This window comes from Methyloversatilis sp. (assembly GCF_030698125.1).
Classification (GTDB): domain Bacteria; phylum Pseudomonadota; class Gammaproteobacteria; order Burkholderiales; family Rhodocyclaceae; genus Methyloversatilis.
Genome location: NZ_JAUYNV010000006.1, coordinates 1 through 111,475, shown reverse-complemented (window position 1 = coordinate 111,475; position 111,475 = coordinate 1). Strand labels below are relative to the sequence as shown.

Annotated in this window: 108 protein-coding genes (1 of these 108 cut by a window edge); 39 read left to right on the top strand and 69 right to left on the bottom strand. The window is 67.5% G+C overall.

What is annotated here, in order from left to right:
• From Q8Q80_RS02980 to Q8Q80_RS02960, 5 genes are all read left to right on the top strand, one after another.
• Nucleotides 1-1,023, top strand: the 3' portion of a protein-coding gene (locus Q8Q80_RS02980; protein ID WP_305631502.1) for a signal protein. The gene continues 213 nt to the left of window position 1, outside the view; 1,023 of the gene's 1,236 nt are visible here — the last part of the coding sequence; its start codon lies off the left edge, out of view; it ends in the stop codon at nucleotides 1,021-1,023.
• Nucleotides 1,023-1,454, top strand: coding sequence for a hypothetical protein (locus tag Q8Q80_RS02975; protein ID WP_305631501.1), 432 nt, complete (start codon nucleotides 1,023-1,025; stop codon nucleotides 1,452-1,454). The genes Q8Q80_RS02980 and Q8Q80_RS02975 overlap by 1 nt, the downstream gene beginning before the upstream one ends.
• Nucleotides 1,444-3,072 carry a sensor domain-containing diguanylate cyclase gene (locus Q8Q80_RS02970; protein ID WP_305631500.1) on the top strand — a complete coding sequence of 543 codons (1,629 nt, stop codon included), beginning with the start codon at nucleotides 1,444-1,446 and terminating at the stop codon, nucleotides 3,070-3,072. The genes Q8Q80_RS02975 and Q8Q80_RS02970 overlap by 11 nt, the downstream gene beginning before the upstream one ends.
• A 183-nt stretch (nucleotides 3,073-3,255) precedes the next feature.
• Nucleotides 3,256-4,782, top strand: coding sequence for a helicase HerA-like C-terminal domain-containing protein (locus tag Q8Q80_RS02965; RefSeq protein WP_305631499.1), 1,527 nt, complete (start codon nucleotides 3,256-3,258; stop codon nucleotides 4,780-4,782).
• Nucleotides 4,779-5,678 (top strand): DMT family transporter, encoded by a 900-nt coding sequence (locus Q8Q80_RS02960; RefSeq protein ID WP_305631634.1) that lies wholly within the window; start codon nucleotides 4,779-4,781, stop codon nucleotides 5,676-5,678. Before Q8Q80_RS02965 ends, Q8Q80_RS02960 begins: the two co-directional genes overlap by 4 nt.
• 16 nt (nucleotides 5,679-5,694) lie before the next feature.
• On the opposite strand, the gene Q8Q80_RS02955 is transcribed toward Q8Q80_RS02960, so the two are convergent.
• From Q8Q80_RS02955 to Q8Q80_RS02935, 5 genes are all read right to left on the bottom strand, one after another.
• Nucleotides 5,695-6,558, bottom strand: coding sequence for an alpha/beta fold hydrolase (locus Q8Q80_RS02955; RefSeq protein ID WP_305631498.1), 864 nt, complete (start codon nucleotides 6,556-6,558; stop codon nucleotides 5,695-5,697).
• A 4-nt stretch (nucleotides 6,559-6,562) separates the two neighbouring features.
• Nucleotides 6,563-8,239, bottom strand: a complete 1,677-nt coding sequence (locus Q8Q80_RS02950) for an autotransporter outer membrane beta-barrel domain-containing protein (RefSeq protein ID WP_305631497.1) — start codon at nucleotides 8,237-8,239, stop codon at nucleotides 6,563-6,565.
• 316 nt (nucleotides 8,240-8,555) lie between these two features.
• Nucleotides 8,556-10,139, bottom strand: a complete 1,584-nt coding sequence (locus Q8Q80_RS02945; protein ID WP_305631496.1) for an ATP-binding protein — start codon at nucleotides 10,137-10,139, stop codon at nucleotides 8,556-8,558.
• Nucleotides 10,139-10,510, bottom strand: coding sequence for a response regulator (locus tag Q8Q80_RS02940; protein WP_305631495.1), 372 nt, complete (start codon nucleotides 10,508-10,510; stop codon nucleotides 10,139-10,141). Before Q8Q80_RS02940 ends, Q8Q80_RS02945 begins: the two co-directional genes overlap by 1 nt.
• The gene (locus Q8Q80_RS02935) at nucleotides 10,507-13,452 is read right to left on the bottom strand and encodes an ATP-binding protein (protein WP_305631494.1); all 2,946 of its coding nucleotides are present in this window, start codon (nucleotides 13,450-13,452) and stop codon (nucleotides 10,507-10,509) included. Before Q8Q80_RS02935 ends, Q8Q80_RS02940 begins: the two co-directional genes overlap by 4 nt.
• A gap of 272 nt (nucleotides 13,453-13,724) precedes the next feature.
• Between Q8Q80_RS02935 and Q8Q80_RS02930 the strand changes: the two genes are divergently transcribed.
• Together Q8Q80_RS02930 and Q8Q80_RS02925 are read left to right on the top strand one after the other, a co-directional pair.
• Nucleotides 13,725-14,540: a ChaN family lipoprotein gene (locus tag Q8Q80_RS02930; RefSeq protein ID WP_305631493.1), complete on the top strand. Its 816-nt coding sequence runs from the start codon at nucleotides 13,725-13,727 to the stop codon at nucleotides 14,538-14,540.
• Nucleotides 14,540-16,549: a M1 family metallopeptidase gene (locus tag Q8Q80_RS02925; RefSeq protein WP_305631633.1), complete on the top strand. Its 2,010-nt coding sequence runs from the start codon at nucleotides 14,540-14,542 to the stop codon at nucleotides 16,547-16,549. Before Q8Q80_RS02930 ends, Q8Q80_RS02925 begins: the two co-directional genes overlap by 1 nt.
• A 6-nt stretch (nucleotides 16,550-16,555) precedes the next feature.
• Here the strand turns inward: Q8Q80_RS02925 and Q8Q80_RS02920 are convergent, their stop codons facing one another.
• Genes Q8Q80_RS02920 through Q8Q80_RS02910 form a run of 3 tightly spaced genes read right to left on the bottom strand, consistent with a single transcriptional unit; the run spans nucleotide 16,556 to nucleotide 17,499 of the window.
• Complete coding sequence (locus tag Q8Q80_RS02920; protein ID WP_305631492.1) at nucleotides 16,556-16,756, bottom strand: oxidoreductase-like domain-containing protein; 201 nt, start codon at nucleotides 16,754-16,756, stop codon at nucleotides 16,556-16,558.
• Nucleotides 16,753-17,121, bottom strand: a complete 369-nt coding sequence (locus Q8Q80_RS02915; protein WP_305631491.1) for an Hpt domain-containing protein — start codon at nucleotides 17,119-17,121, stop codon at nucleotides 16,753-16,755. The genes Q8Q80_RS02920 and Q8Q80_RS02915 overlap by 4 nt, the downstream gene beginning before the upstream one ends.
• Before the next feature lie 60 nt (nucleotides 17,122-17,181).
• Nucleotides 17,182-17,499: a DUF1840 domain-containing protein gene (locus tag Q8Q80_RS02910; RefSeq protein WP_305631490.1), complete on the bottom strand. Its 318-nt coding sequence runs from the start codon at nucleotides 17,497-17,499 to the stop codon at nucleotides 17,182-17,184.
• Between the two features lie 56 nt (nucleotides 17,500-17,555).
• Between Q8Q80_RS02910 and Q8Q80_RS02905 the strand changes: the two genes are divergently transcribed.
• The 6 genes from Q8Q80_RS02905 to Q8Q80_RS02880 all read left to right on the top strand — a co-directional run bounded on the left by Q8Q80_RS02905 (nucleotide 17,556) and on the right by Q8Q80_RS02880 (nucleotide 21,586).
• Nucleotides 17,556-18,449, top strand: coding sequence for an ROK family protein (locus tag Q8Q80_RS02905; protein WP_305631489.1), 894 nt, complete (start codon nucleotides 17,556-17,558; stop codon nucleotides 18,447-18,449).
• A 108-nt stretch (nucleotides 18,450-18,557) separates the two neighbouring features.
• Complete coding sequence (locus Q8Q80_RS02900) at nucleotides 18,558-18,824, top strand: DUF2282 domain-containing protein (protein WP_305631488.1); 267 nt, start codon at nucleotides 18,558-18,560, stop codon at nucleotides 18,822-18,824.
• A 48-nt stretch (nucleotides 18,825-18,872) separates the two neighbouring features.
• Nucleotides 18,873-19,727, top strand: a complete 855-nt coding sequence (locus tag Q8Q80_RS02895) for a DUF692 domain-containing protein (RefSeq protein ID WP_305631487.1) — start codon at nucleotides 18,873-18,875, stop codon at nucleotides 19,725-19,727.
• On the top strand, nucleotides 19,711-20,511 hold the full coding sequence (locus Q8Q80_RS02890) for a DNA-binding domain-containing protein (RefSeq protein ID WP_305631486.1): 801 nt from the start codon (nucleotides 19,711-19,713) through the stop codon (nucleotides 20,509-20,511). Before Q8Q80_RS02895 ends, Q8Q80_RS02890 begins: the two co-directional genes overlap by 17 nt.
• Complete coding sequence (locus tag Q8Q80_RS02885) at nucleotides 20,508-20,966, top strand: DoxX family protein (protein WP_305631485.1); 459 nt, start codon at nucleotides 20,508-20,510, stop codon at nucleotides 20,964-20,966. Before Q8Q80_RS02890 ends, Q8Q80_RS02885 begins: the two co-directional genes overlap by 4 nt.
• Nucleotides 20,967-21,094: 128 nt before the next feature.
• Nucleotides 21,095-21,586, top strand: a complete 492-nt coding sequence (locus Q8Q80_RS02880) for a hypothetical protein (RefSeq protein WP_305631484.1) — start codon at nucleotides 21,095-21,097, stop codon at nucleotides 21,584-21,586.
• Nucleotides 21,587-21,634: 48 nt separating this feature from the next.
• Here the strand turns inward: Q8Q80_RS02880 and Q8Q80_RS02875 are convergent, their stop codons facing one another.
• Nucleotides 21,635-22,726: a 6-carboxytetrahydropterin synthase gene (locus Q8Q80_RS02875; protein ID WP_305631483.1), complete on the bottom strand. Its 1,092-nt coding sequence runs from the start codon at nucleotides 22,724-22,726 to the stop codon at nucleotides 21,635-21,637.
• Between the two features lie 95 nt (nucleotides 22,727-22,821).
• Between Q8Q80_RS02875 and Q8Q80_RS02870 the strand changes: the two genes are divergently transcribed.
• On the top strand, nucleotides 22,822-23,208 hold the full coding sequence (locus Q8Q80_RS02870; protein ID WP_305631482.1) for a hypothetical protein: 387 nt from the start codon (nucleotides 22,822-22,824) through the stop codon (nucleotides 23,206-23,208).
• A gap of 47 nt (nucleotides 23,209-23,255) precedes the next feature.
• A complete protein-coding gene (locus tag Q8Q80_RS02865) occupies nucleotides 23,256-23,828 on the top strand; it encodes a GNAT family N-acetyltransferase (protein ID WP_305631481.1) in 573 nt (190 codons plus the stop codon).
• Nucleotides 23,829-23,871: 43 nt separating this feature from the next.
• Here the strand turns inward: Q8Q80_RS02865 and Q8Q80_RS02860 are convergent, their stop codons facing one another.
• The 4 genes from Q8Q80_RS02860 to Q8Q80_RS02845 form a co-directional block, all read right to left on the bottom strand.
• Nucleotides 23,872-25,875: a methyl-accepting chemotaxis protein gene (locus Q8Q80_RS02860; protein ID WP_305631480.1), complete on the bottom strand. Its 2,004-nt coding sequence runs from the start codon at nucleotides 25,873-25,875 to the stop codon at nucleotides 23,872-23,874.
• Between the two features lie 243 nt (nucleotides 25,876-26,118).
• Nucleotides 26,119-26,571 carry a PA2169 family four-helix-bundle protein gene (locus tag Q8Q80_RS02855; RefSeq protein WP_305631479.1) on the bottom strand — a complete coding sequence of 151 codons (453 nt, stop codon included), beginning with the start codon at nucleotides 26,569-26,571 and terminating at the stop codon, nucleotides 26,119-26,121.
• A 136-nt stretch (nucleotides 26,572-26,707) separates the two neighbouring features.
• Complete coding sequence (locus Q8Q80_RS02850) at nucleotides 26,708-27,400, bottom strand: PEPxxWA-CTERM sorting domain-containing protein (protein WP_305631478.1); 693 nt, start codon at nucleotides 27,398-27,400, stop codon at nucleotides 26,708-26,710.
• 157 nt (nucleotides 27,401-27,557) lie between these two features.
• On the bottom strand, nucleotides 27,558-29,309 hold the full coding sequence (locus Q8Q80_RS02845; RefSeq protein ID WP_371132678.1) for a pyrroloquinoline quinone-dependent dehydrogenase: 1,752 nt from the start codon (nucleotides 29,307-29,309) through the stop codon (nucleotides 27,558-27,560).
• 90 nt (nucleotides 29,310-29,399) lie between these two features.
• Between Q8Q80_RS02845 and dnaE the strand changes: the two genes are divergently transcribed.
• The 3 genes from dnaE (at nucleotide 29,400) to Q8Q80_RS02830 (ending at nucleotide 34,293) form a co-directional block, all read left to right on the top strand.
• Complete coding sequence (dnaE, locus tag Q8Q80_RS02840) at nucleotides 29,400-32,924, top strand: DNA polymerase III subunit alpha (protein WP_305631477.1); 3,525 nt, start codon at nucleotides 29,400-29,402, stop codon at nucleotides 32,922-32,924.
• The gene (locus Q8Q80_RS02835; RefSeq protein WP_305631476.1) at nucleotides 32,917-33,417 is read left to right on the top strand and encodes a WbuC family cupin fold metalloprotein; all 501 of its coding nucleotides are present in this window, start codon (nucleotides 32,917-32,919) and stop codon (nucleotides 33,415-33,417) included. Before dnaE ends, Q8Q80_RS02835 begins: the two co-directional genes overlap by 8 nt.
• Nucleotides 33,418-33,564: 147 nt before the next feature.
• A complete protein-coding gene (locus Q8Q80_RS02830) occupies nucleotides 33,565-34,293 on the top strand; it encodes a response regulator transcription factor (RefSeq protein ID WP_305631475.1) in 729 nt (242 codons plus the stop codon).
• Between the two features lie 69 nt (nucleotides 34,294-34,362).
• On the opposite strand, the gene mscL is transcribed toward Q8Q80_RS02830, so the two are convergent.
• Nucleotides 34,363-34,794, bottom strand: coding sequence for a large conductance mechanosensitive channel protein MscL (mscL, locus tag Q8Q80_RS02825; protein WP_305631474.1), 432 nt, complete (start codon nucleotides 34,792-34,794; stop codon nucleotides 34,363-34,365).
• A gap of 229 nt (nucleotides 34,795-35,023) precedes the next feature.
• Here mscL and Q8Q80_RS02820 point away from each other — a divergent pair, with 229 nt between their 5' ends.
• A complete protein-coding gene (locus tag Q8Q80_RS02820; RefSeq protein ID WP_305631473.1) occupies nucleotides 35,024-37,249 on the top strand; it encodes an AsmA family protein in 2,226 nt (741 codons plus the stop codon).
• A gap of 203 nt (nucleotides 37,250-37,452) precedes the next feature.
• Here Q8Q80_RS02820 and Q8Q80_RS02815 read toward each other — a convergent pair whose 3' ends face one another.
• Complete coding sequence (locus tag Q8Q80_RS02815; RefSeq protein ID WP_305631472.1) at nucleotides 37,453-37,872, bottom strand: heme-binding protein; 420 nt, start codon at nucleotides 37,870-37,872, stop codon at nucleotides 37,453-37,455.
• A 319-nt stretch (nucleotides 37,873-38,191) separates the two neighbouring features.
• On the opposite strand from Q8Q80_RS02815, the gene Q8Q80_RS02810 reads away from it, so the two are divergent.
• Nucleotides 38,192-39,013 carry a formate/nitrite transporter family protein gene (locus tag Q8Q80_RS02810; protein WP_069038819.1) on the top strand — a complete coding sequence of 274 codons (822 nt, stop codon included), beginning with the start codon at nucleotides 38,192-38,194 and terminating at the stop codon, nucleotides 39,011-39,013.
• 73 nt (nucleotides 39,014-39,086) lie between these two features.
• Here Q8Q80_RS02810 and Q8Q80_RS02805 read toward each other — a convergent pair whose 3' ends face one another.
• From Q8Q80_RS02805 to def, 8 genes are all read right to left on the bottom strand, one after another.
• On the bottom strand, nucleotides 39,087-40,334 hold the full coding sequence (locus tag Q8Q80_RS02805) for a sigma-54 dependent transcriptional regulator (RefSeq protein WP_305631471.1): 1,248 nt from the start codon (nucleotides 40,332-40,334) through the stop codon (nucleotides 39,087-39,089).
• Between the two features lie 13 nt (nucleotides 40,335-40,347).
• Nucleotides 40,348-42,450: an ATP-binding protein gene (locus Q8Q80_RS02800; protein ID WP_305631470.1), complete on the bottom strand. Its 2,103-nt coding sequence runs from the start codon at nucleotides 42,448-42,450 to the stop codon at nucleotides 40,348-40,350.
• Nucleotides 42,447-43,040 (bottom strand): DUF4390 domain-containing protein, encoded by a 594-nt coding sequence (locus Q8Q80_RS02795; RefSeq protein ID WP_305631469.1) that lies wholly within the window; start codon nucleotides 43,038-43,040, stop codon nucleotides 42,447-42,449. The genes Q8Q80_RS02800 and Q8Q80_RS02795 overlap by 4 nt, the downstream gene beginning before the upstream one ends.
• Nucleotides 43,033-44,295 (bottom strand): 16S rRNA (cytosine(967)-C(5))-methyltransferase RsmB, encoded by a 1,263-nt coding sequence (gene rsmB / locus Q8Q80_RS02790; protein WP_371132685.1) that lies wholly within the window; start codon nucleotides 44,293-44,295, stop codon nucleotides 43,033-43,035. The genes Q8Q80_RS02795 and rsmB overlap by 8 nt, the downstream gene beginning before the upstream one ends.
• 118 nt (nucleotides 44,296-44,413) lie before the next feature.
• Nucleotides 44,414-44,803: a DUF2237 family protein gene (locus Q8Q80_RS02785; protein ID WP_305631468.1), complete on the bottom strand. Its 390-nt coding sequence runs from the start codon at nucleotides 44,801-44,803 to the stop codon at nucleotides 44,414-44,416.
• 1 nt (nucleotide 44,804) lies between these two features.
• On the bottom strand, nucleotides 44,805-45,653 hold the full coding sequence (gene htpX / locus Q8Q80_RS02780; protein ID WP_305631467.1) for a zinc metalloprotease HtpX: 849 nt from the start codon (nucleotides 45,651-45,653) through the stop codon (nucleotides 44,805-44,807).
• A gap of 89 nt (nucleotides 45,654-45,742) precedes the next feature.
• Nucleotides 45,743-46,702: a methionyl-tRNA formyltransferase gene (gene fmt, locus Q8Q80_RS02775; RefSeq protein ID WP_305631466.1), complete on the bottom strand. Its 960-nt coding sequence runs from the start codon at nucleotides 46,700-46,702 to the stop codon at nucleotides 45,743-45,745.
• Nucleotides 46,702-47,205: a peptide deformylase gene (gene def / locus Q8Q80_RS02770; protein ID WP_305631465.1), complete on the bottom strand. Its 504-nt coding sequence runs from the start codon at nucleotides 47,203-47,205 to the stop codon at nucleotides 46,702-46,704. The genes fmt and def overlap by 1 nt, the downstream gene beginning before the upstream one ends.
• 329 nt (nucleotides 47,206-47,534) lie before the next feature.
• Between def and Q8Q80_RS02765 the strand changes: the two genes are divergently transcribed.
• From Q8Q80_RS02765 to Q8Q80_RS02750, 4 genes are all read left to right on the top strand, one after another.
• Nucleotides 47,535-48,554: a LysM peptidoglycan-binding domain-containing protein gene (locus tag Q8Q80_RS02765; RefSeq protein ID WP_305631464.1), complete on the top strand. Its 1,020-nt coding sequence runs from the start codon at nucleotides 47,535-47,537 to the stop codon at nucleotides 48,552-48,554.
• Nucleotides 48,555-48,568: 14 nt separating this feature from the next.
• Nucleotides 48,569-49,669, top strand: coding sequence for a DNA-processing protein DprA (dprA, locus tag Q8Q80_RS02760; protein ID WP_305631463.1), 1,101 nt, complete (start codon nucleotides 48,569-48,571; stop codon nucleotides 49,667-49,669).
• A gap of 78 nt (nucleotides 49,670-49,747) precedes the next feature.
• Nucleotides 49,748-50,209 (top strand): DUF494 family protein, encoded by a 462-nt coding sequence (locus tag Q8Q80_RS02755; RefSeq protein ID WP_069038828.1) that lies wholly within the window; start codon nucleotides 49,748-49,750, stop codon nucleotides 50,207-50,209.
• Nucleotides 50,210-50,357: 148 nt separating this feature from the next.
• Nucleotides 50,358-53,021, top strand: a complete 2,664-nt coding sequence (locus tag Q8Q80_RS02750; protein WP_305631462.1) for a DNA topoisomerase III — start codon at nucleotides 50,358-50,360, stop codon at nucleotides 53,019-53,021.
• 183 nt (nucleotides 53,022-53,204) lie between these two features.
• Here Q8Q80_RS02750 and Q8Q80_RS02745 read toward each other — a convergent pair whose 3' ends face one another.
• A complete protein-coding gene (locus Q8Q80_RS02745; RefSeq protein WP_069038830.1) occupies nucleotides 53,205-53,348 on the bottom strand; it encodes an entericidin A/B family lipoprotein in 144 nt (47 codons plus the stop codon).
• A 53-nt stretch (nucleotides 53,349-53,401) separates the two neighbouring features.
• Nucleotides 53,402-53,800: a hypothetical protein gene (locus tag Q8Q80_RS02740; protein ID WP_305631461.1), complete on the bottom strand. Its 399-nt coding sequence runs from the start codon at nucleotides 53,798-53,800 to the stop codon at nucleotides 53,402-53,404.
• Between the two features lie 180 nt (nucleotides 53,801-53,980).
• Between Q8Q80_RS02740 and Q8Q80_RS02735 the strand changes: the two genes are divergently transcribed.
• From Q8Q80_RS02735 to Q8Q80_RS02710, 6 genes are all read left to right on the top strand, one after another.
• Nucleotides 53,981-54,556, top strand: coding sequence for an NnrU family protein (locus tag Q8Q80_RS02735; RefSeq protein WP_305631460.1), 576 nt, complete (start codon nucleotides 53,981-53,983; stop codon nucleotides 54,554-54,556).
• Nucleotides 54,557-54,566: 10 nt separating this feature from the next.
• Nucleotides 54,567-54,995 carry a PPC domain-containing DNA-binding protein gene (locus Q8Q80_RS02730; protein ID WP_305631459.1) on the top strand — a complete coding sequence of 143 codons (429 nt, stop codon included), beginning with the start codon at nucleotides 54,567-54,569 and terminating at the stop codon, nucleotides 54,993-54,995.
• 326 nt (nucleotides 54,996-55,321) lie between these two features.
• The gene (locus tag Q8Q80_RS02725; RefSeq protein ID WP_305631458.1) at nucleotides 55,322-57,013 is read left to right on the top strand and encodes an ATP-dependent helicase; all 1,692 of its coding nucleotides are present in this window, start codon (nucleotides 55,322-55,324) and stop codon (nucleotides 57,011-57,013) included.
• Nucleotides 57,014-57,019: 6 nt separating this feature from the next.
• Nucleotides 57,020-58,042, top strand: a complete 1,023-nt coding sequence (locus tag Q8Q80_RS02720; protein WP_305631457.1) for an iron ABC transporter permease — start codon at nucleotides 57,020-57,022, stop codon at nucleotides 58,040-58,042.
• A complete protein-coding gene (locus tag Q8Q80_RS02715; protein ID WP_305631456.1) occupies nucleotides 58,039-58,818 on the top strand; it encodes an ABC transporter ATP-binding protein in 780 nt (259 codons plus the stop codon). Before Q8Q80_RS02720 ends, Q8Q80_RS02715 begins: the two co-directional genes overlap by 4 nt.
• A complete protein-coding gene (locus Q8Q80_RS02710; RefSeq protein WP_305631455.1) occupies nucleotides 58,815-59,696 on the top strand; it encodes a cobalamin-binding protein in 882 nt (293 codons plus the stop codon). Before Q8Q80_RS02715 ends, Q8Q80_RS02710 begins: the two co-directional genes overlap by 4 nt.
• A 59-nt stretch (nucleotides 59,697-59,755) precedes the next feature.
• Here Q8Q80_RS02710 and Q8Q80_RS02705 read toward each other — a convergent pair whose 3' ends face one another.
• The 7 genes from Q8Q80_RS02705 to Q8Q80_RS02675 all read right to left on the bottom strand — a co-directional run bounded on the left by Q8Q80_RS02705 (nucleotide 59,756) and on the right by Q8Q80_RS02675 (nucleotide 65,186).
• Complete coding sequence (locus tag Q8Q80_RS02705) at nucleotides 59,756-61,054, bottom strand: MFS transporter (RefSeq protein ID WP_305631630.1); 1,299 nt, start codon at nucleotides 61,052-61,054, stop codon at nucleotides 59,756-59,758.
• Between the two features lie 176 nt (nucleotides 61,055-61,230).
• Nucleotides 61,231-62,088, bottom strand: a complete 858-nt coding sequence (locus Q8Q80_RS02700) for an HDOD domain-containing protein (RefSeq protein ID WP_305631454.1) — start codon at nucleotides 62,086-62,088, stop codon at nucleotides 61,231-61,233.
• A 113-nt stretch (nucleotides 62,089-62,201) separates the two neighbouring features.
• On the bottom strand, nucleotides 62,202-62,504 hold the full coding sequence (locus tag Q8Q80_RS02695) for a YqjK family protein (RefSeq protein ID WP_305631453.1): 303 nt from the start codon (nucleotides 62,502-62,504) through the stop codon (nucleotides 62,202-62,204).
• Nucleotides 62,501-62,881: a phage holin family protein gene (locus Q8Q80_RS02690; protein ID WP_305631452.1), complete on the bottom strand. Its 381-nt coding sequence runs from the start codon at nucleotides 62,879-62,881 to the stop codon at nucleotides 62,501-62,503. Before Q8Q80_RS02690 ends, Q8Q80_RS02695 begins: the two co-directional genes overlap by 4 nt.
• A gap of 5 nt (nucleotides 62,882-62,886) precedes the next feature.
• Nucleotides 62,887-63,207: a YqjD family protein gene (locus Q8Q80_RS02685; RefSeq protein WP_305631451.1), complete on the bottom strand. Its 321-nt coding sequence runs from the start codon at nucleotides 63,205-63,207 to the stop codon at nucleotides 62,887-62,889.
• 51 nt (nucleotides 63,208-63,258) lie between these two features.
• Nucleotides 63,259-64,353 (bottom strand): SGNH/GDSL hydrolase family protein, encoded by a 1,095-nt coding sequence (locus tag Q8Q80_RS02680; protein WP_305631450.1) that lies wholly within the window; start codon nucleotides 64,351-64,353, stop codon nucleotides 63,259-63,261.
• 38 nt (nucleotides 64,354-64,391) lie between these two features.
• A complete protein-coding gene (locus tag Q8Q80_RS02675) occupies nucleotides 64,392-65,186 on the bottom strand; it encodes an exodeoxyribonuclease III (RefSeq protein WP_305631449.1) in 795 nt (264 codons plus the stop codon).
• Between the two features lie 52 nt (nucleotides 65,187-65,238).
• Between Q8Q80_RS02675 and pyrE the strand changes: the two genes are divergently transcribed.
• Nucleotides 65,239-65,859: an orotate phosphoribosyltransferase gene (gene pyrE / locus Q8Q80_RS02670; protein WP_305631629.1), complete on the top strand. Its 621-nt coding sequence runs from the start codon at nucleotides 65,239-65,241 to the stop codon at nucleotides 65,857-65,859.
• Nucleotides 65,860-65,861: 2 nt separating this feature from the next.
• Nucleotides 65,862-66,482: a hypothetical protein gene (locus Q8Q80_RS02665; RefSeq protein WP_305631448.1), complete on the top strand. Its 621-nt coding sequence runs from the start codon at nucleotides 65,862-65,864 to the stop codon at nucleotides 66,480-66,482.
• A 70-nt stretch (nucleotides 66,483-66,552) separates the two neighbouring features.
• On the opposite strand, the gene Q8Q80_RS02660 is transcribed toward Q8Q80_RS02665, so the two are convergent.
• Together Q8Q80_RS02660 and Q8Q80_RS02655 are read right to left on the bottom strand one after the other, a co-directional pair.
• Nucleotides 66,553-68,052 (bottom strand): YifB family Mg chelatase-like AAA ATPase, encoded by a 1,500-nt coding sequence (locus Q8Q80_RS02660; protein WP_305631447.1) that lies wholly within the window; start codon nucleotides 68,050-68,052, stop codon nucleotides 66,553-66,555.
• A gap of 95 nt (nucleotides 68,053-68,147) precedes the next feature.
• Nucleotides 68,148-68,516, bottom strand: a complete 369-nt coding sequence (locus Q8Q80_RS02655; protein WP_305631446.1) for a YidH family protein — start codon at nucleotides 68,514-68,516, stop codon at nucleotides 68,148-68,150.
• Nucleotides 68,517-68,806: 290 nt separating this feature from the next.
• On the opposite strand from Q8Q80_RS02655, the gene Q8Q80_RS02650 reads away from it, so the two are divergent.
• Nucleotides 68,807-69,934, top strand: coding sequence for an aminotransferase class V-fold PLP-dependent enzyme (locus Q8Q80_RS02650; RefSeq protein WP_305631445.1), 1,128 nt, complete (start codon nucleotides 68,807-68,809; stop codon nucleotides 69,932-69,934).
• Here Q8Q80_RS02650 and Q8Q80_RS02645 read toward each other — a convergent pair.
• The 7 genes from Q8Q80_RS02645 to Q8Q80_RS02615 all read right to left on the bottom strand — a co-directional run bounded on the left by Q8Q80_RS02645 (nucleotide 69,906) and on the right by Q8Q80_RS02615 (nucleotide 79,176).
• On the bottom strand, nucleotides 69,906-71,339 hold the full coding sequence (locus Q8Q80_RS02645; protein ID WP_305631444.1) for a sensor histidine kinase: 1,434 nt from the start codon (nucleotides 71,337-71,339) through the stop codon (nucleotides 69,906-69,908). The two genes, Q8Q80_RS02650 and Q8Q80_RS02645, sit on opposite strands and share 29 nt — an antisense overlap.
• Before the next feature lie 82 nt (nucleotides 71,340-71,421).
• Entirely contained in the window at nucleotides 71,422-73,485 is a 2,064-nt protein-coding gene (locus Q8Q80_RS02640; RefSeq protein ID WP_305631628.1) for a TonB-dependent receptor, read from the bottom strand.
• Nucleotides 73,486-73,689: 204 nt separating this feature from the next.
• Nucleotides 73,690-74,190, bottom strand: coding sequence for a nickel-responsive transcriptional regulator NikR (nikR, locus tag Q8Q80_RS02635; RefSeq protein WP_305631443.1), 501 nt, complete (start codon nucleotides 74,188-74,190; stop codon nucleotides 73,690-73,692).
• A 1-nt stretch (nucleotide 74,191) separates the two neighbouring features.
• Nucleotides 74,192-75,604: a Fic family protein gene (locus Q8Q80_RS02630; protein WP_305631442.1), complete on the bottom strand. Its 1,413-nt coding sequence runs from the start codon at nucleotides 75,602-75,604 to the stop codon at nucleotides 74,192-74,194.
• A 183-nt stretch (nucleotides 75,605-75,787) separates the two neighbouring features.
• Entirely contained in the window at nucleotides 75,788-76,381 is a 594-nt protein-coding gene (locus tag Q8Q80_RS02625; protein WP_305631441.1) for a DUF4276 family protein, read from the bottom strand.
• Nucleotides 76,378-77,652 (bottom strand): AAA family ATPase, encoded by a 1,275-nt coding sequence (locus Q8Q80_RS02620; protein ID WP_305631440.1) that lies wholly within the window; start codon nucleotides 77,650-77,652, stop codon nucleotides 76,378-76,380. Before Q8Q80_RS02620 ends, Q8Q80_RS02625 begins: the two co-directional genes overlap by 4 nt.
• Nucleotides 77,653-77,721: 69 nt before the next feature.
• A complete protein-coding gene (locus Q8Q80_RS02615) occupies nucleotides 77,722-79,176 on the bottom strand; it encodes a nickel-dependent hydrogenase large subunit (protein ID WP_305631439.1) in 1,455 nt (484 codons plus the stop codon).
• A gap of 263 nt (nucleotides 79,177-79,439) precedes the next feature.
• Here Q8Q80_RS02615 and Q8Q80_RS02610 point away from each other — a divergent pair, with 263 nt between their 5' ends.
• A complete protein-coding gene (locus tag Q8Q80_RS02610; RefSeq protein ID WP_305631438.1) occupies nucleotides 79,440-80,093 on the top strand; it encodes a hypothetical protein in 654 nt (217 codons plus the stop codon).
• Between the two features lie 20 nt (nucleotides 80,094-80,113).
• On the opposite strand, the gene Q8Q80_RS02605 is transcribed toward Q8Q80_RS02610, so the two are convergent.
• The 27 genes from Q8Q80_RS02605 to Q8Q80_RS02475 all read right to left on the bottom strand — a co-directional run bounded on the left by Q8Q80_RS02605 (nucleotide 80,114) and on the right by Q8Q80_RS02475 (nucleotide 104,385).
• Complete coding sequence (locus tag Q8Q80_RS02605; protein ID WP_305631437.1) at nucleotides 80,114-81,109, bottom strand: HupU protein; 996 nt, start codon at nucleotides 81,107-81,109, stop codon at nucleotides 80,114-80,116.
• The gene (locus tag Q8Q80_RS02600; protein WP_305631436.1) at nucleotides 81,106-81,600 is read right to left on the bottom strand and encodes a hydrogenase maturation protease; all 495 of its coding nucleotides are present in this window, start codon (nucleotides 81,598-81,600) and stop codon (nucleotides 81,106-81,108) included. Before Q8Q80_RS02600 ends, Q8Q80_RS02605 begins: the two co-directional genes overlap by 4 nt.
• Nucleotides 81,597-83,117: a Ni/Fe hydrogenase subunit alpha gene (locus Q8Q80_RS02595; protein WP_305631435.1), complete on the bottom strand. Its 1,521-nt coding sequence runs from the start codon at nucleotides 83,115-83,117 to the stop codon at nucleotides 81,597-81,599. The genes Q8Q80_RS02600 and Q8Q80_RS02595 overlap by 4 nt, the downstream gene beginning before the upstream one ends.
• A gap of 4 nt (nucleotides 83,118-83,121) precedes the next feature.
• On the bottom strand, nucleotides 83,122-83,655 hold the full coding sequence (locus Q8Q80_RS02590; RefSeq protein WP_305631434.1) for an NADP oxidoreductase: 534 nt from the start codon (nucleotides 83,653-83,655) through the stop codon (nucleotides 83,122-83,124).
• Nucleotides 83,652-84,344 (bottom strand): 2Fe-2S iron-sulfur cluster-binding protein, encoded by a 693-nt coding sequence (locus tag Q8Q80_RS02585; protein ID WP_305631433.1) that lies wholly within the window; start codon nucleotides 84,342-84,344, stop codon nucleotides 83,652-83,654. The genes Q8Q80_RS02590 and Q8Q80_RS02585 overlap by 4 nt, the downstream gene beginning before the upstream one ends.
• Nucleotides 84,341-86,173: an NAD(P)H-dependent oxidoreductase subunit E gene (locus tag Q8Q80_RS02580; RefSeq protein ID WP_305631432.1), complete on the bottom strand. Its 1,833-nt coding sequence runs from the start codon at nucleotides 86,171-86,173 to the stop codon at nucleotides 84,341-84,343. The genes Q8Q80_RS02585 and Q8Q80_RS02580 overlap by 4 nt, the downstream gene beginning before the upstream one ends.
• Nucleotides 86,173-87,621, bottom strand: a complete 1,449-nt coding sequence (locus Q8Q80_RS02575) for a sigma-54 dependent transcriptional regulator (protein ID WP_305631431.1) — start codon at nucleotides 87,619-87,621, stop codon at nucleotides 86,173-86,175. Before Q8Q80_RS02575 ends, Q8Q80_RS02580 begins: the two co-directional genes overlap by 1 nt.
• Nucleotides 87,618-89,402 (bottom strand): enoyl-CoA hydratase-related protein, encoded by a 1,785-nt coding sequence (locus Q8Q80_RS02570; RefSeq protein ID WP_305631430.1) that lies wholly within the window; start codon nucleotides 89,400-89,402, stop codon nucleotides 87,618-87,620. Before Q8Q80_RS02570 ends, Q8Q80_RS02575 begins: the two co-directional genes overlap by 4 nt.
• A gap of 3 nt (nucleotides 89,403-89,405) precedes the next feature.
• The gene (locus Q8Q80_RS02565) at nucleotides 89,406-89,891 is read right to left on the bottom strand and encodes a hypothetical protein (RefSeq protein WP_305631429.1); all 486 of its coding nucleotides are present in this window, start codon (nucleotides 89,889-89,891) and stop codon (nucleotides 89,406-89,408) included.
• Nucleotides 89,892-89,903: 12 nt separating this feature from the next.
• A complete protein-coding gene (gene hypE, locus Q8Q80_RS02560; RefSeq protein WP_305631428.1) occupies nucleotides 89,904-90,980 on the bottom strand; it encodes a hydrogenase expression/formation protein HypE in 1,077 nt (358 codons plus the stop codon).
• Nucleotides 90,977-92,119 (bottom strand): hydrogenase formation protein HypD, encoded by a 1,143-nt coding sequence (hypD, locus tag Q8Q80_RS02555; RefSeq protein ID WP_305631427.1) that lies wholly within the window; start codon nucleotides 92,117-92,119, stop codon nucleotides 90,977-90,979. The genes hypE and hypD overlap by 4 nt, the downstream gene beginning before the upstream one ends.
• Complete coding sequence (locus tag Q8Q80_RS02550) at nucleotides 92,116-92,358, bottom strand: HypC/HybG/HupF family hydrogenase formation chaperone (protein WP_305631426.1); 243 nt, start codon at nucleotides 92,356-92,358, stop codon at nucleotides 92,116-92,118. Before Q8Q80_RS02550 ends, hypD begins: the two co-directional genes overlap by 4 nt.
• A complete protein-coding gene (locus Q8Q80_RS02545) occupies nucleotides 92,349-93,488 on the bottom strand; it encodes a carbamoyltransferase HypF (protein WP_305631425.1) in 1,140 nt (379 codons plus the stop codon). The genes Q8Q80_RS02550 and Q8Q80_RS02545 overlap by 10 nt, the downstream gene beginning before the upstream one ends.
• Complete coding sequence (hypB, locus tag Q8Q80_RS02540) at nucleotides 93,485-94,441, bottom strand: hydrogenase nickel incorporation protein HypB (RefSeq protein ID WP_305631424.1); 957 nt, start codon at nucleotides 94,439-94,441, stop codon at nucleotides 93,485-93,487. The genes Q8Q80_RS02545 and hypB overlap by 4 nt, the downstream gene beginning before the upstream one ends.
• A gap of 451 nt (nucleotides 94,442-94,892) precedes the next feature.
• Nucleotides 94,893-95,237 (bottom strand): hydrogenase maturation nickel metallochaperone HypA, encoded by a 345-nt coding sequence (locus Q8Q80_RS02535; protein ID WP_305631423.1) that lies wholly within the window; start codon nucleotides 95,235-95,237, stop codon nucleotides 94,893-94,895.
• Complete coding sequence (locus Q8Q80_RS02530; protein WP_305631422.1) at nucleotides 95,230-96,321, bottom strand: hydrogenase formation protein; 1,092 nt, start codon at nucleotides 96,319-96,321, stop codon at nucleotides 95,230-95,232. Before Q8Q80_RS02530 ends, Q8Q80_RS02535 begins: the two co-directional genes overlap by 8 nt.
• Nucleotides 96,318-96,821, bottom strand: a complete 504-nt coding sequence (gene hybE / locus Q8Q80_RS02525; protein WP_305631421.1) for a [NiFe]-hydrogenase assembly chaperone HybE — start codon at nucleotides 96,819-96,821, stop codon at nucleotides 96,318-96,320. Before hybE ends, Q8Q80_RS02530 begins: the two co-directional genes overlap by 4 nt.
• A gap of 18 nt (nucleotides 96,822-96,839) precedes the next feature.
• The gene (locus tag Q8Q80_RS02520; protein ID WP_336623630.1) at nucleotides 96,840-97,061 is read right to left on the bottom strand and encodes a rubredoxin; all 222 of its coding nucleotides are present in this window, start codon (nucleotides 97,059-97,061) and stop codon (nucleotides 96,840-96,842) included.
• Nucleotides 97,062-97,063: 2 nt separating this feature from the next.
• A complete protein-coding gene (locus Q8Q80_RS02515) occupies nucleotides 97,064-97,939 on the bottom strand; it encodes a hydrogenase expression/formation protein (protein WP_305631420.1) in 876 nt (291 codons plus the stop codon).
• Between the two features lie 14 nt (nucleotides 97,940-97,953).
• Nucleotides 97,954-98,448 (bottom strand): hydrogenase, encoded by a 495-nt coding sequence (locus Q8Q80_RS02510; protein ID WP_305631419.1) that lies wholly within the window; start codon nucleotides 98,446-98,448, stop codon nucleotides 97,954-97,956.
• Complete coding sequence (locus Q8Q80_RS02505) at nucleotides 98,445-98,810, bottom strand: HypC/HybG/HupF family hydrogenase formation chaperone (protein WP_305631418.1); 366 nt, start codon at nucleotides 98,808-98,810, stop codon at nucleotides 98,445-98,447. The genes Q8Q80_RS02510 and Q8Q80_RS02505 overlap by 4 nt, the downstream gene beginning before the upstream one ends.
• Nucleotides 98,811-98,812: 2 nt before the next feature.
• Complete coding sequence (locus Q8Q80_RS02500; RefSeq protein WP_305631417.1) at nucleotides 98,813-99,511, bottom strand: HyaD/HybD family hydrogenase maturation endopeptidase; 699 nt, start codon at nucleotides 99,509-99,511, stop codon at nucleotides 98,813-98,815.
• 23 nt (nucleotides 99,512-99,534) lie between these two features.
• A complete protein-coding gene (locus Q8Q80_RS02495; RefSeq protein WP_305631416.1) occupies nucleotides 99,535-99,849 on the bottom strand; it encodes a HigA family addiction module antitoxin in 315 nt (104 codons plus the stop codon).
• A 136-nt stretch (nucleotides 99,850-99,985) separates the two neighbouring features.
• On the bottom strand, nucleotides 99,986-100,714 hold the full coding sequence (gene cybH / locus Q8Q80_RS02490) for a Ni/Fe-hydrogenase, b-type cytochrome subunit (RefSeq protein ID WP_305631415.1): 729 nt from the start codon (nucleotides 100,712-100,714) through the stop codon (nucleotides 99,986-99,988).
• Between the two features lie 25 nt (nucleotides 100,715-100,739).
• On the bottom strand, nucleotides 100,740-101,342 hold the full coding sequence (locus tag Q8Q80_RS02485; RefSeq protein ID WP_305631414.1) for a HupE/UreJ family protein: 603 nt from the start codon (nucleotides 101,340-101,342) through the stop codon (nucleotides 100,740-100,742).
• A gap of 35 nt (nucleotides 101,343-101,377) precedes the next feature.
• The gene (locus Q8Q80_RS02480; protein WP_305631413.1) at nucleotides 101,378-103,234 is read right to left on the bottom strand and encodes a nickel-dependent hydrogenase large subunit; all 1,857 of its coding nucleotides are present in this window, start codon (nucleotides 103,232-103,234) and stop codon (nucleotides 101,378-101,380) included.
• 68 nt (nucleotides 103,235-103,302) lie between these two features.
• A complete protein-coding gene (locus tag Q8Q80_RS02475) occupies nucleotides 103,303-104,385 on the bottom strand; it encodes a hydrogenase small subunit (protein ID WP_305631412.1) in 1,083 nt (360 codons plus the stop codon).
• 141 nt (nucleotides 104,386-104,526) lie between these two features.
• On the opposite strand from Q8Q80_RS02475, the gene Q8Q80_RS02470 reads away from it, so the two are divergent.
• The 5 genes from Q8Q80_RS02470 (at nucleotide 104,527) to Q8Q80_RS02450 (ending at nucleotide 111,132) form a co-directional block, all read left to right on the top strand.
• Nucleotides 104,527-104,718 carry a hypothetical protein gene (locus Q8Q80_RS02470; RefSeq protein ID WP_305631411.1) on the top strand — a complete coding sequence of 64 codons (192 nt, stop codon included), beginning with the start codon at nucleotides 104,527-104,529 and terminating at the stop codon, nucleotides 104,716-104,718.
• A gap of 61 nt (nucleotides 104,719-104,779) precedes the next feature.
• Nucleotides 104,780-107,434 carry a DNA mismatch repair protein MutS gene (mutS, locus tag Q8Q80_RS02465; RefSeq protein ID WP_305631410.1) on the top strand — a complete coding sequence of 885 codons (2,655 nt, stop codon included), beginning with the start codon at nucleotides 104,780-104,782 and terminating at the stop codon, nucleotides 107,432-107,434.
• Nucleotides 107,431-108,258, top strand: a complete 828-nt coding sequence (locus Q8Q80_RS02460) for a proteasome-type protease (RefSeq protein ID WP_305631409.1) — start codon at nucleotides 107,431-107,433, stop codon at nucleotides 108,256-108,258. Before mutS ends, Q8Q80_RS02460 begins: the two co-directional genes overlap by 4 nt.
• 2 nt (nucleotides 108,259-108,260) lie before the next feature.
• The gene (locus tag Q8Q80_RS02455) at nucleotides 108,261-109,109 is read left to right on the top strand and encodes an alpha/beta fold hydrolase (protein ID WP_305631408.1); all 849 of its coding nucleotides are present in this window, start codon (nucleotides 108,261-108,263) and stop codon (nucleotides 109,107-109,109) included.
• A 100-nt stretch (nucleotides 109,110-109,209) separates the two neighbouring features.
• Nucleotides 109,210-111,132 carry a PAS domain S-box protein gene (locus tag Q8Q80_RS02450; protein WP_305631407.1) on the top strand — a complete coding sequence of 641 codons (1,923 nt, stop codon included), beginning with the start codon at nucleotides 109,210-109,212 and terminating at the stop codon, nucleotides 111,130-111,132.
• 6 nt (nucleotides 111,133-111,138) lie between these two features.
• On the opposite strand, the gene Q8Q80_RS02445 is transcribed toward Q8Q80_RS02450, so the two are convergent.
• On the bottom strand, nucleotides 111,139-111,475 hold a 337-nt coding region (locus Q8Q80_RS02445; RefSeq protein ID WP_305631406.1), incomplete at its 5' end, for an ABC transporter permease.

Genomic DNA, 111,475 nt, shown 5'->3' with positions numbered 1-111,475 from the left:
TTTCGCGGCGACAGCCGTATCGGCGTGCAGGCCAGCGCGACCTTTGACAGCCGCTGGTCGGCGCAGATCCAGAGCGTGAGCCGGCTCGACAGTGAAGGCAAATGGACGCCGCAACTGTCCTGGACCTTCCTCCGCTATTCACCCTCGGACACGCTGGATGTGCGCGTCGGCAGGCTGGGCGTCGACCTCTATCTCGACGGCGACTCGCGCCATGTCGGCTACGCCTTCACCACCGTGCGACCGGCACCCGAAGTACTGGGCGTGGTGACGCAAGACCTGTTCGACGGTGTTGATGTGACGGCACGGCATCCAGCCGGCGCAGGATTGCTCAGCCTGCGCCTGTATGGCGGGCGTTCGCGCGGTAACCTTTCGCTGTACGGCAGCCAGTACCGTCCGCCCGATGCCCAGCGGCTCGGCGCCACACTGGACTGGCTGAGCGAGGGGCTCACATTGCGCGCTGCCTGGGGCGATACCCACACATCGAACGACACGGTGCTGCAGCCGCTTGCCACCGCGTTGCTGTCCGCCCCGTTTCCGCTTGCGCGCACCCGCGGGGCGCAGTTCGATACGTCTCATCACCTGACTTTTGCCGGCCTGGGTTTCCTTTACGAGCAGGGCCCCTTCTCGGCGCAAGGCATGTTCAGCTGGTCGCGTTTTTCACAGTTTCCGACCTATCGCGGCCAGGGAATGAATGTCATCCTCGCCTACCGTGTCGGCGCCTTCAAGCCCTACCTCACCTACTCAAGCATCTCTTTCGACCCCAAGGAGCCGCGCGACCTGTCGCTGCCCGCGCCCTACGCCGGGCTGCAGTCGGCCTATGACCGGGTGGTCGATCGCCTGACGATGGACCAGCGCTCGTTCGGTGCCGGCGTACGTTACGACTTCGCGCGTGACTACGCGCTCAAGTTCCAGGTTGATCGCATCAACGCCGCCGAGTCGATACTGATCATCGATTCGCGCGGCATGCCGGCGCGCAATGTCGGCATGACGCTCTATTCGATCACGCTGGATTTCGTGTTTTGATGCCAGCTACACTCAGGCCGGCCCGTCTGCTGCTGGCGCTCTGGCTCGCGCTTTACAGCGCTGCGGCCGCTGCCCATGGCATCGCGGTGATCGTCAATCCCGACAGCGGTATCGAAAGCATCAGCCGTGAAGAGGTGAGCCATCTGTTTCTTGGTCGCATCAAGCACCTGCAGCCGGGTATGCCGGCCCTGGTCATCGACACCGTGCCGCTGCGCCAGGCTTTCTATCAGGCGCTGGTGCGGCGCGGCATTCCGGAGATCGACGCTTATTGGGCGCGTCTGCGCTTCTCCGGTCGCACCCAGCCGCCGATGCAGATCGAGGACGCGGACGCGGTGATCGAACGCGTCGCACGCGACCGCAACGCCATCGGCTACATCGATGCCGCCCTGGTCGATTCGCGCGTCAGGACGGTGCTGCGCCTTGAAGACTGATCCGCTGACGCGAGCACCGGATGCCGGTGCCGGCACGGCGCCGTCGCGCCGGCTCGGCGCCAGCGTCGTCTGGCGCACCACGCTGCTTATCCTGTTCTTTGCCGGACTGGTCGGCATCCTGGTCGCGCTCGCCAGCACGGTGATGGTGGCGCGCGAAGAGCGCCAGCGCATGAAGCAGAGCCTGGTCGAGCTGATGGAAACGGTGGAGCGCACCGCAAGCGTCGCGGCCTTCGCCCGCGACGAGCAGCTCGCCAACGAGGTCGCGCGTGGCCTGCTGCGCAATGGCGCCGTGTCGCGGGTGGTCATCCGCGAAGGCGAAAACGAACTGGCGGTCGTCGGCGAAGCCTCGGTCGATACCCGGACGGTCGCGTTGCCAGTGCTCACGCTGCCGCTTGCTTCCCCGTTCGATCCGGCGGAGCGGGTCGGCGAGCTGCAGCTGTGGCCGGCCGCCGAACGCATCAAGCACGACGCTGGCGCCTATTCCCGCTACATCGCCATCATTCTGCTGGTGCAGCTGGTCGTCGTCGTGCTGGCCGTCGCCTGGGTGGTGCTCAACGTGGTGACGCGTCCGGTCAAGAAGCTGTCCGACGACCTGCACCTGCTCGAGGTGGGCAGCGGCGAGCAGATCGTGCTGCCGCCCGGTCACCGGAACGACGAGATCGGCCGGCTGACCGAGGACATCAACAGCCTGATCGGCCGCACCGGCGATCTGCTGGCGGCAGAGCGCGACATGCGCGCGCAGCGCGAGGAATCGGAACGCAAGTTCAGGTTGCTGTTCGAAAGCGCGCAGACCGGCATCTTCACACTCGACGGCGAAGGCGTGCTGCACGACTGGAATCCGTGGTTTTCCCGCATGCTGGGCCTGCCAGCGCACGGTGACGCCGAGCGCCGCTATGCACTCGGTACGCTGCTGGGCGACGACACGTCGCGACTCGATGCATTGATGGTGCGCACGCTGAGCGACCAGCGTCCGGCCGCAGCGGATTTCGAAATGCCGCACGACACGGCGGGTTCGCTCTGGCTGCATCTGGTGCTCAACCCGATGCCCGGCAACCTGATGCAGGGCATCGTCAATGACGTGACCGAACAGAAGCGGGCCGAAGCCAGCGCCATCGCCATGGCCGAGCGCGATCCGCTGACCGGACTGCTGAACCGCCGCGGCATCGAACACCGGCTCGGCGATGCGCTGGCCTCGCTGCAGCCTGACTCGGGCCTGGCGCTGATGGTGGTCGATCTCGACGGCTTCAAGCAGGTCAATGACACGATGGGGCATGACGCCGGTGACCGCGTGCTGGTCGCCGCCGCCCGCCATCTGGAGGCGGTGGTACGACGTACCGATCTGGTCGCCCGCATCGGTGGCGACGAATTCGTCGTCGTGCTGTGCGCGCTCGAAAGCGCCGACACCGCCCGCTTCATCGCATCGAAGATCGTCAGCACGCTGGCGCGCCCGGTCGACTGCGGCGACGGCCAGTCGGCCACCATCGGTGCCAGCGTCGGTGTGGCCTATACGGCGACGCCGGCGGATGCAGCCGACAAGCTGATGCGCCGCGCCGACGACGCGATGTACGAAGCCAAGCGCGCCGGCAAATCGCAGTTCCGCTTCGCGACCGGGAGTTGACGGCCCCCTGGGCCGGGCTGCCCCCGCCCCGCCCCCCGAGGGGGGAAAGTCGCCTTGGGGCGGCCCGGCGGCGACTTGACGAACCCTTGGGCCGGGCGATGCCCGCCACGCCAAGTCGGTCCTGCCAGTCGGGCCGCGTCCGCTGGTAGCATCGCGGACATCCCTTCCGAAGGACTGAAAGCCATGGCCGATCCGCTTTACGTTGCCCGCGCGGGCGACCTCTCGCTCGCCCTGCTGCCCAATATGGCGAATCGCCATGGCCTGATCACCGGCGCCACCGGCACCGGCAAGACGGTGACGCTGCAATCGCTGGCCGAGCGCTTCTCCTATATAGGTACACCGGTATTCATGGCCGACGTGAAGGGCGACCTGTCCGGCATGGGGGCGGCCGGGACCGTGAGCCCGAAACTTCAGCAGCGCCTTGACCTGCTCGGCATCACCGATTTCACGCCCTACCCGAGCCCGGTCTGCTTCTGGGACGTGTTCGGCCAGTCCGGCCATCCGATCCGCGCCACCATCAGCGACATGGGCCCGCTGCTGCTGGCCCGCCTGCTCGGCCTGAACGACACCCAGACCGGCGTGCTGACCATCGTGTTCAAGGTGGCCGACGATCACGGCCTGCTGCTGCTCGACATGAAGGACCTGCGGGCGCTGGTGCAGCACGTCGGCGACAACGCGGCGCAGTTCAAGACGCAGTACGGCAATGTGTCGACAGCGTCGATCGGCGCCATCCAGCGCGGCCTTCTGACACTGGAGGAACAAGGCGCCGACCGCTTCTTCGGCGAGCCGATGCTCGACATCGCCGACCTGATGACGCACGACGAGCACGGCCGCGGCACCATCAATGTGCTGGCCGCCGACCAGCTGTACAACTCGCCCAAGCTGTATTCCACCTTCCTGCTCTGGCTGCTGGCCGAACTGTTCGAACAGCTGCCGGAAGTCGGCGACATGGACAAGCCCAAGCTGGTGTTCTTCTTCGACGAGGCGCACCTGCTGTTCAACGACGCACCGCCCGCGCTGCTGGAAAAGGTCGAGCAAGTGGTGCGACTGATCCGCTCCAAGGGCGTCGGCGTGTATTTCGTGACGCAGAACCCGCTCGACGTGCCGGACACCGTGCTCGGCCAGCTTGGCAATCGCGTGCAGCATGCGTTGCGCGCGTTCACGCCGCGCGATCAGAAGGCGGTCAGGACGGCCGCGCAGACCATGCGCGCCAATCCGGAATTCGACGCCGAACAGGCCATCATGGAACTGGGTACCGGCGAGGCGCTGGTGTCCTTCCTGGACGAAAAGGGCCGGCCTTCAGTGGTCGAGCGCGCCTTCGTGCTGCCGCCAGCGTCGCGCCTCGGCCCGCTGACCGAGGCCGAGCGCGCCGCCATCATCCAGCATTCACCGATGCGCGGCCGCTACGAACAGACGCTGGACCGCGAATCCGCCTACGAAAAGCTGACCGCATCGGTGGCCGCCGGCACCTCGGCGACGCCGTCGTCCACCGCGTCGGCACCCACCGCCGGCACGCCCGCCGCAGGCGAAGGCGGCCTGCTCGGTGGTCTGAACGATCTGGTGTTCGGCTCGACCGGACCGCGCGGCGGCCAGCGCGATGGCATTGCGCAGATGGCGGCCAAGACGGTCGCGCGCACCATCGCCAGTTCGGTCGGCCGCGAAATCATGCGCGGCGTACTCGGCTCCATCCTCGGCGGGCGACGAAAATAGCCTCACCGCCTGCCGCCGCGGACGCCCGGCTGGGCATCTGGCTCGCCGTCATCGCGTCGGCCGGTTTTTCGCTGAAGGCCATCCTGGCCAAGCTGGCGTATCCCCATGGCGTGGACCCGGTGACGCTGGTTGCGCTGCGCATGCTGCTGTCGGCGCCGGTGTTCATCGTCGTCGCGTGGCGCGAAGCGGCGCGCGGTGAGCCGCTGACGCCCCGGGACTGGCTGACCGTCGGGGTACTCGGCCTGTTCGGCTACTACGGTGCGAGCATGCTGGATTTCTACGGCCTGCTCTATATATCCGCCGGGCTGGAACGCCTGGTGCTGTTCACCTACCCGACACTGACCCTGCTGATCGGCTGGCTGGCGCAGGGGCGGCGCATCACGCCGCGCGAAATCGTCGCCAGTCTGCTGTGCTATGGCGGCATCGCACTGGCCGTGGTGCACGACATTGAGGTCAGCGGCGAAGCAGCGACCATCGCGCTGGGCTGTGTGCTGGTGTTCGGCTCGGCGCTGAGTTTTGCGATCTATCTGACCGGGGCGGCCGCACCGATCCGCAAGCTCGGCGCGACGCGCTTTTCAGCACTCGCGACGCTGGTGTCCACGGTGGCGGTCGGCCTGCACTTCGCCGCCGTGCGCCCGCTCGACGCGCTGGCCCAGCCGGCACCGGTGTGGTGGCTGGCGTTGGCGATGGCGCTGTTCGCCACCGTGCTGCCGGTATTCCTGCAGTCCGCCGCGATCCGCCGCATGGGTGCCCAGACCGCGGCGCTGGTCGGCAGCACCGGTCCGGTCATCACGGTGTTCCTTGCCTGGTGGCTGCTTGCCGAACCGGTGTCGGGCCTGCAGGTGGCAGGAACCGTGCTGGTGATCGCCGGCGTGTTGTGGGTGGGCAGGCGCTGACCGGAGGCGGCCGCCTTCAGCGGAGCGGCTCCAGCGGGGTGCCCCGCATCTGTTGCCACAGATCGGGCCAGTGCTCGACCCAACAGCAGCGGTGATCGAATTCCGGCATCACCTGCATCCTGCGGGCGGTGCCACCACCCGGACGCTCGAGGAAGGCACGAACCACCCGCTCCGGCAGCACGTCATCGCGATCGCCCACCCAATGCCACTGATGCACAGGCGCCAGGGTCGCCGCAACATCGGCCGCGTTCAGCGATGCAGACAGCGGTGTGACCCGGTGCAGCCGGGTCCAGACCACATGGTCCAGATTTCCGGCGACCGTGACCAGGCGCTCGACGTCATCGCGGCCGGCCGCCACCAGAGCGGCGATCGCGCCACCACCGGAATAGCCGACCAGCACGATGCGCTGCGCGCCGGCTCGCGCCTTGAGCTGATCGACCGCACGCGAGCTGGCGGCCACCACCTTGGCCGAGAAGCGGCCGTCGGTCCAGTCGCGCACCGAACAAGCGGGGGAATGCACGTACTGGCAGGGCCGAGCCAGATAGGCTGCAGCACCGGACGGCTGGGCCAGCGCCAGGCGCAGCGCAAGCGGGTCGCCCGGCGTCGGATCATCCGACGGCAGGCTGGCGGTCACCCAGGCCAGCCCGTCACCTTCGATGTAGATCGTGAGCGTGCCGACAGCACGCTCCGACGGCGCATAGGCGCGCAGCAGGAAAGGGCCGGCGGGCAGATCGAGCGGTTGCCAGCCTCGGCCGGCAGCGAGCAAATCAGCATTCAGCCGCCGCGCGGCCGGGTCGGGCAGTGCCACACAGGCCGCCAGCAGTACGCACAGAAGCAGCGCGAGGGCGGCGCCGCCAGTCAGCTGCAGCGCATGCCGCACAGGCTCAGAACAACCAGTTCAACTTGACCGAGGCTGACTGGATCACGAAGCTGTCGCGCAGCTCGACATCATAGCGACCGGTAACTTCCAGCCCACTGCGGGTCAGGTGGGCCACGCCCAGCCCGCCGCGCAGCAGCCAGGCGCTGGCGTCGATGCCGCGCGTCACGAACAGCGCGCCCGGCGCGCCAGCAAAGGAACTGGTCAGCGCAGCACGTTCGTTGAACACGTCATAGCCCACGCCCAGATTGGCCAACAGGGTGGACTGGTCATTCACCGAATGCGACAGCTTGCTATCCACCGCGAATACCAGAAGTTCCGTGGTGCGGCTGTTTACGTTCAGGTCGAGCAGGCCGGCGCCGCTCTCGGAATAGCTCTGGTCACGTATCCATGTGTAGTCCATGCGCACCGAGGGCGTGATCGCGGTCTTCTCGCTCAGGGAAAGCACACGGCCGATGCCGCCGCCGATATGGGCGGTGTGCGTGTCGTAATCGGCCCGGGCCGTCGTGTTGGTGAGGGCGATCGTGCGACGGCCGTCGTTGCGGTTCAGGCCGACGTCCGCCTGAAGATTGACCTCGGTGCGATCATCGAGACTGTAGCTGCCGTAGGCGATCAGCGTATAGGTGTCGATGTTCGCCCCTTGCGGCGCGATCCGGGTGCCGCCGTCGATGTCGGTACGGGCGTAGGCAAAGGCCGCGCCGATACGGAGCGCCTGCGACAGCGTGCCGTCGACGCCCGCCAGCACACCATAGGTGTCGGCCTTGTAGCCGGCTACGCCGTTGCGACTGTTCTGGTCGGCCCAGGCCCCGAACGGCTTCATCCAGATATTGCGGTCACCGGCGAAGGATTCACCGGAGGAGAGACCGCGGTTGGCCGACATGCGCGCCTGGATCAGCCGGTTCACACCGTTGAGCGTGCCCTGGATGGCGGTCGTGGTACCACCGACCATCAGCGGCAAGGTCTGAGTCGCCGCCTCGGATACCTGGGCATCGCCGCTGACCCCGGAAAACAGCGCTTGCAGGGCCGGCGTGTCGTCGATCACCTGGGCCGCGCCATAGGCGGGTGAATTGGTCATCGCACGAGTCGCGGCCAGCACACCGGCCGCAGCAGGCGGCGGCGCAGCAAAGAAGTTGCCTGCGCCGTCCGAATAGAACTCCAGCGGCAGGTTCAGAACACTGCCGTTGGCAAAAGTGGACACCAGCAGGGTGTAGCGGTTGCCGGCAGTCACCGCGGTGCTCACCTGCGGGCACAGGCCGGAGCTGCCACCACAGGACACCACCTGCGCCGGATCGCCGACCGCCGTGCGGTGATTCGCTTGCGACGTGTCGTCATTGCCCGCCGCGGCGCCGGCTCCTGGCGTGGAGGCGTCGAACACGCCGTCGTAGAGGATCATGACGGTATCGACCGGTGCCGAGGTCTGGCCGAAGGTGTAGGTGCGCGTGAGCGTTGGCACAAAATAAACAGTCGCGTAGTTGAACGCGTTCGCACCGGTGGTCAGTGCCGACGGGTTGTTCAACTGGGCATTGCCCAGAAATCCCGACGACAGTGACATCGAGCCGGTCGTGGCATTGCTGTTGTCGATGGTGAAGAACACCGCCTGGCCGGCGGCCGGCAGCGCTGCGAAGGCCAGTGCGAGCGCACTGGCCAGATAAGTCAACGAACGACGAGCAGAGTGCGTGCGCATGAAACAGGTACTCCGGATGATTTGCGTGCGAGGGTAACGGCACCTTGTAAAAAAAGTTTAATCGCAATCAAAAACGATCTCATCTTGATGCGCCGCTGCATGACTACCCGAGGGAAGCGACGGCGACCGCGGCGGGTCAGGTGGCGATCGATGGCGTGCTGATTCCCACGTCACCCGACGCGGCGCAGAAGGCGGCGGCGCGGTTCCGCTGTTTCATTTAAGTACATCCGCTGCAGGCTGCCGTGCAAAGTTGAGCGTGCGGTCTGCCAGACCCATCGCATGAACGAGCGCCTGAAGCTGAACTGAACGCGTCCGCTCAGGCCGCAAGCGACGGCAGGCTGGCTTCGGTGTCGCCCAGCGTGAAGCAGAAAGTGGCACCGGCGCCGGGTTCGGAACGCGCCCATACGCGGCCGTTGTGGCGACGGATGATGCGCTGGACCAGCGCCAGACCGATGCCGGTACCGTCGAACTCGCCGTCGCGGTGCAGCCGGTTGAACGGCTGGAACAGCTTGTCGGCATGGGCCATGTCGAAGCCGACGCCGTTGTCCCGCACGTAGATCACGGCCTGCTGGCCCTTGCCTTCGCTGCCGACTTCGATCCGCGCATGCGCGGTCGGGGCGGAGAACTTCCAGGCATTGCGCAGCAGATTGTCGAGCACGATGCGCAGCAGACCGACATCACCGGCGACCAGCAGACCGGGCTGTATGCGGATGTCGCACTGGCGCGACGGCTCGGCGTTGCGCAGCGCGTCGGCGATGTCCTGCGCCAGCGCGCTCAGGTCGACCGGCTGGCGCTGCAGCGGCAAGCGCGTGACACGCGCCAGTTCAAGCAGGTCGTCGACCAGGTGTTCCATGCGCAGCGCGGCGCGCAGGATGCGCTGCAGCGAGTCGCGCGCGCTGTCCGACAAGCCGGTCACGGCGGGGCTGTTCAGTTCGGTGTCGAGCACACTGGCGAAGCCGTGGATCGCACGCAGCGGCCCGCGCAGGTCGTGCGACACCGAGTAGCTGAAGCTTTCCAGTTCCTCGAACGCGGCCTTCAGGCTGGCGGTACGGCTGCGCACCCGCTCGTCCAGCTCCTGATTGAGCGCGCGCAGCTCCTCTTCGGCGCGCACCTGGCGGCTGACGTCGCGTGCGCTGCCGCGGTAGCCGGCGATGTGGCCACCGGCATCGCGCCAGGGGCGGGCGGACAGCGCCATGATGCGCACGCTGCCATCCTGTTGCCGCCAGTCGATCACGACGTCGCGGAAGCTGCGCACCTCGCGCGCCAGCTGCGCCGGATCGTCCGGCCGCTGCAGACCGGGCCGGCGCATCGCGAACAGGCCGTCCAGCGTCAGTCCGCGCAGTGGCCAGGCGCCGTCCGAGGTATGCACGATGACGCCATCGATATCGGTTTCCCAGAACCAGTCGGCCGCCGCTTCGGCAAAGTCGCGCAGCCGCGTGCGCTCCGCTTCCAGTTCGCAGATTTTCTTGTCCAGCTTGTCGCGCAGACGTTCGGCATACATCGCGTCCGAGTCTGCCGGGACCGGCCGGATCGCGTTGCGGCTCGCGGCCGATTCCAGTTCGAGGATGAGCTTGTCGATTTCGCACGGCTTCACCAGGAACAGGTCGGCACCCAGCTGGTAGGCCAGTTCCTCGTCGCGCCGGTCGGTGAAGGTGGCGGTGTAGAACACGAATGGAACGCCCGACAGCTGCGGATGGGCGCGCACTGCGCGGCACAGGCCGTAGCCGTCAAGCTCCGGCATCAGGATGTCCGACACGATGAGGTCGGGGGTGCCGGCCAGCGCCAGTTCGAGAGCCTGCCGGCCGTCAGGCGCGGCCTGCACCTCGTGGCCACGCGCTTCCAGTGCCGTGCTCAGCATCAGGCGGGAGTTCTCGTCGTCTTCGGCAATCAGGATGTGCATCAGCGGGCCTGCAACAAAACGTCTTCGATCTGCGCCATCACGCGCAGCGGGTCGACCGGCTTTTCGATGTAACCGTTGCAGCCGGCCGCCAGCACACGCTCTCGGTCGCCCGCCATGGCGAAGGAGGTGATGGCGATCATCGGAATCGGTGCCCCGGTCTCGCCGGCCCGGATGCGGCGCGCCACTTCGAGGCCGTCGATGTCAGGCAGCAGGATGTCGAGCAGGATGAAGTCAGGGCGTTCGCGCAGCGCCTCGGCCACGCCGTCGAGCCCGGTGATCGCGCAGCGCGTGGCATAGCCGCCGGCATGCAGGATGAAAGTGATCAGTTCGAGATTGTCTTCATTGTCCTCGACCACCAGCGCCGTCGTCATGGCTTGACCCCGTTGCTGGCACGTCCCGAGCCCTCGCGCGGCACGTGCAGTGTGAAGCGGCTGCCGAGCCCCGGCGTGCTGCTGACCTCGACCGAACCGGCCAACAGTTCGGTCGCGATCTTGCGCGTCAGGTAGAGGCCGAGACCGGTGCCGGGGGTTTTCACGCGCAGCTTGGAATCGATCCGTTCGAAAGGCTGGAACAAGCGGCTCAGTCCGGCTTCGTCCACGCCAATGCCTGTGTCTTCAACGCTGATGTCGAGCCAGTTTCCGCGCACACAAGCCTCCACGGTGATGTGTCCTGCCACGGTGTACTTTACCGCGTTGCTCATGAAATTCAGAAGGCATTGCAGCAGCCTGCGACGGTCTGCCTGCACCAGGATGCCGGGCGGCACCGACACCCGGATTTCCAGCTTCTTCTCGCGCGCAGCCGGCTGCACGGTGTGCACGGCTTCATCGACCAGCGCCGTCACCTCGATGCGTTCCTCGAATACGTCGATGAAGCCGGCTTCGATCTTCGATATGTCGATCACGTCGGTGATCAGCGCGAGCAGGTGCTTTGCGGAGCCATAAACACGCTGCAGCTGATCCTGCTGACGCGCCGTCAGTTCGCCCGCCATGCCGGCCAGCACGACACCGGTGAAGCCGATGATGGAATTGAGCGGTGTGCGAAGCTCATGCGACATCGAGGCGATGAACATCGACTTGAGCCGGTCGAGGTCCTTCAGCTGTTCGTTCGCCTGCGCCAGTTCGGCGGTACGTTCGGTGACGCGCTGTTCCAGTGTTTCGTTGGCCACGCGCAGCGCAACCTCGTTGCGCTTGATGTCGCTGATATCGCGCAGCACGCTGGAAATGTATTGCACCTTGCCATTGCCATCGAGATGCGCCAGCCGTACCACCGACATCGGCACCAGCGTGCCGTTGCCTGCACGCAACGTTGTTTCGCCGATCCAGATGCCGTCGCGCAGCACGGTCGGCAGTTGCACGTCAACGTAATGGCGGTAGCTGTCGGCCGGGTAGAAGTCGCGTGACTGCAGCCGTTCCGGCAACCCGTCCAGAGGCAGTCCGTGCAGGCGGCGCGCCGCCAGATTGAGGTAGGACACGTTGAGGTCGGTGTCGACGGTGGACACGTAGTCGGGCGTCGCATCGAGGATGGCCGACAGGCGCGCCTGTTCCTCCTGGGCGAGTCGCCTTTCGCGCGCCACCAGGAAGCGCCCCAGCTGGGAGGCCAGTTCAGCAGCAAAGCGGGCTTCGTCATGCGCCCACTCGCGTATCCGGCCACGCTGTTCGAGACAGACCACGCCGGCCAGCCGGCCATCGAGAAAGGCCGGCGCATCGAGCATGGCGGCGAGGCCTTCCCGGTCGAGATAGGTGTCGGCGAGCTGTGCGGTGGCAGGGTGTGCACGGGCGTCGCCGGCCGTGATGGTGCGGCCGCTGCGCAGCGCGGAGAAGTATTCGGGGAACGCCGCGGCATCGAGCACCTTGCCCTGCGTGTGGCCGCGCGCGACGGCCAGCTGGTCGAGGTCGAACAGATCGAGGCAGACCAGTTGCCGCGTGTCGTCGTCGAGTCGCCACACGCTGGCGCGGCTGACCGACAGCGCGGCGGCAGCGACTTCAGTCAGCGTGACCAGTGCATCATCGTCACCGGCCGACAGCGCGGCGTCGGTGCTCAGGCGCATGATTGCCGCCAGCTGCCTGTCCTGCCGCTCGAGCCGGCCGCGTTGTTCGCGCCGCGCGCGCAGATCGTCGGTCACGTCGATGAAGGTGGCCTGGATGGCTGGCTCGCCCCGCCACATGACCTGCCGGATGTAGGCGTCCAGCGTGCGTCGCTCACCGTCGGCGCGCGTCACGCCGGCCTGCATCGGCAGGATGCGGCCGGACGACAGCTGGCGCCGGTTGCTGTCGCTGTCGACCACCGGCAGATCGTCGGCGGCAATCATGTCGGCCAGCGTACTTTGCGCCATCAGATCGGCTACCGACTGGAATCCCAGCAGCTCAGCCGCGCGCCGGTTCGCGAACAGCGGCTGGAAGCGCCGGTGGATCAGGATGCCCTGGATGGAGCCGTCGAACAGGTCGAGCAGTTGCGCCTCGCGCGTGCGTGCCCGGCGCGAGGCGTTCGCGCGCTCGCTCAGCGTGATCGACAGGGCATAGGACGCGATCGACAGCGTGATGATGAAGGTCTGCAACAGCAGCAGCGAGCGCAACGGCGTGTCGTTGCCGAACGGCCCGATGCCCTGGTTCGTGCCCCAGAAGGCGAGACCTTGCATGAACACCAGCAGCAGGCTCATCCAGCGCACCCTGAGGCGGAGGGCCGACAGCACCAGCACGGCCGGCAGCAGGAACATGAACGGCTCCGGGCCATCCAGCACGCGCAGGAAGATTGCCGCCGTGGTCAGCAGGGTCAGCGCGAACCAGGGCAGCACCTTCGGCAGATCGGCCGCTGCACGCCGCCAGTCCTGCCTGTCCAGCCAGCCGGCCACCAGCTGCACCGTCAGCACCGTACCGGCGAAGCTGGCGGCCGCGTGCAGCGTCCAGTCCGACACGTATAGCGGCGCACCCGGATGCCAGGCGAGCCGGGCGCCGTGGATGACCGACAGCAGCAGCGCGACCGCGAGGAACCACATGTAGTGGTCGGCGCGCATGCGCGGGAAGGGCTGCACCGGACAACGTCGCAGCACCTGGGTCCCGGCGCCGGTCAGCAGGCCGATAAGGCCGGCCGAGCCAAGCGCCGACAGCGGTGTCTGGCCTGCGTACAGCGCCAGCGCGAGGTCGGTCAGCATGATCGCGGGCAGGTGACGCAGGCCGAACAGCAGCACGATGGCGAACGCGGCGCCGAGCTCCAGCTGGATGACCGGCGGCTGGCCGTCCGACAGGCCGAGCAGCGGATTGACCAGCACGGCTGCGGCGTAGGCAGGCACGACGGCGACCAGCGGAAGTATCTTCACGGAATGGAGCACGTTCACGTGTCGGCGATAAACTGATCTGCATGTTAACGTCCTTCCGCCCCGGGATAGTGTGCGGAACGAACGCCCGGGCGATGCGTCCACCTGCGCGATGAGGGCTGACACCTGCACCGGGATGTGTGCGGATGCTCACCCCGACGTTTTTCCACGCCCTGCTCACCCCACCTGATGACCTTGCGATGCGATCAATGATGCGGACGGCCGCCCTGTGCGGAGGACTCCTTCTGGCGCCTGCGGTACCGGCGGCCGCCTGCGTGGCCCCCGGCAGCTGGATGGAACCGGGGCAGGGCGAGACGGAAAGTGCCGCGCTGATGCGGCGCATGAGCCGGCAATCCATCGTGCTGCTGGGCGAAACGCACGACAGCGCCGCTCACCACGACTGGCAGCTCGACACGCTGCGCGCGCTGCATGCGCTGCGTCCGCGCATGGTGATCGGGCTAGAAATGCTGCCGCGCGGCGCCCAGCCGGTGCTTGATGCCTGGGTGCGCGGCGAACTGAGCGAGGCGGCGCTGTTCGAGCGCACCGACTGGAAGCGTGTCTGGGGCATGCCGCCCGAGCTGTATGCCGGCATCTTCCGTTTCGCGCGCGACAAGGCGGTGCCGCTGCGCGCCCTCAATATCGACCGCAAGGTGGTGCGCGAGGTGTCGCGCCTGGGTCTGGCCGGCGTACCGACGGCGAGCCGCGAAGGCGTCGGCACGCCGGCCGGCGCCCAGCCGCCCTATCGCGACTGGCTCAGACAGATCTGGAGCGACCACATGCCGGCCGGCAAGGCGATGCCGGACGACGCCTTCACCCGCTTTCTCGATGGCCAGCTGCTGTGGGACCGCGCCATGGCCGAGGCACTGGCCGACGCGGTACGCGAACAGCCGGACGCGCTCGTCGTCGGCCTGGTGGGCAGCGGCCACGTCATTCACGGCTACGGCGTGGAACACCAGTTGCACGACCTCGGCGTGCCCGATGTCGGCAGTCTGCTGCCGTGGGACGCCGACGGAGACTGCGCCGATCTGGTCGCCGGGGTGGCTGATGCGGTATTCGGCATCGTGGCGCCGGCGCGGAGCGCGCAGCCTTGATGCGGCTGCCCGGCTGGCGTGCGCTTGCCGGGCGGCTGGCCGTGGTGTTGTGCGCGGCACAGCCCGGTCTGCCGGCGCTCGCTGCGCCGCAGCTCGACCTCACCGTGAAGCTGGAACCGGCGCAGGGCAGCCTGAGCGCACAGGCGCTGATTGCGCTGCCGGCGCACGAAGCGATCGACCTGCGTATCGATGCCCGCCACCGCATCACGTCGATGCAGCTCGATGGCGGTGCGCTGCGCGCCTCGACCGAAGGCGGCCTGCAGCGCATCCGCATCGCAGCGGCAAAGCAGCCTCGCCGGCTGGAACTGCGCTGGGCCATCCGGGCCGATGCGCCGGATGCCGCCGCCTCGCACCGCGACACGCTGACCGCCTTTGCGCCGCAGATCGGCGAAGCCGGCAGCTTCCTGCCGGCTGGCGGTGCCTGGTATCCGCTGCCCTTCGACGGCGCCGGCCCGCTGCTGCACCGTTACCGCCTGACCGTCGACCTGCCGGCCGCACAGCGCGCACTGGCGCCCGGCGACCGCCAGCTCGACACGGTGCGCGACGGCCGGCGCACGGTGCGTTTCGACATGGCACAGGACAGCGAAGGGGCCGACCTGATGGCCGGACCGTGGGTCGAAGCCGAGCGCAGCGTGCGCTCGATCGATGGCCGCACGCTGACGCTGGCCACATTGTTTCACCCGGACATCGCCGATCAGGCCGAGGGCTACCTGGACGCCGCCGCAAGCCACCTGGCGCGCATCGAACAGACCCTGGGCGCCTACCCGTACAGCCGCTTCAGCATTGCGTCGTCACCCACGCCGACCGGATTCGGCATGGCCGGCCTGACCTATCTGGGGGTCGACGTGCTGCGTCTGCCCTTCATCCGCCACACCTCGCTGCCACACGAAATCCTGCACAACTGGTGGGGTAACGGCGTCTATCTGGCACTGACGGGCGGCAACTGGTCGGAAGGGCTGACCACGTTCATGGCCGACTACGCGCTGCGCGAGGCCAGTCAGGGCGAGGACGGCGCGCGCGCCATGCGGCTCGACTGGCTGCGCGGCCTGTCGGCGCTGTCGCCGGCGGCGCAGGGTAGGCTGGCCGACTTCGGCGGACGCACGCATGACGCGTCGCAAGCCATCGGATATCACAAGGCAGCACTGGTGTTCCTGATGCTGCGCGACACGCTGGGCGCAACGGCTTTCGACAGCGCATTGCGCGACTTCTGGCAGACACATCGCCATCGCCGCGCCGGCTGGCCGGACCTGCGCGCGGCGTTCGAACACGCCTCGGGCCGCGACCTCGGACGCCACTTCGCACTGTGGGTGAACGGCAGCGGACTGGCTGCCCCGACGATCGCCGGGGCCGTGGCCGGGCCTGACGGTCTGACCGTCACGCTGCAGCAGCCGGCACCGCACTACCCACTGGCGGTGCCGCTGCATGTGCGGATTTCAGGGGAAACGCGGGTCGAACAGGTGGCGCTGCAGGGTGCGCAGGCACGGGTCAGCCTGCCGCTCACGGCGGGCTGCGCCGAGCTGGCGCTCGACCCGGATTTCCGTCTGGCGCGCCGTCTGGCACCGGGCGAAGCACCGCCGGTGCTGCGCGAAGCCACGCTGGACGACACGCTCGGCCTGACCGTGCTGGGCGACGAGCGCCTCGCGACGGCGGCCCGCACGCTGACTGCACAGTGGCTGGATCGCGCGCCGGGCGCCATCGACGCCGCGCAACCACCCGGCCGCGCGTCGCGCATGGTCATCGGCAGTTTCGCGGCCATCGACGGCTGGCTGGCACGGCACCGTCTGCCGGCGCGCGACCGTGACGGCGAGGTCGTCGCCTGGGCGATGCGCGCACCGGCCGGCGGCACGCTGGCGCTGGTCGCCGCACGCGATGCCGACGCGCTGACCAGGGCGACGCGCGCCCTGCCGCACTATGGGCAGCAGGGCTGGGTCACGCTGGCCGGCGGCCGCGCCGCCGCGCGCGGACAGTGGCCAGCGGCGACGGCCTGGACGAAGGTCTGCGTGCGCTGAGCGTGTCTATATATGCGGGGCGTGTTCCGGGTGGCGGATCAGCCACGCGGCGTAACGGCGCTCGTACTCCAGCTTGTCTTCCTGATAGACGGTCCACACGCAGCGTTCGCAGGCGGATTCGCAGCATTCGGAATCCATCGGCATGCTGGGTGGCACCGGAGCCGGGTCGGTCGGGATGGAAGGGCGGGCGATGGTCAGGTCGGTCATGATCGGATCAGTGTTCGGATATGGTTGGCGGCGCGGTCGTAGCAGGTATCAAGTCGAGTCAGTTCGGCATCGAGGTCGAGCGCCGGATCGGCACGCTTCAAGCGTCGTTCCAGCGTGCCTGCTCCGTCGGACAGCTCCAGTGCGCCAACGTTTCCCGCGCAGCCCTTCACGCCGTGAATCGCCTTGAGCAGCGCATCCGGGTCGTCATTCTGTCCTGCCCGGCGTGCAGCAGCGAGACCGGCCGGCGCGTCGTCGAGCCAGGTGCGCAGGATGTCGTCCAGCGCATCGCCGAGCAGCGCACGCAGGTCGTCAAGCCGTGCCGCGTCGATGACCTGGCTCGCAGCAATGTCAGCTTCGGGAGGCATGCATTTTTCCGACGTTTGGGTGCTTCGTTATCGGCCGCGGGCGCGCCGGCTGAATGCCGCTCAGCTTTCCCAGATCACCGGCTGGCCGGCACGCAGCGACCGTTCCAGCTGTTCGATCAGCGGTACGGCGCGCTGTGCCAGCGACACCGGCACCGGTGCACGGGCCGGATCGATGTCGTCCGGCTCTGGCTGGCCACGCTGTGCCGCGCGGCTGCTTTCGGCCGCCTCGCGCAGCCGCGCGATGGCGTCGGGCAGCTGTTCGAGTGTGATAATTCCGCGCGGCTCGAAAGCCTTGCCCATCAACGACAGCAGGTCCTTCGCGACATCGCCGAACATGATGGTGTCCGCAGTGGCCCGGGATTTGAAGGTGATGATCATGATGGCTCCGCCGTCGGATGAGGAAAATCCAATTGTCGCATCGTGCGGGAGACAGCATGCGCATCGGCATTGATCTGGGTGGAACAAAGACCGAATTGATTGCGCTCGACGACGACGGCAGGGAGTGCCTGCGCCGGCGCGAATCGACACCAGCCGGCCAGTATGCGGCCACGGTCGCCCTGATCGCCCGGCTGGTGCATGACGCCGAACACCGGACCGGCGTGCCCGCCACGGTGGGCATCGGCACCCCGGGTTCTCGGTCGCCGCTGACCGGGCGCATGCGCAACGCCAATTCCACCTGCCTGAACGGCCAGCCCCTGCAGCAGGACGTCGAAGCTGCACTCGGACGCGAGGTGCGCATGGCCAATGACGCCAATTGCTTCGCGCTGTCCGAAGCGGTGGACGGCGCGGGGCGGGCGGCACCGGTGGTGTTCGGCGTCATCCTGGGCACCGGTGTCGGCGGCGGCATCGTCGTCGATGGCCGGGTGCTGGAAGGCGCCAATGGCGTGGCCGGAGAGTGGGGGCACAATCCGATGCCCGCGGGGCCGGATACCGCGGGCAGCGCGCCGCCGCCGTGCTACTGCGGTCGCGCCGGCTGCATCGAAACCTGGCTGTCCGGCCCGGCGCTGGCGGCCGATCACCGCCGGGTGACCGGCGAGCCGCTGGCGCCGGAGCAGATCGTCGCGCGCGCCGCAGCCGGTGATGCCGCCTGCGCCGCCACGCTGGCGCGCTACGAAATCCGGCTGGCGCGCGCGCTGGCGGGCGTCATCAACCTGCTCGACCCGCAGGTCATCGTGCTCGGCGGAGGACTGTCCGCCTTGCCCGGGCTGTACGAACGGGTGCCGCAACACTGGCCCCCCCACGTCTTTTCCGACCTGATCACGACCCGGCTTTGCCCGCCGGTGCATGGTGGTTCATCCGGCGTGCGCGGTGCCGCCTGGCTCTGGTAGTCGATGTGGATTTTTGTCTGCGGTGCGGTAAGGTTCTGCGTACTGCAGGGTCTACTGCGGTGCAAACCACATGACCGGTTTGATTTTTTCACCCTCAGGAGATCACACATGAACAAGTCCGCCGCCCTTTCTGCCGCACTCGCTTCCGTATTCGCCCTCGGTGTCGTGTCGACGCCCGTGTTCGCTGCCGAAGAAGGCAAGGAGAAATGCTTCGGCGTTGCCAAGAAGGGCGCGAATGACTGCGCTTCGGCAAATGGCTCGCACAGCTGCGCCGGTCAGGCCAAGGCCGACAATGATCCGAACGAATGGAAGTATGTCGCGTCGGGCACCTGCGAAAAGATGGGCGGCAAGACCGCAGCGCCAAAGAAGGGCTGATGCCCCGGGGATGCGGCCGGACGGCTGCATCCCTGTCCCGAGATTCCCATGATCCTGCATCCTGTATCGCCGACCGGCATCGGTCTGCGCCAGCCGCACTACGCCCGCGTACTGGAAGAACGACCGCGCATCGGCTTTGTCGAGGTGCACAGCGAAAACTTCTTTCATGACGGTGGCGCCGCATTGCGCACGCTGGAACGCGCCCGCGAATGCTATCCGGTCAGCCTGCACGGCGTCGGGCTGGCGCTGGCGTCGGTCGATGCGCGCAGCCAGGCGCATGTCGAACGGCTGGCAAAGCTGGTCGAGCGCATCGAACCTGCGTTCGTGTCCGAGCACCTGTGCTGGGGCGCGGTTGATGGCATCCACTTCAACGATCTGCTGCCCTTTCCCTACACCGGCGAGGCACTGGCGCTGGTCGCGGCGCGCGTGAATGCGTTGCAGGACCGCCTGCGCCGCCCGGTCCTGATCGAAAACCTGTCGGCCTACGTGCAGTTTCGCGACGCGCAGATGACCGAAGCACAGTTTCTGGCCGATCTGGTCTGCCTGACCGGTTGCGGACTGTTGCTGGACCTGAACAACCTGTACGTGAATGCGCGCAACTTCGGCAGCGACCCGATGGACGCGCTCGAACAGCTGCCGATGCACGCGGTGCGGGAAATCCATCTGGCCGGTCACGCGGTGACCGAGTACGGCCTGATCGATACCCACGGCAGCGCGGTGTGCGACGACGTGTGGGCGCTGCTCACCGCCGTGCGCCGGCGTGGTGTCGGCGCACCGGCGCTGATCGAGTGGGATACCGATCTGCCGGAACTCGACATCCTGCTGGCCGAGGCGGCCCGTGCCGATCGCATCGGAGCCGACGCCGGCACGTCGGATGGAGACCGCCATGTCTGCGCTGCTTGACGCCCAGCGCCGCTTCGCGGGCGCCTTGCGCAGCGCGCAGGGCGAACCGGCCATGCTGCCGCTGCTCACCGGCGACGCCGAACGCAACCGCGGCCTGCTCGGTGTCTATCGCGGCAATGCGGTAGCGAACGCCAATGCCGCACTGACGCTGGCCTACCCGGTGTGCCGGCAGATCACCGGCGACGACTACTTCGACGCGCTGGTGCGCCGCTACTGGGCGCTGACGCCATCGACCGACGGCGACCTCAATCGTTACGGCGACCACTTCGCCGACTTTCTCGACGGCTTCGAGCCGGTGCGCGCGCTGCCCTACCTGCCCGACGTAGCCCGCCTCGAATGGTTGGTGCATGTCGCGACGACGGCGGCCGATACCGCGCCGCTTGGCGGCGAGGCCTTTGCCGGCCTCGACCCCGATGCGCTGGCCACGGCGCGCCTGCACATGACGCCCGGCTTCGCGCTGCTCGGCAGTGCATGGCCGATTGCCGACATCTGGCTGCAGCATCAGCCGGACGCCGCCGCCGGGTCGGGCGACGCCTTCGACATCGATCTTGAACAGGCCCAGTACGCCGTCGTGTGGCGTGACGGGCTGCGCGTGCGGGTGGCGTCGCTGTCCGTCGGCGCCCACGCATTCTGGGCCGCCATCGCGCTGGTGGGTGCCAGCTTCGGCGACGCCTGGGCCGGCGCCACCACGCACGAACAGGATTTCAACCTCGCAGCCGCCATCGAACAGGCCATTGCATGCGGCTGGCTGCACCACATCGAAACCAGGGGAAACGAACAATGAACGCTGTAACCCGCGCATACGACCTCGGCGCGCCGCTCGCGCGCCTCGCCGATCAGGTGCAGCCGCTGCTGCTGCTGGCCCTGCGCCTGTATATCGCCTGGGTGTTCATGAAAGCCGGTCTGACCAAGATCGAGGACTGGGACACCACGCTTTTCCTGTTCACCGAAGAGTACAAGGTGCCGCTGCTGCCGCCCGCCATCGCAGCCTTCATGGGTACCGTCGGCGAAATCGTGCTGCCGCCGCTGCTCGCCATCGGTCTGGCCGGACGCTTTGCCGCGCTGGGCCTGTTCATCGTGAATGTGATGGCCGTCGTGTCCTACCCTGCGCTGTGGGAATTCGAGTGCCCGGCGGCCGTCGAGGCGCACCTGTGGTGGGGCGTCGGGTTGCTGGCGCTGGTCGCATTCGGGCCCGGCGCGCTGTCTGTCGATCGGCTGCTGGGCCGCCGCCGCGACTGATTCGACGCGGATGCCGGGCGGGCCGGTGCGCGTCTGCGCTGAAACATGGTGCAACACAGCAAAAGCGCTGCCCGGGAACGCCCGGCCGTTTGTGTTGCCCAACCGGTATTCGTTATCGGGCTCTCGTTTTGACATCTTCCTTCCGCTGCATCCTGTTGTGCGTGGCCTGTCTTGCCAGTGGCGTCGCCTCGGCCGATACCACCGCACCGTCACACCGCATCGGCCTGCAGATCGGACCTTATGTCCACCACTGGGACCGCGATCCGGACCACAACACCACCCCGGCCCTGTTCGGTCTCGAGTACCAGTCGCCGACGCGCTGGAATGCCGGTGCAGCCTGGTTCCGCAACTCCTATGAGCAGGCCAGCCAGTATTACTACGCGGGCCGCAGCTGGCCGATCGACGCGGTCAGCCCGAACCTGTACGTGAAGGTGACCGCTGGCGCGCTGCTCGGCTATACCGGCGAGTACGAAGACAAGATTCCATTCAACCGCAAGGGCGTGGCGTTTGCGGTCATTCCGGCGCTGGGCTACCAGTACGACCGCTACAACGCCCAGGTCGCGCTGCTCGGCACGGCCGGTTTCATGGTGACCTTCGGCATCGATCTGGGGCGCTGGTGAGTCCTTGGCGCACAACGACAGACCGAAGATTCTATCGGCCGCAGTCCATCACACCGGCAATGTCGGCTCACTGTTGCCGCGTTGCAGGATGACGCCGCAGCCGCGGGTTTCATACAGGTCGAGCCGGTCGAGTGACGGGATCAGCGGTGTCGCCAGCGTCATGATGCGGCGCGCCAGGCTCGCGCTGTCGGCGTCGCTGCCCGCCACCTCCATCAATTCATGCAGCGGCGCGTGGTCCAGCCGGTCGAACAGCGGCGCGAACTGCGCCTTCACGTCGCCGAAATCGACCGTCCAGCCCATGACCGGATCGAGCGGCGCAGCCAAGTGCAGGCGCAGCGTGAAGGTGTGGCCGTGAATGCGCCGGCGCGGGTCGCCGTCGGGTGCGCGCTTCAGCCGCACCGCACTGTCGAGCGTGAATTCCTTCCACACACGGTGCTGCCGGCCGTCGAATTGCGCGCCGCAACTGGCGGTTTCGTACACGGTGACCCAGCTCAGGCCGGGCAGCCCGGGCTTCAACTGCTGCCAGATCCAGCCCGCGATGTTTTCGCTGGTCGGATTGTCGAGCCCGGCGATGTCGTTCAGGCAGGCCAGATGCAGTTGCTCGTGCAGCGGCGCCCACAGGGCATCGATCCGTTCCGGGTCGACCGCTGCATCGGGCGCCGCCTTCGCGTGCAGCAGCACTTCGAAGCCGTGGCCGTGCATGCGGCCGCACTTGTGGCCGGGTGCCACGCGCGGCAGCTGGTGCGCCGACTGGAACACGTAGCGGCGCCACACGTGGGCGTCGCCGTGCCCGTCCAGCTGCACGCCGGCGTGGCGGGTGCTGCGCACATCGACCGCTTGCACGCCGGGCAGGTTGAGTTGCCCGTGCAGCCAGCGCGCGAGATTTTCGTCGCCGGGCCGGGTGACGGTGTCGTTCAGCAGCCGGTAGTCGAGCGGCGCGAGCACCGTGCGCAGGCGAGCCGCCAGCGCATCGACCTCGCCGCCGGCCACACCGCCCCAGCCCTCGGGCAGCGCGGCGCGCACGCTGCCGGTGAAGCTGTGGCCGTGCAGCGCGTGCGCGCGGTGGGTGGTCGGCAGGTGTTCGAGGTGGCGCGCGGCTTCGAAGTCCGCAGCGGCAACATGGAGCAGCATGTCTTTCATGATCGGGGTCGGGTCACACGGTTGCGGCAGCGCCGCAGTGTGCCTGAGTGCGCAGTACTATCAGTATCGATCGAATTGCAGAAGGAGCACACCTCATGTCCATCAGTCTGCTGGGCGCGGTGAAGGCCGTGCCCTGGGGCGAAGTCATTGCGGCGGCCCCGAGCGTGGTGCAAGGCGCCAATGCGTTGTGGGATCGCGTCGCGAAAAAGCGGCCGAAGGGCGAGCCGGCGGACGCACCGGCGACTGCACCGGCCGGCGCGCCGGCCGAGGTGCGGCTGGCCGCCGTCGAACGCGTGGTGACCGAACTGCAGAAGGAGGCGCTCGCCTCGTCGCAGCTGATCCGCTCGCTGGCGGAACAGAATGTGCAGCTGGTACGCGAGATCGAAGTGCTGCGCCTGCGCTCGCGCGTCATGCTCGTCGCTGCAGTGGTATTCAGCGTGGCGCTGGCGGCCAGCCTGTATTTCGCGCTGGCGGCTCGCTGAATCCGGCGCGGCCGGTCGGGACTTGCCACCCGTCACCGGACTGCATGATGACGCCCCCCGACATCCTGACGCCGCGCCTGCGGCTGCGCGCCATGGATGCCGATTTCCTCGCTGCGTCCGCCGACGGGTGCGACATCGACGAACTGTCCGCGCTGATCAGTCTGAAGGTGGCCCCCGCGTGGCTGCCTGAATCCGATCTGGCCGCCCTGCGTCTGCATGACATCACGACCGACCCGGCCAGCCTTCCCTGGTCGGTACGCGCGCTGGCACGGCGCGACAGCGGCGAAATGATCGGCCACGCCGGCTTTCATTCCCGCCCGGCGCCCGACTACCTGGCGCCGTACGCCGCCGATGCGGTCGAAGTCGGCTACACGATCTACCCGCGCCACCGCCGGCAGGGGCTGGCGCGCGAGACGCTGGTCGCGCTGATCCGCTGGGCGCACGTCGAACAGGGGGTGCCGCGCTTCGTCGCGTCGGTCAGCCCCGACAATATCGCCTCGTGCGCGCTGCTCGCCAGCGCGGGTTTCCGGCGCATCGCATCGTTCATCGACGAGATCGACGGTCTCGAGTACGTGCTGCTGCTTGACGCGCCGGACGTGCCGCGCCTGCTCGGAACGTGAACAAGCCGGCCCGCCGGGGGCCGGTGCGGGGCCGTTTGTGCGCCTACAGCTTGAAGCGCCCCACCAGTTCGCCAAGATGATCGGATGCACGCCCGATCTGCGACAGCGTGGCCGAAGTGCGCTGTATCGCCTGGTCGGTGTTCTGCACCACTTCGGAAGCCTGCTCCGCCGACTGCGCCAGCGCCGTGGTGGCAGCCGACTGTTCCTGCGTCGCTTCGGCGATTTCGCGCACCCGTTCAGCGGCGCGCTGCATGCCGGCCTCGATGCCGCCGATCTCCTCGGCCACGCGGGCAGCGCGTTCGACGCCCGATTCGACCGCTTCGCGCGTGCTGTTCATGCTCTGCACCGCGCGGTCGGTTTCGCCGTGCATGGCGGCAATCATGTCGCGGATTTCGGTGGTCGCGTTGCTGGTGCGCTCGGCCAGCTTGCGCACCTCGTCGGCCACCACCGCGAAGCCGCGGCCCTGTTCGCCGGCGCGGGCGGCTTCGATGGCGGCATTGAGCGCCAGCAGATTGGTCTGGTCGGCGATTTCGCGGATCACCTGCACGATGCCGTTGATCTGCACTGACCGCTCGGCCAGACCGGTCAGCGAGCCGGCCAGCGTTTCCATGCTGCCGGCGATGTCGCGCATGTGCGTCTGCATGCCGCGTACCGCCTCGCCGCTGCGTTGTGACGCGGTGTGCGTGTCGAGCATGACGCCATTGGCTTCAGTCGCGTGGCTGGCGATGTGGCCGATCGACACGGTGATTTCCTCTATCGTTGCCGCGTTGTCGCCGGTGGTGCCGGCCAGCGAGCGCGAGCTGTCGGCGATGTGACGGGTGGCGTCCGATGCGTCGCGGATGCCGCTGACCAGTGTGTGGCTCTGGTCGCGCACCTCGATGAACATGCGCTGCAGGCTGCCGAGGAAGGCATTGACCGAGGTGGCGACGCGGCCCAGCTCGTCACGACTGCCGGTTTCCGGCAGGCGGCGCGTCAGGTCGCCTTCGCCGCCGGCCAGCGCCTGCATCGCGTTGGCCAGGGTTTCCAGCGGCCGGGTCATCGCGCCGAGCAACACGAACAGCACGCCGGCGGTCAGCAGCACGCTGCCGACACCCATCGCGATGGCGGTGTTGCGCAGCGAATCCGCCGAGGCGGTGATCACGCCTTCCGGCACCGACACCACGCTGCCCCACCAGGCGTCGCTGTCGCTCAGCGACACGCGCTGCAGGAAGTGAAGCACGCCGGCGGCGTCACGCCACTGCAGGCTGCGACCTTCGCGCAGCGCAGCCAGCGCATCGGCCGGCAGATCGGCGGCCGGCTTGCCGATGCGGGCGGTGTCGGCATGCGCGACCACGAGCCCGGACGGTGCGTACAGCGCAACCGTGCCGATGTCGAAAGGCTTGATGCGGCCAAGATCGTCGGCCAGCTGGTCGAGTGCCATGTCGACGCCCGCAATGCCGGCAAAGCGGCCATTGACAGCCAGCGGCTTGACCAGCGAGGTGATGAGCATCTTCCTGCCGCCGACGACATACTCGTACGGTTCGGCGAGATAGGCGCGGCCGGTCTGCTTCGGCTGCTGGTAATAATCGCCGGCGCCCGGCTTGTCGTAATCGATCAGCGCCTCGACCGACAGTTTGTCTCCGCTGCGGCTCCAGTAGGGCACGAAGCGGCCACTGGCGTCATGACCGACGGCACCGGCAAAGTCGGCGTCGCGCGCATCGAAGGCATTGGCTTCCCAGCCGGTATAGACGCCCAGCAGCGCGGGCCTGCCTTCCAGCGTGCGACGCAGCACACGGCTGATGGCGTCGCGATCCGGCGTGCCCTTTGCGTGCAGGCCTTCGAGCGACAGTGCCAGCGTGGACGACACCGCCATCGCTTCGTCCAGATTGGCGCCGACGTCATGCGCGACCGAGGCGGCCACGCTGTCGGCGCGCGCCAGCCCCTGCTCCAGCACGGCCTGATGGCTGCGCCAGGCAAGTACCCCAAGCGTGACCGAGAAGCAGAGCAGGACGGTGATGACGGTGGATGCCAGCAGCTTGGTGCGCAGATTAAGAGCGTGCAGATCCATGATTGATCTCGGTTCGGGTGACAAGGCGTTGACGACGATCAAGAAAGTTTCTTTAGGGGAACAATTTGTGAACGCAGTGCATTAATCCCGCCCGATGAGAGAAGGCACGCGAGCCCGGCTGTTTGTTGCCTCGCACCGTCCGCGCGGCACGCGCCGCGTTTGCTCCGCACGTAAAAAAGCCGGCCCGTGAGGGCCGGCTTCCTTTACCGGGCGGTCATCAAACCACCGTCCTCATGCAACCGATCAGGCCGCCGCGCGGTATTGGTCACGCAGCGCACGGATCTGGTCATGGTTGCGCTGCGCGCCGATCAGCTGGCGCTGCACCAGATTGCGCAGTTCGGGCGGCAGCGGCGCTTCGAGCGCCTTGCGGTAGCGGGCCAGCGCGCGGTCCTCGCCGCGTTCGGCTTCTTCCAGCATCGCCACATCGTCCTTGCCAGGCAGCGCGCCGCGCACGCTCACCCAGCCGCGATGCAGTGCGCCGACCACGGTGCCCGAGGTATCCGCATCGCCGCCGGCGCGCACCACCTCGGTCTGCAGTTCCTGTGCCGCGGTCAGGCATTCCTGCGCCCGCTGCCTGAACATCGCCTGCAGCTTCACCGAGTCCGCCTGATCGGCGCAGGTGTTGAATCCGTACTCGCCATCCTTGCAGGTTTCGATCAGGCCGTTCAGCACTTCAATCGTTTCGCTCTGGTTCATGATGTCTCCTTGGGATGAATGACAGGCATGTGCGCTGTCGAGACTTCATCCTAGGGAAACGCGGCCCGCCCGGCTGCGGGCGATCACGAAGCCCGCTGTAGGGGATGACCGACCCGCCGGTTGCATCCTGTTGCAGTCAGGCACGCGCGCGACGTGCCGCAGCGCCGACCAGCGCGAGGCCCAGCCCCAGCATGGCCCAGGTGGTCGGCTCGGGTACCGGCGTGATGTTCACGACGTCGAAGGCGCTGCTGCGGATGATGCTGCTCTTCGGAATGATGTTCACGTCCGGATCGGCGTTGCTGAAGTTCAGCACCAGACTCAGGAAGTTGAAGTCGTCGATGTCGAGCGCACCGGGCAGGGTCTGCTCGTCGGCCAGCAAGGCTGCACCCCGAAAGTCGAAGCTGATCGATTCGAGCACGAAGGCGGTGGCGCTGATCGAGGGATTGAACACCGCAAAGGGCGCGATGCTGCCGCCGTTGAAGCTGCCCCAGCCGCCGGTCAGGAAATCGCCGTCGATCTGCTGCCAGCGTCCGTTCTGCGCCTGGATCGTGAAGCTGCCCAGATTGACGTCGACGATGTCGATGAACAGATCGTCGAGCGCGCCGCTCCAGGTCGGCGTGCTGCCCGAGGGCGCTACGGTGGCGTCGATGCGGAAACTCATGTTGAACCGGGCGCCCGCGCCGGCCGAAAACGGGCCCGGATTGGTACCGCTGTTCTGTGTCTGCACGTCGACCAGGATGTCGGCGGCCAGCAGCGGTGCCGACGTGAAGCCCAGACCGGCCGCGAGCAGCAGCGCGCGGGACATCGATGAAAAGGCAGGCAGTGTCATGAAAGCATCCTCCGGATCGTGGGCCGGTGACGCACCGGCAGAAAAGACCTTACTGGAGCCCTAGCAAACATCGCGCCGCCTGCCGCAAAGCGCCGTACGCCGTGGGGCTCATGCCGGCCGCCTGCGATATGTAAGATTCTTCGACGCCCGGATGCGCTCAGTCCGGCAGCCCGAACACGATGACGGCGTCACCCTGACGGTAGCCCCAGATGGCGCTGCCACCGGCCGCCACCGCCACATACGGATTGCCGTCGAGGGTGAAGGCAATCGGCGGTGCATTCACGCCAGCGCCGGTCTGGAAGCGCCACAGGCGCTTGCCGCTGACGCTGTCGAACGCGGACAGGTGGCCGTTGCCTTCGCCCGTGAACACCACGCCGGATTTCAGCGCAAGCACGCCGCCCACCAGCGGCTCATCGGTTTTCGCCGTCCATTTGATCTTGCCGCGCTGCCTGAGGTCGATCGCAGCGAGCACGCCCCAGTTCGCCTCGTCCGACGGTTCCATGCTGTCGTAGCGCTGCGCCGGCTTGCCCGCCGTGGCGGCTGTTTCCTTGATCCAGTAGCGCATCGGCATGTGCATCGCGGCGACGAAAGCCAGGCCGCGACCGGCATCGACGGCGGCCGGCGACCAGTTCACGCCGCCGGCAACGCCCGGCGTGATGCGCGTGCCTTCCTTGCTGGCACCGGCGAACAGGTTGTCCTGCAGCACGAAGGGCTCGGACTTGTACAGCAGCGCGCCGCTGGCGCGGTCATGTACGTAGAACCAGCCCAGCTTCGACGCCTGACCGACCGCCGGCACCATGCGGCCATCCGGTTCGCGGTGGTCAAACAGCACCGCCGGGCTGGCCACGTCGTAGCCCCACTTGTCGTGCGGAATCTGCTGGAAGTGCCAGGCGTAGGCGCCGGTCTTCGCATCGACGGCAACCAGCGACGCGGTATACAGATTGTCGCCCGGGCGCGTGGTGTCGTTGATCTGCGGGCTGGGGTTGCCGGTGCCGAAATAGAGCAGGCCGCTTTTCGCGTCATACGCCGGCGCGTTCCACACCGAGCCGCCGCCGTACTCCCAGGCGTCCTTGTGCAGCGCAGCGCTGGCACGCTCGCCGGCGATGTCGCGGTTCAGCGGCAGGCCGTCGGCGGTTTTCTCGACGAAATCGCCTTCCCAGCCGCCCTCCTGCGGCTTGCGCACGGTGTCGAACTGCCACACGCGCCGGCCGGTCTTCGCGTCGAACGCTGCCAGGAAGCCGATGCCGCCATATTTGCCCGCCATGCCGACGACCGACGCGAGCTGGCCGGCACGTCCCGGCACGTCCAGATGCAGTCCGTAACCCACGCCGTTGATGCCGACGATCACCTTGCCGTCGATGACCAGCGGTGCGGCGGCCGCGCCGACGCCCGACCCGCCGCCGACTTCGCCCTTGATGCCTTCGCTGCTTTCGGTCGTCGCGTTGTCCGGCCGCGCCAGTTCGATGTCCCAGTGCGGCTTGCCGCTGGCGGCGTCGAGTGCAACCAGGCGCGCGTCCACGGTGGCGACGAACACGCGGCCGTCGTCGAACGCCACGCCCCGATTCGCCGGGCCGCAGCACACCTTGTCGGTACGCTTCTTGTGCGTGTAGCGCCACAGTTCGACACCGGACCGCGCGTCGAGCGCCACCACATGCGAACCGGGCAGCGACACATACATCCTTCCGCCGACGACCAGCGGCGTGGCCTGGAAGGTCTGCGCGATGCCGCTCTGGTAGATCCACTTCGGTACCAGCTTCTGCACGGTCTTCGGCGTCAGGCCCGGGACGTCGGCAAGGCGCGTATTGGCGTGATCGAGGCCGAAGGTGGGCCATTCCCGGTCTTTCGGCGGGGCGGCGAAAGTCAGCCCGGCGTGCAGCGCGAGCACCATTGCAAGGGTGGGGCGGATCATGGTGAGGAACCGGTTCGTCGAAGGCCCCGATGATAGGGCCACTGACGATAGCCCGATGCCGCACCTGCGGTCCGACGTAAAATCGGCCACATGAACGACATCAGCCCCGCAGCAACATCAGCCTCGCCAACCGGCAGCACCGCTTTCGTCCATCTTCGCGTACACAGCGAATTTTCGATTGTCGACGGCATCGTCACGCTGGACGCGGCCGTCAAGGCGGCCGCGCAGGACCGCATGCCGGCGCTGGCGATTTCCGATCTGACCAATGTGTTCGGCCTGGTGAAGTTCTACAAGGCCGCTCGCAGCAAGGGCGTGAAGCCGATTGCGGCGGTGGATGTCTTCATCACCAATGAAGCCGAACGCGACAAGCCGTACCGACTGCTGCTGCTGGCGCGCAACCGCGAGGGCTACGGCACGCTGTGCCGCCTGCTGACCCGCGCCTATCTGGAAAACAAGCACCGTGGCCGGGCCGAAATCCGGCGCGAGTGGTTCGAGGCGGCCGACACCGGCTCAGCCGGCCTGATCGCGCTGTCCGGCGCGATGCAGGGAGACGTCGGGCTGGCGCTGCTGGCCGGCAACATGGAATCGGCGCGCCGGCTGGCGGCCGACTGGTCGCGCCTGTTCAACGGCGATTACTGCATCGAGCTGCAGCGCGCCGGCCATCCGAACACCGAGGTGTATGTGGCCGATGCGTGCGCGCTGGCCATCGAAACCGGCATTCCGGTGGTGGCCACACACCCGGTGCAGTTCATGGCGCCGGACGATTACAAGGCGCACGAGGCGCGCGTGTGCATCGCCCAGGGCTATGTGCTGACCGACAAGCGCCGGCCGCGCGATTTCACCGAACAGCAGTACTTCAAGACCTCGGCCGAAATGGCCGAACTGTTCGCCGACATCCCCGAAGCGCTGGACAACACGGTCGAGATCGCGCGCCGCTGCAATCTCACGCTGACGCTGGGCAAGAACTATCTGCCACAGTTTCCGACGCCACCGGGCATGACGATCGACGATTTCATGATCGCCGAGGCGAAGGCCGGTCTGGAAACACGGCTGGCGCTGCTGTTTCCGGACGAAGCGGTGCGTGCGGCGAGACGCGACGAATACGAGGCGCGGCTCAGGTTCGAGTGCGACACCATCATCCAGATGGGCTTCCCCGGCTACTTCCTGATCGTGGCCGACTTCATCAACTGGGCCAAGAAGAACGGCGTGCCGGTCGGGCCGGGTCGCGGCTCGGGGGCCGGCTCGCTGGTCGCCTACTCGCTGGGCATCACCGATCTCGATCCGCTGGCCTATGCACTGCTGTTCGAACGCTTCCTGAATCCGGAACGGGTGTCGATGCCCGACTTCGACGTCGACTTCTGCCAGGACAAGCGCTGGATGGTGATCGAGTATGTGCGCCAGAAGTACGGTGCCGACGCAGTGAGCCAGATCGCCACCTACGGCACGATGGCGTCGCGTGCGGTCATCCGCGACGTCGGCCGCGTGCTCGACATGGGCTACAACTTCTGCGACCAGCTGTCGAAGCTGATTCCGGTGGTGCAGAACAAGCCGCTGTCGCTGGCCGAGGCGCGCGAACAGGCGCCGCAGCTGGCCGAGCGGGAGCAGAACGAGGAGGAAGTGCGCGAACTGCTGCGCCTGGCCGAGCCGCTGGAGGGGCTGGCGCGCAATGTCGGCATGCACGCCGGCGGCGTGCTGATCGCGCCCGGCAAGCTGACCGATTTCTGTCCGCTGTACCAGCAGGACGGCGACGACGCGGCGCCGGTCAGCCAGTTCGACAAGGACGACGTCGAAGCCATCGGTCTGGTGAAGTTCGACTTTCTGGGCCTGCGCAACCTCACCATCATCGAACTGGCCGTCGACTACATCGAGCGCATGACCGGCGAGCGACCGGATCTGCTGAGCCTGCCCTTTACCGATCCGGCCGCCTACCAGGTGCTGAAGGAAGCCAACACCACGGCCATCTTCCAACTGGAATCGGAAGGCATGAAGAAGCTGCTGTCCAAACTCGCCCCGGACCGTTTCGAGGACATCATCGCCGTGCTCGCGCTGTACCGCCCGGGGCCGCTCGGCTCCGGCATGGTCGATGACTTCATCCTGCGCAAGAAGGGTCAGCAGGCGATCGACTACTTCCATCCCGATCTCGAAGGCTGCCTGTCGCCGACCTATGGCGTCATCGTGTATCAGGAACAGGTGATGCAGATTTCGCAGATCATCGGCGGCTACACGCTTGGCGGTGCGGACATGCTGCGCCGCGCCATGGGCAAGAAGAAGCCGGAGGAAATGGCCAAGCACCGCGAAACCATCGCCGCCGGTGCCGCCACCAAGGGTTATGACCCGGCGCTGGCCGAACAGCTGTTCGACCTGATGACGAAGTTTGCGGAATACGGCTTCAACAAGTCGCACACCGCCGCCTATGCCGTCGTCACCTATCACACGGCCTGGCTGAAGGCGCACCACTGCGCGGCCTTCATGGCGGCGTCGCTGTCGTCCGACATGGACAACACCGACACCGTGAACATTTTCTTCCTCGACGCGAAGAAAAACCGGCTGACCGTGCTGCCGCCCGACATCAACCGCTCCGAATACCGCTTCGTGCCGGTGTCGCGCAGCGAAATCCGCTATGGCCTGGGTGCGGTGAAGGGCACCGGCGAACAGGCGGTCACGGCCATCATCGAAGCGCGCACCGGCGGCGGGCCGTTCAAGGACCTGTTCGACTTCTGCCTGCGCGTCGACCGCCGCACGGTAAACCGCCGCACGATCGAGGCGCTGATCCGCGCCGGCGCCTTCGACGCGACCCGCGAGGGCGCCGACCCGGACCGCAACATCCTGATGTCCAGCGTTGCACTCGCCATGGAAGCGGCCGAACAGGCGGCCGCCAACGCGCATCAGGGCGGCCTGTTCGACGACGCACCGACGGGGGTCGGCACACGCGCCCCCGAGTACGTGAGTTGCAAGCCGTGGAATGAACGCGAAAAGCTGCAGAACGAAAAGCAGGCGCTGGGCTTCTATCTGTCCGGTCACCCGTTCAACAGCTATGCGCAAGAGTTTTCGCGCTTTGCGCGGCGCAAGCTGGCACAGCTCGAATCGTCGCGCGATCCGACCGTGGTAGCGGGGTTGGTCGTCAGTTCGCGTGTGCAGATGACGCGCCGCGGCAAGATGGCTTTCGTCGTGCTCGACGACGGCACGGCGCAGGTCGAGGTGTCGGTGTTCAATGAGCTTTTCGACGCTTCGCGCAACAAGCTGCGCGAGGACGAAGTGCTGGTGATCGAAGGCCGCGCGCAGTTCGACGACTACTCCAATTCGATGCGCGTGGTTGCCGAAAGCCTGCTGACCGCCGGCGAGGCGCGCGCCCGCTTCGCCCGCCGGCTCGAACTCCGGGTCAATGGCGAAGTGGCCGGCGCAGGCGGTGCGCGCGCGGCCTGCGCACGCCTGCGCAGCCTGCTCGAACCGTTCCGCGCCGAAGGCGGCTGCCGGGTGCGGCTGCACTACAGCAGCGGCCAGGCCATCGCACCCCTCGATTTTGGCGACCAGTGGCGCGTGCGGCTGGACGACGCCTTGTTCGACGGGCTGCGTGACTGGCTGCCGCCTGAATCGGTCGGCGTCACCTATGCCTGAGCATTCGTCGCGCACCCGCCTGATCGACCTGGCCGCGCTCGACGCACTCACTGCCCGGGCGCAGGCCAGCCCGCGCCGGCGCATGAACGACAACCTGCATCCGCATGACGGCCATCCGGCGCACCGCCTGCTCAATGCCGTCGAGCCGGACAGTTACGTCCAGCCGCATCGCCACCTGGATCCGGCTAAGGATGAAACCATCCTGTGTCTGCGCGGCCGTTTCGGCTGCATCCTGTTCGACGCCGCGGGCGCCGTGCAGTCTGTGCACCGGCTGGGTGCGGGCGACGCCTGCGGCATCGATATCGGCCATGGCCAGTATCACAGCCTGGTTTCGCTTGAATCGGGCTCGGTCATGTTCGAAGCCAAGTCGGGACCCTATCGGCCACTCGATATCGACGAGCTCGCACCGTGGGCGCCCGCGCCCGGCGACCCCTCAGCGATGCGCTATCTGCGGTGGATGATTGCGCACTTCGACGCCGCGAAGGGCTGCTGACCCCGCTGTGGCATACTCGAATGCTCATTGAGCGGTATCCGGTCACGCTTTGCGCGGCATTTATCATGCATTCCGGCCCTTCAGTCCGCGATGCGCCTGCCGTCAACCCAGTGTGACCCGCTCATTTCTACGGATACAGATCCCGCCGTGCAGACTGCCCGAATAGCTTTGCTGGAAGACGACCCGGTCCAGGTTGAAATACTGGGCACCTGGCTGCGTGCCGCAGGCCACGACGTGCATGTGTTCATGCGTTCCCGTGACCTGATGCGCGAAGCGGTGCGTGAAAGTTACGACCTGCTGCTGATCGACTGGGAATTGCCCGACCTGCCGGGTGCCGATGTGCTGCGCTGGCTGCGCAACGAGCGCCAGCTGCAGACACCGGTCATTTTCGTGACGGCGCGGCAGGACGAGAACGACATCGTCACCGCGCTGGCAGCGGGCGCCGACGACTACATCGTCAAGCCGGCGCGACGCCTGGAACTGCTGACCCGGATCGAAGCCGTGCTGCGCCGCAGCCGCCCGCCGGCAGACCAGCCGGTGGTCGAAGCCGAGCCCTACCATTTCGATCTGAATTCGCACACGGCTCGCCTGCACAACGAGGTGGTCGACCTGACCGAACGCGAGTTCGAACTGGCCGTATTCCTGTTCCGCAACGTCGGTCGCCTGGTGTCGCGCGGCCACCTGCTGGAATCGTTGTGGGGCCGCAAGGGCGATGTGCCGACACGCACCGTCGATACCCACATGTCGCGCGTGCGCTCCAAGCTCGCCCTGCGTCCGGAGAATGGTTATCGACTGGCGTCGACCTACAACTATGGTTACCGGCTGGAGCGGGTGTCGAGCGATACCCGTCCGACCGAGGGCGAAGCGGTCGACTGAGCTGCACCGCTCGCGGACCGACAACAAAAAAGGAGCCATCGGCTCCTTTTTTGTTGTGTGCGGTGCGGACTACTTCGACAGCGAGTCGCGGATCTGGCGCAGCAGCACGACCTCTTCGGGCGGCTCCGCCGGTGCCGCCGCCGGTGCGGCCGCCTCTTCACGCTTGAGCCGGTTGATCTGCTTCACCATGATGAAGATGATGAAGGCAAGAATGAGGAAGTTCAGCGCGATCGTCAGGAAGCTGCCCCAGGCGAACACCGGTACGCCCGCCTTCTTCAGGTCGGCCAGCGTTTCCGGCACACCGGGCGGAATGTCCTTGAGCACGATGAAGAACTGGCTGAAATCCAGGCCACCGAATATCGCACCCACGATGGGCATGATCAGGTCGGCGACGATCGAGTCAACGATCTTGCCGAAGGCTGCGCCGATGATGACGCCCACCGCGAGGTCGACGACATTGCCCTTCATGGCGAACGCCTTGAATTCCGAAACGAAGCTCATGCTGATCTCCTTGTTGATATGGGTGCCATTCGCGCGCAGGCGGCGCGCGCGAACCGGTGACTTCCGGCGGCGAGGAAGATAGCACACGGCCGGCGTGCCGCCGGTCCGGGCTGCCTTCCGCCATCTCTGATACGCTCGCCAGCCACCGTGCCGCATGCGTCAGCCGGATCGAGCACCGTCCGGCAACGCGGCACGTGTCATCAGCCGGTCTGTTTCGTATGGAGAAGGCATGAAGATACTCAAGCTTGCCGCTTTCGCGCTCGGCGGCGTCGCTGCGCTGCTCGCTGCGGCCGTGCTGTACGTGGCGATCACCTTCGATGCCGTCCGCGTGAAGGAAGAACTCAGGCGGGTCGTGCTCGAACAGAAGCAGCGCACGCTGGACATCGAAGGCGATGTCGACCTGTCCTTCTACCCGAACCTCGGCCTCAAGCTGGGCCGCACCGCGTTGTCCGAACACAATTCGACCGAGCGTTTTGCGGCCATCGACGGTGCGCGCGTATCCGTCGCCGTGCTGCCGCTGCTGTCGGGGTCGCTGGTGGTCGATGAAATCCGGGTCGAGGGGGCGAGCGTCACGCTGATCCGGTACAAGGACGGCTCGTTCAACTTCGAAGACCTGCTCTCGGCCGAGAAGGACGAGAGCTCGCCGGTCCGCTTCGATATCGCGGGGCTGAAGCTGTCGCGTTCGGCGCTCGCTTTCCGCGACGAGGGCAGCGGTGCGGCGCACACGCTGGACGACATCGAACTGTCGGTCGGCAAGCTGTCGAATGCAGCGCGCGGCAGGCTCGACATGGCGGCGCGCTGGTCGTCGGCGCAGCCGACGGCCGACGCGCGCATCGTGCTGGCCGCCGGCTACGACTATGACCTGCCGGCGCAGCGCTTCGCGCTTGAAGCGCTGAGCGCGACGATGGACGGCACGCTGTTCGACCTGACGGATCTGCGTGCCGCGCTGACCTCGGATCGGCTCGAAGCCGGCGCCGATGGCCGCATCGACATCCGGAAGCTGGCGCTTGACCTGTCCGCCACGCGGGCCGGCGAAGCGCTGTCGGCGAAACTGGCCGCGCCTGCGCTGCAACTCGATGCCGGCGGCGCCCGCAGCGACGAAATCGGCCTGACTGCGAAGATCGATTCGAGCGCCCGCATGGCGGACATCAAGTTGCAGCTCAAGGGCATCGAAGGCAACGCGCAGGCGATCCGGGTCGACGGACTGACGCTGGCGCTGGACGCCCGTCTGGACACCGCCACCGTCAAGGCCGCCCTCGCCTCGCCTCTGAACATTCAACTGGACGGGCCGTCCGGCGAGCTGTCGGCGCTGGACGGCTCGATCGACATCGCATACCCCTCGTTGCCGATGAAAAGCGTCAAGCTTCCGGTCAAGGGCTCTGCGCGCGCAGACCTCAAGGCGCAGACCGCAGCGCTTGATCTCGACACGCAGCTCGACGACAGCCACATCCTGCTCAAGCTCGCCGCGACCCGTCTGCAACCGCTGGCGCTGACCTTCGATGTCGACATCGACCAGCTCGATCTCGATCGTTATCGCCCGCCCGCAGCGGCCGGACCCGCCGCCGGCAACCCGGACGACACCCCGGTCGACCTGTCCGCGCTGCGCGGCATCAATGCCAGCGGCAGCGTGCGCATCGGTGCGCTGCAACTGGCCGGCGTGAAAATGACAAAGATGACGCTGAACGTGAAGGCGGCGAACGGCAAGCTGGAGGTGTCGCCCTACTCGGCCGCGCTGTATCAGGGCGCTGCCAGCGGAGCGCTCAGCCTGAATGCCGATGGCAACCGCATCGCGCTCAAGCAGACGCTGTCGGATGTCGACGTGCATCCGCTGATCCGCGACGCCGCCGGCAAGGACCTGCTCGAAGGGCGCGGCACGGTCATGCTGGATGTCGCGACGGCGGGTACGACGGTCGGTGCCCTGAAACGTGCGCTCGGTGGCAGTGCCTCGCTGAAGCTGCGCGACGGCGCCATCCGCGGCATCAATCTGGCAAAAAGCCTGCGCGAAGCGAAGGCGAAACTGGGCGGCGGCGCCACCGTTCAGCAGGCCAGTGCCACCGAAAAGACCGACTTTTCAGCGCTCAGCGCCAGCTTCCGCATCGACGACGGCATCGCCCGCAATTCGGATCTGACGGCCAGTTCGCCCTTTCTGCGGCTGGCCGGCGCCGGGACCGTCAATCTGCCGGACGAAAGTGTGGATTACCTCGCGCGCGTGACGCTGGCCGCGACCAGCAAGGGACAGGACGGCCGCGCGGCAGACGAGCTCAGGGGCGTGACGGTGCCGGTGCGCCTGTACGGACCATTCGCCAGCCTCGACTACAAGATCGAGTTCGGCGATCTGGTGAAGGGCGCCGCCAGAAAGGCGGTCGAACAACAGAGCCAGAAACTGCAGGAAAAAGCCCGTGACAAGGTGCAGGAACAGGTCGGCGACAAGCTGAAAGGGCTGTTCGGCCGCTGAGCTGCGGCCAGTGCTGGCGGCGAGCAGGCGGCGGCGAGCAGTGCTCGCCTGAACCCCCGCTCCGCCCTCGCCGCGATGCGCACTGCGCACGGTGATGGTCACCGCACTGATCGCGACGGGGACGTCGCTCCCACGGCCCTGCGTTTACGGCATGGCGTAAATCTGGGGCGCCGCTCCGGCAAGGTCCGCACCCACAGGGCTCGTCAGATCGGCAGTTCCCAGCTTGCGCCGATGGCCGAGATACCGGTGCGGGCGACGATGGCATCCTCGCTGGACTTCACGCCCGATACGCCGACTCCGCCGACGCATTCGCCGTCCACGATGATCATTTCGCCGCCTTCCAGCGGCAGCACCGGCATGCGCAATGCGGCCAGACGACCGCTATTGACCACGTCCTCGATCGCCTTGCTCGGCTTGCGCGCCAGTGCGCAGGTGCGGGCCTTCTCGGGTGCGATCTGGGTGCTCATCGGCGGCGCACCGTCAAGGCGCTGCAGCCACATCAGGTTGCCGCCGTCGTCGACGATGGCGATGGTGACGGGCCAGTTGCGTTTCAGGGCTTCGGCTTCCGCCGCGGCCGCAATCTGCCGCGCGTCGTCGAGCGTCAGGGTGAGGCGGGTTCTCATGGTCGTACTCCGTCAATGTCAAGAGAGGGCGTTGAACCCGAAAGCCGGTGCTGCTCCGCAGCGCTGCGGAGAAGGCCGGTCAGGGGTTTTCGTGCGACGCTTGGCCGTGACGGGTGGTCCGGCGGGTGCGCGGGCCGGCGGGCGGATTGCTCACCGGCACTGTGCGTCTGGCTGACTTCTGTGGTGCATGTTCCACGCGGCGAGCGAACTGGTGGGCTGCCGCGGGGCCGGCTATCTACCGGCGTCACGGACAGCATCCTACACTGTCGGCCTGCCCGCGCGAGACGGGTTCCGCACACAAAACCGACAAGGAGCAGGCATGGCCAGCAATCTGGGGATCGATCTCTACTCGCCGAAGGAGATTGCCGAGAAGGTCGAGAACATCGGCATCGTCAAAGCCAACCTGCCGGTACGCACGATGTTCATGCTCGGTGTGCTGGCCGGCGCCTTCATCGGCTTCGGTGCGCTGTATTTCACGCTGGTGGCCAGCGATGCCTCGCTCGGTTTTGCGCTGACCCGTGTGCTCGGCGGGCTGGCCTTCTCGCTCGGCCTCATCCTGGTTGCCGTGGCCGGCGCCGAGTTGTTCACCGGCAACAATTTCCTGGTCATGGCCTGGGCCGAAGGGCGCATCCCGTTCAGCCTGCTGGCGCGCAACTGGGCCATTGTCTATGTGGCGAATGCGGTCGGCGCGCTGGGCATGGTGGCACTGGTGTTCCTGTCGCATCACGGCGACATGAACGGTGGCGCGGTGGCCGAAACCTATGTGAAGGTGGCGGCGGCCAAAACGGCGACGCCTTTCCTGGTCGTGTTCGTGAAGGGCATCCTGTGCAACGCCCTGGTCTGCCTCGCGGTCTGGCTGGCGACCGCCGGGCGCAGCGTGACCGACAAGGTGCTGGCCATCGTGTTTCCGGTGTCGGCCTTCGTCGCCGCCGGCTTCGAACACTGCATCGCCAACATGTATTTCATTCCGATGGGCATGCTGCTGCACGCCAACGGCGTGCTGCCGGCAGGCGTCGATCTGTCCGGCCTGACCGCGGCCGGGCTGGCCGGCAATCTGGTCGCGGCGACGCTGGGCAACATCGTCGGCGGCAGCATCCTGGTCGCCGGGGTGTATTACCTGACGTTCCGCCAGCGCGCCTGACGGCGCCCGGGCCGATTCTGCCCGGGCTTCCGGTTCGGTCCTGCGGCTCACGCGTGCCGTTCAGCCCCGTATTTCACTCCTGATGCTCGGTGCGCCGGCCGACCGGCAGCCCGAGCTGTTTGAGCTTGCGGTACAGGTGGGTGCGCTCCAGCCCGGAGCGCTCGGCCAGCCGGGTCATGTTGCCGCCTTCGCGTTCCATGTGGTGTTCGAAGTACAGCCGCTCGAACGCCTCGCGCGCATCGCGCAACGGCTGGTTCAGGCCGGGCAGTGCCGCGTTGCCGGCCGGGCGCAGCAGCGCGCGCAGCGCGCTCGCGTCCAGATCGTCGTCGAGGGTGGCCAGCGCGGCCGAGCGCAGCGCCGACACCAGTTCTGCGTAACCGCCCGGCCACGGGTGCTGGCGCAGCAACGGGCGGGCCGACTCGGCCAGCGCGCGCACCGGAATTTCGCCCGCGTCCGCCATGTGTTTGAGCACGTCGTCGGCCAGATCGCCGATTTCGTCGCGCAGCTCGGCCAGCGTCGGCAGCGGCAGCACGACGTCGAACAGCCGCGACAGCACGGCATCGTCCCAGCCAGCCGCCTGCAGCTCCGCCGGCTGCTGGGCACAGCTGGCGATCAGTTTCGCGTCGAGCCGCTCCAGCCGGTCGACCGCGAAGGCGAGGTTCTTCTGCTGCATGCGCGACAGCGTGCCGATGTCGCCCGCGTGGATCACGCCGCCGCGCGCCGCGTCGAGCTGTTCCTGCGTGATGGCGCCCGGGATGCCGGCCAGTTCGATCCAGCGCCGTCCCGGCACCGCCAGCGTGCGCGCGGCCAGTTCGGCGAAGCTCGACGGCCCGCAGCGCAGCATGATGATGCGCGAGCGGCTGGCCATCTGTTCCAGCCGGCGGCGCAGGTCGCGCAGCGGACCACCGCGCGTGATGCCGGCCAGCGAAGGTGCGGCCGGGCGCTGTTCGGCCGGCGCACTGCGGATCAGCGCGCGCTTCACGCTGGACAGCAGCTTGGCCAGTGCGATCGGCTTTTCGAGGAAGTCGAGCGCGCCGATGCGTGTCGCCTCGACCGCCGAATCGATGGTGCCGTGACCGGACATCATGATGACCGGCATCGTCAGCTGCCCGCCCGAGGCCCATTCCTTCAACAGCGTGATGCCGTCGGTGTCGGGCATCCAGATGTCCAGCAGCACCAGATCGGGTCGTGCGGCGAGCCGCGCACTGCGTGCGGCAGCCGCATTCTCTGCCAGTGTCACGTCGTGCCCTTCGTCCCGCAGGATTTCGGACAGCAACTCCCGGATGCCCATCTCGTCGTCGACCACCAGTATGCGAGCCATGTTTTCCTGACTTTCAGGCTGCCAGCGGCAGCGCAATGCGGATTTCAGCGCCTTGCGGCGCGATGTTTTCGATTTCGATCCGACCATCGTGCTCATCCACGATCTTCTTCACGATGGCCAGCCCCAGGCCTGTGCCACGTGCTTTCGACGTGACATAGGGTTCGAACGCGCGCGCCAGCACCTGGGCCGGAAAGCCGTGGCCGTTGTCGCGCACCGACAGTTCGACGCGATTGCCGCGGCGACGCGTATGTACGCTGATCTGCGGGGCGCCGGCATCGGCCGAGGCGTCCTGCGCATTTTGCAGCAGGTTGTGGATGACCTGTCGCAGCTGGCCGGCGTCGCCGCTGATGTGCGGCAGATCGTTTGCCAGCTGCCGTTCGATGCGCGGCGTCGAGTTTTCGTACAGGCCGAGCACTTCGTCCACCAGCCGGTTCAGGTCAAGCGACGTCAGCACCGGCTGCGGCAGGCGCGCATAGTCGCGGAAGGAATTGACCATGTTCTTCATTGCCTCGACCTGATCGACGATGGTCGAAGTCGCGCGCGCCAGCAGGCGCTGGCCGTCCTCGTCGAGCTTGTCGGACAGCTTGAACTGCAGCCGCTCGGCCGACAGCTGGATCGGCGTCAGCGGATTCTTGATCTCGTGCGCCAGCCGGCGCGCCACCTCGCCCCATGCGGCGCTGCGTTGCGCCGCGATCAGCTGCGTGATGTTGTCGAACACCACGACGAAACCGCCGCCGCCGGCCTGCGGCAGCTGCGAGCCGCGCAGCAGCAGCGTCTTGCCCGGGCCGACCGGATCGGCGATATCGATCTGCCGGCTCCATGACTCCTGCCCCTCGTCGATGGCCGCCAGGATGGTGTCGCGCAACTCCGGATGGCGCGGCCACTGAGCCAGCGCAATGTCTTCCCAGCCTTCGAGCCGGTCATCCAGGATGGCCAGCGCGCCCTGGTTGGCGGCGCGCAGCCGGGTGGACGGGCTGAACGCCAGCACACCGGTCGACAGGTTGCCGAGCACGCCTTCGAGGTAGGTGCGTGCCGCCTCGGTTTCGCTGCGGCTGCGCTCGGCCTGCGCGCGCGCATCGTTGAGCTGTTCGGTCATGCGGCGGAAGGACTGGGTCAGCGTGCCCAGTTCGTCGCGCGTGGCGAGCGCCGGAATCGGGCTGAAGTCGCCCTGCATCACGGCATCGGTACCGCGCGCCAGGATGGACAGCGGCGCCGACATGCGCCGGCTGATCACGAAAGCCACGGCCAGCGCCGACAGCAGCGCAAGCAACAGTGCCAGCGTCAGCGTCAGCGCGAAAATCCGCTTGAGCCCGGCGCGCGCCAGCGACAGTTCCTGATAGTCGCGATAGGCGCTCTGCACCGCTTCCGCGTTCAGCGCGAGCGAGGCCGGCAGCGGCTGGAGCAACTGCAGCACCGGGGCGTCGGATGCCAGCGTTGCGCCGCCGATGAATACCAGCGCACGCACGGTCAGGCCGTCATTGCTGTCGGTGTCCACCGTGGTCAGGCCCATGCCCTGGCGCGCCCGCCGCAGCTGCGACGGCGACGGCAATGCCGGCACGAGCTGGGTGGCCGCCGAGCTGGTCGTGACCACCTGCCCCTGCGGCGAAATCAGCGTTGCACTGGCCACACCGGCCTGTTCGCGCAGCACGTCGAGCCGTGCGCTGCGTTTGAGCGGCGGTGTGTCGGACAGGTCGCGCGCCATCGTGCGGGCCTTTTCAAGCAGGTCGGCTGACAGGTAGTCGAGTGTGTTGCGCCCGAGGATGAGGCCGCCTTCGAGTGCCTGTTCGATGCGCACGTTGAACCACGAATCGACGGAACGCGACACGAAATTCACCGACAGCACGTAGATCAGCGCGCCCGGCGCCACCGCCAGTGCGGCAAACGCCGCGAACAGGCGCAGCTTCAGGCGCGAGCCGAACACGGCGGCGCGGTGTTCGCGCAGCAGGTGCGCCACCAGCCACGTCACCAGACCGAGCAGACCGAGCGCCACGGCAACATTCAGGCCGAGCAGCAACGGGTAGCTGCGCGCAAACAGCGCGGTGTTTTCGCTGGCCAGCGACAGCAGCAGCAGCAGCACGCCACTGAGCGCGGCGCTGGCGAAGATGAAGTTCCTCATCGCGGCACCGCCTGCTGCGCGGTGAAGCCCCAGCGCTGCCATTCGGATTCAAGCGTCCAGTCACGGTTGCTCATCGCGCTGAGCTGGAACGGTTTGGGCAGTTGCGTCACATCGAGCCGCAGGCGCAATGCGGCGACGTAGTTGCCGCCGGGCTTCAGGCGTGCCGAGTCGATCACCGGCCAGCTGCGCAGTCGGCCGATCAGCTTGAGCGCTTCGTCGAGCGTGTCGAAGCCCTGGTGCAGCGCGCCGGTGGATACCCGGTACTGCTGGGTCAGTGCGTGATAGCTCAGGCGATAGGTCAACGCGCGCTCGACCACCTCTTCATCGAGCCAGTACCAGCGTGGCCGGCTGATTTCGAATTCGAGCACGAAGTACAGTGCCACGCCGCGCATGACCGCTTCGGCCAGTCGCGGCGACAGCGTGACGCCGATGTCGGTGGACAGCTGATAGCCCTCGTCGCCGTGATCGAGCCGCACGTCGCGCATTTCAACGTCCGCCGCGACGTGGCCGGGCATCGCCAGGCAGACCGCCAGCAGGCAGGCCACGACGACGCGCCAGACGCCCGGCCAGAGCGGCGGGCGTTCAGACACCGGGGGTTTTCTGCAGCAGGGCGTAGTAGAACCCGTCATGCTCGGCGTCCGGCAGCAGTTGCAGATCGAATGCGCCGCATGGGCTCAGGCGTTGGCAGTCGGCATGGCGGGTCACGAAGGCAGCGACCTGCTTGTGGTTTTCCGCGCGGAAGACCGAACAGGTGGCGTAAAGCAATTTACCACCGGGCGCCAGCACGCGCCAAAGGCTGTCCAGGATGGCGCGCTGCTGCCTGGCGAAACGGGCAATGTCGTCCGGCCGGCGCAACCACTTCGCGTCCGGATGCCGCCGCACGACACCGGACGCGCTGCACGGCACGTCAGCCAGGATGCGCTCGAACGGACGGCCGTCCCACCACGCGTCGACCGCCGCGGCGTCGCCGATCTGCACCTGGCCGGTCAGCCCCAGCCGCGCGAAGTTTTCGCTGATGCGCTGCGCGCGCGGCGCGCTGTGGTCGAGTGCCAGCAGTTCGATGTCGGCGCATTCCAGCAGATGCGATGCCTTGCCGCCGGGCGCTGCGCAGGCATCGAGCACGCGCTGCCCGGCACGCACGTCGAGCAGCCCGGCGGCGCGCTGGGCACCGAGATCCTGCACCGACATCAAGCCTTCGGCGAAGCCCGGCAGGCGGGCGACCGGGCAGGGCTTTTCAAGCAGCAGGCCCGTGTCGCCGTGCCGGGTGGTCGCGATGTCTTCGGCCGCCAGGCGGGCCTGTACCTCATCCACGGAGGCGCGCCGGCGATTGACGCGCAGCGCCATCGGCGGATGGTTGTTGCCCTGCTGCGCGATGTCCTGCCAGTGATTCGGGTGATCGCGGCGCAGCCGGTCAAGCCACCAGCGCGGGTGCTGCAGGCGCGCTGCATCGTCACCGGATGCGGCGGCGTCGAGTTCGGCGCCGCGCCGCTGCGCGCTGCGCAGCACCGCATTCATCAGCCCGCCGTAGCGGTCACCACCGAGCGTGCGCGCCGCGTCGACCGCCTGGCTGACCGTGGTGTGCGCACTGTCGGGTCGCGCCTCGAGACGGCACAGCGCGACCAGCAGCAATGCACGCCGGTCGAGCTCGCGCAACGGCTTGGGCACCAGCACGGCGAGCCGGGCCTCGATGGCGGCGTGCGCGCGCAGACACTGGTAGGCCAGGTCGCGCACGGCGGCGGTATTGGTCGACAGTGCGTCGGGCGTGCGGCTGAACGCGTCGTCCAGCGCATCACCCTTGAGCACGGCAGCCACGGCGTGGGCTGCGCCAAGCAGGGCTGCAGCCAGTGAATCGGCGGCGACCGGCTGGCCGGCGGAAGAGGCGGAATTCAAGGTAGGGGCACCGGAAAAATCCGGGTCGTGACCCGCTCCGGAGTGCGTCCGGAATCAGGGGCGAACCGGATGATCAACCCGCCCAGGCGTGCTGGCGCAGCGCTTCGATCGGAACATAGCGCAACGCAGCCTCGTGCGTGGCGACCAGAATCACTTGCGGTGCCTGACCGGCATCAAAGGCTTCGCGCCAGCGTGCTGCGCACAGGCACCAGCGGTCGCCCGCCTGCAGGCCCGGGAAGTCGTACTCCGGACGCGGCGTCGACAGGTCGTTGCCGCGGGCGCGGGAAAACACGAGGAAATCGTCGGTCATCACCGCACACACCGTGTGTGAGCCCAGATCGTTGTCGTCGGTGTTGCAGCAGCCGTCGCGGAAAAACCCGGTCAGCGGCTTGAACGAACAGGGCTCGAGCGGCCCGCCAAGCACGTTGCGCGCATTGCCGTCAGGGCGCCAGTCGCGATCCATGTCAGCGGGCCAGCGCGAGCAGGCGTGCCACGCGTTCCGCCGTTGCCGGGTGCGTGCTGAACAGGCCGCGCAGGCCGCCGCCCGAAAGGGGATTCATGATCATCATCTGGCCGGTCTCCGGGTGCGCTTCGGCGGTCGCCATGGGGATACCCCGCGCGAAAGCGTCTATTTTAGTGAGGGCGTCGGCCAATGCATGCGGATCATCCGATATTTCCGCACCACCCCGGTCGGCCCCGAACTCGCGTGTGCGCGAGATCGCCATCTGGATCAGCATGGCAGCAATCGGCGCCAGCAGGGCAACAATGATGCCGACCACCGGATTGGCCGGGCGGCCTTCCGCATCGCGGCTGCCGCCAAACAGCATGCCGAACTGCGCCAGCGCCGAAATCGCGCCGGACACCGTGGCCGAAATGGTCGAGATCAGGATGTCGCGGTTCTTCACGTGCGCCAGTTCGTGCGCCATCACGCCGCGCAGCTCGCGCGCGGACAGCATGCGGACGATGCCGGTGGTCGCCGCCACGGCCGCGTTCTCCGGATTGCGGCCGGTTGCGAAGGCATTCGGTTGTGCTTCGTCGATGAGGTAGACGCGCGGCATCGGCAGTCCGGCCCGCTGCGCCAGTTCGGCCACCATGTTGTACAGATAGGGCGACGAGGCGGCGTCGACTTCGCGCGCGTTGTACATGCGCAGCACCATCTTGTCGGAAAACCAGTACGCCCACACATTCATTGCGCCGCCGAACAGGAGCGCCAGCAGCATGCCCTGCTGCCCGCCGATGGCCGCGCCGACGACACCGAACAGCGCGACGATGCCGGCCATCAGGATCGAGGTTTTCAGCCAGTTGCCAAACATTGTGCTTTCCCGTCAGTGAAAATCGGACGCGCTATAGATTGCGCACATAGCCGAAAATTCAAGCGTGCCGCGCACGCGACGTCAGGTATTCAGTCCGGAAGTTGCGCCTGCTGGCCGGGCGCCAGAGGATGGCCGCGCAGGAATTCGGCGACCGGCAGCCTGCGCCCGCCGGCCTTCTGCAGTTCGGTGACGCACAGCGATCCTTCGCCGCAGCCGATCACCACGCCATGATCATCGACCCGGCTGATCAGGCCGGGTGCGCCCGGTTCCGCGAGCACCTCGGCCCGCCACAGCTTGATCGGCGTGGCCTCCACCGTCATCAGCCCGCCGGGGAAGGGATCGAAGGCGCGCAGCCTGCGACCCAGTTCGAGCGCCGGACGACGAAAGTCGAGTGCCGCTTCGTGCTTGCTGATCTTGGCGGCGTAGCAGGCGCCCGCCTCCGGCTGCGCGCGCGGCGTGATGCGGCCGGCCAGCAGGTCAGGCAAGGTGTCGATCAGCAGCCGCGCGCCGGCTTCGGCCAGCCGGTCGTGCAGCGAGGCGGCACTGTCGGTGTCCGTGATGTCGACCGCGCATTCGGCCAGCATCGGGCCGGTATCGAGGCCGATGTCCATCTGCATCAACGTGATGCCGGTCCGGGCGTCGCCCGCTTCAATGGCGCGCTGTATCGGCGCAGCGCCGCGCCAGCGCGGCAGCAGCGACGCGTGGATGTTGATGCAGCCGAGGCGCGGGAGATCGAGCACGGCGCGCGGCAGCAGCAGGCCGTAGGCGACGACCACCAGCAGGTCGGGCGCGGCCTCCGCCAGCGGCGCGCGCAGTTCCGGCGTTTTCAGCGTATCGGGCTGGGCCACCGTCAGACCGTGTGCCAGGGCGCGTGCCTTGACCGGACCGGGCGTGAGCTTCATGCCGCGGCCGGACGGCCGGTCAGGCTGGGTCAGCACGAGCGGGATGTCGCAATCGAAACCGATCAGCGCGTCGAGCGCACGGGCGGCGAATTCCGGTGTGCCGGCAAACGCGATGCGCGGCCGGGCCGTGGGAGTGAATGAGGACATCAGGCGCTTTCGCGGGCCTGCTTCGCGATGCGGTTCTTGATGCGGGTCTGCTTCAGTAGCGACAGGTGGTCGACGAACACCTTGCCCTGCAGGTGATCCATTTCGTGCTGGATGCACACGGCAAGCAGGCCGTGTGCCTCGATCTCGTGCTCGACGCCGTCGAGCGACAGCGTGATCACCCGGATGTGCTCCGAGCGCGTCACCTTTTCGTAGATGCCGGGCACCGACAGACAGCCTTCCTCATACACCTGCTCGCCGTCGCGCTCGACGATGCGCGGGTTGATCAGCGTGATCAGCCCGGTCTTGTCCTCACTGATATCGATCACGATGACCTGCTTGTGCACATCGACTTGGGTCGCGGCCAGTCCGATTCCGGGTGCGGCATACATCGTTTCCGCCATGTCGGCGGCCAGTCTGCGGGTGCTTTCATCGACCGCGTGCACCGGCGACGCCTTCTTGCGCAGACGGGGATCGGGAAACTTCAGTATCGGGAGTAGTGCCATAAAAGTCGTGCTGATTTAATGGATTAGCAGTGAATTTTCATGCAGACTGTCATTAGTTGAAGCAGCTTGCTACACTGATGCATGCCGATGGCCTGAGCCTTGCCTGCCGTCAGGCTCCGCGCGCCGCAATCCATGATGCAAGCCATGATTTCCGGCGGCGGAACCAGGACGTGCGTGGCTCAAGTCGCCGCACACGCTGCCGTAGCAAACGCTTGAACCAATATCGAGAGGCAAACCCCCGGCCGGGTTCCGGCGGTGCAACACGAAACGCGGCGACCATCCGTCCGTAACCGTTGTGCTACCGGCATCCGCCAGTGCGAGGCCACAACATGCGCAAGATTATATGCTCCCTGCTGGTCGCCCTTTCAAGCGCGACCGCCTTCGCCCAGTCAGACCGTGCGCCCGCAATGGCCAGCAACGCGCCTGATCGCCATGTCGTCAAGCCGGGCGACACGCTGTGGGGCATTGCCGGCCTGTTCCTGAAGGAGCCGTGGCGCTGGCCCGAAGTCTGGCGGATGAATCGCGAACAGATCCGCAACCCGCACCTGATCTACCCCGGGCAGATCGTCTATCTGGAAGATTTCAACGGTTCGCCTCGCCTGCGCGTCGGTCAGCCGGTCAAACTGTCGCCCAGGACCTACGAAGAAGCGGTGCCCGAGCCGATTGCCTCGATTCCGCACAAGGCCATCGAACCCTTCCTGACCCGGCCGATTGCGGTCGAAGCCGGTTTCAACGAAACGGCGCCGCGCATCGTCGGCACGCAGGAAGGCCGTGTGTACCTCAGCGCGGGCGATGTGGCCTACGTGACCGGCGTGACCGACAGCTCGTCGCTGTGGCATGTCTATCGACCGGCTGCCCCGATCCGCGATCCCGAGACCAAGGCCGTGCTCGGCTTCGAGGCCGAATACCTCGGCGATGCGCGGCTGACGCGCGAGGGCGACCCGGCGACTTTCGAAGTCGAGAAAGCGCAGTTCGAAATGGGCAAGGGCGACCGCTTGATGCCGGCGCCACCGGCTGAACTGGTCGCCTACGTGCCGCGTGCCCCCGAGAAGGATATCGAAGGCAGCGTGGCACGCATCGTCGGTGGCGTAGCGTCGGCCGGACGTCACAACGTCGTGCTGCTGAACCGCGGCGCGAACGATGGTGTGGAGGTCGGCCACGTGTTCGCCGCCTTTGTCGCCGGCAAGCAGGTCACAGAGCGCCGCGACCAGCAGATCAACACGTTCCAGATGCCGGATGAACGTTCGGGCGTGGTGTTCGTGTTCCGGGTGTTCGACACCATTTCCTACGCGCTGGTGATGGATGCCAAGCGCCCGATCACCGTCGGCGACCGCGTCCGCAAGCCCTGAACGCCGACGGCTCGATGGCGCGGTCGCCGGTGGCGCCCGTATCCGATGCTTCGCTCGCAGCCTGGCTGCGGCTCACGCTGACACGCGGACTCGGGCTGGAGGCGCAACGCCGTCTGCTGTCGGCATTCGGTCCGCCCGAGCGGGTATTCGCGGCATCCGGCCCGGCGATCGCGGCGGCGGTCGGCGACAAGGCGGCCCGCCTGCTGGCCGCCTTCGATGACGATGCAGCGATTGCCCGTACGCTCGACTGGGCGCAGCAGCCCGGCAATCACCTCGTGACACTGGCAGACGCCGCGTATCCGCAAGCACTGCTGGAAATTTCCGACCCGCCGACGCTGCTGTACGTAAAAGGCCGCGTCGAGCTGCTTAACCGGCGTGCGCTGGCCATTGTCGGCGCGCGCAACGCCACCGCGCAGGGCGCGCAGACAGCCGAACAATTTGCGCGCGAGCTGTCGCGCGGCGGCCTGACCATCGTCAGCGGCCTCGCGCTGGGCTGCGACGCCGCCGCCCACAACGGTGCGCTCGACGGTCCGGGTTCGACCATTGCGGTAATCGGCACCGGTGCCGACCGCATCTACCCACCGCGCAATCAGGACCTCGCGCGCCGCGTGGCCGCGCAGGGTGCGGTGGTCACCGAATTTCCGCTCGGCACACCGGCGCTCCGGGAGAACTTTCCGCGCCGCAATCGCATCATTTCCGGCCTGTCACGCGGTGTGCTGGTGGTCGAGGCGGCAGCACGCAGCGGTACGCTCATTACCGCCCGCCTTGCCGGCGACCAGGGGCGCGAGGTGTTCGCGATTCCGGGGTCCATCCACTCGCCGCTGTCCAAGGGCTGCCATCAGTTGATCCGCCAGGGGGCCAAACTGGTGGATGACGCGCGCGACATCCTGTCCGAACTGCAGCCAGAGGTCGCACCGGCCGGGGCCGCCGCCGCACGCGTGACGGACGACGCCTCGGCGCTGCTTGATGCAATGGGCTTCGATCCGGTCGGAATCGACCTGCTCGCGCAACATACCGGCTTGACGGCAGACACCCTCTCCGCCATGCTGTTTTCGCTGGAACTCGAAAGGCGGGTGGCGTTGCTGCCCGACGGGCGATTCCAGCGCATCAGGTGATACGGTTCGGGTCCGCCCGAGCCGGGTGACAAACCGCCGGTGGGCCTTGCCGCCAACCGGCTCGCGCGGAGCCGAATCATGATCGACGTTCTGGTCTATCTTTTCGAAACTTACGCGCATCTGGACAGTTATCCCGAGCCCAACCAGCTCGCACGCAAGCTCACGGCTGCCGGTTTCGAGCAGGACGAAATCGAAGAAGCAATGGGCTGGCTGTCCGGTCTTGAAAGCGCCGGTGGCGCCGACAAGCCGAAGATTGCCGAAGAAAGCCGGTCCATCCGGCTGTACTCGGCGGCAGAGCAATCGCGGCTCGACACGGAATGCCGCGGCTTCCTTTCTTTCCTCGAAGATGCCGGTGCGATCAACGCCCTGACCCGTGAAATCGTGGTCGAGCGTGCACTGGCGCTGGAGGATGACGAGGTGTCGCTGAGTCAGCTCAAGGTGATCGTGCTGATGGTGCTGTGGAACCAGCAGGCGACCACCGACACCTTGGTCCTCGAGGAGCTGCTGTCCGACGAAGACGAGCCGCGCGCCCCGCATTGATCCGGCGCCCGACGCGTCGGGCACGGCGAGGTCCGGCGTATTCGCTTGCCTGTTCTGAATTTTTGTCCCTATCATGCGCCGCTTTCACGCCGCTTGATCCGGCGCGCACCCGGTGCGCCGCAGTCGGCGATCGGGTCATCGGGCAGGCATGGGCAAAAAACTGATCATCGCGGAAAAACCGTCGGTCGCGCAGGACATCGCGCGCTCCGTCGGCGGATTCACGCGCGAAGGTGACTTCTTCGAAAGCGACGACTATGTGTTGTCGTCCGCAATCGGCCATCTGCTGGAACTGGCGGTGCCGGAGGAATACGAGGTCAAGCGCGGCAAGTGGTCGTTTGCCCACCTTCCGGTCATCCCGCCGCACTTCACGCTGAATCCGATCGACAAGACCGCCGAGCGACTGCGCCTGCTGACCCGGCTGATCAAGCGCAAGGACGTCGACAGCCTCGTGAATGCCTGTGACGCGGGCCGCGAGGGCGAGCTGATCTTCAATTACATCGTCGAGCACAGCAAATCGACCAAGCCGATCGAACGCCTGTGGCTGCAATCGATGACCACGACAGCGATCCGCGACGGCTTCGTGAAGCTGCGCAGTTCGCAGGAAGTCGAAGGTCTGCGTCAGGCCGCGATGTCGCGCGCCGAGAGCGACTGGCTCATCGGCATCAACGGCACGCGGGCGATGACCGCGTTCAATTCGAAGACCGGCGGTTTCCACCTGACGACGGTCGGCCGGGTGCAGACGCCGACGTTGGCCATCGTCGTGCGGCGCGAAGAAGAAATCCGTCGCTTCAAGTCGCGCGACTACTGGGAAATCGAAGGTCGTTTCGGCGCCGTGGCGGGTGAGTACACCGGCCGCTGGATCGACGAAAAATTCAAGCGACCGGAAGGCGACGAGCACGCCCGCGCCGAACGCGTGTGGGACGAGGCGAAAGCGCGTGCCATCCAGGCCAGATGCGCCGGCAAGACCGGTACCGTCGAGGAAGAAGCCAAGCCATCGACCCAGCTGTCGCCGCTGCTGTACGACCTCACGTCGCTGCAGCGCGAGGCCAACGGACGCTTCGGCTTTTCTGCCCGCGTCACGCTGCAGATCGCGCAGGCGCTGTACGAAAAGCACAAGGTGCTGACCTATCCGCGTACCGATGCGCGCGCACTGCCGGAAGACTATCTGCCGACGGTCAACGACGTGCTGGCACGCCTGCCGCAGACCTATGCGCCGCATGCCAACGAAATCGTGAAGCACGGCTGGGTCAAGCCGAACAAGCGCATCTTCAACAACGCCAAGATTTCCGATCACTTCGCCATCATTCCGACCGGCACCGAGCCGAAGTCGCTGTCCGAAGCCGAAGCCAAGATCTACGACCTGGTGACACGCCGCTTCCTCGCGGTGTTCTTTCCGGCGGCCGAATACCAGATCACCACCCGGATCACCCGCGTCGAAGGCGAAGCCTTCAAGACCGAGGGCAAGGTGCTGGTGAATGCCGGCTGGCTCGCCGTATATGGCAAGGAAGCAGCACTGGTCGATGACGAGGCCAGGGCCAAGGGTGAGACCGTTGCGGCCAGTCTGGTGCCGGTCAAGCCGGGCGAGACGGTCAAGGTCGAGGACATGCTGGTGAAGGCGCTGCAGACGCGCCCGCCGGCGCGCTACTCGGAAGCGACGCTGTTGTCCGCGATGGAAGGCGCCGGCAAGACCATCGACGACGAGGAGCTGCGCGCCGCGATGGCCGGGCGTGGTCTGGGCACGCCGGCGACGCGTGCGCAGATCATCGAGAACCTGATCCTCGAAAGCTACATGCTGCGTGAAGGCCGCGAACTGATTCCGACCGCCAAGGGTTTCCAGCTGATGATTGCGCTGCGCGGCCTGAAGATCGACGAACTCAGTTCGCCCGAACTGACTGGCGAGTGGGAATACAAGCTGTCGCAGATCGAGCGCGGCGAGCTGTCGCGCGAGGCCTTCATGGGCGAGATCGCCGACATGACGCAGCGCATCGTGCATCAGGCGAAGAGCTACGAAAGCGACACCATTCCGGGCGATTTCGCGACGCTGGAAGAAAAGTGCCCGCGCTGTGGCGGCGTGGTGAAGGAAAACTACAAGAAATTCCAGTGCCAGAGCTGCGACTTCGCGCTGTGGAAGATCGTCGCCAGCCGTCAGTTCGAAACGCACGAAATCGATGCGCTGCTGCGCGATCGTCAGGTCGGACCGCTGACCGGCTTCCGCAACAAGATGGGCCGGCCGTTCAATGCGCTGATCAAACTCAATGACAAGATGGAACCGGAGTTCGACTTCGGCCAGCCGCGCGATGACGAAAATGCCGAGCCGGTCGATTTCTCGGCGCAGACGCCGCTCGGCGCCTGCCCGAAGTGCGCGGCGAAGGTGTACGAACAGCCGATGTCCTACATCTGCGAAAAGGCGGTCGGTCCGGAAAAGTCGTGCGACTTCCGCTCGGGCAAGATCATCCTGCAGCAGCCGATCGAACCGGAACAGATGCAGAAGCTGCTGGAGGCCGGTCGCACCGATCTGCTGAAGGGTTTCGTGTCGTCGCGCACCAAGCGCAAGTTCTCGGCCTTCCTGGTGCGTCAGCCGGACGGCAAGGTGGGCTTTGAATTCGAGCCGCGCGCGGTCAAGCCCAAAGCCGGGGCGAAGGATGCCAAGGCGGCAGCGCCCGGCACGGAAGTGGCAGAGAGCGAAACGCCTGCCGGAGCGCCGGTGAAGAAGGCGGTCGCAAAGAAGGCCGCTCCGATCAAGGCGGCCGCGAAAAAAACCACACCGAAAAAGGCCACCCCGAAAAAGGCCACGTCAAAGAAAACCGCCTGACGGCGGCCAATGGCGGGCGGGTGCAAACCTCGCCAATCCGATGCGCCCGCTGCATTTGATCGCGCGCTGCCGCGTGTTCCGGGTCCGGTTCGCCCGCAGGGTGGGCCGCGCATCGGTGGATGCCAAAAAAATGCCCGACTCGAGGCCTGAGTCGGGCAAAGCGGGAAGGCGTGAAGCGTGGAACTACATCTTCTTCTGTACGTCGCGCGCGGTGTCCTGCACCGCCTCGCCACCGGACTCGATGTCCTTGCCGGCGCCGGCAATCGTGTTGCAGCCCGCCAGTGCAAGACCGGCACTCAGAATAAGTATCGTCATCAGCTTGTTCATGCTCATCTCCGTTGGGAAAGTGGGTGTTGCGTTCAGAAACCTGCCTGTGACACTCAGATCGTGCTGCGAAGCTGCGATACGGCCGGCATGATTTCACCGTCGTCGCCGACTGCAGCATCATCGTCTTCTGTATCGGGCGTCAACATGAGACCGTCGTCCACCGCCTGCAACCGATAGGCGGGTACCGCCAGACGCAGGCCGGCGTTGCCGGAGCGCGACACGCGCACCATGGCGTAGCGTGCGCTGCGGTCACCGTGGCGTCCGGACACGGTCTGCTCGACCACGCCCAGCGTCACGCCTTCGGTGTCGAACACTTCCCGGCCATCAAGGCGCGACATTGCAGCGACGCTGTCGGACGGGGCCGCCGCCCCGCGCCCCATGTGGAAGGCGGTCAGCAGCGCCGCGCTCAGCAGGGCGCCACACAGCGCCGACATCAGCAATCGAATCGTCATGATGCGTTTCTCCGTCTGCATGACACGACTGCAGTATGCGTAGCGGCGAAGGCGTCGCCTGTCGTCCGCATGGCGGGGTGGCTGTAGGACGATTCCCGCATCGACGCAGGTGCGCGCGGCCCGTCTCGGGTACGCTCGCGCTCTGACCCTTGCTCTGACCCCTCTCGTGGAGAAAATGTGATGGCTATGCTGGTACTCGGTCTGGTGTTGCTGCTCGGCGTGCACTCGACGCGCCTGATTGCCCCCGGTCTGCGCGATGCAGGTGTCGCGCGCCTCGGTCTGCTGCCGTGGAAAATCCTTTATGCGGTGCTGTCGCTGATCGGCCTGGTGCTGATCGTGCAGGGCTATGGCGAGGCGCGCATGGCACCGACGCTGCTGTGGGCACCGCCGGTGTGGACGCGTCACCTGGCCGCACTGCTCACGCTGCCTGCCTTCGTGCTGATGGCCTGTGCCTATGTGCCGGGTACGCGCATCCGCGAAAAACTTGGCCATCCGATGGTGGCCGGCGTGAAGATCTGGGCGTTCGCCCACCTGATCGCCAACGGTACGCTGGCCGACCTGCTGCTGTTCGGCAGCTTTCTCGTCTGGGCGGTCGTCATGTTCGCCACGCTGCGCCGGCGCGACCGCGCGGCCGGTGTGCAGCGCCCGGGCAGCGCATCGCGCGATGCGATCGCCATCGTCGCGGGTATCGTCGGCTGGGCAGTGTTTGCCGGCTGGTTGCATCTTGCGCTGATCGGCGTGAAGCCTTTCGGCTGAACGTGCGGCCATGATCACCCTGCACATCGAGCGGCTGCGCCCGGGCGACGATCTGCGACGCAGCCTGGAAGCCGTCGCGCGCCGGCAGGACATCGGCGCCGCCTTCGTGCTGTCGGCAGTGGGCAGCCTGGCACCCGCCATGCTGCGTCTGGCCGGTCGCGACAGTGCCATCGTCATCGACGGCGACAGTGAGCTGCTGACGCTGTCCGGCACCGTGAGCCGGCACGGCGTGCATCTGCACATGATGGTGGCCGACGCTGACGGGCGCGTCACCGGTGGCCACCTGCTGGCGGGCAGCATCGTGCGTACCACGATGGAACTGGTGCTCGGCATCGCCACCGGCTGGGACATCCGGCGCGAGATCGACCCGGCAACCGGTTTCGAGGAAATGGTGGCCGAGAACCTGCATGAACTGCTCGGCGCCCGTGGCCCCGATTGAGCACACTGCCTGCAAATGAGGCGTCGTGCCCACATCCTTGCTGGCGGCGGCGCTGCCCTCGCCATACAGCTTTCGCCCACAGCCTTGTCCACAGAAACTGTGGATGGACTGAGTGACCGGCTGCGCACGCGGCCACCTCAATTGTCCGGACCCTGCCTCATTAATGAGCAACCCTATTGACACCGTTGTGGCGTGCGGCGCTGCGGCCGGTGTTACCGCTTGATGACGCGTCTTGTCCACAGATACTGTGGATAACCGGCGTGCGCCGCACGATGATCGGCACGCGCCGTGTAAGCTCGCATCGATCTGACGACAGGACGCAACACGTGGCAAAGGTGGTACCCGATGGCTGGCGCGAAATGGATGGTGGCAACGACGCCGGCGACGCCATCCGCCCGGGCGCCGCAGCCGAGCGTGAGCGCGCCACGCTGGCGCTGCTCGAGCGCGCGCTGCCGGCGGCCTACACCGTCTATCACGGCGTGCACTGGACGCGCGTCGATCAGGGGTTTTCGATCTACGGCGATATCGATTTCGTCATCGTCAATGCCGCCGGCAACCTGCTCGCCATCGAACAGCGCAGCGGCTATCTCGAAGAAAGTCCGCACGGCCTGCTGACCCGCCATCGCGGACGCGACCGCAATGTCGCGGTCGGCATCGCGCGATCGCGCCATGCACTGCACACCCGTCTGGCATCGCGTCTGGGCGGCGCCGATGCCGCACTGCCCAGCCTCGAGTACCTGCTGTACTGCCCCGACCACTTCGTGCGTCAGGCGCATACCGCCGGCATCGAGCCTGAACGCATCGTCGATGCGGCGCTGCGCGACACGCTGGCCGCGCGCATCCAGTCGATTCTTCCGCCGGGCGAACATGGCGCTCGCGCAGCCGAAGTGCATCGTTTCCTGCGCGACGAAATCAAGCTCGAAGCCGACGTCAGCGCGCGCATGGGCATCGCGCGCGAGCGCGTGACCCGGGTTGCCGGCGGCCTGTCGCAGTGGGCGCGCGCGCTCGACTTTTCACCCTATCGGCTACGCGTCGTCGGCACGGCCGGCTCGGGCAAGACCCAGCTCGCGCTCGCGGAGTACCGGGCTGCTGTCGAAGCCGGCCTGCGCCCGCTGTATGTCTGCTTCAACCGGCCGCTGGCCGATCACCTCGCGCGCATCGCGCCCGAAGGCGGACTGGCGTGCACCTTCCACCACCTGTGCGAGCGCGTGCTGGCCGAATATGGCGAACGGCCCGACTACGCACGGCCCGACGCGTTCGACGCGCTGATCGCGCGCGCCGGCGAACTCGACGTGCCGGCCGCCCTGCGTTTCGACACCGTCATCGTCGACGAAGGTCAGGACTTTTCCGCCGACTGGGCGACCGGGCTGTGGCGCCACGCCGCCGACGAGGCGCGGCTGATCTGGCTGGAAGACCCGATGCAGAATCTGTATGGCCGACCGCCGGTCGAACTTCCGGGCTGGGTGACGCTGCGCGCGCGCAGCAACTTCCGCAGCCCGCGCCCGGTCGTGCACATGCTGCAGACACTGCTGCAGGACGTGCTGCCCGAGGCCGCGCAGATCGAAGCGGCATCGCCGTTCGATGCCGACGAGGTCGAGCGGCTGGTGTACGACGCCGAACATCCGCTGACCCAGCGCGTCAAGGAGGCGATCCGCCTGTGCTTTGCCGCCGGCTTTCGCACCGAAGACGTCGCCATCGTCAGCTGGCGTGGCCGCGAACAGTCGGAACTGCTGCGCCACGACCGGCTCGGCGCCAACGCGCTGCGCAGCTTCACCGGCCAGTACGACCTGCTCGGCCAGCCGGAATATTCCGAAGGTGATGTGCTGATCGAATCGGTCTACCGGTTCAAGGGTCAGTCAGCGCCGGCGGTCATCCTCGCCGAAGTCGACTTCGATGCGCTGGACGAGCGCACGCTGCGCAAGCTGTTCGTCGGCGCCACACGCGCCATGATGAAGCTGGTGCTGGTGGTCAGCGAACGCGCCGGGCGCACGCTCGACGAACGCCTCGGGCGGAGCTAGCGGCGCATGTCGATCCCTGCTGACGCCATGCAGCCCCCAGCGTCCGTGCGCACCCGCGCGCCGCGCCGCCGCACGCTGGCGCTGCCGCTGCTCGCCGTCGGCCTGCTGCTGTCGATCGCACTGTCGCTGTCGCTCGGCAGCGTGCCGGTCAGCCCGGCGCAGCTGTGGCAGATCGCGACCGGCGGCGATGCCGGGGTGGCCGGCGACGTGGTGCTCGGCCTGAGACTGCCACGGGTGCTGGCGGCGGCAGCCTGCGGCGGCCTGCTCGCGCTGGCCGGCGCGCTGATGCAGGTGCTGCTGCGCAATCCGCTGGCCGACCCCTACGTGCTCGGCATTTCCGGCGGCGCCTCGGTCGGCGCGCTGCTGGCCATGACGGCCGGGCTGGCCGGTGCGCTGTTCGAACTGTCCGCCTTCGCCGGGGCACTGACCGCGATGGCGCTGGTGTTCGGGCTGGCCCACGGCGAGGGCGGGCGCACGCCGACGCGGCTCCTGCTGACCGGCGTCATCGTGTCGGCCGGCTGCGGCGCGGCGGTGTCCTTCATGCTGACGGTGGCGAACGAGCAGTCGCTGCGCGGCATGCTGTTCTGGCTGATGGGCGACGCCGGCGTGGCCGCGCCGCCCGCGGCTGCGCTGTGGACGCTGGCCGTCGGCGTACTGATCTGCACGCCACTGGCGCGTGACCTGAACCTGCTGGCACGCGGCGACCTCACCGCACAGACGCTCGGCGTACCGGTGCTGCGCCTGCGCCTGGCGATCTACCTGATTGCCTCGGCCCTGACCGCTGTAGCGGTGACCACGGTCGGCGCGGTGGGCTTTGTCGGTCTGGTCGTACCGCACCTGATGCGGCTGGCGCTCGGCAACGACCAGCGTCTGCTGCTGCCGGCCAGCGCACTGGCCGGCGCCCTGCTGCTGCTGTTGGCCGATACCGCAGCGCGCACTCTCATTGCACCCGCACAACTGCCGGTCGGCGTGCTGACGGCGCTGCTCGGCGTGCCGGTATTCCTGTTCCTGCTGCATCGCCGCCGATGAGCGCCGCCCTGCCCCTGCTCGTCGCGCGCGGTGTCAGCGTCGGCATCGAAGGTCGCACCCTGTGCACCGCGCTCGATCTCGACATCCTGCCCGGTGAAATGCTCGCCGTCATCGGCCGCAACGGCATCGGCAAATCCACCGTGCTGAGCACGCTGGCCGGGCTGCGCGCACCGCTCGCCGGCCGCCTCACGCTCGATGGTGTGTCGCTCGCGTCGATGGCGCCGCGCGCGCTGGCGCGCCGGCGCTCGCTGCTGCCGCAGTCGCACGACGACGCCTTCGCGTCGACCGTGCTCGACACCGTGCTGGTCGGTCGCCATCCGCACATCGGCCGCTGGTCGGACGACAGCGCGCACGATGTGCAGGTCGCGTTCGACGCGATGGCCCGCGTATCGCTCGCCGGCTTCGAGGCACGCGACGTGCGCACGCTGTCCGGCGGCGAAAGACAACGTGTGGCCATCGCCGCGCTGCTGGCGCAGGACGCACCGCTGTGCCTGCTCGACGAGCCGGTCACCCATCTCGACCTCGACTACCAGATGGACACGCTGTCGCTGTTCGCCGACATGGCGCACGACGAGGGGCGCGCCGTGGTGGCCGTGCTGCATGATCTGAATCAGGTGCTGCGTTTCTGCGACCGCGTGCTGTTGCTGACCGGCGGCGGCGAGTGGGTCTGCGGAGCGGTCGACGCGGTGCTGCAGCCGGACACGCTGTCACGCGCCTTCTGCCACCCGCTGCGCGAGCTGCGCGACGGTGCGCGTCGCTATTTCGTGCCGGCATGATGCGTCTGGCCTGGCTGCTGATCGGACTGTTGCTTGCCGCATCCCCGGCACGCGCTGCTGTCAGCGTCACCGACGACGCCGGACGCAGCGTCGCGCTGCCGGCCCCCGCGCAGCGCATCGTCAGTCTGGCGCCGCACGTGACCGAACTGCTGTACGCCGCCGGAGCCGGCGGAAAGCTGGTCGGCGCGGTGGAATACAGCGACTATCCGGCGGCGGCGCAGGCGCTGCCGCGGGTCGGCAGTTCCAGCGCAGTCGACATCGAAGCGGTAGTCGCGCTGAAGCCGGATCTGGTCGTCGTCTGGCAGAGCAGCACCCGGGCCGCGCAATACGGTCAGCTCGACCGGCTGGGCATTCCGGTTTTCGTCAGCGAACCGCGCTCGCTGGATGACATCCCGCGCACGCTCGAATTGCTCGGCCGGCTGGCCGGTACATCGAACGATGCGGATGCCGCAGCACTCGACTTCCGCACACGACGCGACAGGCTGGCCGCCCGTTACGCATCCCGCCCGCCGGTCGGCGTGTTCTACCAGATCTGGGACCGGCCGCCGATGACGGTCAATGGCCAGCATCTGATCAGCGCCGTGATGACACTGTGCGGCGGACGCAACGTGTTCGCCGGTCTGACCATCCTCGCCCCGACGGTGACCGAAGAGGCGGTGCTGGCCGCCGCTCCCGAAGTCATCGTCGCCAGCGGCATGGCCGATGCGCGCCCGGAGTGGCTGGACGCGTGGCGGCGCTGGCGCAGCCTGCCGGCCGTCGCCCGGGACAATCTCTATTTCATTCCGCCGGAACAGCTGCAGCGCAATACGCCGCGCGTACTCGACGGCGCGGCGAAACTTTGCGAACAGCTCGAACAGGCGCGCGCGAAGCGCCGCTGAAAATCCGGAAGCTGCCGTGCCCGGAAACAGGCGCCGAACAGGCGCCGGTTTGACCTTTGCTACCTGTCCCGTTCCGCCCTCGCCGCCAGCCAGACCAGCGCCAGCACCGGCACGCCGAGCAGTGCGGTACCGGTGAAGAAGAACTCGTAGCCGCGCGCGTCCACCACCACACCGGAAAAACCGGCGATGAATTTGGGCAGCAGCAGCATCAGCGAACTGAACAGCGCGTACTGCGTGGCCGAGTACGCCACGTTGGTCAGCCCGGACAGATAGGCCACGAAGGCGGACGACGCAATGCCGGCCGACAGGTTGTCGGCCGAGATCGCGAAGATGAGGCCGCTGACGTCGTGGCCGCGACCGGCCAGCCAGACGAACAGCAGATTGGTGACCGACGACAGCAACGCACCGAGAAACAGCGTCTTCATGACGCCGATGCGGGCAGTGAGCACGCCGCCGATCACCGCGCCGGCGATGGTCATGCCCACGCCGTACACCTTGGCCACCGTCGCCACCTCATCCTTCGTGTAGCCCATGTCGACATAGAAGGCGTTGGCCATGATGCCCATGACCACATCGGAAATGCGGTAGGTGCCGATCAGGGCCAGCAGCAGCACGGCCTGCCAGCGGTAGCGGCGGATGAAGTCGAGCAGCGGCGACAGTGCGGCGCCGTGCAGCCAGGCAGCCAGACGCAGCAGCGGGCCGTGCAGGCCTTCGCGCATCAGCCAGTCTCGGGCGCGCGCCTCGCGCTGCACGGTTTCGGCCGACACCACCACCTCGGGCTCGCGGATGAGCAGCGTGGTCACCACGCCGACCGACATGCTGGCCGCCATCACGAGGTAGGCGAAGCGCCAGGGCGCGTGCTCATAAACGAGTTCGGTCGCATCGACCGACGCCGCCAGCCACAGCACGCCGGCCGACGCGACGATCATCGCAATGCGGTAGCCGCCCTGGTAGGTCGCCGCCATCGCGCCCTGCAGCCGCTGCTCGACCGCCTCGATGCGGTAGGCGTCGAGCGCGATGTCCTGCGTCGCCGAGGCGAACGCAACCGCCAGTGCGCAATACGCCATGCGGCTCAGGTTCTGCGCCGGATCGGTTGCCGCCATGCCGAGCAGCGCCAGCGCGATGGTGAGCTGTGACGCCAGCAACCAGCTGCGGCGCCGACCGAGCAGACCGGTCAGCAGCGGCAGCGGCAGGCGATCGACCAGCGGCGACCACATCCACTTGAAGGCGTAGGCGAGACCGATCCAGCTGAAATAGCCGATGGTCGAGCGATCGATCCCCGCCTCACGCAGCCAGTACGACAGCGAGCCGAGCACCAGGATCAGCGGCAGACCGGCGGAAAAACCGAGAAACAGCATGCCCGCGACGCGCGGGTGGGCATAGACCTTCAGGCTGTCGAGCCAGCCGGCATCAGTGGGGTGCGGGGTCACGGGCGAAGCGCGGGTGCGGGGCGGGAACAAGGCCGGAAGATACCAGCCCCACCGACCGACCGCGCAGCAAAGCCGGTCGGACAACCGTGCGGTCAGGCGCGCGGTCAGGCGTATTCCGGAAAGAACAGCCCCATCACCGCGGCCATCGAACTGCTTGCTTCGGCGCATGCGCCCTCGAAAGCCTGCGGTTCCAGCCGGGTCATGTTCCACGCCTCGGGTACTACGGTGGCCACAATCCGGGCCGAATCCAGCAGTTCGCCGTCTTCGCCCACCGCGCGGCGGGCGAAATGCAGCAGGCAGGCTTCGAATTCGTGCGGCGCACCGCGTGCCGGATCGATCTGCGCACCGATCGCGGTCGAAAAGCTGGTCGGCAGCTGCCATGCCCGCAGCAGTTCGGCGCCGACGGCGGCGTAATCGCAACCGATCAGGGCGCGTTCAATCTGTTCCGGTGATACATCGGCGCCGCGGCTTTCCAGCAGCGCCGCCTCGGCCAGCTGCGGTACGTGCATGTACATCACCATGTGGCCGATATCGGCCAGCAGGCCACCGACGAACAGACGTTCGGCATCGAGCAGGCCGCAGCTCTTGGCGGCCGCACGTGCCAGCAGACCGCGCATCGCAGACGCACGCCAGAAGCGGGCAACGTCCATGCGCTCGGGCCGCATGCCGGAGAAGACTGCGGTCACCGTGGTGGCCAGAACGATGTCGTGCACCTGCTGCATGCCGAGCACGCTGACCGCGCGCGACATGGTTTCGACCTTGCCGGGAAATCCGTAGAACACACTATTGACGACGCGCAGCACGCGCATCGTGATGCCGGGATCGGCCACCACCACTTTCGCGAGGTCGAGTACCGAACCTTCCGGGTCGTCGAACACCTGTTTCACGCGATGGTAGATGGCCGGCAGGGTCACCAGCTCGGTCGTGCGCTGCGCCAGTTCCTGTGCGGTATGGGAGGACATGTCTGACGTCTCGGAACGATGGCAGTGATCTGAATTCGGCAATCATGCCGAAAACTTGAGTTACCGGCGCCGACCCGAGTCCCGCCGGGGAATAATCCCGGGCCGCACGCGACTCACGATCGCCGGCTGCCGGAACCCAGTCTGAGCTGCACTTGCTGCAGCAATCGCCAGCCACCCCACAGCCGCAGACCCCAGCGCCAGACACGACGCGGCCGCAGCAGGAACAGGGCGACCGCTGCCGCGGCGATGACTTCCGGATGTCCTCGCACCCACTGCACACCATCGCGCACCGTGTCGCCAAAGCGCAATGCCGGTGACAGCGCAGCCGATTGTTCGACTGCGATGCCGCGCAGCAGGCGCGATCGCTCCAGCAGACGTTCGCGCGCCAGCGCAAGGTGCAGGCGTTGCGGGTTCATTGGCGCAGGCTATCGCGGTCGCGTTTCAGTTCGTCGAGCGACGAAGCAAACAGGCGTGTGCCCTCGGCCATGCGTGCCCGCGCGACGACCGCCGCCAGCACTCCGAGCGTGATGAATAGTGTGGAAAACAGCGTCAACGCCAGCAGGCGGTGGCTGTCCCACAGAAGAACGGTCAGCAGCACCGCCACAAAGGCGATGCCGAAGGTGAGGAAGGCAATGGCCAGCGCGCCGTACACCAGCAGTTCGGTCAGACGCAGCGCTTCGTCGCGCGCCTCGACCGTGACCAACTCCAGCCTGACCTGAACAAGTTCGATCAGGCTGGAGAAGAAGCCCTTCAGCGATACGGCAAGACGCTCGGGCCGTTGCGATTCCGACATCGCGCTCAGCGACGACCGATCAGCAGCCCGATCAGCAATCCGGCGCCGGCCGCAACGCCGATCGCCTTCCACGGGTGATCGTGTACGTAGTCATCGGTGACGCGCGCCACTTCGCGCGACTTTTCCTTCAGCGCGACTTCGGCGTCAGCCAGCTTGTGTCGCGCGGAGGTCAGATTTTCCTGCATGCGCACGCGCAGTTCGCCCACTTTTTCGCCCGCCTGGTTGGCCGTGACCTTCAGCAGCTCTTCCGCGTCGGTGATCACTACCTTCAGGTCCGCAATCAGCTTTTGCTTGGTGACGGTTGATTGATCGATGAGTTCGGACATTGATGTTCTCCTTGTTGAATGGGGCGCCTCTAAAGACAGGAAGTTAACCCCTTAAGTTGCCTCGCGCAACGCACCCATGTGGGCCTGTACCCTTGAAGCACGTAGGCGACCGGCTACGCCGATCAGGCCAAGACCGGCCAGCAGCATGGCCCAGGTCTGTATTTCAGGCACCGGAACCAGCGCCTGCGCGAACCGCCCGGCAAGCGCCTCGTGCGCTGCAGTGGTGATGTGCACGTCGTCCCAGTACAGATAGGACGTCGGATCGGTACACGATGGATTGAACTGGCACATGTCCGTCGTGTTGCCGAATCCGGCACCGGCGGGGTCCAGATTCGCATGGGTGGTCAGCGCGAAGGTGTCGCTGGAAAAGAACTGCGCATCGGTCAGCGATCCGGCCAGCCCGCCCAGCAGGCCGCTCAGATAGAAGTTGTGCGACGCCGCAGTCTGTGTCGCCAGGGCGGACAGTTGCGGTCCGGCGGCCAGCGCAAAGGGCGTCACGCCAAGATTCGGCATGTTCGGGATCAGGAAGCTGCGCGCACCGGCGGCGTAGAGCGTCTGCACCGAACCTTGCAGGTGGCCGATCGCATTGGAGATGTAGGCCGAGGTCAGCGCCGGTATCGCTTCAGGCGCCCCGGCGAGAGCCTGATCGGCAAGCGAAAAGTAGTCGTTCGGCCCGGCCCAGACGAAATACAGCGCCTGGCCGTCGATCGTGCCGCCGTTCCCGGCGATGTGCGACGCCACCTGGGCGACCACGCCGGTGCCGTCGAACGATCCCGCCGGAAAGCCGGATTCGCCGTCTTCATCGATATAGTTGTCGGGCAGACCGGGCAGCGCGGACGGACCCGTCTTGGCACCGCCCACCGCATAACTGGTCAGGTTCAGGTTCAGCGATTCGGCCAGATATTCGATCGCCACCTTGCCATTCGAAAAGCGCCCCTGGGCATAGCCGAAGTCAGGGCTCGGGAAATTGACAAGGCCGGAGGACAGCCCGCTGGCCAGCGCAGTGAAGTTTCCGGTATCGGTCAGGCTGTCGCCGAATGCGACGATTCCACTGTACGGCGAGCTCGCTGAATAGGCGCTCGACCACGGAAACGCGACAAACAGCGCGGCGGCAAGCACGCGCGTGCAACGGCTTTTCGTATTCATGCTGACCTCGCTGTGCTTTTTTTGGAGGCACGACTTCGTCATGCCGTAGAGACATCGTAGTCGACAATCAGCGGCGCATGATCACTGAATCGATGATCCTTGTAGACCCTCGCTGCGCGGGCCTTCGCCGCGATTCCCGGGGTCGCGATCTGGTAGTCGATGCGCCACCCGACATTGTTTGCGCGCGCCTGGCCGCGGTTGCTCCACCAGGTGTAGCAGTCGTCGGTGGTGTCGGGGTGCAGGCTGCGGTAGACATCGACCCAGCCGCCCTGGCCGAGCAGTGCGCTCATCCACGCCCGCTCTTCGGGCAGGAAGCCTGAATTCTTCAGATTGCCCTTCCAGTTCTTCAGGTCGATTTCCCGGTGCGCGATGTTCCAGTCGCCACAGATGACGATTTCGCGACCGCTGGCGCGCAGCGCCGCCAGATGCGGCACAAACGCATCGAGAAAGCGGAATTTCGCCTCCTGCCGCTCCGGTGCGCTGGAGCCGGACGGCAGATAGAGCGAAATGACCGTCAGGTCGCCGAAATCGGCTTCCACATAGCGGCCCTCGTCATCGAATTCCTGCACGCCGAAGCCGGTGATCACGCGCGAGGGCGCACGCCGCGAGTAAATCCCGACGCCGCTGTAGCCCTTCTTCAGCGCGTAGTGAAAATGGCCGGGCAGACCGCCGAGGGCGGCCGGCGCGCGCATCGTATCGTCGAGATCGGCCGCCTGCGCCTTCAGCTCCTGCACCGCCAGCACGCCGGGCGACTCGCCGGCCAGCCAGGCCCACACACCCTTTGTCGTGGCCGAGCGGATACCGTTGAGGTTGAGCGACACGATACGTAACATGGCCGGTTTATCCGATTCGTTGGGAAAATCCGTGGATTCTAGACGTTCATTCGTGCAGTTCGCCTGCGACACCGGCGTGCTGCGCTTCGGCAGCTTCACCACCAAGGCTGGCCGCCAGTCGCCGTACTTTTTCAACGCCGGTTTGTTCAACAGTGGCGCGTCGGTGCTAAAGCTTTCGGAGTTCTATGCCGAAACCATCCTGAACCGTGCGCCTGCGTTCGACATGCTGTTCGGCCCGGCCTACAAGGGCATCGTGCTGGCCGCCGGTGCGGCGATGCAGATGGCGCAGCGCGGTCGCGATGTGCCGTTCGCGTTCAACCGCAAGGAAGCGAAGGACCACGGCGAAGGCGGCACGCTGATCGGCGCGCCGCTCAAGGGCCGCGTGCTGATCATCGATGACGTGATCAGCGCCGGTACTTCGGTGCGCGAGTCGGTCGAACTGATCCGTGCCGCCGGCGCGATACCGGCCGGCGTCGCCATCGCACTCGACCGCATGGAGCGCGGCAGCGGCGCGTTGTCAGCGGTTCAGGAAGTGGAACGTTCATACGGCATGCCGGTGGTGGCCTGCGCCAGTCTCGATGATCTGGTGAGCTATCTGCAGCTCACCGCCGGCATGGAGAGCAATCTGGCTGCGGTGCAGGCGTACCGCGCGCAATACGGAGTCGGTCCCTGAAGATGAACACCCTGGAACTGCGTCACCTGCTGCCCGGCCTGGCCCTGATCGGCCTGATGTTCGCCCCGCTCGCCGAGGCGCGCGTCTATTGCTGCAAGGACGCGCGCGGACAGCAGGTGTGCGGCGACGTACTGCCGGAAGCCTGTGCCGACCGCAGCTACCGGGAGCTCAACAAGCAGGGCGCCACGGTGAAGCAGGTCGACGCGCCGATCAGTGTGGAACAGCGCGAAAAGCGCGACGCCGAGGCGCAGAAGGCCAGCGAGGAAGACCGCGTGCGCCAGGAACAGCGGCGGCGCGATGCCACGCTGCTCAATACCTATTCAAGCGAACGCGACATCGACATGGCGCGCAAGCGCCGGGTGACCGATATCGAAGACCTGCTGACGCAGCTGCGCGACCAGGCGCAGACGCTCAAGCAGCGCCACGTCAAGCTGGAAACCGACGCCGCGCGCTTCGCCGGCAAGCCGCTACCGGCGGGCATCAAGGACCGGCTGGACACCAACGCGCAGGACATGCGCCTGCTGGCCGACAACATCGCCTCGAAAGAGCGCGATCTGGTCGAGACGCAGCAGCGCTTCCAGGAAGACCTCGCGCGCTTCCGGCAACTGAGCGGACAGCACTGAGCGGGCCGCCCGGGATCGGTTGCTGCGTCATCGCAGACCCCGGGGTGTGCTGACATCGATTTGCAGACCCCTAACGTGCCGGTGCGTCGAGCGCGCGCCGGTACTGGATCGCTTCGGCGACGTGGACCGGGGCGATGCAGTCCGCCTGTGCCAGATCGGCGATCGTCCGCGCCACCTTGAGGCAACGGTGATAGGCGCGCGCCGACAGGTTCAGCGCCGTCATCGCCTGGCCGAGCAGCGCGCGCGCCGGATCGGTCAGCACGCAGTGCAGATCGATGTCGGCCGCCTCCAGCGACTGGTTCGTCCGCGCCTGACGCGCGAGCTGCCGGCAGCGTGCGGCCGACACCCGCGCACGCACCACCGGCGTCGCTTCGCCGGGACCGGCGCGCAGTTCATGTTCGGCCAGCGGTGCAACGGTCACCAGCAGGTCGATGCGGTCGAGCAGCGGGCCTGACAGGCGGTTGCGGTAACGCGCCACCTGATCCGGCGTGCAGCGACAGCGCGCCGACGGATGACCCAGATACCCGCACGGACACGGATTCATCGCGGCAACCAGCTGGAAACGCGCCGGAAACTGCGCCCGGTGGGCGGCGCGCGCAATCGTCACATGACCGGTTTCCAGCGGCTCGCGCAGCGCTTCGAGCACGCGACGGTCGAATTCAGGCAGTTCGTCGAGAAACAGCACGCCGTGGTGTGCCAGTGAAATCTCGCCTGGCCGCGGTACCGCGCCTCCGCCCACCAGCGCGGCAGCGCTCGCCGAATGGTGCGGCGCGCGGTACGGCCGATGCGTCAGACGGGCGGCATCGAACAGGCCGGCGCCGGACAGCACGGCCGCCGTTTCCAGCGCCTCGGCTTCTTCAAGATCGGGCAGCAGGCCGGGCAGACGCGCCGCCAGCATCGATTTGCCGGTGCCGGGCGGGCCGCTGAGCAACAGCGAATGATTGCCCGCGGCGGCAATTTCCAGTGCGCGGCGTGCCTGCAGCTGGCCCCGCACATCGGCCAGATCCGGCCAGACCGGCGCTGCGCGCTGCGCCGGCGCGCTCGCGCGGGGCAGCGCCTCGCGGCCGCACAGGTGGGCGCACACATCGAGCAGCGAGCGCGCGGCGCGCACATCGACGCCGGCCACCATCACGGCTTCGGCCGCCGATTCCGCCGGCAGCACGAAACAGCGACCGGCGTCGCGCGCGCCGAGCGCCATCGGCAGCGCCCCGCGCACCGGACGCAGCGCACCGGTCAGTGACAGTTCGCCAGCGAATTCGTGGCGGTCGAGCGCGGGCGCGTCGAGCGCACCGGACGCGATCAGGATGCCGAGCGCGATCGGCAGGTCGAACCGGCCGGATTCCTTCGGCAGGTCGGCCGGCGCCAGATTGACGGTGATGCGCCGGGCCGGAAACTCGAAGCCGGAGCAGAGGATGGCCGCGCGCACACGGTCGCGCGCTTCGCGCACTTCGGCATCAGGCAGACCGACCAGCGAAAACGCGGGCAACCCGTTTGCGACGTGCACTTCGACCGCCACCTCCGGTGCGTACAGACCGGCCAGCGCGCGGCTGCGCAGGATGGCGAGTGACATGTGTTCGTCATGTGATGCAATGGGCGCAGTCTAGCGCACACCCCGTCCGGTCATGCCATCGGGTTCAACCGCTCGCGGTGCCGCGGCGCGAGCGCTCAGGCGGCGCGGTACAGCATGACCGCCAGCCCGGCCGCCAGCGCCGCAACAATCAGATTGACCCAGGCGCCCCAGCGTGCGCCGTAGCCGGGCGGAAATTCGGCCGGCGTCAGCGTGCCGAGCAGGCGCAGGTATTGCCGCGACGACCAGCCGGCCACCCATGCGCCGAGCACGATGAACGCCAGCCCGAACCACAGCGACGCACCGGACAGGCCGGCCCCATGTTGTGCCGGCGACACCAGCCGGATCAGGATGCCGGCGCGTTCGACGACGAAACCGAAGGCGATCAGCGCCAGACTGGTGCGGTTCCACGCCAGCAGCGTGCGCTCGGCGGCGAACAGCACACGCGGGTCCTTCAGGTCAGACACGATGTTTGTCCTCACGGTTTGTAACGCGGCAGGCACCACTGCGAGCAGCCTGCCCGCACGATGAATGCCAGACACGGACGTTAGCAGACCGGGCGGACACTGCCCTGACGGGTTGCGCGGGCCGGTCGAGCGAACCGGCCCGCGGTGATTTAGAATCGCGGGCCTTCGAGTACGCACGGCCCGGCCATCCGCCGACCGACGACCCGTCGAATCGTCACAGGCACTGCCCTGCCGCCGCCACGAGCGACGGCGCGGTCCTGTCACACCACCTCATCTATCCGGAGAAAACCGTGCCCAGCCTGTTGCCCAACGTCGACCCCCAGGGGCTGCTCGAATATTCGGTCGTGTATACGGACCGCGCGCTCAACCACATGTCGCAATCGTTCCAGGGCGTCATGAAGGACATTTCGCGCGTGCTCAAGCAGGTCTACAACGCGAAATCGGCGGTCGTCGTACCGGGCAGCGGTACCTTCGGCATGGAGGCGGTGGCGCGACAGTTCGCCACCGACAAGAAGGTGATGGTCATCCGCAATGGCTGGTTCAGCTTCCGCTGGACGCAGATTTTCGACATGGGCCGCATTCCGTCCGAATCGGTCGTGCTGAAGGCGCGCCAGCCGGTGCCCGGATCGCAGAAGGCGTTCGCACCGCCGCCGGTCAGTGAAGTGGTCGCCGCCATCCTCGAACACAAACCCGCCGTGGTGTTCGCACCGCAGGTCGAAACCTCGGCCGGCCTGCAACTGCCGGACGACTATCTGCGCGAGGTCGCCGCCGCGGTGCGCGAAGTCGACGGCCTGTTCGTGGTTGACGCGATCGCTGCCGGCACCTTGTGGGTGGACATGGGTGCACTGGGCATCGACATCGTCGTCAGCGCGCCGCAGAAGGGCTGGAGCGGTTCGCCGTGCGCCGGCCTGGTCATGCTGGGCGAGCGCGCACGCGCACGCATCGATTCGACCACCAGCACCAGCTACGCCGCCGACCTGAAGAAGTGGCTGCAGATCATGGAAACCTATGAAGGCGGCGGCCATGCCTATCACGCCACGCTGCCGACCGACGGTCTGACGCAATTGCGCAATGTGATGCTGGAAACCGAAAGTTTCGGCTTCGACAAGGTGAAAGCCAGCCAGATCGAGCTGGGCCGCCAGATCCGCGCACTGATGGAAGCGCGCGGCTTCGAAAGCGTTGCCGCCGAAGGTTTCAAGGCACCGTGCGTCGTGGTCAGCTACACCAGCGATCCGGATATCCAGAACGGCAAAAAGTTCATGGCGCAGGGACTGCAGATCGCCGCCGGCGTGCCGCTGCAGGTCGACGAACCGGCCGATTTCCGCAGCTTCCGCATCGGTCTGTTCGGACTGGACAAGCTGCAGAACGTGGAACGCACGGTGCAGAACTTCAAGGCGGCGCTGGACAGGATCGAGTAGTTTCCGCCGGCTCGCTCGCCGGAGGCCGATCCGCTTCGTCCCCCGACGGGTCGGCCATCGAACGTGGCAAGTCCAGCACGAATTCCGCACCGCCGTCCGGGTGGTTGCGGGCGGACAGCACGCCGCCGTGCTGTTCGACGATGCCGTAGCTGATCGACAGGCCAAGGCCGGTGCCCTTGCCGACCGGCTTGGTGGTGAAGAAGGGCTCGAAAATGCGCGACAGGTACTCGTCGGGTATGCCCGGCCCGTCGTCGCGCAGGCTCATGCGCACCCGGTCGCCCTCGTTGGTGCAGCTCAGCGTGAGCTCGGCGACACGATCGTCGGCACCGGCGGCGTCGTAGGCGTTCTGCAGCAGATTCATGACCACCTGCTGCAATTGACCCGCACTGCCCGTGACCACGCAAGGTTCGCGCGCCGCCCAGTGCAGGGTGACGACCGCGCTGGTGCCCTTGTGTATCCAGTGGATGGCCCGCTCGATCACGGCAGTGAGATCGACGGCGCTGCGACCTTCCGGATCAACGGCGGAAAATCGCTTCAGCCCGTTGACGATGTCGGCGGTGCGCTGCGCGCCTTCCATGGTGCCTTCGATCAACGAGGGCAGATCCTTCAGCAGATGTTCGATGCGCAACCTGGCGCGCAGCGCGCCCAGTTCCTCGTCGGACGCTCCGGCGTGCACGGCGTCGATGTAGCACCTCATGCGTTCGCTGTACTTCTTCAGCGCATGCACGTTGCCGAGCACGAAGCTGATCGGGTTGTTCAGCTCATGCGCGACACCGGCCACCAGGCGGCCGAGCGAAGCCATCTTTTCCGAATGCAGCAGCTGCTGCTGTGCCAGCTTGAGCGCCTCGTGCGCTTCGCGCAGTTCGTGGTAGGCGCGCTTGAGTTCCGCAGTGGGCCGGCCGACCAGCACGGTGCCGGCGCGCCGGCCGTTGCGCGTGAAGCGCGGCGTCAGATTGGTATCCACCGGCACCCCGGCGCCCGCAGCGTCGCGCAGGTTCAATTCGACCGCCTCGCCCCGGCGCGACGGATTGGCGTCATCGAGCACGCCGCGCATGCGGGCGCGGCTTTCGTCGTCGGCCAGCAGCGCGAACACCGGCGTACCGCGCAGCGCGTCGTCGCTGCGCCCCACCAGCTCGCACAGCGCAGCGTTGGTTTCCTCGATCTCGCCACGCTCGTTGCACACCAGCAGCACGTCCGACATCGCCGACATGACGCTGAAGATGAACTGCTGCGACTGTTCCAGTTCGACGTTCTTCTGCTCGAGCGCGATTTCGTCGCTCACCAGCTGCGAATACACCTCGTCCATGCGCTGGATCACGTCCAGCCAGGTCGCCTCGTCCACACCTTCGATGTGGGCGCGCGCAAGCAGGGCTTCGGTGTCGACGGATTTCGGATGTTCGGTCATCGCGGCGGGCAGGGGGCGGCACAGCAGCGCATGGTAGCGCCGACGGTGTCCGCCCCGCCAACTCGTCGCATCGCGCCTGCGATCAGAAGCGGGCGCTCAGCGTGAAGCGCAGGCTGCGCGGCTCGACCGGATGAAAGTGGCGGTCGTCGACGCCACCCGCCGCTTCGCCGCGCAGGCGCGAGGTGTAGAAGTACTCGATGTCGTTGTCGCCGCTGTCGAACAGGTTGAACACGTCCAGCATCAGCCGCAGGTCGCGGCTGAACCGGTGGCCGAGGCGCAGATAGGCCAGCGTGGTCGAACCGGCGCGCACCGAATTGTCTTCGAGAAGCGGGCGCGGGCCGACGTGACGCAGTTGCAGGTGACCGAACCAGCCATTCGCCAGCGGATTGTCGTCGGTCAGGCTCAGGCCGGCAGCGACGACGCGGTCGACCGCCCCCGGTACGCGGTTGCCTGCCGGATCGTTCTCGGTGAAGCGGGCGCGCGAGGCGGCAAGATCGAGGTCGACCAGCAGCCAGGGCTGCACCGCCCACCGGTTGTTCCACTCGATGCCGCTGCGCCGGCTGGCCCGGTTGGGCTCGGTTTCACCGGCGTCGCCGACGAACAGCAGTTCCGAATCCAGCTTCAGCGTCCACACGGCCAGCGAGCTCTGCAGCCCCGGTATGAGCTCCGTGCGCACACCGACTTCTCCGCCCTGGGTGCGCACCAGCGCGTCCACCGGGTCGGTCGGCAGCCCGCCCCGGGCGGTGATGCGCGCCGTGGTACCGCGGGCGTCGTTGCTGTGAAAGCCGTTGCCGTAATTCACGAAATACTCGGTGCGCGCCCACGGCCCGAAGATGAGCGACAGCTTGGGCGAGACAATGTGGTCCGACGCATCGCCGCTGTTGGCCGCAATCGAACTCGACACATCGAATTCGTAGCGGTCCACGCGCACGCCAGCCACGCTGCGCAGCCAGGACGACCACTGCACCGAATTCTCGCCATACAGGCCGACGCTGGTCTGGCGCACGCGACTTTCCTGGGTCACACCGGTGGTGGTGCGCGCAACCGTGGTGTAAAGCCCGACCGGGCTCAGGCGGTCGTGACGCACCTGCACGCCCAGCGTGTTGGTCATCGGGAGCCCGGCCAGCCGGCCGTCCCAGCTGCGACTGGCGCTCATGCCAAGTACCTTGCGCTGCTCGGACTGGCGGAACTGGTCGCCGTCGGTCGGGTTGTCGAGGAAGTACGTGAAGTTGGACCACAGATCCAGTTCCGACTGTATCGCGTAGGCGTTGAGGCGGAAGGCGCCATCGTCGTAGGCGCGCTGATGGTTCACCGACAGGCTGTAGCGCTGCGTCTTGCCGCCATCCGTCGGGTCCACCGTGCCATACCGGCCGATCTGGCCGGACTGCACGGCGCGCAGCGGAATCTGGTCCGTCGAATCCCAGCGGGCGGTATAGGCCATCGCAGTGACCGACGTGCGGTTTGCACCTTCACCCAAGGTGTAGCGCAACACGCCGTTGATGCGACGGAAATCTTCCGGGTTTTCCCACGGGCCGTCGTTGCGCGAAGTTTCCAGTGCATAGAGCAGGCTGCCCGCGCCCGCCTCATGGGCATTCATCAGCAGCGCGCGCCGGTAGCCGTCCTTGCCGGTGCTGACTTCGGCGGTGCCGTAGTCGAGCCGGTCGCGCAGGCCCAGGCGGGCGGAGCCTGCTGAGGAGAAGTCGCCTTCTTCGGCGTAGTAGGGACCTTTTCGGTAATCGATGCGGCCGATCAGCTCCGGGATGAGCCAGTTCAGATCGGTATAGCCGTGGCCGTGTGCATGCGTCGGCATATTGGCCGGCATGCCGTCGATGTAGGTGGCGAAATCGGTGCCGTGGTCGAGGTTGAAGCCGCGCAGGAAGTACTGGTTCGCCTTGCCGCCACCACTGTGCTGCGTGACGATGATGCCGGGCACGAATTCCAGCAACTCCGCCGGACGCAGCGTCGGCCGGTTCTCGATCAGCTTCCGGGTGACCTGACCCTGGCTTGCCGCGTCAGAGGTGCCGATCGCGTTGTCGTAGTGACCTTCGACGGTCACTGTATCGAGGTGGTGGGCCGCCGGTGACGTTTCATGCGCCAGCGCGAAGCTCGATGCCCCGATGACGGGCACGCACAGCGCCCCGAACATCCCCCTTTTCAAAGCTGGCGCAGCGAGCAAGTCCTTCGCCGACAAAATTTTCTTGCTGTTCATGTCCTTGTATGAAGAATCGAAAAAGTTAGCATACAAGTGAAGCATTACAGTTCATGCACACTGGCCGGATCGGTGTTTCGGTACAAGCAACGTCAGGGTGTGGCCGCTCGGTTCGGTGCAGCGGCGGCAGCGGTGTTTGCGTCAGGTGCTGGGCTTGATGTGCACGTGGCCATGCCCGCCGCGTTCGTGCCGCCGCGTATAGCTGTGCCCGCCCGGCCCCGCGTGGTGGTGGCCGGCATCGAGTTCGACGCTGATCAGGTTGATCTGGCCGTGATGCACGCCGCGCTCGGCGCACACCGCATCGGCGAACTGCCGTACCGCCGCGATCTCGCCTTTCAGGATGACCGTTTCGAGGCAGTAGTCGTGGTCGAGGTGGGCGTGCATCGACGACACCGTGAGGTCGTGGTGGGCGTGCTGCAGGCTGATGATGCGCTCGGCCAGGTCGCGTTCGTGGTGGTTGAACACGTACGACAGACACGCTACGCAATGCGTGGCACTACCCGTCTGCTGGGCGGTGCGGTCAAGCTCGGCGCGGAACAGGTCGCGCACCGCTTCAGAGCGGTTGCCGTAGCCGCGCTGCGCGATCCAGTCGTCGAACTGGGCAGCCAGCTGGTCGTCGAGGGAAATGGTGAAGCGCTGCATGTCATGACTCCGATGAGGTCGTATCGATCGACCCGCCGTTCGTGGCCAGCCAGTCGGCAAATTCCAGCGGTCGCAGGCCGAAGCGGACCGCATTGCCCTCGTGCAGCGAGCGGAACTCCTGCAGCACCAGTTCGACGAAGCGCGCCCGATCGGCCGCCGCCACACCGGCCGGCGTCGTCTCGTGTGCCGTCGCCGCGCTGGCCGGCCGCCCGCCCAGCACGATGGCGCGCACCGCTTCGGTCAGCGCCTTGCGATGGCGCAGGCGGAAGGTGTCGGGCGGCACCAGTTGCTGTTTTACCGCCACGTATTGCTGGCACGAGCGGGCGTAGGCCTGGACGAACACGTCGCGCAGCAGCTCGATGCGGTTCAGCTCGTAGACCGCGATCATCGCATCCACATAGGCCTGCTGCGGCACGTCGATGAAGGACAGCGGGCACAGATTGGTGCGGATCAGCGGAATGTTGGCGGCCAGCCGCGACACCCGCTTGTTCACGTCCTCGAACGGCTGCAGATAGGGCAGATGCACCATCAGGAAGAAGGCCTGCTCGAACGGGTCGAGGATGTCGGCGGCGATGTCGGTGACGATGCCGAACAGCTCGTCGAGCGGCTGCGGCATCGCCAGCGGCCGGTACACGCAGCCGCTGATCTCGACCGCCCGGCTGCGCACCCGGCCACCGGCCTGCGGATCGCGCAGCAGCCCGTCGGACAGCAGCGCGTGCAGCGACAGCAGGGTTTCACGATCGACGCCGATGCGACCCGCGCCATGCACCAGGTACTCGATGGCCGCCTTGTGGTTCAGGATCATCTGCGTTTCGAGCGCGTCCTTTCCCTCGGCGATCTCGCCCAGTTCGATCAGGCGTTCGGTATCGAGCCGCGAATAGGTGTTGCCCTCCAGTTGCGACGAGGCCCAGGACAGGTCGATCAGCAGCCGGTTCAGGATGTCGCCGGCAAAGGTGCCCGCCGCCGCTTCGCCGACCGGTGAGCGGCCGAGCACGTGCAGTTGCGCGCGCAGCGGCTCCGGCAGATAGAAGGTGTCATTGGCGCGATAACGCTCGACGAAGCCGATGTCGTAACCGACGGGGCGACGCAGATGCAGCGGCCGGCGCACCAGATCGCGCAGCTCGGCACCCTCGGCCGACAGCGTCACATAGGGGGCCGGGGCGGCGGCCGGCAGGGGCTCCATCGCCGCCAGCGCGGCGCCGGCGGGCGCCGGGAAATACTTCAGCGCCCGCGCCTCGCCGCGCGTCAGGACACGGCCCTGCGCGACCAGCTCGGCCAGCCGCCGCTGCAGCGTGCGTCGCGCCACGCCCTCGCCCAGCGCGCGCAGCAACCCGTCCACACCGATGCCTTCCGGATGGCGGGCGATCTGTGCGGCAAGCGTGTGCGGATCGATGGACGAGCGGGGCCGGGTCATTTCAGTGGCGCAATTCAATTATCGCGCCACTATATTGGCACAAAACGGGAAATCGCGCCAACCGGGATATGGCGCGATCCGATGCGCCCCGCGTCCCGCCCACGCACTCAATGCACCGTACACACCATGCACGGATCGAAGGACCGCACGATGTCGCGCGGATGCGCACGACGCGTCGACACCTCAAGCGTCGGATGAACCCGGAAGCACGAGCAACTCCGCTTCCATTCGCCGGATACCGGCGACCAGATTCCTGAAGCTGGGCGAGCGTTCGTTGGCGAGATCGAGCCATTCACCGATTGCGCGTGATCCACTCACCTTCTGGTACAAGCCCGAAGTCAGCTTTTCCAGTTCCTTGCTTGGATTTCCAAGCCGGTCGGGACTGCGGAACAGTGCGTTACCCTGGCGGGATACCAGCTTCGTGACACCCAACGCTTGCTCCACAGCGTGAAGATCTGCGAGATAAAAGGCTTCGAGCTCCTTGCAGGCAATTCTGACCAGCGCCCTTCCCGCCGCCTCGGCATGATGACAAATGTCGAGCAGCTTCGCCTTCACTGTCGCGCAATCGGGCGCGCAGTCCTGATCGCGCAGGACAATGAAGCGAGCCTGCGGATTGAGATAGCTGCGCAGACGTCGATGCAGTTGCTTCTCCAGATCCTGCTTGCCCTCGAAGACAATCAAGCGGTGCCGGATACCCGGCTGGAGGATGCGCGGCAGAAGGCTTTCCAGCATCGCACCCGCCGACGCTTCTTCCAGCAGGAATACCAACTCCTTCATTCGGGATCGGCTCCCTCGAAGAAGCCCTGCTTCCACAGGTACCCCATCTGGTCGCCCTCTGCCATATACGCGGCAATCTGCGCGTCATCGCGGGCACGGCGAATTTCAGTCCCGCCACCGCGCTTGACCAGCCAGCACACCTCGTCCAGACCGACCGAATTCAGAAAATCCGGCGAATGCGTGGACACCAGCACCTGTCCGCCACGCAAGGCGTACAGCCGGAACTCCTCGGCCAGTTCGGCCATCAGCTTCGGATAGAGCTGGTTTTCCGGCTCCTCGACGCACAACAAGGGGTGTGGCGTCGGATCATGCAGAAGCACCAGATAGGCGAACATCTTGATGGTGCCGTCAGACACATAGCGATCGAGGAACGGCGTCTTGAACGACCCGTCCTGAAAGCGCAGCGTGAGATACCCATCGTCCATCAGACGTGGCTCGACCGAAGCCACGCCAGGCACGCGCCGGGTCATTGTTTCCAGAATGCGCTGGAAAGTCTGCGGATGCTGCTCGAACAGGTATTGCGCCACGCGCGGCAGGTTATCGCCAGTCTCTGAAAGATGTTCGGAATCTCCCGCCGCTTCCTTGCGACCGCGTGCGGCACTGATGTGAAAGTCCGATACATGCCAGGACTCGATCAACTGCCGGAACGCATTCGCAGCCTTGAAGCGCTCGAATTGACCCAGCCCCTTGATCGCCAATGTATCGGGATTGACCTTCTGGAATTCGCGCTCGAGATCTTCATCGGCCTTGTTGAAGTCCTCTTCGTTGGTGATAGCAAAGCCTTCGCCGACCGCGAAATCGAGAAAATGAAACGGACTGCCGTAACGTCCCCGCTTGTAGCGCAGCAACTCGCGTTGCACGAATGGAGAACCATCCTGCTCACCGATTTCCAGCGAATAGGTCACCAGGCGCTCCACGCCGGTAATCAACATGCGGTACTGGATTTCGATAAGGATGGTGTCCGACTCGGCATCACGACTCAACACTTCGCGAAAACGACCGCGCTTGTCCAGTGCCTGACGCACGGTGCCTTTCAGGCAGTCGTGCAGGAAGCCGAACACATCGAACAAGGTCGATTTTCCCGAGCCGTTGGCGCCGACCACGACCAGAAAAGACGGAATGTCTTTCAGATGCACATCGCGGAACACCTTGTAATTCTTAAGGCGTATGGATTCGATTTTCATGACTGGAGCCGCCTGTGAATGGCACTCGAAGAAAGCCCGTACGGTACCGTAAGGTCGTCCAGACGGGGTGCCCGCCCCGGCAGCCAAACTCGCTGCGGCTCACACGCCGCTGGCTCGATGTGCGCTGCGGACCTGGCGTCGCGCAGTTGCTCGAACTCAGTGCACCGTACACACCATGCACGGATCGAAGGATCGCACGATATGCTGCACCGCCACCGGCGTCGTTTCGCCGTCGCGCACCGGCGCGCCTTCGAGCGCAGCTTCCAGCGCGCCGGGCCGGCCGGCGGCGTCGCGCGGCGAGAAGTTCCAGGTGGTGGGCGCGACGATCTGGTAGTTGGCGATGCGGCCATCACGCACCGAAACCCAGTGCCCCAGGCTGCCGCGCGCCGCTTCGCCGAGGCCGGCGCCGCTGCCTTCGTCCGGCAGCCGGCCCGGCGTGCAGAAGGGCTCGCCCGGCCGCACTGCGCGCAGCCAGTCTTCCATCATGATCACCACGCGCGCCAGTTCGAGCAGGCGGGCGACGACGCGGGTGTAGACCGTGCCGCCGTAACGGCCGACCAGGTCGACGATGAGCGGATGAGCGCTCGCCAGCTGACGCGCAACGGCGCCGGTTTCGACCACCTCGCCGGCCAGCCGCGGCGCCTTGTTCCAGGTGTAGGCGCCGGGCTTGTCCGGCTCCGGCCGCGTGACACCGGTGTGCGGATGCTGCGGACCGCCGGCGTCGCTCAGCCAGGCGTGGGTGGCGTCTTCGCGGATGGCGGCCGGGTCGAGCGGCGACAGCGTACCGGCGCGCCACACGCCGGCCCCGAGCGCCGTGCCGCCGTCCGGCTGCGGATAGGCGCCGTAGCTCATGAAGCGACCGGGCCCGGCGCCGAGTGTGGCCAGCCCCGCATCGCGCGCGACGGTCAGGAAAAAGCGCAGGTCGCCGTTCAGCGGATCGGCGCCGCCATGCCAGGCATCGAGCGCCGCCTCTGAATCGAGTGCAGCCACCTGTTCCAGCGGCGCGGCATAGGTGCGGGTTTCGAGGAAGCGGCGGAACTCGCGCACGCGCGCCAGCAGGCGCACCTTTTCTGCCGCGTCGATGGCGCGCGTCGAACCGCCGGGGTCGATGCTCTGCGTGTGCGGCCACTTGCCGGCCAATGTGCCGAGCAATGTGAACCAGCGCTGGCGCGCGGCGATCGCGGCGCGCACCTGTTCGCCGCTCTGCGGCGTGAAGCGGCGCACCGCCTCGGCATGCCAGGGCCGGTCGGCATACACCGGGCGCACGAAGTCCGGCATGAAGAACAGGTAGAAGTGGGTCAGGTGATCGGCCAGGTTTTCCGTGGCGAGGATCACATTGGTCACGTGCTGGCCGTTGGCCGGCATCGCGATACCGCCGAGCGCGGCCAGCGCCCGCGCCGCCGCCACCGACTGCGACACCGAACAGATGCCGCAGATGCGCGGCACATACACCAGCGCGTCATGCGGCTCGCGCCCGCGCAGGATCTGCTCGAAACCGCGGTACATCGGCGCATTGACGTGCGCCGACGCGACTCGACCATCGGCGATGTCCAGCGTGACTTCGAGATCGCCCTCGACGCGATTGAAGGGGCCGACGAGGAGGCGGGTCATGAAACCTCCCTGAAGAACGTGCAGCAACTGTCGACACGCTTTACACCGCGACGCCGCGCTGCGTCGGTACCTGCCGACGGCGACGAGCCAGTTCGCCCTGTATCCGCCGTCGGCTGTGGCATCCGCCGTCGACGCGCCGATTCTGGCGCGATCCCTGCTTTTAGAGAAGTTGCTGTCGCTGGCGTGCCTTCGCGCACGTTCATGACATGTCCGGCCACGACCGACCGGATGTGTGTCCATCGCCCGAGGAAGGAAAGAACGACATGGCTATTCACTCAACGAGCACCCCGTTTCATCGCTGCGTCGCGCTGGCCGCGCTGATCGGCGGTCTGGCGCTTGCGCCGGCTGCCCACGCGGCGAACTACACATTCGACGTGCTTTATGAAGGCGCCGGTGTGGCCACTCTTGCCGCCGGCAGCGACGATCCGGACGGCACCGTGCTCTACGACGGCGACACCTTCGTCTGGACCCTGTCCATCGTCGACGATCGTTACTGGGAAGTGGTCGCATCGGGCGATTTCTTTCCGCTGATGGCCTTCGGCGTCAGCGAACCCGGCGACCGTACCGTGAACTACATGCTCACGCTCTATAACGACGCGACCGAGGTATTCAGCGAAACGGCGGCAGATGTGGTGAATTCGTCCGTCCATATCGGTACCAATACCATCACGCTCGACGCCGGTCTCAAGTTCGACAGCATGCGTCTCGAACTGACGCTGATCAGTGCGACGGTAGATGACAACCCCACTGTCGCGACAGCGACCTCGCCCTATGGGCTGCTGCCCATCTTCGGCGCGCCGGAACAGAACGCCTTCTATCCGGGCATCGTGCTGGCGCCGGTACCGGAGCCGCAACCCTGGGTACTGGCCATCGCGGGCCTGATCACACTGGGCGCCCTGAGCCGCCGCCGGCGCTGAATGCGGCACCCGTGCCGGCGTCATTTCAGCCGCGTCCGCCGCGCCACCGGCGGCACGACGACGTGGTCCGACACCGCGTTCACCTTTACCCGCTTCGGCGTCGCCGACTTCGACAGTGAGGCCAGTGCGACGAACCAGGCCTTGGGCATGTCGGTCGGCAGGCCGATCGGGATGCCGGCGATCTTCGGCGTGGCGTGGAAGGGGTGGCCCGGTTCCTGGAAGCCGGGTTCGGTGCAGCTGATGCAGGCATAGCCGCCGCGCGTGCAGGAGCCTTCGCCGTTCCACGGCCGGGTGTTGCAGTCGGCGTGCGCCTGCGTGCCCTTGCAGCCCATGTTTTCCATCATGCAGCCGAGGTCCGAGGGCTTTTCCGCGCTGGCCTTGAATTCGTAGTACTCGTTGCGCGTGCAGCCGTGGTGCACCAGCTGGTCGGCGTAGAAGCGCGGCCGGCCCAGCGTGTCGAGGTCGGTTTCGGTGAAGCCGTCGGCGGCCAGCGCCATCAGCGTATCCAGCACCCAGCTCGGGTGGGTCGGACAGCCGGCGATATTGATCACCGGCAGGCCGCCGTGTGCGCGGAAACCGGCACCGAGCAGGCCGCCGCGCACGTCGTCCTCGTACTGCAGGCCGCAGGCGTCGGTCGGGTTGTCGCCGCCGGCGGTGACACCGCCCCAGGCGGCGCAACTGCCGATGGCGATCACGTGACGTGCCTTCGCGGCGAGGCGACGCACCCACTCGACCATCGGCACGCCGGTGCCGGCCATGACATGGAAGCGGCCGGTGCCGTTCGGCCCGCGCAGCAGCGACCCTTCGATGCACAGCGCGTCCAGCGGCAGATCGCCATCGAGGATGCGGCCGAGCAGCGCGGTCACCTCAGAGCCGCTGTCCAGCGACAGCGACGGATGCCACAGCAGATCGATGCCGGCGTCGCGCAGCTGGCCGTGGAAATCGTCGGTGTCGGCGCACAGCAGCGACATGCTGCAGCCGCCGCAGCCGCCGGACTGCAACCAGAGCACGTTCATGCGATCACTCCTTCGGTGTGCGCACCGCGGGCGACGGTGTCGTGCAGCCAGCCGCGCGCCCGGGCGAGCGCCTGTTCGAGATCGGCCGCGGCCTGCGCATCCGGCGGCTCACCCAGTTCCCAGCGGCGGCCGCGGATGGCCAGTACATCACACACCGGCGGTAGGCGGCGCTGCAGATCGACGAATACCTGCAGCAGCGCTTCCGGCGACAGCGCGTGGCTGGTGATCCGGCGCTCGCGCTGCGGCTGCACGCTGCGCACCTCATAGGCGGCATCCAGCCCGCGCGCGGCGTCGACGAACAGCACGCGTTCGCGGCCGACCAGGTCGAGCGCGTGCTCGATCTGCAGCTGGTAGTCGCTGAGGCAGTCCACCGTGCCAGCGGGCAGGGCACGTTCGGCATACGCCGCCAGCGCATCGACCAGCATCGGGCCCAGCGCGTCGTCGCCGCGGCTCGGGTTGCCCCAGCCCAGCACCAGCAGCGGCGCCGTCATTGCGCCGCCCCGGCGTCGTGCGCAGGCCGCTCGCGCAGCAGTTCACCGGTCGAACTGCGCAGCACGTGGTCGAGCACGCGGCCGTCGGCCGCGCGCAGGCTCACCGCCAGCGGCATCTGGCCGAGCGCGTGCGTGGCGCAGGACAGGCAGGGGTCATAGGCGCGGATGGCCACCTCGATGTGGTTGAGCAGGCCTTCGGTAATCGTTTCGCCGTCGAGATAGCGCAGCGCCACCGCGCGCACCGCCTCGTTCATGGCCTGGTTGTTGTGCGTGGTCGATACGATCAGATTGCAGCGCGTGACCAGGTCGTCGCCGCCGACTTCGTATTCGTGGATCAGCGTACCGCGCGGTGCTTCGATGATGCCGATGCCCGAGCACTGGCGCGGCCCCTCGGCCTGCAGCGGACCGCCGGTGATCAGCGCGTCGTCGAGCAGCGCGGCGACCGTCTCGACGCCGTGCAGCAGTTCGATCATGCGTGCCCAGTGAGTGGCCAGCACCGCGTGCACCGGCCGGCCGCCGTGCGCGGCGACGAAGGCCTGGCGCGCCTCTTCGGCGCGCGGCGTCGGGATGAAGTCGCAGTTCTGCACGCGCGCCAGCGGGCCGACGCGGTACCAGCCGTCATCGACACCGAGGTCGCGGCGGTAGGGGAATTTCATATAGGTCCAGGGCCGCACCGCCTCGGCTATCAGTTCGCGGTAGCGCTGGTCGTCGAAGCCGTCGACCGCGATGCGGCCGTCGGCCTCGCGCAGGCGCAGCACACCGTCGTACAGCTCCATCGCGCCGTCGCGGCCGACCAGCGACATCATGGCGGCCGGCGTGTCGGCGAAGTCGGCGTATCGGGCCGGCAGATTCTCGTGCAGCCGGCGGGCCAGCGTCACCGCGTCCTGCGCCCAGGCCAGCACCTGCGGCAATTCGGCGCGCAGCGCGTCGCGTTCGGCCGGATCGACCGCGCGGTTCATGCCGCCGGGTATCGAGCCGGTGCCATGAATGCGCTTGCCCGAAGTGATGCGGATCACCTCCTGCCCGAACTTGCGCAGCATGACGCCCTGGCGCGCGGCGTCCGGAAAGGCCGCAGTCACGCCGACGATGTTGCGTTGGTCGATGCCCGCGTCGAAACCGAACAGCAGGTCGGGCGAGGCGAGATGGAAGAAGTGCAGCGCGTGGCTTTGCACGATCTGGCCGTAATGCATGAGCCGGCGGATGCGCTCGGCCGCCGGCGGCACCGGCCAGCCGCCCGCCACGCGGTCGAGCGCCTTCGACGCCGCCAGATGGTGCGACACCGGGCAGATGCCGCACAGCCGCTGCACCATGACCGGCACTTCCCAGTACGGCCGGCCTTCGATGAATTTTTCGAAGCCGCGGAATTCGACGATGTGCAGCCGCGCCTGCCGCACGCGGTTGTCGTCGTCCAGCAGCAGCGTCACCTTGCCGTGGCCTTCGACGCGCGACAGCGGATCGATGGCGATGCGGCGCGGTCCTGCGGGGTTGTCGGCGGTTTCGAGCGGGCGCGTGTTCATGGCTTCAGTCGTAGCGGATGAGGCCGGGCGCCGGCACCGGCGTGCGGCCGGCGATCAGGTCCTGCAGCAGTTGCCAGAAGGCGTCGGCCGGCGGAGGGCAGCCGGGCAGCGCGTGGTCGATATGCACCACTTCGTGTATCGGCAGCACGCGGTTCAGCGGCAACGGCAGTTCCGGGTCGTCCGGCACCTCGCCGTACACCGACTGCAGGATGCCGCCGACGTCCAGGTGGTTGCGCAGCGCCGGCAGACCGCCGGTAATGGCGCAGGCGCCGACCGCCACCAGCACGGTGCAGTGCGCGCGGAAGGCGCGCAGCACTTCGACGTTCTCGGCGTTGCACAGTCCGCCTTCGATCAACCCGACGTCGCATTCACCCACGGTCTTGATATCCGTCAGCGGCGAGCGGTCGAATTCCACTTTCTCGATCAGTTCGAACAGCCGCTCGTCGATGTCGAGCAGCGACATGTGGCAGCCGAAGCAGCCGCCCAGCGACACGGTGGCCACGCGCAGCTTGCGTGGCGCTGGGGCGCTAGCATTCATCCGCGCGTGTCCTCCGTGTCGAAGCGGCGCTGGCCTATCGGCACCGCGAAGCCGACCCGCTTGGGCAGCAGCGCGCCGACCGGGCAGATGTGGGCAGCGCGGTCGCCCACCGACAGCGCGCTGTCGCCCAGCCGGCCGCTCGGGCTGTCGATCAGCAGGCGGGTGGCGATGCCGTGACCGCCGATGGCGAACACCCGCTTGCCGTCGATTTCGTCGCTGGCGCGCACGCACAACTGGCACAGGATGCAGCGGTTGGGTTCGAACAGCACGTCGGGGTGGCTGGCATCGACCGGCCGCTCCGGGTTCAGTACCTCGAAATTCAGATCGGTCATGCCGGCGCGTTCGGCCTGTACCTGCAGCAGGCAGTTGCCGCTCTTTTCGCAGCCGGGGCAGAAGTGATTGCCCTCGACGAACAGCATCTGCAGCAGGCGCAGCCGCTGCGTATCGAGCGACGGCGTGCGGCACTCCACCTTCTGGCCGGCCACCGCCGGCGTCACGCAGGCGGCCACCGGCCGGCCGTCGGCCAGCACCGTGCAGACACGACAGGACGCGCTGGCCGACACCTCGGCGCTCCAGCACAGGTAGGGAATGTCCAGCCCGGCGCGCGCGGCGGCGGCCAGTATCGTGTCGCCCGGCTGCAACGGCACGCGCTGGCCATCCAGTTCGAAGGTCGGGTCGCCGGTGCTCATGCGGGCGTGTCCGTGTGCAGATGCGCGCCCGCGTCGCTGCGGCCGGTGGCGCGCCGCGCCGACGATAGCTGGGCGTCGAGGTCGATATCGGGCTGGAACTGCGGCGCGGTCGAGCGCTGCGCGTAGGCCTCACCGAAATGCCGCATCGTGTCGCGCAGCGGATTGCAGGCCGACGCGCCGAGACCACAGTGGGTACCGCTGTGCAGCACGGTGTCCAGGTCGCGCAGGCGTTCGATGTCGAACGCCGAGCCGCGGCCGGCGCCGCGCGCGTGCGCCAGCTTGTCCAGCCGCCGCACCACCAGTTCGGTGCCGACGCGGCAGGGCGTACACAGGCCGCAGCTTTCGTGCGCGAAGAAGCGGGCGAAGTGGCGCGCCACTTCGAACAGGTCGCGCGAGCGGTCGAATACCATGAAGGCGCCGGCGCTGGGTACATCTTCGAAGGCGATGGCGCGGCCGAATTCCGATGCAGGAACACAGGCACCCGATGGCCCGCCCACCTGCACCGCCAACGGGTCGTGCGCGCCGCAGTCTTCGAGGATGCGCGCGATGGTCGTGCCGAGCGGGTACTCGTACAGCCCGGGCCGCGCGCAATCGCCGGACACCGAATGGATTTTCGTGCCGGTTGATTGGGCGGTACCGATGCCTGCCCACCAGGCGCCACCGCGGCGCGCGATGTGGGCGACCGCGCAGAAGGTTTCGACGTTGTTCACCACCGTGGGCCGGCCGAGGTAGCCGGCCTGCACCGGAAAGGGCGGGCGGATGCGCGGCGTGCCGCGCTTGCCCTCCAGCGATTCGATCAGTGCCGATTCTTCGCCGCACACATAGGCGCCGGCACCGAGGTGGATCGCAATGTCGAAGTCGAAGCCCATGACGCCGGCGGCATCGCGACCGAGCAGGCCCTGCCCGCGGCGGCGCGCCAGTACCTGTTCGAGCTGCGGCAGCAGGTAGCGGTATTCGCCACGCAGATAGACGAAGCCCTGCTGCGCACCGACCGCGCGCGCCGCCACCGTCATGCCGTCGAACAGCGCATCGGCGTGGCTGGCGAGCAGCACGCGATCCTTGAAGGTGCCGGGTTCGCCTTCGTCGGCATTGCACACCACACAGCGCAAGGGGCCTGCCGCGTCGCGACAGGCCTGCCATTTGCGCGCAGTCGGGAAGCCTGCGCCGCCGCGTCCGCGCAAGCCGGATTGCGCCACTTGGTCGAGCAAGGCCTGCGGCGACTGCGCGAGCACCGCTGGCAGCGTCGGTGCGTCGGCGGCGAGGCCGCTCAGCAGCAGGTCGGCGCGCCGCACGCCATCGACCACCTCGAACCACGCCGCCGGCCACTGCTCGACCGGCGTGCCGGCGAGCAGCAGATCGGCCAGCGCGTCGACGCGCGCCGCGTCGAGCCGGGTGATCACCTGATGGTGATTCACCAGCAGCGCCGGCCCCTGGTCGCACAGGCCGGTACAGGAACAGCGGTCCACGCTGAAGCGGCCCTGCGCATCGACCTCGCCCGGCACCACGCCGAGGCGGGCACACAACTGCGCCAGCAGCGCCTCGCTGCCCAGCATGCGGTCGGTGATGTTGTCGGAGAACAGCAGCCGCACGCGGCCGACCGGACGGGTGTGGAAGAAGCGGTAGAAGCCGGCCACGCCTTCGACATGGGCGACGGTGAGTCCGAGCGCTGCGGCGATATGCGCAAGCAGCGAGCGCGGCAGCCAGTGTGTGGCGGCCTGCGTTTCGCGCAGGATCTGCACCAGCGCGAGCGGATCGCGCTGCCAGCGATCCAGTACGGCGTCGGCGGTTTCCGCCGTGGGTTCGCTCACGGCTGCAGCATTGACGACCATCAGCCCTCCAGTCCGAAGCGCACCATCTTTCCACGCAGACCGACGCGGGACAGACCCAGTTCCCTGGCCGCGCGCGTCTTGTTCCAGCGGTGGCGCAGCAGGGTTTCACGCAGCACCATGGCTTCGATCGCGTCCAGTCGCTCGGCCAGCGTACCGCTGGCGGGCAAAGGTGTGGCACTGGCGGCGGCGGTCAGGCCGGCCTGACCGTGCAGCACACGCAGCGACAGCGACTGCGCCTCGATGCGTTCACTGTCGCTCAGTGCGAGCGCGCGCGCCAGTTCGTTGCGCAGTTCGCGGATGTTGCCGGGCCACGGATAGCCCATCAGACAGGCCATCGCCTCGTCGCTCAGCGCCGCGCCGGGGCGGCCCAGTTCGATGCCCACCTCGTCGATCACGCGACGGGCGATCGGCTCGATGTCGCCCACCCGCTCGCGCAGCGGCGGCACGGTGAAGGTGGCGCCGGCGATGCGGTAGTACAGATCCTCGCGGAACAGGCCTTCGCGCACCTGCTGTTCGAGCTCGCGGTGGGTGGCCGCAATGACGCGCACATCCACCGGCAGCGCCCGCGTGCCGCCGACCGGGCGCACTTCGCCTTCCTGCAGCACGCGCAGCAGGCGTACCTGGAAGGCGGGCGAGGTTTCGCCGATCTCGTCGAGAAATACGGAGCCGCCGTCGGCACGTTGAAACAGGCCGATGTGGTCTTCGTAGGCGCCGGTGAAGGCGCCGCGCTTGTGGCCGAACAGTTCGGATTCGAGCAGGGTTTCCGGTATCGCCGCGCAGTTCTCGACCACGAAGGCGCCATTCGCGCGCGGGCTGGCGTAGTGGATGGCGCGTGCCAGCAGTTCCTTGCCGGTGCCGGATTCACCGAGCACCAGCACCGACAGGTCGTAGCGCGCAACACGTGCCGCCATTTCGCACACCGAATCGAGCGGGCTGCCGGGCGAGCGCTCGATGCGGTCGAAGCCGAAGGTCTTGCGCGCGCGCTCCAGCTTGTGCGCGGCGCGCTGGCGCAGCACCGGCGTGGCGGTACGCAGTTCGAGGTCGAGGCGGGCGGTTTCCTGCTGCAGCGTCTGCGCTTCGGCGGCGTTGCGCACGGTGGCCAGCAGGTGGTCCGGCACCCAGGGCTTCAGGATGTACTGGTAGATGCCCGCGTCGTTGATGCCGGCGATGATGTCTTCCGAATCGGTGTAGCCGGAAATGACGATGCGCACGACGTCCGGCCAGCGCTCGCGTACCTCTTTCAGGAACAGCACGCCGGTCAGGCCGGGCATGCGCTGGTCGCACAGGATGACGTTCACCGCGTGCCGCTCCAGCTGCTGGCGCGCGTCGTCGGCGCCACTGGCGGTGAGCACGCTGAAGTCTTCTTCCAGCGTGCGGCGCATCGCGTCCTGCGAGCGCACCTCGTCGTCGACCACCAGCACGGTAGGCACGCGCAGGCTGGCGTTCATCGCGTGCCTACCTCGCGGTGCACCGCCAGATGGCGCGGCGTCCAGGCATGCGGCAGCTTGTGCACGAAGTGGTGGCGCGCGACGTGGTAGCTGGGATCGAAGCCGTAGAAGTTTCGGTGCATGCGGGACAGTTCTTCCTGGCGGTAATCGGCAAGTGGACGTTCGGCTTCGTGGGCTGAACGCTCGGTCTGTTTGCGCAGCACGCGATCGCGCAGATTGTACGACGCGGCCCGCAGGCGGGCCTCCCGCAGCGCCGCATCGAGCGCCTCGCCGGCCGGCGCGTCGAGGCAGCGGTCGATGAAGCCGATGCGCAGCGCCTCGGGCGCCGACAGCGGCAGCCGGCGCTGCATCAGCGCGCGCGCGCCGTCGGCACCGAGCCGGCGCGGCGCGAGATAGGTCCAGTATTCCGAACCGTACAGATTGCCCATGTTCTTGTAGTGCGGATTCAGCATGACGCCGCGCTGCGCCCACACCTCGTCCGCCGCCAGCGCGAGGAAGGCGCCGCCAGCGCCGGCATTGCCGCGCAGCAGCGATACGGTGAGGCGGTCGGTGGCGGTGATGATTTCCAGCGCGACGTCGTTCATCGCATTGATGTTGCGCCACGATTCGTCGGCCGCGCTGTCGCCGTCGCGGTGCGCGGCCGCTTCGATGCCGTTGAGGTCGATGCCATTGCTGAAGAAGCCATCGCCGCCGGCGATCAGCAGCAGCTGCGTGTCGCGCTGTTTCACCTCGACCAGCGCGTCGCGCAGGCGCAGGCATTGCGCGGTGGACATCGCACCATTGCAGAAGTCGAAACTCAGCACGCCGACGCGAGCGCCCGCCTCGCCGTGCTCGGTGTAGCGCAGCTCGCCCCACTCATCGGCCGCTCGTGTGAGCGGCACTGCACGTTCGGGCAGCGTGGCTGCTTCCGCCGCAAAGGCCTGCGTCGCCGGCAGCTTGATCGGCGACGCGGCGTCACCGAGCACAACCGACACGCGCCCTATCCAGATGCCGCCATCCACGGTCCGGCGCAGCAGCGCGCCATCGCGCTGCGCCAGTACAGCGCCCGGCGCGCCGCCGAGACCGGCCAGTGCGGCCGCGCTCGCCGGGTGTGCGTCGAACAGCCGGCAGAGCCGGCCGAACAACGCGTCCGCCACACCCGGCTGACCATCGGACGCGCGGATCTTCGCCAGCACGGTCGCGCTGTCGTCGCGCGACCAGTCGATTGCGCGCCGCGATTGCGGCAGCACGCCGCGCCAGCCGTCGGCGTGGGCCGAGTGCTGCCGTGGCAGGTCGCCGACGGCAAAGCGCGCGATTGCCTGCAGCGTCGCCGCCAGCGCCGCTTCGGTCACTTCGCGCCGGTAGATCGCGCCCTTGGACGCCGCGCGCAGCGGGAACGTGGCGTGCGCCCACACCGGGCCGGCGTCGAAGTCGCCATCCGCCTGCAGCACGGTGACGCCCCATTCGCGCCGGCCTTCCAGAATCGCCCAATCGAGCGCCGCCGGGCCGCGGTCGCCCGGCGGACCCGGGTGCACGACGAAACACGGCACGACGCGCCACACCGACTCCGGAATGCGCCGCTTCAGGAAGGGCGCCAGCACGAGGTCGGGGCGGAACAGCGCAATCGCCTCTTCCGTCACCGCATCGGCGATGTCCAGTTCGACCGACAGCACGTGACCGAGCGCCGTCAGCTCGACGTACAGCCGCTGGCTCAGGCTGTTGAAGCTGTGGCACAGCAGCAGGATGCGCAGTGCGCGGCTGGCCGGCGGAGCGGGGTCGAGGTGGCGCGGCTCGGCATTCATCGTTCAGATCCTCAGTCCTGCCAGTGTGCGGGCCGCTTCCCTGCGGCCGAGGTAGAGCGCGAGCTTGCGTTCCATCAGGTCGAGCGCCTGGTTGAAGGCGTCGGCCTCGCGCGCGGCGAGCAGCGGCTGCGCGACCATGTCCACGTCGGGGCCGAAATGCGGGGCCAGCCGCGCCAGCGCCTCGCGCTGCCGGCGACCGATCTGCTGCGCCAGCAGCGCGTGTTCAGCCGCTGCGCTGGTCTCCGGTACGGCGGCAACGGTCGGGTCGGCGAGCGCATCGACGGCTTCGACATGACCGAGCTGCCGCAGCTGTTCGATCAGCGCAGCGGCACCGTCGCCGATCACCCGCTGCAGCGCGGCCAACGACAACTGTCCGTTGACGACGATCAGCGCCGCCCGCAAGCGGCCGTTCAGCGCGCCGCTGCGCGCCTCCAGTTCGGCGCGCCCTTGCGCCGTCTTCGTGAAAACCGGGTCCGGCGGCAGCGGCATGCGCCCCCCTTGTCAGCAAATGCGCGGCAACTGTTCTCCGCTGAGCCAGTCGACGACGCGCCGCCCGCCGAAGCGGGTATTCATCTGCACGAAGTGGTGCGCGTCTTCCTGCACGACGCCGATGCGTGCGGCATCCACGCCGCGCGGATGCGCGCGCATCGCCGCCAGCACCGCGTCGGCCTGCTCCGCCGGCACGATGGCGACCAGCTTGCCTTCGTTGGCGACGTACAGCGGATCGAGCCCGAGCAGTTCGCAGGCGGCGTCGACTTCGGGCTTGACCGGTATGGCCGCCTCGTCGAGCAGCATGCCGACGCCCGACTGGCCGGCGATTTCGTTCAGCGTGGTGGCCAGGCCGCCGCGCGTCGGGTCGCGCAGCACGCGGATGGCCGGCGAGGCGGCCAGCATGGCGGCGACCAGCGTGTGCAGCGCCGCCGTGTCGGAGGTGATGGTGGTTTCGAATTCGAGCGATTCACGCTGCGACAGCACGGCCACGCCGTGGTCGCCGACGGTGCCGGACAGCAGGATGACGTCGCCCGGCCGCGCGTTCGCGCCCGACACGTCGATGCCGTGCGGCACCACGCCGACACCGGTGGTGCTGATGAACACGCCGTCGCCCTTGCCCTGTTCGACCACCTTGGTGTCGCCGGTGATGACCGGCACGCCGGCTTCGCGCGCCGCCGCCGCCATCGACTGCACGATGCGCTTCAGGTCAGCCAGCGGAAAGCCTTCTTCGAGGATGAAACTGGCCGCCAGGTAGAGCGGCGTGGCGCCCATCATCGCCACGTCGTTGACCGTGCCGTGCACGCTCAGCGCGCCGATGTCGCCGCCGGGGAAGAACAGCGGCGAGATCACATGCGCGTCGGTCGCCATCACCATGCGCTGGCCGGCCGGGATGGCGAAGGCGGCGCCGTCGTTGCCCTGGCGCAGCCACGGGTTGTCGAAGGCGACGAGGAAAATCTCTTCGATCAGCTGCGCGGCGGCGCGACCACCGGCGCCGTGGCCCATGTCGATGCGGCCGTGCCGGATGTCCAGCGGCCGGACGTAACCGGCGCGCACCGTGCCGCCCTTGCTGTCGTCTCTCGCGTTCATGCGCTCACCTTGACCGGAATGTCCTTGAAGCGACCATACGCGTAATGCGCGGCACAGGCGCCCTCGCTCGACACCATGCACGAGCCCACCGGGTTTTCCGGCGTGCACACGGTGCCGAAAATCTTGCAGTCGGTCGGCTGCTTGACGCCGCGCAGGATGGCGCCGCACTCGCAGGCCTTGTTGTCGGCGACCGGCGTGTAGCCGAGGCCGAAGCGGCGCTCGGCGTCGAACTGCGCGAACGCCGGGCGGATCTTCAGCGCGCTGTACGGCACCTCGCCCAGGCCGCGCCATTCGAAGGTCGGCCGCAGCTCGAACACCTCGGACACCTTCTGCTGCGCGCCGAGGTTGCCGTCGCGGTCGACCGCGCGCGAGAACTCGTTCTCGACGTGCGCCCGGCCTTCGTTTACCTGGCGCACCAGCATCAGGATGGCCTGCATCACGTCCAGCGGTTCGAAGCCGGCGATCACCACCGGCTTGCGGTATTCCTCGGCGAAGTGCTCGTACGGGCCCGAGCCGATGACGATGCTCACGTGCGCCGGGCCGACGAAGCCGTCGATCGGCACCGTGCCGTAGCGGCGCACCTCCGGCGACTCGAGAATGTGCGTGATGGCCGACGGCGTCAGCACGTGGCAGCACAGCACGCTGAAGTTCGCCAGCCCCTCGCGCTGCGCGCGCAGGATGGCCAGCGCGGTCGGCGGCGTCGTCGTTTCGAAGCCGATGGCGAAGAACACCACCTCGCGTCCCGGGTTGTCGCGCGCGACGGTGAGCGCGTCGGTGGCCGAATACACCATGCGGATGTCGCCGCCGCGCGCCTTCGCCCTGGTCAGCGACAGGTTGTCGGAAGCCGGCACGCGCATGGTGTCGCCGTAGGTGCACACGATGGCGCCGCGCTCGAGCGCCAGCTTGATCGCCATGTCCACGCGGCCGATCGGCAGCACGCACACCGGGCAGCCCGGGCCGTGGATCATGCGCACGTTCGGCGGCAGCAGTTCGCGCACGCCGTAGCGCGAAATGGCGTGCGTATGGCCGCCGCAGAACTCCATGAAGCTGTACTGGCGGGCCGGATCGGCTTCGGTGCGCAGACGCTCGCCGATCTTGCGGGCGACGTCGCCGTCGCGGAATTCGTCGATGTATTTCATGCGGCTGCTCCGGCTGCGGCGGCCGCTTCGGCCATCTCGCCGAACAGCGCCAGCGTGCGCTCGGCTTCTTCCGGGTCGATCATGCCGATGGCGTGGCCGACATGGACGATGACGTAGTCGCCGACCTGCGCCTCGGGCACCAGTTCGATCGACACGTCCTTGCGGATGCCGCCGAGGTTCACGACGGCGCGCTCGTCGGCGCGCAGTTCGACCAGCATGGCGGGGATGGCTAGACACATGACAGGGACTCCGTGAGCACGCCGGGGGCGAGGTGGATCTGCTGTGCGACTGCCCAGGCCTGGCCGAGCGCCAGGCCGGCATCGCCACAGGAGGTGGCCTGCGGCCGCAGCACGCGCAGGCCGCGGCTTTCCAGCCGCAGCGTGACGCGGCGGGTCAGCAGCGCATTCATGAAACAACCACCGCCAAGACAGACGGTGTCGACCTGGGTATCGTGCGCGGCGGTGATCGCCCACTGCGCGAGGCCGTCGGCCAGTGCCAGGTGGAACCACGCGGCGGCTTCGTCGGCGCGGTCCTGCGGCCAGTCGAGCAGGCGGGCAAGCAGCGGGCGCAGATCCAGCGTGGAGTCACCCGCAACCTCGACGGCGCTGTCCAGCGTCGGCTCGCCGTGAACGGCAAACCAGCGCTGCGCGGCCGCTTCGAGCGCGATGGCGGCTTCGGCCTCGTGCGACTGGCGCACGCTGACGCCGAGGGCGCCGGCCGCGGCGTCGAACCAGCGGCCGGTGCTGGTGGTCGGCGGGCTGTTCAGACCGGTATCGAGCATGCGGGCGACGGTGCGCGCAGCCTGCGCGCCGACTGCAGGGGTGTAGCGCGCTTCGATGTCGGGGCCGCGACCCAGCGTATGCAGCGCGGCCGCCGCCATGCGCCAGGGCTCGCGTGCGGCCACGTCGCCGCCGGCCAGTTGCAGCGGCCACAGGTGGCCAAGCCGGCGCCAGTCCCCTGGCGCGACCCACAGCAGTTCGCCGCCCCAGGCGAGGCCGTCGGTGCCCAGGCCCACGCCGTCGAGCGCCAGTCCGACCACCGGTTCGGTCAGGCCGTGCTCCGCCATCACCGCGGCGATGTGCGCGTGGTGGTGCTGCACGCCGATGGCCGGCACGCCGAGCCGGTCGGCCAGCGCAACCGCCCGCTGCGTGCTGTAGAAATCCGGGTGCAGATCATGTGCGATCGCTGCGACCGGCGTGGTCGCCTGCGCGAGCAGCGCATCCAGCGAACGGTCGAGCGCCACGCAGGCCTGCGGATCACCGAGGTCGCCGTGCAGCGGCGACCACACCGCGCGGCCGTCCTCGAGCAGGCAGGCGGCGTTCTTCAACCAGGCGCCGACTGCCAGCACGGTGGGCGGTGTCGGGCTCATGAGGCGACGCTCCGCACGATGTCGTCGAGCCCTGCCCGCAGCCCGGCCACCGCGTCGCTCGTCAGCCGTGACGCCATCCACGCCAGCCAGTCGCCCATGCCCTCGCCGGTGGTGGCCGACACGCGGATGACTTCGATGGCCGGATTGACGCGGCGCGCGAAGGCGATGCAGCGCTCGACGTCGAAATTCACATGGGGCAGCAGGTCGATCTTGTTCACCAGCATCAACGTGCTGGCGGCGAACATGTCCGGGTACTTCAGCGGCTTGTCCTCGCCCTCGGTCACCGACAGGATGGCCACCTTGGCGGCTTCGCCCAGATCCCACATCGCCGGGCACACGAGGTTGCCGACGTTCTCGATGAACAGCAGGCTGCGACTGTCGCCGTGGCCGGCAGCGTGGCGATGCAGGCGGGCAAAGGCTTCGGCCACCATCGGCGCGTCGAGGTGGCAGCCCTTGCCGGTGTTCACCTGCAGCGCCGGCGCGCCGGTGGCGCGGATGCGGTCGGCGTCGAACGAAGTCTGCTGGTCGCCCTCGATCACCGCCACCCGCAGGCCGGGCGCCCGCGTCTTCAGCGCCTCGATGGTGGCGCACAACAGCGTGGTCTTGCCGGAGCCGGGGCTGGACACGAAATTCAGCGCGGTCACGCCGTGCGCCGCAAACTGCGCGCGGTTCTGCGCGGCCACGCGGTCGTTCTCGCCAAGGATGTCGGTTTCGAGCCGTATCGCGCGCGCCTGGCTCATGCCGGGCACCGACACCTTCGCCGCACCAGCGCCGAAATGCAGGTCGCCGCTGGAAGGGTCGACGGCCACATGCGCCGTCTCATGCCGCGCCGGCTTCGTCCGACGCGCGGCCGGCATGTAGGCGTGGCCGTGATGAGAATGGTGATGGCCGGCACCGCCTTCCATCGTCACGCCCTTGTCGCCGCTGTCGGCACATCCGCAGACTACACACATATCGATCTCCTCCTTCGTTACCCGGTCTGTGCCGGGTGATCCATTCCTGCCACCGCCGCGTCGTCCTCCGGCATGTCGATCTGTGAACCCACCGCCACATCGCCCTTCGCAGGAGCGGGCCCTGCCCGCGATAGGGCCTCCGAATCCGCGCCTGCGTTCATCCACCACCGAATCGCCTGCGGGGCAGGCTCCTGCGAAAACCGTTCCACCCCACCACCGCATCGCCCTTCTCCCCTCGCCCGCATCAGCGGGAGAGGGGCCGGGGGTGAGGGAGCAAACGCCGCAGCCCTCACCCGTCGCTGCGCGCCACCCTCTCCCGCTGATGCGGGAGAGGGATTGAGAAACCGCACACGGAGAAGCTCATGCGCATTCACCCAAAACACCTGTTCCTTTCTGCCCGCCCCACCCCCGGAGCGGGCCCTGCCCGCGATAGGGCCTCCGCACCCGCACTTCAATCCTCGACCTGCATGTCGATCACCTTCAGTTCGGTGCCGCCGGTCGGCTGCAGGCGGTAGCCGCCGCAGTGCGCACAGGCATCGCCGCGCTGCGTGATCTGCACGGTGAGGCTGCAGTCCATGCACCAAGCCTGACCCGGCGGTTCGTCGATGTCGATCAACGCGCCGTCGAGCAGCGTGCCGGGCGCGATGGCTTCGAGCGCGAAGCGCAGCGCGCGCGACTCGACGCCCGCCAGCTGCCCGGCCTCCAGCCGCAGATGCGTGACGCGGACGAAGCGCTCGCGTTCGGCAGTGCGTTCGACCAGCTGCAGGATGCCGCCGGCCAGACTGGCTTCATGCATGGGCCAGCTCCGCGGCGCCGGCCACCTCGTAGCGCACGCAGGGGTCGTATGCCGCCATCAGCAATGCGACGCGGCGCGCGCAATCGGGTTCTGCCGGGCCCAGCTTCTCGATTGCGGCGGCCACTGCGCCGTCGGCATCGAAATTCCATTCGGTCGGCGCCAGCACATGACAGGCGTCGATGCGCGCGTCGTCGCCGCGGCCGTCGAGCTGCACGTGATGCACCAGCAGGCCGCGCGCCATTTCCGCCCACGCCAGCCCCTCGCCCGGCGCCAGCGCGAGACGACCGCTGCGCAGGCGGCGCTCGCCGCCGGGCAGCGCGAGGCGCACCAGTTCGGCCAGCCGCGCGGCGAAACGGCCGGACACGGATACCGGCATGGTGTCATCGGCCAGCCGCGTCCAGCAGCCGGTTTCGGCACAGGCGCCGTCGATGCGCGGGCGACGGGTGAAGGCCGGGTCAGCCGTCATCGCGGCGGCGAGTGCGCGCAGCGCCGCTTCACTGGCGTGGACGTGCAGCGGCGCCGCTGCGGCGAGCGGCGCGTCGGCCAGCGCCGCGCTGTCGCGCAGCAAACGAGCCAGCCAGGACGGCGCAGCATCGCGCCAGTCGGCGAAGGCCTGCTCCGGCGCGCGCTCGAAGGCGGCCAGCCAGTGCGCTGGCGCCATGCCGAGCAGATGGTGTTCGATCCAGTCCGGCATGTTGTCGGCACACGCGTCGTCGCGGCCGCCGGCACGCAGTGCCGGACAGGTGGCCAGCGCGCGCTGCGCGTCGGTCGACGGTTCCGCCGCCCGCAGCGCCGGCCAGTCGAGCAGCACGCGGCGCAGGTGTTCGCGCAGGGTTTCGCTGCGCAGTGTGTCCGGCCGCGGCGCATCAATACCGCGCGCAGCCTCTACCGCAGACCGCGCGCACAACCGGTGCGCGTGACTGCACAGGCTGAACACGGCACCGAGCAGGTCGGGCAGCGACTGTGCCGGGCGACCGACGGCGAGGCGCGCCGCCCAGTCCGGACGCTGGCCGCCCAGCGCGGCCGGGCGTCGAGCACCCGGTTGCACGCGCAGCACGCCGGCCAGTGCATCGAGCGACATCATGGCGTGCGGCTCCGGCCGAACAGGAAGCCGCGGCGGGCCGGGCGTTCGGGCTGTTCCGCCGCATCCATCGCCACGTCGGGCAGCGGTTCGCGCAGCCGTGCCAGCACCGCCTGCGCGGTGGCGACGGCGGTGTCCTGCGACGCGAAATCGAACATCGGCGAAAACAGCGAACAGGCGTCGAAGGTGCCGATGGCCGCTTCGTGCGCGCCGATGAAGTCGAAGTGCTCGCGCCCGACCGCCAGCCGGCGCGTGACGCCGACGCGGCCGAGCTCGTCCTCGCGCGCCAGCGGCAGGCGCACCAGATTCATGAACCAGGGCGTCACCAGCACGCCGCTGGCCGCCGCCGGCAGATCCGGCTCCGACGCAAAGGGCTCGAAACCCACCGTCTCGACGCACAGCGCCGCGTTCACGATCGGCAGCCCGGCCATGCGGGTGTCGGCGATCTGGCGGAACAGCGCTTCGAGGGCGCTGATGCGGTGGGCGAGCATCGGGTCGGTCATATTGGCTGCGCGGCAGTCTCAATCAATGACCATGAACTGGTCGGCATCGCCGTCGCACTGCGGGCAGCGCCAGTGCGACGGCAGGTCGGTGAACGCGGTGCCCGGCGTGATCTGCCACACCGGGTCGCCCTGCTGCGGGTCATACACCCACCAGCAGATCTTGCATTCGAGCTTCGCATTGTCCGGCAACTTGCCGGCGTCGCCGAGATAGCTGCCTTCGAAACGCACAGTGGCCGACATGATCAGTCGCCCTCCACCCAGGCGAGCACTTCGGTCAGGCGTTCGAACGAGTCTTCCAGATCTTCCTTCGCCGCCATCGCGACTTCCGGCAGCGCGCTCACTTCGACCGTGTTCAGGATGACCACGTCCTGCGAGTTGTAATACACGACACGCCAGGTGTTGGGCACGCACGTGTTGGTGATGCGGCAGTTGCCGTAGCCGCGCGACAGGATGAGTACACGGCCGGTGCCGAGGTGGTGGTCCATGAAGCCGATGTCCTCATTCGACATCGGCAGCAGCGTCAGATTCACGACGTGCGCCGGCGTGCCCGGCTTCCACGCGCGCCACTGGTCCTCGATCTCGGCCAGCAGCGCCGGCGCGTTCTGCACATTGGGCGGCAGCGCGCCCTGCCAGCGCGGCGCGGTGATCCACAGGTCTTCGGTGGCGGAGGTACGCAGTACCTGCGGAATGGCCCCCACCTCCATGGTGTCGGACACGACCCTGCCGCCGTCGCTGACGATGACGCGCCAGACGCCGGCGAACACCGATTCCTGCACCGCGACGTGGCGGCCGGCATCGTCGTCGGCACGTACCTGCGCGCTGACCTCGCCTTCGCCCATGACCTGGTTGATCAGTTTCAGGTCCTCCGGCGGCAGCCGGGTCAGGTCGATGCTGCGGTTGTGCCCGTCGGTGCGCGTCGCGCCCAGGCAGGCCAGCACGTCGCGCAGCGCCAGATGGGCCTGTTCGTGGCCGACCAGCTCTTCCGGCTCGGGCAGGATGGGCGGGCGGAAGGTTTCCATGCCCTGCGGCATGTTGAGGTAGTGCAGCGCTTCGTCTTCGACCTGGGTGCCGGGGCCGATGACGGCAACCGGAATGGGAAATGCGGGAAATTCTTTCACGTGCCGTACTCCGTTCAGTGACAGGACGAATCGGATGCGCTGCCATGGCGCACCGGAATGCCGATGGTGGGCGCGCGCGACGCAGGCATCGCGATCGCTTCGCCGACGCGCTCGACATAGACCTGCCAGTCGAGCATGCCGGACAGCACGGTGACGTACTGGCCGTCGCGCACGAACACCAGCGCCGGCCAGCGGATCGCGCCGTAACGTCTGGCGATTGCGTCTTCGTGTTCGCGCGTGGCGACGCCGACGACGAAGCGCTGCGCGAAGTGCTGACGCAGTTCGGGCAGCACGACGGCGAGATCCAGCGCCTCGGGGAAGCGCACCGGGTCGCCGGCCAGCAGGATGACGCGGTCGCCGCCGCCAGCCGCCCAGTCGGCGACGTTGTCGCTGGTGAGCCAGGTCGCGCCGTGTGCGCTGACCAGGCGCTCGATCAGCGGCGACACGGCAGCCGGTGCGGCGACCGGCAGCGTGACGACTGCTTCGGATGATGCGGTTTCGATGCTCATGCGATTTCTCCCTGCGAGTTGTCCTGCGAGTCTTCCTGCGACATGTCGGGCACTTCGGCGCGGGCGCCGGACAGGGCCCGCAGTTGTTCGCTGCTCATCGCCGACGGCAGCGCAAAGGCGGCGTTGCCGTCGCCGGCTTCGCCCTGCATGACGGCTTCTATCAGGTCCAGCGTGGCGTCGACCTCACGCGCCCGCTCGACCGAAATGCGTTCCTGCGCGCTGTCGAGGAACACCAGCAGCCAGTCGCCGACGGCCACCTCACCGACCAGCGCACTGCGCACGCGGCGTTCACCCAACCGGCCCGCGCAGCGCGCATGGCCCGGCTCGACGGCGGTCACCTGCATCGGTATGCCCAGGCACATGATCAGGCTGTGCCCACAGTCGAGTCCTCCGCACCGGCGGCAGGAAAGAAGCGCGCGTCGCCGCTGCGGCAGGCGACGTCTTCCGGCGGACGCTCATCTTCGTAGCGCGCCAGTTCGAGTTCGGCGAAGGTGATGCACTCGCGCACGGTCAGCGGCGTGGTGCGCGGCACCGGCCGGGCGCCCCAGCGGCGCAGCGCGCCCAGGCCCAGCGCCAGCGCCTGTTCCATCGCGCGGCGCACCGACGGGCGCAGGCTGCCGCCGTAGTCTTCCAGCTCTTCCGGCTGGCAGCCGATCAGCAGAACTTCGCGCGGATACCGCCCGGTCAGCTGGGCCAGCAACAGCACTTCCTGGAAACCGGTCTGGTGCAGGCTCATCTTCTTGGCGCCCATGAAGCGCGGCACGTCGTCGTTGGCGATGCACTTGAGCGTGCCCGGCTCGAGGCCATAGTCGATGGCATCGAAGATGAGCAGGCAGTCGGCCGCCTGCACGTGCTGCACCAGGTAGAGGCCCTGGGTGCCGCCGTCGATCAGCTGCACCTCGGGGCCCTCTTCCGGTGCGAAATCGAACTCGAAGCGCTGCTGCAATGCCTCGACGCAGCGCACGCCGAACCCTTCGTCGGCCCACAGCACATTGCCAATGCCGAGCACGACGACGCTGTCACGGGGTGGGTGACAGCTGCATTCGGACGGATTCGGGTTCATGGTCGAACTTCCCTTCGGAAAAATCAGTGAACGCCGCGCGGAAGCGTGGCGTCGGGCGTGGCGCGCAGCGCCTTCCAGGCGTGGAAGCTGTCCCAGGCGGACTGAAGCGCCAGCCAGAAGGCGGCGTCGGTTCCGAACAGCAGGGCGCAGCGGATGGCGGTGTCGGGCGTCAGCGCGCGCTGACCGTGCACGATTTCGTGCAGGCGGCGACGCGACATGCCGAGCGCGCGCGCGGCTTCGCTCTGCGACAGGCCGAGCGGCTCGAGATAGTTGCGCGAAAGAAATCGTCCCGGATGCCACGGCGCACGCACCGGAATGCCGGCAGGTACGCGTTGCAACAGTGACCGTCCGGGACGCAAAGGGTGCACAACGGGATACACAACGGGGTGCACAACGAGCCTGCTTTCAATAGAAGAGGTGGTTGCCAGGTCGGCCGGGCTGCGTCCTGCGGGCGAGGCGGCGGCCGACATGGCATCAGTCCTTGAAGGTGCGGTGGCCGGAAATCATCGTGCTCACCACGCTCGACCGCCCCATGATGTCTTCACGAATGGCGGCATAGACATGCACGATGATGAACACGATCAGCGCCCACATGCCGAGGTGGTGCCAGGTATGCACGTCCTGCGACTGACCGAACAGCGGGATGACCCAGCCGAACATCCGCTCCTGCCACGACCCCATCTGCGAGCCTTCGCCGTACAGCGCGAAGCCGGTCACGATCATGAACACCGTGAGCATCAGATAGCCGAAGAACATGGCGAGGCGCGCCAGCGGGTTGTGGCCCACGTAGCGGCCGGGACGCGGACTGATGAAGGCGTACCACTTCAGCATGCCCAGCACCTCGACCCAGTAGGCCCGGGTGAACAGCGGTACCCAGAACAACTCGCGCGCATGATGGTTCCCGGCGATGGCCCAGTAGGTGCGGCCGATCAGGCCGACCGCGAGAATGTAGCCGGCGGCGAAATGCGCGAAGCGGATGTAGCCCATCAGGTAGTTGGCGCTGGCTTCGCCCGGCTGCGTCGGCAGCGGCGAGGCGATGAAGTAGCCGGTCAGCGCGAGCACCGTGATCGCCAGCGCGTTGATCCAGTGCCACACGCGCACCGGCGCCTCATACACGTAGACCGACTTGATCGAGCGGCCGTGGGCAACTGCCCCCTCGTCGATGCCGGTGGCGTGGGACAGCTTTTCAGTAGTGGCGGACATCTTTGGTCTCCCGCGGTTGGCTGCTTCAGAGGCGCGACGCAAACATGAACAGGCCGGCAGCGCCGAGCCCGGCCGCCTGCACGCGCCACACCCAGGCCGGCACGCGCGCCAGCGCAGCACCCGCTGCGAGACCGGCGGCGTGCAGCAGTGCCGAACCGAGCATGAAGCCTGCGGCATAGCCGGTGAAGGACGTCCCTGCCGCCCACTCGGCGCCGTGCGCGACGCCGTGCAGCGCACCGGCTGCGGCAACCAGCGCAAGACCGGCGACCGCCGGCAGTTGTCGGCGCGCCAGCAGCAGCACGCCGAACAGCGCGACGCTGAGCGCGACACCGGCTTCGATGTACACACCGGCGCCGGTCTGCACGCCGACGAAGGCACCGGCCAGCAGCGCGAGCAGGAACCAGGCCGGGCCGGCCAGGCGTTGAGCGCCCCGCAGCGCGGCGGCCGACCACACGCCGACGGCGATCATTGCCAGCAGGTGATCGACACCGGCGAAGGGATGCGCCAGGCCGGCGGCCAGACCGTGTGCGCCGTGACCTTCATGCGCGTGAGCGACGCCGGCAGCCAGCGTCAGGGCGGCCGCAACGCAGACGCGGCGGGCCAGGGATAAGGCGAGGGACGTATTCATGTTTCCTCCTGATGTCGTCATGTCGTGGGTGCGCTTCAGCGCACCTTCACCGTGGTCAGTTCGCGGCCGTCCTCGCTCATCACGTGCGTCGAGCAGGCGAGGCAGGGGTCGAAGGAATGCAGCGTGCGCAGGATTTCGACCGGCTCTTCCGGATTGGCCATCGGCGTGTTCATCAGACTGGCTTCGAAGGCGCCGATCTGGCCCTTGGTGTCGCGCGGGCTGCCGTTCCAGGTGGTCGGTACGACGCACTGGTAGTTCTCGATGCGGCCGTCCTTGATGCGGATCCAGTGGCCCAGCATGCCGCGCGGCGCGGCCACCGTGCCGACGCCCTTGGCTTCCTTCGGCCAGGTCTTCGGGTCCCACTTCTCGACGTTGGCGGTGTTGGTGTCGCCAGCCTTGATGTTGGCGACCAGTTCCTTGAAGTCGTCGAGCATCATTTCGGCGCAGTACTGCGCCTCGAGCGCGCGCGCCAGCGTGCGGCCGATGGTGGTGGGCAGCAGCTGTTTGGCGGTGTAGCTGGTTTCCGCCATGCCGAGCGCCTTCGGGAAGTCGCTGTTGATGATGCGTGCCGAACCATCGACCTGTTCCTTCACGCGCTGGCAGTACTGGTTGCCCTTGAGCGCATGCGCATAGCCGAGGATGTAGCGCGACAGCGGGCCGACTTCCATCGAATGACCACGCCAGCGCGGCGACTTGATCCACGAGTACTTGGCGTCCTCGTCGATGATCTCGATGTTGGTGCGGGTGCCCTTCGTGTTGGCGCCGAGCACGTAATTGGGCTCGGTGACGCCGTCCCACGGGTGCAGGCCCTTGCTTTCGTCGGCGTACGAGTACCAGCTGTGGTTGACGAACTCCTGCACCTGCTCGGGGTCGCGCGGATCGACCGGAAGGATTTCGTCCCAGTTGCCATCGAGGATGGCGCCGCCCGGCAACTGCTGCGTGCTGTGGTCGCCCATCACCTTTTCATAGGTGCCGTAGTCGATCACGTTGGTGGCTGACAGGCCGCCGCCGTACAGCCAGCCGGCGTTCTTGTAGATCGTGCCGATGGCCAGCACATCCGGGATGTAGACGTTGTTGTTGAACTCGATCATTTCCTTGATGCGCGCTTCGACGAAGTTCAGCCGCTCCATATTGACCGGCGCACCGGCCGCGCCGTCGCCGTCGATGTTGATGGCGCACGGCACGCCGCCCACCAGGTAGTTCGGGTGCGGGTTCTTGCCGCCGAAGATGGTGTGCACCTTGACCCATTCCTTCTGCAGGTCGAGTGCTTCGAGGTAGTGGGTGACCGCCATCAGGTTGGCTTCCGGCGGCAGCACATAGGCCTTGTTGCCCCAGTAGCCGTTCATGAAGGGGCCGAGCTGGCCGCTTTCGACGAACTTCTTCAGCCGGTTCTGGATGTCGCGGAAGTAGCCGGGCGAAGACATCGGGTGACTGGGCGACACGGTCTGCTGCAGTTCCGAGGTCTTCTTCGGGTCGGCCTTCAGCGCCGACACGACGTCCACCCAGTCGAGCGCGTGCAGGTGATAGAAGTGCACCGCGTGATCGTGTTCCTGCAGCGTCTTGGCCATGATTTCGCGGATCAGGTACGCGTTCTTCGGAATCGTGATGCCGAGCGCATCTTCCACCGCGCGCACCGAGGTCAGCGCGTGGCAGCCGGTGCACACGCCGCAGATGCGTTCGACGAAGGCCCAGGCGTCGCGCGGGTCGCGGCCCTTCAGGATCACTTCGAGGCCGCGCCACATGGTGCCGGTCGACACCGCGTTGCGGATGATGTTGTCCTTGTCTACGTTGACCTCGCAACGCATGTGGCCTTCGATGCGGGTGACCGGATCGACGACGATGCGCCGGCCGGTGTTGTCCATCGTGTAGCCCTGAGTTTCGTAAGCACCCATCTCTGTATCCTTTGCTGGAATCGGGTCTGTCCGCACACGCGCCGACGCTCAAGCGCCGGCGGCGCGGATCAGTGGTCGACGGTGGTCGGCGAATCGTTCTTCTGCGTGGCGCGCTTGATCGCCGACGCCGCGGCGTGCGCCACAGCGGCCGCACCGACCACGCCGGCGGCCGTCGCACCGACCTGGTCGGCATTCGCTTCGATGCCGAACTGGTGGATGTCGGTCAGCCGGTCGTAGAACGAACCCTTGTCCCAGAAACCGTCTTCCGAGCAGCCGATGCAGCCGTGGCCGGCCTTGATCGGGAAGCTGGTGCCCTCGTTCCACTGCACGGTGGAACAGGCGTTGTAGGTGGTCGGTCCCTTGCAGCCCACCTTGTAGAGGCAGTAGCCCTTGCGCGCGGACTCGTCGTCCCAGGCTTCGACGAACTGGCCGGCGTCGAAGTGCGGACGGCGGTAGCACTTGTCGTGGATGCGCTGGCTGTAGAACATCTTCGGGCGGCCCTGGCGGTCGAGTTCGGGCACGCGGTCGAAGGTGAGCATGTAGGTGATCACGCCGGTCATCACCTCCGGAATGGGCGGGCAGCCCGGCACCTTGATGATGGGCTTGTCGGTGATGACCTTGTGGATCGGCGTGGCCTGCGTGGGGTTGGGCTTGGCGGCCTGCACGCAGCCCCATGAGGCACACGAACCCCAGGCGATGATGGCCTTGGCATCCTTGGCCACATGCTTGAGTTTTTCGACGAAGGGCTTGCCCGACTGGATGCAGAACATGCCGTCTTCATTGAGCGGCGGGTTGCCCTCCACGGCCAGGATGTACTGGCCCTTGTACTTGGTCATGATCTCCTCGAGGATGGCCTCGGCCTGGTGGCCGGCGGCGGCCATCAGCGTGTCGTCGTAGTCGAGCGAGATCATGGAGAGCACCACGTCCTTGGCCAGCGGGTGCGCGCTGCGGATGAAGCTCTCGGTGCAGCAGGTGCATTCCAGGCCGTGCAGCCAGAGCACCGGGGTGCGCGGCTTGTTCTCCATGGCGTGGGCGATCTGCGGCACGAACGACGGGGCCAGCCCCAGCGAGGTCGCGGTGAGCGAGCAGTACTTCAGAAAGCTGCGGCGCGAAATGCCCTTGCGGCGCATGACCTCGTAGAAGGTTTCCATAGTGCAATGTCTCCAGTTGCTTTGTGATGATCGCCACGCCCGGTGCAGGGAAGACCGGGACAGCGCGGCGCACTTTGTGGGTGGGGGCGCAGCTTCATCGCAAGTCGTGAGCCAGCGATCCCGCATCGCGGGAATACCCTGATGGGTTCGCTCAAGTGCTTGTTTTCATTGGGGCAAATCGGCGGCCAGCGCGCTCGGAAAAAACGCGCGAAGGCGGCCTTGCAAGCCGGTGTGCCGGAGCAGGGACCAAAGTGGAATGCGATGTTCCAGTGCGGGCGCGGGCTGGCCGCGCGCGCCGACCTGCCCCGGGGCCCTGCGACGGCCATCAAATAAGATAGGGCCCGCTCCGAGCCCGGCATGGGCCCACCTTGCACCGCACGCACCGAAGTCATTGATGAGTCAGGATTCCTCTCCCCAGCCCGGCGCGCTTGCGGACCTGTCCCTGCACACCCCCATGATGCAGCAGTACTTCGGACTTAAAGCCGGGTACCCGAACACGCTGCTGTTCTACCGCATGGGCGATTTCTACGAGGTGTTCTTCGGCGACGCCGAGAAGGCCGCGCGCTTGCTCGACATCACGCTGACCCAGCGCGGCCAGTCGGGCGGGCAGCCGGTGGTGATGGCCGGCGTGCCCTTCCATTCCGTCGACACCTATCTGGCGCGCCTGATCAAGCTGGGCGAATCGGTCGCCATCTGCGAGCAGGTGGGCGACGTGGCCACGGCCAAGGGGCCGGTGGAGCGCAAGGTGGTGCGCGTGGTCACGCCCGGCACGCTGACCGACAGCGAGCTGCTGTCCGACAAGACCGAGGCGGTGCTGATGGCCGTGCACCCGGGCGCGCGCACCGGTTGCGGCCTGGCCTGGATGTCGGTCACGCAGGGCATCGTGTTCCTGGCGCAGTGCGCCAGCGACGAGCTGGCCGACTGGGTGGCGCGCGTGGCGCCCGGCGAAATCCTCTACAGCGCCGACGCCACGCCGGCGTTCGAGAAACACGTGCAATCGCTGGCCGGCCAGGCCGGCAACAACGGCGGTCGGCTGGTGGCGGTGCTGCGCCCGGCCTGGGCGTTTGATGCCGCGCTGGGCCAGCGCAAGCTGCTGGAGCAGATGCAGGCCGCGAGCCTGGCTGCCTGGGACGCGCAGGACATGCCCGACGCGCACGCCGCCGCCGCCGCGCTGCTGAACTACGCCGAGCACACCCAGGGCCGCGCCCTCACCCACGTGTCCAGCCTGCAGGTGGCGCGCAGCGGCGAGCGCATCGACCTGCCTCTCAACACCCGGCGCAACCTCGAACTCGTGCAGACCCTGCGCAGCGAGACCAGCCCCACGCTGTTCTCGCTGCTCGACGTCTGCTGCACCGGCATGGGCAGCCGCGCGCTGCGCAGCTGGCTGCTGGAGCCCCGGCGCGACCGCACAGAAGCCCGCGCGCGGCTGGCCGCCATCCACACCCTGCGTGGTGGCCTGTGGCAAAGCCTGCGCCAGTCGCTCAAGGGCGCGAGCGACGTCGAGCGCATCACCGCGCGCACCGCGCTGCGCCAGGTCAAGCCGCGCGAGCTGGTCGGCCTGGGCCAGACACTGGAGCGCGCGCAGCAGCTGGCCCACCAGCTCGGCGCGCAGGAGGCCGGCGGCCTGCTGCACGGCATCGGCCAGCACCTCACGCCCCCCGAGGGCTGCGCCGCCCTGCTGCGCGACGCCCTCTTGCCCGAACCCGCCGCGCTGGTGCGCGACGGCGGCGTGATCGCCGACGGCTTCGACGCCGAGCTCGACGAGCTGCGCGGCATCCAGACCCACAGCGACGCTTTCCTGATCGAACTCGAGCAGCGCGAGCGCGCGCGCACCGGCATCGCCAACCTGCGCGTGCAGTTCAACAAGGTGCACGGCTTCTACATCGAGGTCACGCAGGGCCAGGCGTCCAAGGTGCCCGAAGACTACCGCCGCCGCCAGACGCTGAAGAACGCCGAGCGCTTCATCACGCCCGAGCTCAAGGCCTTCGAGGACAAGGCGCTCTCGGCGCAGGACCGCGCGCTGGCGCGCGAGAAATGGCTGTACGAGCACCTGCTCGACGAGCTGCAGGCTTTCGTGGCGCCGCTCACGCGGCTGGCGCGCGCCATGGCCGCGCTCGACGCGCTGTGTGCCCTCACCGAGCGCTCGCTCACGCTGAACTGGTGCGCGCCGCAGTTCGTGGCCGAGCCCTGCATCGACATCCGCGGCGGCCGCCACCCGGTGGTGGAGGCGCGCCTGAACGAGACCAGCGGCGGCGGCTTCATCGCCAACGACACCGTGCTCGGCCCGAAGCAGCGCATGCAGGTGATCACCGGCCCCAACATGGGCGGCAAGAGCACCTACATGCGCCAGGTCGCGGTGATCGTGCTGCTGGCCAGCATGGGCAGCTTCGTGCCCGCCAGCTCGTGCCGGCTCGGGCCGATCGACGCCATCCACACCCGCATCGGCGCGGCCGACGACCTGGCCAACGCGCAGTCCACCTTCATGGTGGAGATGACCGAGGCGGCGCAGATCCTGCACGCGGCCACGCCCGAGAGCCTGGTGCTGATGGACGAGATCGGCCGCGGCACCTCCACCTTCGACGGCCTGGCGCTGGCCGGCGGCATCGCCACCCACCTGCACGACAGGTCGCGCGCCTTCACGCTGTTCGCCACCCACTACTTCGAGCTCACCGAGTTCCCCGCCAGCCACCACGCCGCGGTGAACGTGCACGTGAGCGCGGTCGAGGCCGGGGGCAAGGCCGGCGGCATCGTGTTCCTGCACCAGATCGAGCCCGGCCCGGCCAGCCGCAGCTACGGCATCCAGGTCGCGCGCCTGGCCGGCGTGCCCGCCGGCGTGGTGCAGCATGCGCGCCACGCCCTGGCCGCGCTGGAGGCCCAGAGCGAAGAAAGCCGCAGCCAGGTGGACCTGTTCGCCCCGCCACCTGCCACACTGGAGCCCGAGACCCACCCGCTGCAGACCGCGCTGGCGCAGATCGACCCCGACACCCTGAGCCCGCGCGAAGCGCTGGAACAGCTCTACACCCTGAAAAAACTGGCCTCTTCATCATGACTTACTGCGTCGCCGTCAAGCTCAACGCCGGCATGGTCTTCCTCTCCGACTCGCGCACCAACGCAGGCCTGGACCAGATCAGCACCTTCCGCAAGATGATCGTCTACGAGAAGCCGGGCGACCGCTTCATGTGCCTGCTCTCGGCCGGCAACCTGAGCGTCTCGCAGTCGGTGCGCGAGATCCTGCAGGTCGAGCAGCTGCAGGACGTCGACGGCGGCGAGCCCATCACGATCTGGAACGCCAGAAGCATGTTCGACGCCGCGCGCGTGCTCGGCTCGGCGGTGCGCCACGTCTACGAGCGCGACGGCGATTCGCTGCAGCGCGCCGGCGTGGAGTTCAACGTGTCCATGATCTTCGGTGGCCAGATCCAGGGCGAGGGCATGCGCCTGTTCCAGGTCTATTCGGCCGGCAACTTCATCGAAGCCACCACCGAGACGCCGTTCTTCCAGGTCGGCGAGTCCAAGTACGGCAAGCCGGTGCTCGACCGCGTGATCGCCCCTGAGACGCCGCTGGACGAGGCCGCCAAGTGCGTGCTGGTGTCGATGGACTCCACGCTCAAGTCCAACCTGTCGGTGGGCCTGCCGCTGGACCTGGTGGTGTACGAGGCCAACCAGCTGCAGTCCGACAAGATCACCTGCATCGACAACGACAACCCCTACTTCCGCATGCTGCACAACACCTGGGGCCAGAAGCTGCGCGACGTGTTCGACAGCATCGAGGACCCGACCTGGGACGATGCCCACACCGACGTTCCGCTGCTGAGCAACAGCCCGCGCAACCAGCCGCTGAAGAAGATCACGAACGCCAGGGAAAAGTTGATCTAGGCATGTCGTTGATCGTTTTCTCCCACGCCAACAGTTTCCCCGCCAGCACCTACGGTGTGCTCTTCAAGTCGCTGCGAGCCCGGGGCCACACGGTGCGCGCCGTGGACCGCTTCGGCCACGACCCGCGCTACCCGGTCACCAGCAACTGGCCGCACCTGGTGCAGCAGCTCGCCGACTTCGCCGCGCCCGAGATCCAGCGCCAGGGCCAGGGCGCCTGGCTGGTCGGGCATTCGCTGGGCGGTTTCCTCAGCCTGATGTGCGCCGCGCGCCACCCGCGGCTGGGCGGCCACGCCGTGCGGGGCGTGCTGCTGATCGACTCCCCGGTGCTTGGCGGCTGGCGCGCGCGCACGCTGGAACTCATCAAGCGCACGCAGCTGGTGGGCTCGGTCTCGCCCGGCAAGGTCAGCCGCCGGCGCCGCGCGAGCTGGCCCGACGAGGCCGCCGCGTTCGCCCACTTCGCCAGCAAGAAGGCCTTCGCGGCCTGGGAGCCGCAGGTGCTGCGCGACTACATCCGCCACGGCACGCGCGACGAGGCCGACGCCCGCGGCGAGACCCACCGCGTGCTGGCCTTCGACCGCGAGGTGGAGACCGCGATCTACAACACCCTGCCGCACAACCTGGACCGGCTGCTGCGCCGCCACCCGCTGGCCTGCCCGGTCGGCTTCATCGGCGGCACGCACTCGCTGGAGATGAAGCAGGTCGGCATGGCCATGACGCACCGGCTGGTGGGCCGCGCGCACCCGCAGCGGCTGGCGATGGTCGAAGGCAGCCACCTGTTTCCGATGGAAAAACCCCTGGAGACGGCCGCGGCGATCGACACCATGCTGCACACCTTGAGCGGTGCACGGTGAACAAGGGCAGACCCGCAGTGTCCGCCGCAAGCCGCTCCGGTATAACCGCTTCAACAGCACGAGCACCCGCCCCGGAAGCCCACACCATGCGGCCAACCCCATGACGCCCCCCTCCCCAACGGGTAGCCCCATGCAGCGGGTGTGGCAGCGCGTGGCGGACTGGCAGCCCGACCGGCACAGCATCTGGACACGGCTGGCGGTGGCGCTGGCAATCACTCTGCTGGCGGCCTGGATGCGGGTGGCGCTGGCACCGGCCGAATCGGGCGGGCGCTTCATCACGCTGTCGCTGGCCGCGGCGCTCTCCGCGCTCTACGGCGGTTTCCGGGTCGGCATGTTCAGCACCGTGCTGGGCATGCTGGTGATCAACTTCGTGCTGGTCAAGCCCTATTTCAGCTTCGCGTTCGAGGACCCGGTCGAGGCCTTCTGGCTCAACCTGTGGCACCTGGTCACGCAGTTCGTGGTGGTGGGCGCGATCGCCTTGATGCAGCGGCAGAACCGCCACCTGCGCGAGGCCACCGCGCTGATCCAGCAGGGCAAGCAGCAGCTCGAGGACACCTTCGAGCAGGGCGCCACCGGCATGACCCACAGCCACCTCAACGGCGAATGGATCCGCATCAACCAGACCTACTGCGACATGATCGGCTACACCAAGGCCGAAATGCTGAAGATGCACTTCCGGGACTTCACCCACCCGGACGACCTCGAGCTCGACCTCGCCCATTTCCACCGCGCGCTGAACGACGAGGTCCCCCACTACGCCTTCGAGAAGCGCTACATCCACAAGCTCGGCCACTTCGTCTGGGCCTATCTCACGATCTCGCTGGTGCGCAAGCCATCGGGCGAAGCCGACTACGTGATCGCCGTGGTGCAGGACATCACCGCCCTCAAGCACGCCGAGCAGGCCCTGCGCACCAGCGGGCAGCTGCTGCGCCAGGCGCACGAGCTCGCGGGCCTGGCCAGCTGGCAGGCCGACGTGGCCACGCGGCGCTTCACCACGCTGTCGGGATCGCACGAAATCCTGGGGCTGCCGCAGGCCGACTTTTCCGACGAGGAGCTGCTGGCCCTCACCCACCCCGACGACCGCTCCGCCGTGATGCGCCAGTGGGCGCTGGCGGTGCAGGGCAAGGGGGTGTACGACATCGAGTACCGGCTCATGTTCGGCGGCGAGTGGCGCTGGTTCACGGTGCGCGCCGAGTTCGAGCGCGATGCCCACGGCCGTGCCGTGCGTGCCCTGGGCGTGACGCGCGACGTGACCGAGCGCAAGCGCAGCGAGGTGGAGATCCAGCGCCTCAACACCTCGCTGGAGCACCGCATCCAGGAGCGCACCCAGGCCCTGAAAGCGGCCTACGACGAGCTGGAGAGCTACTCGTATGCGGTGGCCCACGACCTGCGCTCGCCGCTGCGCATCATCAACGGCTTCGCCCAGGCCCTGCAGGAGGACCACCCGGCGCTGGACGCCGACAGCGTGGCCCACCTGCAGCGCATCATGGCCGCGAGCAAGAAGATGGGCGAGCTGATCGACGGCCTGCTCACGCTGTCGCAGTTCGCGCGCGGTGAGCTGCAGCGCAAGCCGGTCAACCTGAGCGCCATCGCCACCCGCCTGCTGGAGGAGTTCGCCGGCACCGAGCCGCAACGCCAGGTGGGCTGGCAGGTCGAGCCCGGCCTGCACGCCATGGCCGACCCGGCGCTGGTGGAGGCGCTGATGCAGAACCTGCTGCACAACGCCTGGAAGTACACCGCGCGCACGCCCGATGCGCACATCCGCGTGTACGCGCAGGAATCCGGGGGGTTGACGCGCTTCTGCGTCAGCGACAACGGCGCGGGCTTCGACATGGCGCGCGCGGCCAAGCTGTTCCAGCCGTTCCAGCGCCTGCACATGCCGCACGAGTTCGGTGGCCTGGGCATCGGGCTGGCGACCTCGCTGCGCATCGTGCAGCGCCACAGCGGCGACCTGCAGGCCTCGGCCGCGCCGGGCCAGGGCGCCACCTTCTGCTTCAGCCTGGCTGCGCGAACGACGGCCTGAGCACGCTCACTCGTGGCGCAAGGCCTGGATCGGCAGCAGCAGCGAGGCGCGCCGCGCCGGGTAGAAACCGAAGAACACGCCCACCAGCGCCGAGAAGCCGGCCGCCAGCACGATGGAGTCCAGCGTCATGCTGACCTGCCAGCCGGCGAACTGCCCCACCGCCCAGGTCGCGATGGCGCCCAGCACCACGCCGATGGCGCCGCCGATCAGGCTCAGCGTGACCGCCTCGATCAGGAACTGCGTGAGGATGTCGCGCCCGCGCGCGCCCACCGCCATGCGCAGGCCGATCTCGCGGGTGCGCTCGGTCACGCTCACCAGCATGATGTTCATGATGCCGATGCCG

Coding starts and splice junctions, on each gene's coding strand:
- Q8Q80_RS02545 (WP_305631425.1), bottom strand. CDS start 93,488: ATGAGCCCGACACCGCCCACCGTGCTGGCAGTCGGCGCCTGGTTGAAG.
- Q8Q80_RS02700 (WP_305631454.1), bottom strand. CDS start 62,088: ATGTCCTCCCATACCGCACAGGAACTGGCGCAGCGCACGACCGAGCTG.
- Q8Q80_RS02455 (WP_305631408.1), top strand. CDS start 108,261: ATGTCGTTGATCGTTTTCTCCCACGCCAACAGTTTCCCCGCCAGCACC.
- Q8Q80_RS02500 (WP_305631417.1), bottom strand. CDS start 99,511: ATGAACCCGAATCCGTCCGAATGCAGCTGTCACCCACCCCGTGACAGC.
- Q8Q80_RS02485 (WP_305631414.1), bottom strand. CDS start 101,342: ATGAATACGTCCCTCGCCTTATCCCTGGCCCGCCGCGTCTGCGTTGCG.
- Q8Q80_RS02590 (WP_305631434.1), bottom strand. CDS start 83,655: ATGAATGCTAGCGCCCCAGCGCCACGCAAGCTGCGCGTGGCCACCGTG.
- mscL (WP_305631474.1), bottom strand. CDS start 34,794: ATGAGCTTCGTTTCGGAATTCAAGGCGTTCGCCATGAAGGGCAATGTC.
- Q8Q80_RS02815 (WP_305631472.1), bottom strand. CDS start 37,872: ATGAGAACCCGCCTCACCCTGACGCTCGACGACGCGCGGCAGATTGCG.
- htpX (WP_305631467.1), bottom strand. CDS start 45,653: ATGTTTGGCAACTGGCTGAAAACCTCGATCCTGATGGCCGGCATCGTC.
- def (WP_305631465.1), bottom strand. CDS start 47,205: ATGGCACTACTCCCGATACTGAAGTTTCCCGATCCCCGTCTGCGCAAG.
- Q8Q80_RS02450 (WP_305631407.1), top strand. CDS start 109,210: ATGACGCCCCCCTCCCCAACGGGTAGCCCCATGCAGCGGGTGTGGCAG.
- Q8Q80_RS02735 (WP_305631460.1), top strand. CDS start 53,981: ATGGCTATGCTGGTACTCGGTCTGGTGTTGCTGCTCGGCGTGCACTCG.
- Q8Q80_RS02640 (WP_305631628.1), bottom strand. CDS start 73,485: ATGTTCGGGGCGCTGTGCGTGCCCGTCATCGGGGCATCGAGCTTCGCG.
- Q8Q80_RS02900 (WP_305631488.1), top strand. CDS start 18,558: ATGAACAAGTCCGCCGCCCTTTCTGCCGCACTCGCTTCCGTATTCGCC.
- Q8Q80_RS02710 (WP_305631455.1), top strand. CDS start 58,815: ATGATGCGTCTGGCCTGGCTGCTGATCGGACTGTTGCTTGCCGCATCC.
- Q8Q80_RS02895 (WP_305631487.1), top strand. CDS start 18,873: ATGATCCTGCATCCTGTATCGCCGACCGGCATCGGTCTGCGCCAGCCG.
- Q8Q80_RS02625 (WP_305631441.1), bottom strand. CDS start 76,381: ATGAAGGAGTTGGTATTCCTGCTGGAAGAAGCGTCGGCGGGTGCGATG.
- Q8Q80_RS02975 (WP_305631501.1), top strand. CDS start 1,023: ATGCCAGCTACACTCAGGCCGGCCCGTCTGCTGCTGGCGCTCTGGCTC.
- fmt (WP_305631466.1), bottom strand. CDS start 46,702: ATGTCCTCATTCACTCCCACGGCCCGGCCGCGCATCGCGTTTGCCGGC.
- Q8Q80_RS02705 (WP_305631630.1), bottom strand. CDS start 61,054: ATGCTGTTTCTCGGTTTTTCCGCCGGTCTGCCGCTGATCCTGGTGCTC.
- Q8Q80_RS02745 (WP_069038830.1), bottom strand. CDS start 53,348: ATGAACAAGCTGATGACGATACTTATTCTGAGTGCCGGTCTTGCACTG.
- Q8Q80_RS02850 (WP_305631478.1), bottom strand. CDS start 27,400: ATGACACTGCCTGCCTTTTCATCGATGTCCCGCGCGCTGCTGCTCGCG.
- Q8Q80_RS02835 (WP_305631476.1), top strand. CDS start 32,917: ATGCCTGAGCATTCGTCGCGCACCCGCCTGATCGACCTGGCCGCGCTC.
- Q8Q80_RS02530 (WP_305631422.1), bottom strand. CDS start 96,321: ATGATGTCGCTCGATGCACTGGCCGGCGTGCTGCGCGTGCAACCGGGT.
- Q8Q80_RS02615 (WP_305631439.1), bottom strand. CDS start 79,176: ATGACCCGCCTCCTCGTCGGCCCCTTCAATCGCGTCGAGGGCGATCTC.
- hybE (WP_305631421.1), bottom strand. CDS start 96,821: ATGACCGACCCGATGCTCGCCCACCGCATCAGCGCCCTCGAAGCGCTG.
- hypE (WP_305631428.1), bottom strand. CDS start 90,980: ATGAACGCGAGAGACGACAGCAAGGGCGGCACGGTGCGCGCCGGTTAC.
- Q8Q80_RS02950 (WP_305631497.1), bottom strand. CDS start 8,239: ATGCGCACGCACTCTGCTCGTCGTTCGTTGACTTATCTGGCCAGTGCG.
- cybH (WP_305631415.1), bottom strand. CDS start 100,714: ATGTCCGCCACTACTGAAAAGCTGTCCCACGCCACCGGCATCGACGAG.
- Q8Q80_RS02585 (WP_305631433.1), bottom strand. CDS start 84,344: ATGAGCACCGGCGACCCGACCTTCGAACTGGATGGCCAGCGCGTGCCG.
- Q8Q80_RS02475 (WP_305631412.1), bottom strand. CDS start 104,385: ATGGAAACCTTCTACGAGGTCATGCGCCGCAAGGGCATTTCGCGCCGC.
- Q8Q80_RS02470 (WP_305631411.1), top strand. CDS start 104,527: ATGGGTTCGCTCAAGTGCTTGTTTTCATTGGGGCAAATCGGCGGCCAG.
- nikR (WP_305631443.1), bottom strand. CDS start 74,190: ATGCAGCGCTTCACCATTTCCCTCGACGACCAGCTGGCTGCCCAGTTC.
- Q8Q80_RS02675 (WP_305631449.1), bottom strand. CDS start 65,186: ATGTTACGTATCGTGTCGCTCAACCTCAACGGTATCCGCTCGGCCACG.
- Q8Q80_RS02660 (WP_305631447.1), bottom strand. CDS start 68,052: ATGTCACTCGCCATCCTGCGCAGCCGCGCGCTGGCCGGTCTGTACGCA.
- dnaE (WP_305631477.1), top strand. CDS start 29,400: ATGAACGACATCAGCCCCGCAGCAACATCAGCCTCGCCAACCGGCAGC.
- Q8Q80_RS02945 (WP_305631496.1), bottom strand. CDS start 10,139: ATGCACATCCTGATTGCCGAAGACGACGAGAACTCCCGCCTGATGCTG.
- Q8Q80_RS02580 (WP_305631432.1), bottom strand. CDS start 86,173: ATGGTCGTCAATGCTGCAGCCGTGAGCGAACCCACGGCGGAAACCGCC.
- hypD (WP_305631427.1), bottom strand. CDS start 92,119: ATGAAATACATCGACGAATTCCGCGACGGCGACGTCGCCCGCAAGATC.
- Q8Q80_RS02920 (WP_305631492.1), bottom strand. CDS start 16,756: ATGACCGACCTGACCATCGCCCGCCCTTCCATCCCGACCGACCCGGCT.
- Q8Q80_RS02925 (WP_305631633.1), top strand. CDS start 14,540: ATGCGGCTGCCCGGCTGGCGTGCGCTTGCCGGGCGGCTGGCCGTGGTG.
- Q8Q80_RS02875 (WP_305631483.1), bottom strand. CDS start 22,726: ATGAAAGACATGCTGCTCCATGTTGCCGCTGCGGACTTCGAAGCCGCG.
- Q8Q80_RS02520 (WP_336623630.1), bottom strand. CDS start 97,061: ATGTCGGCCACTGTGCGTTTCGAAGGCAGCTATCTCGGCGACGCCGGC.
- Q8Q80_RS02860 (WP_305631480.1), bottom strand. CDS start 25,875: ATGGATCTGCACGCTCTTAATCTGCGCACCAAGCTGCTGGCATCCACC.
- dprA (WP_305631463.1), top strand. CDS start 48,569: ATGGCGCGGTCGCCGGTGGCGCCCGTATCCGATGCTTCGCTCGCAGCC.
- Q8Q80_RS02940 (WP_305631495.1), bottom strand. CDS start 10,510: ATGACGACGGCGCTGGTGGTCGAGGACAATGAAGACAATCTCGAACTG.
- Q8Q80_RS02720 (WP_305631457.1), top strand. CDS start 57,020: ATGTCGATCCCTGCTGACGCCATGCAGCCCCCAGCGTCCGTGCGCACC.
- Q8Q80_RS02865 (WP_305631481.1), top strand. CDS start 23,256: ATGACGCCCCCCGACATCCTGACGCCGCGCCTGCGGCTGCGCGCCATG.
- Q8Q80_RS02630 (WP_305631442.1), bottom strand. CDS start 75,604: ATGACCCGGCCCCGCTCGTCCATCGATCCGCACACGCTTGCCGCACAG.
- Q8Q80_RS02730 (WP_305631459.1), top strand. CDS start 54,567: ATGATCACCCTGCACATCGAGCGGCTGCGCCCGGGCGACGATCTGCGA.
- mutS (WP_305631410.1), top strand. CDS start 104,780: ATGAGTCAGGATTCCTCTCCCCAGCCCGGCGCGCTTGCGGACCTGTCC.
- Q8Q80_RS02755 (WP_069038828.1), top strand. CDS start 49,748: ATGATCGACGTTCTGGTCTATCTTTTCGAAACTTACGCGCATCTGGAC.
- Q8Q80_RS02810 (WP_069038819.1), top strand. CDS start 38,192: ATGGCCAGCAATCTGGGGATCGATCTCTACTCGCCGAAGGAGATTGCC.
- Q8Q80_RS02885 (WP_305631485.1), top strand. CDS start 20,508: ATGAACGCTGTAACCCGCGCATACGACCTCGGCGCGCCGCTCGCGCGC.
- Q8Q80_RS02565 (WP_305631429.1), bottom strand. CDS start 89,891: ATGCCGCTGCCGCCGGACCCGGTTTTCACGAAGACGGCGCAAGGGCGC.
- Q8Q80_RS02750 (WP_305631462.1), top strand. CDS start 50,358: ATGGGCAAAAAACTGATCATCGCGGAAAAACCGTCGGTCGCGCAGGAC.
- Q8Q80_RS02800 (WP_305631470.1), bottom strand. CDS start 42,450: ATGAGGAACTTCATCTTCGCCAGCGCCGCGCTCAGTGGCGTGCTGCTG.
- Q8Q80_RS02460 (WP_305631409.1), top strand. CDS start 107,431: ATGACTTACTGCGTCGCCGTCAAGCTCAACGCCGGCATGGTCTTCCTC.
- Q8Q80_RS02665 (WP_305631448.1), top strand. CDS start 65,862: ATGAACACCCTGGAACTGCGTCACCTGCTGCCCGGCCTGGCCCTGATC.
- Q8Q80_RS02570 (WP_305631430.1), bottom strand. CDS start 89,402: ATGAATGCCGAGCCGCGCCACCTCGACCCCGCTCCGCCGGCCAGCCGC.
- Q8Q80_RS02610 (WP_305631438.1), top strand. CDS start 79,440: ATGGCTATTCACTCAACGAGCACCCCGTTTCATCGCTGCGTCGCGCTG.
- Q8Q80_RS02600 (WP_305631436.1), bottom strand. CDS start 81,600: ATGACGGCGCCGCTGCTGGTGCTGGGCTGGGGCAACCCGAGCCGCGGC.
- Q8Q80_RS02480 (WP_305631413.1), bottom strand. CDS start 103,234: ATGGGTGCTTACGAAACTCAGGGCTACACGATGGACAACACCGGCCGG.
- Q8Q80_RS02785 (WP_305631468.1), bottom strand. CDS start 44,803: ATGGATCGCGACTGGCGCCCTGACGGCAATGCGCGCAACGTGCTTGGC.
- Q8Q80_RS02715 (WP_305631456.1), top strand. CDS start 58,039: ATGAGCGCCGCCCTGCCCCTGCTCGTCGCGCGCGGTGTCAGCGTCGGC.
- Q8Q80_RS02695 (WP_305631453.1), bottom strand. CDS start 62,504: ATGAACCCGCAACGCCTGCACCTTGCGCTGGCGCGCGAACGTCTGCTG.
- Q8Q80_RS02645 (WP_305631444.1), bottom strand. CDS start 71,339: ATGACCGAACATCCGAAATCCGTCGACACCGAAGCCCTGCTTGCGCGC.
- Q8Q80_RS02505 (WP_305631418.1), bottom strand. CDS start 98,810: ATGTGCCTGGGCATACCGATGCAGGTGACCGCCGTCGAGCCGGGCCAT.
- Q8Q80_RS02915 (WP_305631491.1), bottom strand. CDS start 17,121: ATGCCTCCCGAAGCTGACATTGCTGCGAGCCAGGTCATCGACGCGGCA.
- Q8Q80_RS02690 (WP_305631452.1), bottom strand. CDS start 62,881: ATGTCGGAATCGCAACGGCCCGAGCGTCTTGCCGTATCGCTGAAGGGC.
- Q8Q80_RS02890 (WP_305631486.1), top strand. CDS start 19,711: ATGTCTGCGCTGCTTGACGCCCAGCGCCGCTTCGCGGGCGCCTTGCGC.
- Q8Q80_RS02685 (WP_305631451.1), bottom strand. CDS start 63,207: ATGTCCGAACTCATCGATCAATCAACCGTCACCAAGCAAAAGCTGATT.
- Q8Q80_RS02575 (WP_305631431.1), bottom strand. CDS start 87,621: ATGAACGCCAGCCTGCGCGTGCCTACCGTGCTGGTGGTCGACGACGAG.
- Q8Q80_RS02855 (WP_305631479.1), bottom strand. CDS start 26,571: ATGAACCAGAGCGAAACGATTGAAGTGCTGAACGGCCTGATCGAAACC.
- Q8Q80_RS02535 (WP_305631423.1), bottom strand. CDS start 95,237: ATGCATGAAGCCAGTCTGGCCGGCGGCATCCTGCAGCTGGTCGAACGC.
- Q8Q80_RS02870 (WP_305631482.1), top strand. CDS start 22,822: ATGTCCATCAGTCTGCTGGGCGCGGTGAAGGCCGTGCCCTGGGGCGAA.
- Q8Q80_RS02605 (WP_305631437.1), bottom strand. CDS start 81,109: ATGAACGTGCTCTGGTTGCAGTCCGGCGGCTGCGGCGGCTGCAGCATG.
- Q8Q80_RS02550 (WP_305631426.1), bottom strand. CDS start 92,358: ATGTGTCTAGCCATCCCCGCCATGCTGGTCGAACTGCGCGCCGACGAG.
- Q8Q80_RS02740 (WP_305631461.1), bottom strand. CDS start 53,800: ATGACGATTCGATTGCTGATGTCGGCGCTGTGTGGCGCCCTGCTGAGC.
- hypB (WP_305631424.1), bottom strand. CDS start 94,441: ATGTGTGTAGTCTGCGGATGTGCCGACAGCGGCGACAAGGGCGTGACG.
- Q8Q80_RS02595 (WP_305631435.1), bottom strand. CDS start 83,117: ATGAACACGCGCCCGCTCGAAACCGCCGACAACCCCGCAGGACCGCGC.
- Q8Q80_RS02805 (WP_305631471.1), bottom strand. CDS start 40,334: ATGGCTCGCATACTGGTGGTCGACGACGAGATGGGCATCCGGGAGTTG.
- Q8Q80_RS02910 (WP_305631490.1), bottom strand. CDS start 17,499: ATGATCATCACCTTCAAATCCCGGGCCACTGCGGACACCATCATGTTC.
- Q8Q80_RS02680 (WP_305631450.1), bottom strand. CDS start 64,353: ATGAATACGAAAAGCCGTTGCACGCGCGTGCTTGCCGCCGCGCTGTTT.
- Q8Q80_RS02820 (WP_305631473.1), top strand. CDS start 35,024: ATGAAGATACTCAAGCTTGCCGCTTTCGCGCTCGGCGGCGTCGCTGCG.
- Q8Q80_RS02510 (WP_305631419.1), bottom strand. CDS start 98,448: ATGAGCATCGAAACCGCATCATCCGAAGCAGTCGTCACGCTGCCGGTC.
- Q8Q80_RS02965 (WP_305631499.1), top strand. CDS start 3,256: ATGGCCGATCCGCTTTACGTTGCCCGCGCGGGCGACCTCTCGCTCGCC.
- Q8Q80_RS02765 (WP_305631464.1), top strand. CDS start 47,535: ATGCGCAAGATTATATGCTCCCTGCTGGTCGCCCTTTCAAGCGCGACC.
- Q8Q80_RS02845 (WP_371132678.1), bottom strand. CDS start 29,309: ATGATCCGCCCCACCCTTGCAATGGTGCTCGCGCTGCACGCCGGGCTG.
- Q8Q80_RS02905 (WP_305631489.1), top strand. CDS start 17,556: ATGCGCATCGGCATTGATCTGGGTGGAACAAAGACCGAATTGATTGCG.